This is a genomic window from Phocaeicola coprocola DSM 17136 (assembly GCF_000154845.1).
Taxonomy (GTDB): domain Bacteria; phylum Bacteroidota; class Bacteroidia; order Bacteroidales; family Bacteroidaceae; genus Phocaeicola; species Phocaeicola coprocola.
The window spans coordinates 1-106,353 of sequence record NZ_DS981484.1 but is presented as its reverse complement, the minus strand read 5'-3'; the positions used below and the strand labels follow the sequence as shown (position 1 = coordinate 106,353).

The following is a 106,353-nucleotide window of genomic DNA, read 5'->3' as shown; positions in this document are numbered from 1 at the left end:
TATTTAGTAAATTAAAGGTGACCAAACTTTTAATAGACAAATATCGTATGCACAACTTATATGCAATATTCGCAAAATTACTGAACATATGCAAGCAAATTGCCGGCAATTTAGTCAATGAATCTGGGAATGTGCCAAGACGAGGAGTCGTCCCTAAATTCTCAGACCTTGAAGTAGTGGCTTTGAACATGGCATCAGAGGCTGCCCCGTATTGACAGTGAGTCTCTGTTGTTTGCAAAGCTACAGGAATATAGGGTTGAAATACCCAACCTTATTTCCCGCCGACAATACAATGACAGGCGTAAAACAACTTCCTCCCTATGTAATGCAATCCGAGAAAGAATGGTTTCTGAAATGGATGGTGGTGAAGACTGTTTCTGTATTGATTCGAAGCCGATAGAAGTATGTCGTATTGCCCGTTCCAAACGTTGCAGTATGGGAAAGAAGGATTTTAGTAAAGCACCCGGGGTAGGCTACTGCGCATCACAAAGCATGTATTATTATGGGTATAAACTCCATGCAGTCTGTGGGTTAAGTGGTGTCATCCATTCCTTTGACCTCACTAAGGCAAGTGTGCATGACATTCATTACCTGAAGGATGTGAAAGTGGATTATAGTAATTGTACAGTCATAGGGGACAGAGGATATATAAGTGCCCAAGTGCAATTGGATCTGTTTGAAACTGCCAATATCAGATTGGAGGTACCATACAGATGTAATCAAAAAGAATGGAAGCCAACATTCCCAGCTTTTGCCAAAGCGAGAAAAAGAATTGAAACCATATTCTCGCAATTGTGTGACCAGTTTATGATTATAAGGAATTATGCGAAAGATACAGATGGATTGTTTGCCCGGATTATCGGGAAGATTAGCGCACTTACAATCCTCCAATATATTAACTACAAAAATGAAAAGCCTATTGGCAGAGTTAAATATGCGCTATTTTAATTCCGCCAACAGGTCTATAATCTTATTTTACTATGAAATTTTTTGTCTGGTTATTTTTTCTGTTAATTGGCGGGGGTAATCTTTGGACCGCAGGACATAAAATATTGTTCATCGGTGATTCCATTACTGATGGCAACTGGGGAAATAGTGATGGAAGTGCCCAACCTTCTTCTGTCCGCAATCATTGGGATATGAATCATATCTATGGAAGTGGGTACATGTATCTGTGTGCTTCTTACTATCAAAGTAATTATCCTGAGCAAGAATATCAGTTCTTCAACCGGGGTATCAGCGGAAATACATTAAATGATTTGAAGACCCGGTGGAAGGAAGATGCTCTTGCGATACATGCTGATGTAGTTTCTGTCTTGATAGGAACGAATGATGTGAATGAATATTTAGGTAAAAAAGACAATGGAGCTTTCGATTTTGTTTTGTGGGAACAGACTTATCGGAATTTACTGGATAGTCTGCGTCAGGATAATCCGCAGGTGAAGATTGTATTGGGTGAGCCATTTACAGCTTGTACGGGAAATATGAAAAAGACTGAAGATTTTGCTTTACGGGATAGCCTGATACAGCGTCTGGGAAAAATAACCTTACAGATAGCAGCCGATTATGGAGCTGTGTTCATCCCATATGCTTCGATGTTTCACCGTTTGCTGGAAGAAAACCCGGAATTGCCGGATACTTATTGGATTTGGGACGGAATTCATCCGACACCTGCCGGACATAAGCGGATGGCAGACTTGTGGATAGAACAAATAGAAAAATATCATATATTGTAATAAAGGAGGATAAACAGATGGGCAGATGGAATATCAGGTGGAGCATATTGCTTGTTTTATGGTGTGTTACGGGGGTGAAGCTGGCTGCAATGAAAGTTGAGTCATTAGATAGGGGATGGTTTTTTAATCGCGGGTATGAATCTCAGGCTGCGGATAAGGTAACGGTTGATCTTCCGCATACGTGGAATGCTGCTGATGCGATGTTTGGTAATGTGAATTATTATCGGGGAATGTCAACTTATTCACGTTTTATCGTTGTACCTTCATCGGAGAACTTTAAGCGTGTTTTCTTGCGCGTAAAAGCTGCACAGACTGTAGCTGATGTGTATTTGGATAATCATTTTGTAGCTCAGCATAAAGGTGGATATACCTCTTTTACCGTAGAGCTGACTCATCTGATTCGGAAAGGAGAAAAACATAAACTGGATATCAGGGTGAGTAATGCTCAAACTATGGAAATAGCTCCGATATGCGGCGATTTTAATATATGGGGTGGGCTGAATCGTGGTGTGGAGCTTTTGTATACGGATGATGCTTGTATTGATCCGACATTTTATGGCTCATCTGGAGTTTTCTTTACTCAGTGTGATGTTTCCGAAAAGTATGCCGGACTGGAAATGAAAGCATTGCTATCGGGAACTGAAATGGCATTGAATGATTGTTCTATTGAGTTTTCTTTGTTGGATGCGAAACGTAAAGTTGTTTTGTGTAAGGAAACAAGTGTGTCTGGTAAGGAAGCCCTGGTGAAGATGGAACTTAATAATCCGCATTTGTGGGATGGAGTTAATAATCCATATTTATATACCGGAGTTGTCGTTCTGAAAAGAGGTGGTAAAGAGATTGATCGTCGGGAAGAACATGTTGGCTTCCGGTTTTATTCAGCAGATCCGGATAAAGGCTTTTTCTTAAATGGTAAGCCCTATTCGATACATGGAGTCAATTATCATGAGGACCGTGCAGAAAGAGCATCGGCTTTTCGTCCTGAAGATTTTGAATCGGATTTGAACTTGATACAGGAAATGGGATGTACTGCTGTTCGACTGGCGCATTATCCGCATGCACAACAGTTGCATAATTTAATGGATAGGAGAGGACTGATTGCCTGGGCTGAAATTCCTTTTGTAAATGTATTTGTCAGCCATCCTCTGTATAGAGAAAATTTAAAGCAGCAATTAGTGGAACTGATTTGTCAGTATTATAATCATCCTTGTATTTTGACATGGGGACTTTTTAATGAAATCAACCCGGGATGGCTGGAAAATCCAAACCCTATGGCAGAAGAACTGAACAAGTTGGCTAAAAAATGGGATATATCACGACCGACAACGGGGGCAAGTAACCAGGAAGATCCTTTGAACGGAATACCTGACTTGATTGCATTCAACCGTTATTTCGGATGGTATGGGGACGATTGTAAAGAGATGGGTGAGTGGATCGATAAGGAGCATCGGGCATATCATCAGCGATGTATGGGCATAAGTGAATACGGTGCTGGTGCGGATGTGTTTCAACAGGCGGATTCCTTGATTCATCCAGAGCCGTGGGGACAGTGGCATCCAGAAAACTGGCAGACTTATTACCATATAGAAAACTGGAAACAGCTTGCTTCACGTCCGTTTTTGTGGTGTAAATTTGTTTGGTGTATGTTTGATTTCTCGGCGGCCGGTCGAAAAGAAGGCACGACTTTTGGCCGAAACGATAAGGGATTGGTGACATACGATCGGAGGATTAAGAAAGATGCTTTTTATTTTTATAAAGCAAATTGGAACAAGAAAGAAAAAGTGCTGTATATCGCATCGAAGCGTTGTCAGAATAAGTCGAATTCATCGGTTGACATTCAGGTGTTTAGCAATTGTGGTGATGCAGAGTTGTTTGTGAATGGAAAAAGTATGGGAAAATGTACGCCTGATGAGGTCTGTGTGGCTACATGGAACAATGTTCCTTTACAGTCGGGAGAGAATCAGGTAACAGTGCGTGCTTCGGGGCTTTCTGATAATTGTGTGTGGTATAACAATGACTGAATTGAACATATAAATAACGTTTGACCAGGCTGAATCTATCGTTTCATTACTGTGAAACGTTATTTTCATTTAGGTGAAGCGACCGTTTCACTCTAGTAAAACGATTTAAATATGGCAAGTTTGGCTATATAGCTTGGAGTTTTCTAATTTTGAACTATCAAAAAAGGAGTTGTATCGTGGTAGCGGTACAACTCATTTCTGTTATTAATTGGCTGGAGGTTTATTCTTCTGTTCGGAATGTTGTCCGTAAACGGATGTCCGATGATGAGGCTCCTATTTCCAGTGTCATTTCTTTGTCAGGAAGAATGAAACGGCTCTGCTTTTCATCCCATACTTGTAACTCCGTATAAGGGACGGTTAACTCTACTTTTTTCGTTTCTCCTTTACGTAGACTGATGCGCTGGAATGCTTTCAGTTGTTTGATAGGATCTTTGTCCGTATGTTTTCGTGCGGAAACGTAAAGTTGTACAACCTCATCACCATCCATATCGCCGGAATTTTTCAGGTTGAAGCATACCCTTAAGGTATCGCCACGTTCAATAACACGGTCATTGAGAGTTGTTCCAGAGTAATTAAAGCGGGTATAGCTTAGTCCATAACCAAAAGGATATAATGGCTTTTCTTTAAAATACATATATGTCCGACCGTGAGTAATATCGTAATCCATCATGTGAGGAAGGTCGGTGATATTTTTCACCCAGGTTTGGGTTAGTCTGCCTGCCGGATTATAATGTCCGAATATAACATCGCTTACAGCATGTCCCAACTCCTGACTGCATTGGGTGAGATGAAGCAGAGCGGGTACTGTCTGGTTGGCTCGATTGATGGCATAAGGAAAGCTGCTGATCAATACTCCAATTGTATTGGGATTAGTTTGAGCAACTTGTAAAAGCAAATCTTCTTGATCCAGTTGTAGCGACTGGCGGTCGACGGCTTCTTTTCCTTCACTTATGACGGGAGCTTGTTCCCAGCCGGCATTGCAGGTAGGATGGTTGCCGACACATACAATGGCAACATCTGCCCATGCTGCAACCGTGCGTGCGCTGTCCATTCGGTTGGTTTTTACATATCGTACTTCAATATCGTTACCTGCTTCCTCGCGAATAGCATCAAGTACATTTACTGTATAAAAAGGTTTGCCGGCATACCAGTCTTGCAGGACCTCAGTCGCACGTTGTCCGATGACTGCTATCTTCTTTATCTTATGTCTGTCAAGTGGAAGCAAATGGTCTTGATTTTTGAGTAAGACAATCGATTTAAGCGTAGCTTCGCGTACTAGTGCTTTGGTTTCCGGCTTGCTCCATGGAGCAATGGTATCAGTGACACCGATGGCTGCATAAGGATTGTCTTCTGCATGGTCCAGCAAACCAAGTTTGAGAGATATTCTGAGGTTTCCTCGGATTGCTTTTTCTATATCTTCCACACTAATGAGTTTTCGGTGCAGTGCTTCGTATACGGCATCCTTATATTCATCCAGAAACTTCGTAATACCTGCTTTGATGCATGCAGCTGCCGCAGCTGCCCGGTCGTTGTCAAAACGTTTATGGTCGCTCAACAGCAGTCGGAATGCTCCTCCGTCGGTCAGTAGCGTACCGTTCAGTCCCCATTCTTTCATGACGATGTTTCGTAATACGGGGTGCATGATACACGGAGTTCCGTTGTAGGCGTTATAAGCAGTCATCAAAGCCTGTGATCCTCCTTCGGTTACTCCTTTATAAAAAGGATAAGCATAATATTCGCGGAACAGTTTGTCGGAATAGTTGGAAGAAGAAAATGTACGTCCGTATTCATTACTGTTCGATAAGAAGTGTTTCATAAGTGAAGCATTTCTCCAGTATTTAGGATGATCTCCCTGTATGCCTTTGATGAAAGCTACAGCAAGCCGTGAAGTAAGAAATGCATCTTCACCATAACATTCTTCAGTTCGTCCCCAGCGAGGATCTCTGCCCAAGTCTACATTGGGAGTCCACATGATAAGTCCGCTTTTCCGATATTTTGCGTTTTGAAAGAGATAACGGTTTTCTGTACTGATGTAAGTTGCTACTCGATGTAGTAAGTCGGTATCCCAAGTCTCTCCCAGTCCGTAAGCTTGCGGAAAGCCTGTTGTTGGAGTATTAGCTCTGTCGCCGTATGTTGGTCCTCCCAGTACGATTCCGTGCAGTCCTTCTACACTTCCTGATGCTTGTATTCCCAGGCGGGGGACTTGAGTATTGTTTCCCAAAGCATCCACTTTTTCGTCGAGAGTCATTCGCGCAATCAAATCATCAAGCCGTTGTTCTTCGTTTATTGCCGGATCGTTAAATACATTTTGGGCATGTATGATTCCTGTAGTACTTGCTATGAGCAAGGTGAAAAAAAGTTTCCTATGTGTTTTCATAATGTGATGTTATTAAAGACTGATACAAAACTAATGGAAAGCGTTTTTTAATGGAATGAAAAATGTTTCACAAAAGGGTATAAAATGTTTTCACCTCTTCTGAAACAGGGAAAATACTGTCTTTTTGATGCAGAGAAAAACAAAATGTACCATATAAAGAAACAAATTTATACCAGTTTGCAAATATGTCTTTTTTACATTTGTATTATACGATTGAGATTTTGAATCAATATGGAAAACACAAAAATAAACCTATGAAAAAACTGATAATTTCTGCATTGCTTTTGGGAATAACAGGAGGTGGAATTTATGCTCGTGAAAAGGTGATATCTCACGGTTATCCTATAACTCCAGTACCTTTTACATCTGTGAAATTGACGGATTCATTTTGGGGACAACGTTTACAGGCAAGTCGTGAAGTTACCATTCCACTGGCTTTTAGTAAATGTGAAGAAACTGGACGTTATAAAAATTTTGAAATGGCTGCCTACCCCAGTGACAGCAATAAAGTGACGGGATATTCTTTTGATGACACTGATGTATATAAAACCATTGAAGGAGCAAGTTATCTGTTTCAGACTTATCCGGATAAACGACTAAAGAAATACATAGACAGTGTGCTGGTCATTGTTGCCGGTGCACAGGAGCCTGACGGCTATCTATATACTTCACGCACTATGAATCCGGCACATCCACATCAATGGGCTGGCAGTCGGCGTTGGGAAAAAGTGGAAGAGCTAAGTCATGAATTTTATAACTTGGGACATATGATTGAAGGGGCCATAGCTCATTATCAGGCTACGGGACAACGTAATTTTTTTGATATTGCAATTCGCTATGCAGATTGTGTCTGTAGGGAGATAGGGGAAGGACCGGGAAAACTGGTACGTGTACCCGGACATCAGATTGCGGAAATGGCTTTGGCTAAACTTTATCTTGTAACGGGCGAACAGAGATATCTTGATATGGCAAAATTCTTTCTGGATAAGCGCGGATATACTTCCCGAAGGGATGCATATAGTCAGGCACATAAGCCAGTTGTAGAACAAGATGAAGCTGTCGGACATGCAGTGCGTGCTGCATATATGTATGCCGGCATGGCAGATGTTGCGGCACTTACAGGCGATACTGCTTATGTGCATGCTATAGACCGGATTTGGGAAAATATAGTATCAAAGAAATTATATATTACAGGAGGTATCGGAGCGACAAGCAACGGAGAGGCTTTTGGCAAGAACTATGAACTTCCTAATATGTCAGCTTATTGTGAAACTTGTGCGGCTATTGGAAATGTGTATGTCAATTACCGGCTGTTTTTATTACATGGAGATGCAAAATATTATGATGTACTTGAACGTACATTATATAATGGACTGATTTCGGGAGTTTCTCTTGATGGTGGTAAATTCTTTTATCCTAATCCACTGGAGTCTATGGGGCAACATCAACGTCAGCCTTGGTTCGGATGTGCATGCTGTCCTTCCAATATCTGTCGTTTTATACCTTCTGTCCCCGGCTATATATATGCTGTGAAAGACAAGGATGTATATGTTAATCTGTTCATGTCGAATGATGTTACACTGAATGTAGGAGGTAAGAAGGTTTCTCTCTCGCAGACAACTTCGTATCCGTGGAATGGAGATATCCAGCTTAGGATTACTCATAACTCTGCAAAGGATTTTACACTGAAAATCCGTATTCCTGGTTGGGTACGAAATCAGGTTGTCCCTAGTAATTTGTATGCATACACGGATGAGTTTGATCCTTCATATCGTGTGATGGTGAACGGTGAAGAAGTTCATGCCGATTTGCAAGATGGCTATTTTTCTATTAACCGCCAATAGAAGAAAGGAGATTCAGTGGAAGTACATTTTGATATGAATGTGCGTACAGTTACAGCCAATAATAAAGTAGAAGCCGATCGGGGACGTGTAGCTATAGAACGTGGACCTGTCGTTTATTGTGCTGAGTGGGCAGATAATGATTTTGATGTATTAAGTGTACTCTTGAATCCTCGTTCGGAGTTTAAAGTAATCGAGAGGAAAGATTTGCTTTGTGGCATTAATCAGATTCAGACACAGGCACAGTCGCTGGAATATGATAAGGCAGGACGGTTGCTGGTAAAAGACCGTATACTGACACTGATTCCTTATTATGCATGGGCGCATCGTGGAACTGGGAATATGGCAGTGTGGTTACCGGATGAAGTCAATGCGACTCGTCCGAAAGCTATTCCTACTTTGGCTTCAAAAAGTAAGATAGATGCATCACATAAAATACCGACATTATTTTCTGTTGCCGATGGACTGATACCTCAGGATGAAAATGACCGTACTATTCCTTATTACCACTGGTATCCTAAAACTGCTACTACCGAATGGATTTCTTATGAATTTCCGGAAGAAGTGCAGGTTTCCACTTCAACTGTTTATTGGTTTGATGACACCCCTTGGGGTAGTTGCAGCATTCCGAAATCATGGAAGATTTATTATAAAAATACTGAAGGAAAATGGCTCCCTGTAGAGAATCTGAATGCATACAGTATCGTTAAAGGAGAGGGAAGTGCTGTTAAATTTAAAACAGTGAAAACGAAAGCAATAAAATTGGAAGTCGTACTTCACGATGAAAAAACAGCGGGTATATATGAATGGCAAATAAAGTAATATAAAGAGGTTGATTATGTTGTTTCTCTCTGATAATTAACTTTTTATCTATATGGGTATAAAAAGTTATAAAGAGGTGATATAAACAAAATATACCCTATAGAGAAACAAAACCGTACCTCAAAGATTCTTCTTTTTGGCTTACTTTGTAATGTTGATGATATAATAATACTGGAAAGAAAAACATAATAAATGTAAACTTTAACTATAAACAATGTACCATGAGTAAACACTTATTCGTAAAATGCACAAACGTGCATCTATGTAGTCTTGCAATGGTAATGTTACTGTTGTTCTTGCCTTCGATGGCAATAAAGGCTGCTTCTCAGAGTTTGACAGTTTCGGGAGTTGTTACTTCGGCAACAGACAAGATGCCTTTAATTGGCGTGAGTGTGTTGGTGAAAGGAACCACTAATGGAACTATTACGGATTTTGACGGAAACTACTCCTTGGGAGTGGAAAAAGGTCAGACTTTAGTATTTTCGTATATCGGTTTTGTTACACAAGAAATTGTTGTTGCCGATCAGAAAACATTAAATGTTGAAATGAAAGAAGATACCGAAACCCTCGAAGAAGTTGTGGTTGTAGGTTATGGCGTTCAGAAAAAGAAACTGGTAACCGGTGCTACTGTGCAGGTGAAAGGAGAAAGCTTGGCAAAGATGAATACTAACAGCCCTTTGCAGGCTATGCAGGGACAGACTCCGGGTGTGAATATTTCTTCTACTTCTGGTCAGCCGGGTTCTGATATGAAGGTAAGTATCCGTGGTTTGGGTACAGTAGGAAATGCTTCTCCTCTTTATTTGATTGATGGTGTTGGTGGTGATATTTCAACATTGAATCCTGCCGATATCGAAAGTATTGATGTCTTGAAGGATGCTGCTTCTGCCGCTATTTATGGTGCACAGGCTGCCAATGGTGTTGTCTTGATTACTACTAAATCTGGAAAAGAAGGTAAGGCACAGATTGCTTTCGATGCTTATTACGGTGTACAGAATGTAGCTCGTAAGGCTGATATGCTGAATGCACAAGAATACATGACTATCATGGACGAACAGGCTGTCAATTCAGGTAATGCTCCTTATGACTGGAGTTCATTTAAAAGTATTTATGATGCCAATGGAAATGTCTATGATACTGATTGGGTAGATTCTATGTTTAAGGATAACGCTCAGACACAGAGCTATACATTGGGTGTTACTGGTGGATCGAAAACATCAACTTACGCTATGTCTTTGGGATATATGAGCCAGGAAGGTATTGTAGGTGGTAAGGATGTTTCAAACTATGAACGTTATAATTTCCGTATCAATTCGGAACATAAGATTTTTAAGGATTCGGATTTGTTGAAGGTTGGCGAACAAGTTAGTTTCGTTTATAAATTAAATAATGGTGTTTCAGTAGGTAATCAATATAACAATACATTAAGAGGAGCGTTCAGTACTTCTCCTTTATCGCCGATTTATAGTGATAACAATATTTATGATTCTCCTTACAACGATACTTCCAATTCTGATTGGTATAACGGCGACGGTAATCCTTATGGATTAATGATGACAAACACAAATAATGAAAATAAAAATGCTGTTTTTTCTGGTAATGTTTATGCTGAATTGCAGCCTGTGAAAAATTTGAAATTGAGAACTGTTTTTGGTGCTGTTTACGGCTCTTCTGAATATCGTAGTTTTACTCCGATGTATCAGTTCTCTATTTACAGCTACAACAATACACGTACTTCTGCTTCACAGAATATGAGTCACAGCTTGGGTATGACTTGGACTAATACAGCTACTTACGACTGGAAAGTAAAAGATCATGCTTTCAATGCGTTGATTGGTATGGAAGTTTATCAGTATTCAGGAACTTATCTTTCTGCCGGTACAGGTACACTGAGAGAAGGTTTCGACGATTGGGATCATGCTTATGTTGCAAACGGTACAGCATCGAGTGCAGACGATGGTATGTCGGTTGACGGATATCCTCAGGATGAAAGCCGCTCAGTTTCTTACTTCGGGCGTTTTGGATGGAACTGGAAAGAAACATATATGATTAACGCTACTTTGCGTGCCGATGGTTCTTCTAAGTTTGCAAGAGGTAAACGTTATGGTGTATTCCCTTCTGTATCTGCCGGATGGACTATTTCGAATGAGAAGTTTATGGAAACTACTCAGAACTGGTTGGATTTCTTGAAATTACGTATCAGCTGGGGACAGGTTGGTAATCAGAATATAGACAATTACCAGTATACAGCTCCTATTACTTCTTCGAATACACATTATATTTTCGGAACTAATTATGGCGCTTCTGCTCAGTCTGGTTACTGGGGAGCATATCCAAGCCGTCTGGCAAACTCTGATGTAACATGGGAAACTTCAGAACAGACTAACATCGGTATTGATGCACGTTTCTTGAGAAGCCGTTTGAGCTTGACTGCCGATTTCTATATCAAGACTACCAAAGACTGGTTGGTTGAGGCTCCTATTCTGGCTACAGCTGGTACTGGTGCACCATACATCAATGGTGGTGATGTGAAAAATACCGGTATTGAACTGGCTCTGAACTGGAATGCTCAGATCGGAAGTGATTTTAGCTATAATGTTGGTATCAACGGAGCTTACAATAAAAATAAGGTAGGTAACATTCCGACTGAAGATGGAATTATTCATGGTGATGTCAATATGTTGTATGATAACTCTCCTGAATTCTATCGTGCAGAGAATGGTCATGCTATCGGTTATTTCTGGGGATATCAGACAGCTGGTATTTTCCAGAACAAGGAACAGATTGCAAACTGGAATGCTGACGGAAAACATGGTATTTTACAGTCTGATCCTCAGCCGGGTGATGTGATTTATGTCGACCAGAACCAGGATGGTATCATTGACGATAACGATAAAGTAGATCTGGGTAACGGTACTCCTGATTTTACCTATGGCTTTAACCTTGGCTTCAATTATAAGAACTTTGACTTCTCGTTGGTGGCATATGGAGCTGCAGGCAATCAGATTGTACAGTCTTATAGAAACCATGCAAACAGCAAAGCCAATTATACTTCAGCTATATTGGACAGATGGACTGGTGAAGGTACTTCAAACAGAATTCCGCGTGTGACTAATACTAATATCAACTGGCAGTTCTCTGATTTGTATATACAGGATGGCGATTATCTTCGTATCAGTAATATCACGTTGGGATACGATTTTGCCAAGTTGATAAATGTGAAGGCTATCAGTCAGGCACGTTTGTACTTCCAGGTACAGAATGCATTTACATTTACCAAGTATGACGGTATGGATCCGGAAATCGGTTACGGTACTTCCGACTGGGTTTCTGGTATCGATTTAGGATATTATCCTCGTCCACGTACCTTCTTGGTTGGTGTTAATCTGAAATTCTAATTTATAAATTTTAAAAGAACATCTCTATGAATAAATTTAAACTATATATGTTGGGACTGGGGCTGGCTTCTATGGGATTGGCCTCATGTACCGCTGGTTTCCTGGATGTGGAATCTAAAACAGAATCAACGACAGACAATTTCTATCGTACTGAGAGTGATGCATGGCGTGCACTGATTGGTTGTTACGATGGATGGCAATGTACAAGTTCTAGTGCAGGATGTGCATTCTATTTTGCCTCAGAAGTTATGGCTGATGAATGTTTTGCCGGCATGGGAAATACAGATGCCCGTAATTATCAGGTACTCGACCGTTTTGATGTCAATCAGTCGCCTTCGGATATGAATATTCTGGAAACAGAATGGACTAATTATTATGCAGCAGTATATCGTTGTAATGAATTGCTGGCTCATGAAAGCCAGATAGCTTGGAGCAGCGAAGAAACAAAAGGTACTTATCTGGGCGAATGTCGTGCGATAAGAGCATTATGTTATTTTGATATGGTACGTATGTGGGGAAATATTCCTTTGTTTACTGAACCTGTCAATGAAAATCGTCCACAGTCAGATCCGGATGAAGTCTATAATGTAATATTCAGTGATTTGCTGTATGCTGTCAATAATATTCCGGCCAGTGCTTATCCAAAGAGTGCGGCAGCATCAAATGATGGTCATATTACCAAATATGCAGCATCAGCTCTTTTGGCCAGAGTATATCTGTTCTATACCGGTTATTATGGAAAGGAACCTCAGGTAGAAGGTGTAACAAAGAGCACTGTTTTGCAGGGATTGGAAGATTTCATCGCTGTTGCCGAATCTGAAGGCTACGGACTGGTAGACGAATTTAAAAATTTGTGGCCTGCTGCTTCTACTACATGGGCTTTAAATAAGAGTACTGGCGATTACGAACAAACTTCTACTTATGCTGGCGATGGTAATAAAGAAGTTGTTTTGGCACAGAAGTTTAACTATACTCAAGACTATAACGGAAACAATGATGGTAACCGCTGGCTGGTTAACATGGGATTACGTAACTATCTGGGACATGCACCTTACGGAAGAGGCTGGGGAGGATGTACAGTAAATCCTAAGATGTGGACATCATACGGTACAGGTGATGAACGTCGTGAAGCTTCTATCATTAATCTGGTAAGTGAGGGTATTTCTGATGAAGCTGATTTTGAAACTTCTTATAAAGACCAGCGTGAATACACCGGATATACAGTGAAGAAATATACTCCGATGTCTAAATGGATGAAAGACGAAGCTAGTGGTGCCTGGTCGCTGGTTGATGAAATTTCAGGTCTTGGAGAAGGAGATTTCCAGATTTCTCAATATCAGAATTTCATTGTAATGCGTTATGCTGATGTCTTGTTGATGGCCGCAGAGCTGGGAAGTCCAAATGCACAAGAGTATTTGAATAAAGTCCGCCAGCGTGCTTATACTTCTGAGGATGAAGATGGTAGTCTGACCCTTTCAAGCAACTATCGTGAAGTGACAGCTACAAAAGATAATATCATGAATGAACGTATGCTGGAGTTTGCTTTCGAAGGACAGCGTTATTGGGACTTGTTACGTCAGGGAGTAGAATATGCCGCTTCTCAGATTGCAACCAATACTTCTGTAACCAGTGGTGGCAATCCTGATAATGTAACTATTAAGGAATCAGATATCGTAAAGAAGCAGGGACTCTCTCAGATACCTAACAATCAGATTACATTATCGAATGGGGTATTGAAACAAAATGAAGGTTGGAATTAAAAACACAAGAAGTTATGAAAAAACTGATATCTAAATTATATACTGCATGGCTGATTATAACAGTCGGACTGTTTTCGGCATGTACTCCCGATTCCTTTGAACTGGAAGGGAAAGACGTTACCGTAGACGATCTGGTAGAAGGAATAGCTTTCTCTATCACTCACGATTCGGAAAATCCCAATATTGTTTATCTGAAGAGTTTAATGCCTTCAAGTTATCAGGTTTGCTGGCAACATCCTCAGGGAAGAAGTCAGGAAAGAGAAGTAACATTGCAAATGCCTTTTGAGGGAAAGTATGAAGTGACTTTTGGTGTTCAGACAAGAGGTGGTATTGTTTATGGTAATCCGGCAACATTTACGATAGATAGTTTCTGTGCAGATTTCGTAAATGATGATTTGTGGACATATCTTACCGGAGGTGTAAACAATGAAAAAGTATGGATATTCGATAATGGATCGTATGGCTATGCTGCTGGAGAAATGACTTATGCCGATCCTAGTACAACAGTAGAATGGAATAACTGGAGTGCTAACTGGGATCCGGGAGTAGGTCATACCGGTGATGATGCTATTTGGGAAAGTACCATGACATTTGGTCTGAAAGGTGGAGCAAACGTGACTGTTTACAATTCTTCTTCGAAAGAAACTGCTTCTGGTACGTTCATGCTTAATACAAGCAATCATACAATCACATTTACTGACTGTGAACTGCTGCATACTCCTTCTTGGAGCGACAGAAGTACTAACTGGAGCCGAGACTTGAAGTTGCTCGAATTGGATGAAAATCATATGCGTATTGGAGTAATGCGTGATAACAGTGAAGGTCCGTGGTGGTTGATCTGGAACTTCGTTTCGAAAGAATATGCTGACAATTATGTACCTGAAGATAAACCAGATCCAGAACCGGCTTTGCCCGACGGATGGGAAGATATGGTATCGGAAGTGGTTACCAGCAAAATAAAATGGACAATGTCGGCCGATGTTCCTTTTGACTGGGCAAATCTGGACGGTAGTCTGATGAATAACTTTACTGCCGGCAATTATCCAGACTGGGCAACACCTGTTAGCGGATTGGATCAGCTTTCTATGACTCTCGATTCAAAAACTATGACTTATGAGTTTGCAATGCCTGATGGTACTACTGCAAGTGGAACTTATACATTGGATGAAAAAGGTATTTATACCTTTAGTGGAAATGTTCCTTCTTATCATATCGGTGGTGGTGATATCATGTTTGGAGCTGATGGAAATAATCAGTTACGTATTTTGAGCATTGAGTCGGCTGCCGGTAATGTTATGGGAATGTGGGTAGGTGCACGCAGTGCTGAAAAGGATGAATACCAGGCTTATCACTTTATTCCTAATGCTGGAGGAGGAACCTCACAGCCGGAGGCTACATCGATAGCTGTAGACAACTCTAAACTGGTTTGGGGACATCTGGAAACCGATAAGAATAATTTCCGTATCGAGCTTTATAATATGTATGGCGAAACTGCATCTGCCAGTCCGATTGATCCGGCAAGCATCGTTTTCGACTATTCGATGGAACTGACATTTACTATCAGTGGCCTTACTGGAGATGCCGCTACCAAAGAATATAATGCAGGACTGATGTGTACAGCTGATGGATGGTGGCCTGCTTATTCAGGAACAAGCGATGTGAAGGTGAAAGGTGACGGTACTTATACCATCAAGATGAAACCGGAAGCTGCTTATAATGGTGTCATTGTATTTGTAATCGATATCTTCGATATGTTCAGTGATATTGCTGATCTGGATGCTGTAAATGTTACAATTGACAGTCTGAAAATTTTGTAATACAAATATAAAGAGGCATACATATTGATGGCTGCTGCCAGATATGTATGCCTCTTAAACTATTAACCATAACGAACTATGAAAAATACTTTTATTTATTTTCTGGGAACTCTTACTTGTTTAATGAGTTTGCTGTTGAGTGCTTGCTCTGAAGATGATGCTACCGGTGCTCCATATCTGAAGATTTCGAAAGAGGAACTGGTTTTTGGAAAGCATGAGGGTGAAGCTCTTTTGTATATACAGTCTAATGCTGCTTATGAAGTAACTTCCGATGCAGCCGACTGGTGTTCTGTTGTTCAACAAGTTTCAACATCCGAAAAAACAGCTAAATATTTGGTACATGTCACAGAAAATCCGAATACAGAAAATCGAACAGCTGTAATTACAGTAAAAGGAGCTGAGGTAAATGGAACGGTGAAGGTGGTACAGACTGCCAATGACTATTTGCTGGTAGAAGAGCATGAATACACGTTGCCTGGTGAAGGAGGAGAATTTACAGTACAGATGCAGACTACCGGTGATTGTCAGATTGACATTAATGCAGACTGGATTCAACATGTGGATACACGTGCGGTAGAAACACGTACTGAAACATTCATGGTGGCTCAGAATGCAACAGGAGAGATACGTACTGCTACCATTGTATTTACATTGGATAATCTGACAGAATCTGTTACTGTTACTCAGGAAGCTCTTTCTGTACCTGAAGCTGACAAAACTGGAATGGAACAGGATGCTCCTGAATTGATGAAAAATATCAAAATAGGATGGAACTTGGGAAACTCACTGGAGGCAACAGGTGGTGAAACTGCTTGGGGAAATCCTGCTACAACCCTTGCCATGATAGACAAGATACGTGAGATGGGATTCAATGCTGTACGTATTCCGTGTGCATGGGATCAGTATCTGAGTGATGAAACTACTTACGAAATAAAATCTTCATGGTTGTCACGTGTGAAGGAAGTGGTGGATTATTGCATGCAGAACGATTTATATGCTATTCTGAATATACACTGGGATGGCGGATGGCTTGAAAATGATATTCCCAACGGATATAGTGAAGAGGTAAATAATAAGCAGAAAGTATTGTGGACACAGATTGCCACTTATTTCCGCGACTATGATGAACATTTGCTGTTTGCCGGATGTAATGAGCCTAATGTAGAAGATGAAGATGATATGGCTACTTTGCTGAAATACGAACAGACTTTTGTGGATGCTGTAAGAGCTACCGGTGGAAAGAATGTTTACCGTAATCTGATTGTTCAGGGACCTTCTACTGACATAGACAAAACGATGCAGTATATGACTTCTTTGCCTGTTGATATGACTCCTGACCGCTTGAGTGTGGAAGTGCATTATTATAGTTCCTGGCAGTTCTGTGGAATGGAAAATGATGAAAGCTGGGGAAAGGCTTTCTATTTCTGGGGTGAGGAAAACAAAAAATATGCTACCGGAACGTATGAAGGCAGATGGGATAATATCTGTGGGGAAGATTATATAAAGTCGCAGTTCCAGAAGCTGAAAGAGAAGTTTACCGATCAGGGAGTACCTGTTATTATTGGAGAATTTGCAGCTGTCCGTCGTACTTTGCCCGATCAGCAGGCTCAGGAAGGACATGATTTGTCGCGTGCTGCTTTCGATAAGTGTGTTGTACGCGAGGCCAATGCTCGTGGACTCGTTCCGTTCTACTGGGATAGAGGTGATGGAGTGTTCGACCGTAAAAATTTGCAGGTTTATGATGAACTGGAATATAATGGATTGATGGAAGGTATAAAATAAATACTAGTTTTGCCCTTCACACCTTTCACTTATTTGTGTAAGTGTGAAGGGCTTTTTATATATGGAACAAAAACATGCTGTTCTTTCTCAGAAAAGATCAGCATGTTTTGTTTTATTTATGCTGATGTTTTTTGAAAATTTGTACAAAGAAAAAGTAACTCATCCTGATATTTTTTATAGTATTCGGGAATGGGTATGCAACTCCTTTTATTTCAGATAGATAAATCGTTTTTTGCTTATGCGGAATACAACGATAACAGATTGAGTTAGTCATTGTGTCGAGAGAGAAAAAAGGAAGTAAAAGGTTTGTTTGCTTTACAAAAATTTACTTTCTTTGCTTTAGAAATTGATATGTGATATGATAAGAATATACACTTTGCTAGCCTTGCTTTTTTCATTGCTTTCCCTGCATGCGCAGTCTTTCATGTTTAAGCATCTCGAAGTATCCGACGGATTATCAAATAATTCTGTACGGTGTATTTATAAAGACCGTGAGGGACTTATGTGGTTTGGTACATTAGCAGGGTTAAACTGTTACGATGGGTATACATTTAAGGTTTTTACTCGTCAGGAGTATAATCAGAATTCACTTCCTGATAACTTTATAGAGAGTATAGTAGAACTGCCTGACGAGCAATTCTGGGTAAAGACAGCAAAGGGGTATGTACTGTTTGACAAGGCAAAAGAAGTGTTTCAAACCGATTTAACTCCGTTTATGACTTCATTGGGAAGCAGAGGAGTTCCAAGTGATATCTTTGTCGATTCAAAGGAAAATGTTTGGATTTATGTAATGGGAGAGGGATGCTACCGGTATAATAAGAACAGTAAGCCGGCATGTTTTTCTTTTCAGGAACATAAATTGCCGTTAGTCGGTATTTCGGATATAGCAGAGTGTAAGGATGGAATTTTATTTGTCTATGATACAGGCTTGCTGGTTTGTGTTGATCGTGACCGGTTGACTGTCAGATGGATAAAGGAAGAAGTGAAGAATGATAATCAGGATGGTAAGCAAATTGATTTTTCCTTATTTGTCGATCGGGAGGAATGTATTTGGATATATAGTATCTCAGGCGTGTGGGTATACGATTGGGAGAAAGAAAAATGGCTGGAAGACGTTACGGAACGCTGGCGTAACCGTTCTGACTTTGTGCATAGCATTACGCAGGATGCTAAAGGCAGAATTTGGATGGGCAAGGATTATAGCGGTATAGATATTCTTACGAAAGCTGACGGACGGGTAGTATCTGTTTCTTCTGAGAAAAATACAGACCGGAGCCTATCTCATAATACGGTTTATACGTTGTATACAGACAGAGATGGAATTGTATGGGTTGGAACTTACAAGAAGGGTATCTCTTACTATGGCGAAAGCATATTTAAGTTCGAAATAGATTATACAGGTGATGTGACAAGTATAGAGCCTGAAGGAAAAGATAAGGCATGGCTGGGTACAAATGACAATGGAGTAATGCTTTGGAACTATACTACTCGTCAAATAGAAAAACATTTTACATTGGGAGAAGAACCTGTTGTTGCTTTGCTGAGAGCTTCTGACGGGAAGCTGTGGATAGGCACATTCAATGGGGGCTTGTATTGTATCGAAGGTACTGCGGTACGTTCGTTTAAAGCCGGTGATGGAAGTAAGCTTCAGAGTGATAAGATTTGGGCTTTGCAGGAAGACCGGAAAGGTAATATATGGATTGGCTTTTTGGATGCCGGTATTCAATGTCTGAATCCTTCTGATCATAGTTTTCAGACGATAGATTTGGAGAAGGCAGGCTTAAATGATAATCATATTGTTTCCTTGTGCTTTACCAATGAAAACGATCTGGTGATAGGTACTGCCAGTCAGGGAGTGGCTGTCTTTGATGTAGAAAGTCGTAAGATAAAGGCTGTTTTGCAGGAAAAAGATAGTGTAGGAATTACTCATAATGAAATAAATCAGGTATTTAAAGATAGTCGGGGACTTGTATGGATTGCCACTCGTGGCGGGCTTAATATCTATAATGTAAAGTCTGGAAAAGTAAAGAGCTTGTCTGATGTCATGCCGGATAACGGGGGTATTATTGCAGGAGTGGCAGAAGATAATAACGGAGATATGTGGGTAACATCGGCACGCCAGCTGATTCATCTGAATGTAACGAAAGGTAATACAGGTGATTATCAGTTTGTTCCGCATGTATATAATGACAAAGATGGACTTCAAAATTGTGATTTTAATCTCAGGTCTATCCGTGAATTGAATAATGGAGCAATACTTTTAGGAGGACTGTATGGCATAAATGTATTTAGTCCGGAAAATGTTCGTTATAATAAATTACTTCCTAAGGTGTTGTTTACCGGTCTTTCATTGTTCAACAAAGAAATACAAGTAGGCGAACGTGTAGACGGTCGTGTATTGTTGCCAGAATCTCTTAATCGTATAGGCAAACTTACGCTGGATTATAAGCAGAATATTTTTTCTATATTCCTGGCTTCCGACAATTTGCTTTTGCCGGAGAAAACACGCTATATGTATCAGCTTAAAGGTTTTAACAAAGAATGGCTTTCACTGCCTGAGGGCGTGCATAGTCTGACTTTTACAAATTTGGCTCCCGGAAAGTATATTCTGAGCGCGAAAGCTGTCAATAGCGACGGATATATCGGTCAGGATGTATCGAGTCTTGAAATAGAAGTCTTGCCTCCGTTCTGGATGTCCTGGTGGGCTTATTTATTGTATTTTATGATTGGTGTAGGACTACTGTTCCTGGCACGTTTCCGTTTGCTGAAGCGTGAGAGAGAAAAGTTCAAGTTACATCAGATAGAACTGGAAGTAGCCAAGAATGAGGAAGTAAATAATATGAAGTTCCGTTTCTTTACCAACATCAGTCATGAACTTCGTACTCCGCTGACTCTGATTATTGCTCCGCTGGAACAGATGCTGAAAGAAGAAAGTAATGATGAATCTCGAAAAATGAGGCTTCAGCTTATGTATCGCAACGCACATCGTCTGCTGGTACTGGTCAATCAGTTGCTTGATTTCCGAAAAGGTGAAATGAGTTCTCATCATTTATCACTTTCTGAAGGAGATATCATTACTTACATACAAGGGGTATGCGATTCTTTCTTGCTGATGGCCGATAAAAAGCAGATACACTTTTCGTTCTTTTCGAGTGTAGATCACTTTACAATGGCTTTCGATGCCGACAAGGTAGGTAAGATTGTGATGAATTTGCTGGCTAATGCGTTTAAGTTCACTCCTGAAGGTGGCAGGGTTACGGTTATGGTAGAGCACATTCAGGAAGATATCGATGTGATAGAAATAAAGGTTGCCGATACAGGTGTAGGAATAAGTGATGCGGATAAGGAACATATATTCGATCGTTTTTATCAGACAGAAAACAAAGAAAACGTGGATGCAACGAGCGGTACAGGCATTGGATTAAGTCTGGTACACGATTTTGTTGCTTTACATGGAGGAGATGTCACTGTTTTCGATAATATCGGTAAAGGAGCTGTATTTGTTGTACATATACCAGTGAAGCATGTTGATGTGCAATATCATCCGGCTAACTCCATGCCGGTTCCGGATTTACTTCCTGAAGTAGCAGGACGCTCTAATGAAGAGGCCGACAAGAGCAAATTCCCATTATTGCTGATTGTAGATGATAATGACGATTTCCGTCTGTTTATGGAGTATAGTCTGGGATTGCAGTATCGGGTGAAACTAGCATCGAACGGAAAAGAGGCATGGGATATCTTGCAAAACAGTGAAGAAATGCCCGACTTGGTGGTTAGTGATATTATGATGCCTGAAATGGATGGAAACGAATTGTGCCGTTTGATAAAAGAAGATAAACGTACAGCACACATTCCGGTGATTCTGCTTTCAGCTAAACAAAATACGGAATCGAAAGTGGAAGGATTGACCATGGGGGCAGATGATTATGTGACGAAACCGTTTAATATGACTATTCTGGTTCTGCGTATCAGAAAACTGATAGAATTAAGCCGTTATAATGTGTCAAAGGGTACTATCGATCCTGCGCCTAGTGATATTGTCATTACTTCTTTGGATGAAAAGCTGATAGAGAAAGCTATAAAATATGTAGAGGATAATATCTCTCGCAGTGATCTGTCGGTAGAAGAGCTGAGTCGTGAACTGGGCATGAGCAGGGTTCATTTGTATAAGAAGATGTTACAGATTACAGGAAAAACTCCTATCGAGTTTATTCGTGTAATTCGTCTGAAAAGAGCAGCTCAACTGTTGCGTGACAGTCAGCTTCATGTTTCGGAAATCGCTTTTCAGGTAGGATTTAATAACCCTAAGTATTTCAGTCGTTATTTTAAAGAAGAATTTGGGGTTTTGCCTTCTGCATATCAGGAAAAGGAAGATAAGTAACAAATTATACCTAAGTTAGAAACATTTGATAGACCTATGTATTGAAAACTTTCCCTTTTGTAAAACATTATAACTAGTTGTTTTATAGGGGAATGTTTAAATTTGCAATACGAGATAAAGATGTATTTAGTATTTAACTTTAAACATAGGTTTATGAATATGAAAAACATTTCTTACTGTTTGTTGGCAGGGCTGATTTTTGGGTCCTGCTCTGGCAAGGTCTATGAACAGACAGATAATGGTGTCATCGTTAAGGTTCAGCAAAAGGGAGGACAGGATACTCGCCTGGTTCGTTTTCAGGTAATGGGAGATAAGTTGATACATGTATCTGCTACTCCGGAAAGCAAATTTACCGATTCAAAGAGTCTGGTTGTTGTTCCTCAAGAAAAACAGACTCCGTTTACTGTTTCACAGCAGGGAGATACAATCACTGTTTCAACCAAAGAAGTCAAGGCTTTTGTTTTAAGCTCTACCGGTGAAGTCTGGTTTACGGATGAAAACGGAAAGATGATTCTTCAGGAAAATAAGGGGGGAGGAAAGACATTTACTCCTATCGAAGTGGAAGGTACCAAAGGATATTCAATCCGTCAGGTATTCGAATCTCCCGATGATGAAGCTTTTTATGGGCTGGGTCAGCATCAGGCAGAGGAATTCAACTATAAAGGAAAGAACGAAGAGTTGTTCCAGTATAATACAAAGGTATCTGTTCCATTCATTGTATCGAACAAGAATTATGGTGTTCTGCTGGACAGTTATTCTCTTTGTCGTTTTGGTAACCCCAATGACTATTCTCAGCTAGGACAGGTATTTAAACTATATGACAAGGACGGCAAGGAAGGAGCACTGACCGGTACTTATGTACCTGATGCAAAGTCAGGAGCAGAAACCATTGTTCGCCGTGAGCCTTCTCTTTATTTCGAACATCTGAAACGTGAAGACTTGTCGAAGGTAGTTAACCTGCCTGAGAATTTCCCGTTCATGGGAGCAAAAGTAACGTATGAAGGTATGATTGAACCTTCAGAATCGGGTGAGTTTAAGTTTATCCTTTATTATGCCGGTTATACGAAAGTATATATAAATAATGAACTGGTAGTTCCTGAACGCTGGCGTACGGCATGGAATCCGAACAGTTATAAATTTGCTGTCAACCTGGAAGCTGGAAAGAAAGTTCCTCTTAAAATAGAATGGGAGCCGGATGGAGCTGTTTCTTACTCGGGACTGCGTGTACTGAGTCCGGTTGATCCGAAAGAACAGGGCAAGCAGTCGTGGTGGAGTGAAATGACCAAGCAGCTTGATTATTATTTTGTAGCCGGTGATAATATGGATGATGTAATCAGCGGTTACCGTACTCTTACCGGAAAAGCTCCTATCATGCCGAAATGGGCGATGGGATTCTGGCAGAGCCGTGAAAAGTATAATACCTCTGATGAAATGCTTGGTGCATTGAAAGGTTTCCGCGATCGTCAGATTCCGATTGATAATATTGTCCTCGACTGGAATCACTGGCCGGAAGATGCCTGGGGAAGTCATGAATTCGACAAGAACCGTTTCCCTGATCCTCAGGCTATGGTCGACTCCATTCATGCCATGCACGGACGTATGATGATTTCTGTATGGCCGAAATTCTATGTAACAACCGAACATTACAAGGAGTTTGATAAGAATGGCTGGATTTATCAGCAGTCAGTTAAGGACAGCCTGAAAGACTGGGTAGGTCCGGGTTATCATTATGGCTTCTATGATGCTTACGATGCAGATGCACGTAAATTGTTCTGGAAGCAGATGTACGAACATTATTATCCGTTGGGTATTGATGCCTGGTGGATGGATGCCAGTGAACCGAACGTACGCGACTGTACGGATTTGCAATATCGCAAGGATTTATGCGGCCCTACAGCATTGGGACCTTCTGCCGAATATTTCAATGCTTATGCACTGATGAATGCTGAAGCAATCTATGACGGCCAGCGCAGTGTAGACAATAATAAGCGTGTCTTCCTGCTTACCCGTTCTGGATTTGCCGGTTTGCAGCGTTATTCTACAGCTACATGGAGTGGTGATATAGGAACCCGCTGGGAAGATATGAAAGCACAGATTACTGCCGGATTGAATTTTGCAGTAAGCGGTATACCTTACTGGACAATGGATATTGGTGGTTTCTGTGTAGAGAACCGCTATGTAGCAGGACAGAAACAGTGGAATGAAACAAAAACAGAAAATGCTGATTATAAGGAATGGCGTGAACTGAATGCACGCTGGTATCAGTTTGGTGCATTCTGTCCGTTGTATCGTGCACACGGACAATATCCGTTCCGCGAAATATGGGAAATTGCTCCCGAAGGTCATCCGGCTTACAATTCGGTTGTTTACTATTCTAAACTGCGTTACCGCATGATGCCGTATATCTACTCATTGGCTGGTATGACATGGTTTAACGACTATACGATTATGCGTCCGCTGGTAATGGACTTTACTGCCGATACGAATGTAAACAATGTTGGCGATCAGTTCATGTTCGGTCCGTCATTCATGGTTTCTCCGGTTTATCACTACGGTGACAGAAGTCGTGAGGTATATTTCCCGAAATCAGCAGGATGGTACGACTTCTATACTGGCAAGTTCCAGGCAGGTGGTGAGAAGAAAATGGTAGATGCTCCTTACGAACGTATTCCGTTGTTCGTGCGTGCCGGTTCAATTGTACCTTTCGGTCCTGAGATCCAGTATACGGATGAAAAGCAGGCAGAACATATCAAGTTGTATGTTTATCAGGGTGCGGATGCTGCCTTTACTTTATATGAAGATGAAGGTGTAAACTATAATTATGAGCAAGGTAAATATGCGATGATTCCGATGACTTACAACGAAGCTAAAAAGCAATTGGTAATAGGAGAACGTACAGGTGAGTTTGACGGTATGTTGAAAGAACGTACATTCGAAATAATTCAAGTGAATGCCAATAGCCCGAAGCCGTTCGATATGAATGCTAAAGGTATTGTTGTAAAATATAATGGAACTTCACAAACCATTCAGTTGTAAAATTTATGAGTCATAAATTTATTCAATCTATTATAATAGGAGTGTGCTGCATGTTCTTATTGGGAGCATGCAGCTCTCCTTCTTCTGAGCCGAGAGAAAGACTGAGCTTTAATGACGGATGGTGTTTTTCTCTGATTGATGATTCATTGGCTGCACAAGTAGATTTTGCTGACTCGGGTTGGAGAAAATTAAATTTACCCCATGACTGGGCCATCGAAGGAGATTTCAGTCAGGATAATTCTTCGGGAACAGGTGGAGGTGCTTTGCCTGGTGGTATCGGATGGTATCGGAAGACGTTTATTCCAGCGGACGGAGATAAAGGAAAACATTTTCGTATCGAGTTTGATGGAGTTTACATGAATTCGGAAGTTTTCATTAATGGAATTTCGTTGGGCAAGCGTCCTTATGGATATATTTCATTCAGTTACGATTTGACTCCATATCTGAAGTGGGGAGAAAAGAATGTGATAGCTGTACGTGTTGATAATGCTGAACAGCCTAATTCTCGCTGGTATTCGGGATGTGGTATTTATCGTAACGTATGGTTGGTGAAAACAGGAGATATCCGTGTTGCAGAGTGGGGAACATATGTTACTACAACAAGTGTCGATACTCAGCAGGCTTCTTTGAAAGTCGTTACAACGGTTGAGAATATAGGAACGCAGGCAGATGCTGGAGTATCTGTTTATTCTATCCTGCAAGATGCAGAGGGAAAGAAAGTTGCTCAGGCAGAGTCTTCTCTGAATACAATAGCAGGAAAGGCTGTTGATGTTTCTCAAGATTTAAAGGTAAGCTCTCCTTTATTGTGGAGCATTGAGCGTCCTTACATGTATACTTTGGTTACAGAAATTCAGAAAGATGGACAATGTGTCGATCGTTATGTAACTCCTGTCGGTATTCGTAGGTTTTCTTTTGATGCAGCAAAAGGGTTTACGCTGAATGGCAAGCCGGTCAAAATAAATGGTGTCTGCATGCATCATGATTTGGGATGCCTGGGAGCAGCGGTCAATGTACGTGCCATCGAACGCCAGTTGCAGATCTTGAAAGAAATGGGCTGTAATGGTATCCGTTGTTCACATAATCCTCCGGCACCAGAACTGCTTGATTTGTGCGACCGTATGGGATTTATTGTAATGGATGAAGCGTTTGACATGTGGCGCAAGAAAAAGACTGCTCATGATTATGCACGTTACTTCAATGAATGGCATGAAAAAGATTTGCACGATTTTATTCTTCGCGACCGTAATCATCCTTCTATTTTTATGTGGAGTATCGGAAATGAGGTATTGGAACAATGGAGTGATGCGCAGGCTGATACTTTAAGTCTGGAAGAAGCTAACCTGATTCTGAATTTCGGCCACTCGGCAGACATGCTGGCTAAGGAAGGTGAAGAAAGTGTAAACTCTTTACTTACAAAGAAACTGACCGATTTTGTAAGAACCTTGGATCCGACTCGTCCGATTACAGCAGGATGCAATGAACCTAATCCTGCTAATCATTTGTTCCGTTCCGGAGCGTTGGATATCATTGGCTATAATTATCATAATGTCAACATTCCTGAGGTTCCAAAAAATTTCCCTGGCAAACCGTTTATCATTACGGAAAGTAATTCGGCTCTGATGACACGTGGATATTACCGGATGCCGAGCGACCAGATGTTTATTTGCCCTGAACGCTGGGATAAACCATTTTATGATTCAACATTTGCATGTTCTTCTTATGAAAACTGTCATGTTCCCTGGGGAAATACTCATGAAGAAAGTTTGCTGTTGATAAAGAAAAATGATTTTATCAGCGGGCAATATGTATGGACTGGTTTCGACTATATCGGTGAACCGACTCCTTATGGCTGGCCCGCACGCAGTTCATATTTTGGTATTGTTGATTTGGCTGGTTTCCCTAAAGATGTATACTATCTCTATCAGTCGGAATGGACAGATAAACAAGTCTTGCATCTTTTCCCGCATTGGAACTGGACCGAGGGACAGGATGTTGATATGTGGTGTTATTACAATCAGGCAGATGAAGTGGAACTGTTTGTGAATGGTAAATCACAAGGAATAAAATCGAAAGATGATAATCATTTACATGTTTTTTGGCGTGTAAAATATGAGCCGGGAAGTGTTAAGGTTGTTGCTCGAAAAGCAGGAACAGTGGTTGCCGAAAAAGAAATTCGTACAGCGGGAACACCGAGTATGATACGTCTGACTCCAGATAGAAATATCTTGAAAGCAGACGGTACTGATTTGAGTTTTGTAACAGTAGAAATCTTGGATGCAGAAGGAAATATTTGTCCTCTTGCGGATAATCTGGTTCGTTTTGAAGTAGAAGGAAACCTGTTTATAGCTGGAGTTGACAATGGAAGCCAGACTTCGATGGAACGTTTTAAAGATAATAAACGAAAGGCGTTCAACGGTAAATGCTTGGTCGTATTGCAGAATAATGGAAAAACAGGAGCAGCGCGTTTGAAAGCGATTTCTGAGGGATTAAAAGAAGCTGTAGTTGATATTGTTTCAGAATAATATTATCTTGGCTGAAAAAAGAATATTATGAAAAAGATGTTTATTTTTATAGGATTATTGAGTATTGCATGTGCTTCGTTACATGCACAAAATAAAACGGATATTCCTGTTTATCTGGATGATAAACAGCCGTTGGAAGTAAGAGTACAGGATGCTCTGAAGCGAATGACATTGGAAGAGAAGACAAGACTCAGTTACGCTCAGGGTAAATTCAGTTCACCCGGTTGTCCACGTTTGGGTATTCCTGAACTGTGGATGAGTGACGGGCCACATGGAGTTCGTGCCGAAATTAATTGGAACGACTGGGGATATGCCGGATGGACGAGTGATAGCTGTACAGCTTTTCCGGCATTGACTTGTCTGGCAGCTAGCTGGAATCCGGATCTGGCTGCGAAGTATGGTAAAGCGATTGGTGAAGAAGCGCGTTACCGCGAGAAAGATGTACTGTTAGGACCGGGGGTGAATATTTATCGTACTCCACTTAACGGAAGAAATTTTGAATACTTGGGAGAAGATCCTTATCTGGCTTCTGAGATGTGTGTTCCTTATATTCAGGAAGTTCAGAAAAACGGTGTGGCTGCTTGTGTGAAACATTATGCATTAAATAATCAGGAGCTTTGGCGCGGGCACATCGATGTACAGGTTAGTGATCGTGCTTTGTATGAAATTTATCTTCCGGCATTTAAAGCCGCCGTACAGCGTGGTGGTGTATGGAGCATCATGGGAGCATACAATAAAGTACGCGGAATGCATGCTACTCACCATAAACTGCTGAATAATGACATACTGAAAGATGAATGGGGATTCGACGGGTGTGTGATAACCGACTGGGGAGCCGCACATGATACATATGAAGCTGCCATGTACGGACTGGATATTGAAATGGGATCGTATACCAATGGCTTGACTTCTGAGTCGGAGTTTGGGTATGACGACTACTATTTGGGAAGGAACTATCTGAAGATGGTTAAGGAAGGAAAAATACCGATGGAGGTAGTGAAAGATAAGGCTGCTCGTGTCTTGCGCTTGATTTTCCGTACAGCCATGAATCGTCAGAAACCTTTTGGATCGATGACCAATGAAGCTCATGAACAGGCTGCTTATCAGGTAGCAACAGAAGGTATCGTGCTATTGAAAAATGAAGCAGCCAAAAAGCAACCAGCTTTATTGCCTGTTGCTCCTGATCAGTATAAGCAGATATTGGTTGTAGGTGATAATGCTACACGTAATTTGATGTTGGGAGGAGGTTCTTCCGAATTGAAGGTGAAGAAATTTATATCACCGTTGGATGGACTGAAAAAATACTTTGGCAATCGTATTGTATATGCACAAGGATATGCAGCTGGCCGTCCAATGTATGGACGTGAGGAAAAAATATCTCAGGCTAAAGTCGATTCTTTACGCAATGATGCCGTAGAAAAGGCAGCTAAGGCTGATCTGGTTATCTTTATTGGCGGATTGAACAAGAATCATTTCCAAGATTGTGAAGGAGGTGACCGCTTGTCTTACGAACTTCCTTTTGGTCAGAATGAACTGATTGAGGGCTTGTTGAAAGTAAATAAGAATCTGGTAGCTGTAATCGTAAGTGGAAATGCTGTCGAGATGCCGTGGGTAAAAGAGGTTCCAACTATCGTACAGTCCTGGTATCTAGGTTCGGTTGGAGGAGATGCACTGGCTGATGTGCTTACTGGAAAAGTAAATCCTAGCGGAAAGCTTCCTTTCTCTTATCCGGTAAAACTGAAAGATTGTCCGGCTCATTTTTATGGCGAAATGAGTTATCCGGGCGATAGTATCAAACAGGAATATAAAGAGGATATATTAGTTGGGTATCGCTGGTATGACACTAAGAAGATTAAACCTCTCTTCCCGTTTGGCTATGGATTGAGTTATACTACTTACAAGTATAGTAAGCCTGTTTTGTCGGCTAAACAAATGAATGAAGGAGAAACTCTGTCGGTTTCAGTAAAGGTTAAGAATACAGGAACGGTAGCCGGAAAAGAAACCGTTCAATTGTATATTGGAGATGAAAAATGTTCTTTGCTTCGCCCGCAGAAAGAGTTAAAAGGATTTCAGAAAGTTTCACTTCAACCAGGTGAAGAAAAAGAAATAACTTTTACGATAAAACCGGAGGACTTACAATTCTTTGATGATCGCAAACATGAATGGGTTGCAGAGCCGGGCAAGTTTAAAGCTTATATATCTTCTTCATCGGCTGATACGCAAAATATTGTGGAATTTGAGTATAAATAAAGATTCGTTATTGGTTGTCGGGACATGGTTTTCGGCAACCAATATTTTTTCAATAGGAAAGGGATCAATTGGTGAAGATTGTATAATACGTAGAGATAACATATTACAATAAAAGTCCCGGTAAGCATGATAAAAGTTATGGTATGCGGTTATTTAGAATATGGAAAATCATGCTACCGGGACATTTTCTAGGTTTTTGTCTTCTTTAAGTGTATCTATATATTTATAAAGGGGTTACTTGAGTTTGTAATTGCTTCTTACAGATGTAATTGCTGAGTTCTGAGGAGCCAGCGATTTACGTGTACAATAATCGAATTCTGCAGACTTATCTCCGCTGAATGATTTCCATTTGAGAGTAAGCTTTACTGTCTTTCCTTCTGTATCAGGAAGCCCGTCCAGCTTAAATGCTACCAGTGCATCTCCAGACTCGCCGTATGTATCTCCATATGCGTTGTGTCTGAATTCTACTTCATACGGATTGTCAGGATTATTTCCCAGTAATAGGTTTACAAAATGAGGTTGAGATCCTGCTCCCCATACAGTACGGAATCGTAAGGTCAGATATCCGTCTTCTGCTATTGTTACCCAGTCTTTAACTATTTCTACAGGGTCTGTTCCGTAAGTCTGGTCATTTTCCTCCCCCAAGTCAGTAGCTATCGGTTTGGTGAGAATGCTGTCTATCCAATTAATATGTACAGCTTTAGTATATGCTCCGCTCGGTTCATCTACTTCTTCTATATTGGCAAGAGCACGCACTTCTTTATCTCCAAAGGGAGAAGATGCGAGATTTACCGGTAGCAGTGTTGTACTGTCATCCAGCTGGAGGAAAAAACTATCATTTGCATCACTCTTAACAGTAACCAGTGCATTAGGATAATTAATATTATAATAGTTTTCATCATCGTCATCCAGGCAAGATGACAATCCCATAATGCTTGTCAGTGCTGCTGCCATTATAAATCCCTTGCAAAATGGAAAATGAGTTTTCATAATATATGTTTTTTTGTTGAACATTAAATGGCTTTTTACTCTCTAAATGATGAATTGATATGAATCCTGCATGGCTAAATGTTAAAATTCTTCAATAAAAATTTTATTTATTTTTCTCTATAAACTTGTGCGGTAATACTTGTTGCCTGACATTTTTTATGTGTCAGCTGATAAAACTAATAATTGAAGTTTCAAACGAAAAATTAGAGAAATGAAAAAACAAATTAAACTGAACCGTTTATTTATTTCCATGCTGATGCTTGGATGTTCTTTGGGCTTTGTAGCTTGCAGTGATGACGACGAAACAACTCCGACACCTCCTGTCGAAGTGACAACAGATCATATGTTTGGCAATTATACAGGAAAAATGTTTTATCTGACCGAATCTACTACAACGGAAGACGGAACTGATGGAGGAGAAGATACTCCTGAGGGCACAGATGTTGCGGTAAAGGTGGACAATGATACTGTTTATTTTGACAGTTTCCCGATAAAAGATATTGTACTTGATATTGTTGGTGATGAGGAAACTGCGAATAAGATTGTAGAAGCAGTAGGTGATGTAAGTTATAAGATAGGATACGAACCGGAACTGAATACAGAAAAAGATAGTATTTTATTCGTTCTCGATCCGAAGCCTTTGGAACTGAATGTATCAATTCCGTCGGAAACTGAAGGTGGAGAGGCTCAGAATTTACATATTGAGGTTAAAGTATCTCCGGTTGATGGAGCGAATTACGAAGTAGAAACAACAAATCTGAAGTTCAAGATTTATGTCCCTGAAGTTTCGTTGGGTGAAGGTGACAATGAACCTGTTGCATTGCCTGGTTTTGTTCCGGCAACATTCGATTTTGAACTTAAGAAAAACTGATAAGGTTATGCTTCTGTTTTTAAGATAATGCCCGGTTTTTACGGGCATTATCTTTTTTCGTATGCTCGGCATGAGTATTAGCTAACGGGTGCAAGTCCCCAATGAGCCCTAATAGCGGGAATCATACAGCCAAAAGCAAGGGTGTCCATCGCGAGTTGGAATCTGAAAGAAGCTGGCGGCAAACATCTGGTCTGACGAACAGAAACCTCATATAAGGCATATGACCGTGGGTAAGGTTGCGAAACAAACTAAAGCCCTATAGCTATTCGGGACGGTTAGTGTAAATGGAGCAGACATAAGATTGAAAGTTAATACCCTTATCCGAGGAGGTCTCACGGACATATGGTGAGGATGAATGATTCGAAGTACCATGATGGAGTAAAGCTTGCCGTGAGAAGTCAGCAGAGGTCGTAGTACCCAAGGCATGTATGCCTATAGGGAAGGACCAAACTTTATTTAAACGGCATAACTGAAAACTACCGTTTGTTGGAACGAATGCATAAAACCAAAACAGAAGTATTGGGCTACCTTTAAAGAGATAGGACGGAATCCGAAGGGTATAAAGGAGCGCAGACCTACAAATGGATGGTTGAAGAAGATGTCGTGGAAGTGTCTTTCGAAGAATACGAAAGGCATCCATAGTAAAGAACCGCCGTATGCCGAACGGCACGTACGGTGGTGTGAGAGGTCGGAAAACGAAAGTAGGAAGAAAACTACTTCGTTTTCCTCCTACTCGATTTTTCAGGCGTGCATTAAATTATCTTTAGATTCAGTTTTTGCAGATTCGATATTTTCTTGATAAATTGCATTTTAAATTCAATATTAAATTAATAAAAGTTATGAAGAATCTTATTTGGATAAGCACAATGGCTTTAGGTTGTATGGCTTTACTTCCGGCATGTAACGGAGCCAGTATAGAAGGTGCATGGGTTGAACCTGTACCGGGTATGGAAAATATGCAGCAGGGTTTTGTTCTTGAGCCCGATGGAACAGCTTCTTCTATAAATATGGCTACTCTTCAGTATGAATCATGGAAAAAAGAGGGGGATGTACTTATTTTCGCCGGTAAAAGTATTGGCAACCACTAGACGATTGCTTTTTCTGATACATTGGTGATTAAAGATTTGTCTGATAAAACTTTACTTTTGGAGAAAAACGGTACGGTATATTCCTATTCCAGAAGTGATGAGGCACAGACCTCTCAGACAGCATTGCCTGCACAACAAAAAGAAACAATTTCTGTAAAAGGAGAGCTGATTATAGCTCATGAAGTCCGGTCGTTTGTTGCTGATGGAGATACTGTTTGCTATTGGGTGATAGACAAAACTGGAGAGCTTTACAAGCAGTATGATGAACTGACTAAAGGACAAAAGAATGGAGTACCTGTGCATGCAGAACTAGAGGTAAGAGATATGGGTAAATCGCAGGAAGGTTTTGCTGCAGAGTACGATGGAGTGTACGAAGTTGTAAAAATCGACAAACTTTCTGCTAAATAGTTGCAGCAGAAAACTCTTTTATCTGATATATATCAAAATCCCGGCTCATTTTCTATTAGAGAGGAGCCGGAATTTTGCTGATAATTGCTTACCTGTTTATTGAGGATGAGCCATATTGGCAGACGTAGCATATAGCCCAATCATATTTCCTGTAAATCCGCCAGCTACATTAGTTGAGAGAATATCTCCGGAAACAATACCTCCTAAATTTTTAAAAGAATGTCCATCGGTAGAATAGTTGAATGTGTATTTATCTCCTTCGGCTTGTATCTGTAAATATAAGGGTTGTTGCATATCGACAGGAGTATTAGCAACGATTTCCGATTTTCCATTATTTGTACGCTGAAGCAGTAAGTAACATTCATTTCCTTTTCGGGTTATCCCGAATACATAATTAAACGATTCTTTCTGATAACACACCATTCCGGCAAGTTCATTTTCTGCTGTCGGTTTATATTGCAGGTTTACAGAAGCCGTAAAGCAGTTGTGTTGCTGGCGGAAAAAAAGTGTTGAAATTGGTCTTGCCTCTGTTATGTCAGTAGCATAAGGAGTTATTTGTAATCCGTTTTCTCCTATTGAGATAAATTTTTCACGGGCATCACGAATGCCTACCCATCGGTTATCGAGTGGGAGTGAATTCAAGTTATCTGTAAATGTGAAGTTTCCGTTGGGAACAAACCCGTTTGTTCCCGTCTGGTTTTTTACACCATCAGGCATTTTTAATTTGGGTTGCAACGCTTGCATGCCACCTTCGAAAACGGGAAACTCTTCCGACCAGTCGACAGGCAGTATATAGGTTTCTCTTCCAGTATTAACTCGGTTGCATTCATTAGGGCGTACAGCTAAAAATACTCCGTACCATTTTCCGGAAGGAGTGTCTGTTATATCGGCATGTCCTGCCCGGTCGACCTTATCCGGACGGTTTGCCGGAAGATGTCTTTGCGAAAGAATCGGATTCTGTTTCGACGGAACAAACGGTCCGGTAGCACTGTCACTGATAAAAATTACTTCCGAATGGTTGTCGCCCGTACCTCCTTCTGCACACATCAGATAATATTTGCCTTCTTTTTTATATAGGTGAGGAGCTTCTATCCATATTGGTTTTTTGGTGATGTCAACACCTCCATTTACTATAACTTTGTCTGTTCCGGCTATTATTTGGTCTGTTTGCACGTCATATTCCCAGATTTTAATTACTCGATGTCCTTCATATAAAGCCTGTTCGGGAGCGTCATTATGCACTATATAAGCTTTACCGTCGTCATCGAAAAAGATAGACGGATCTATTCCGTCGAAGTTTAGCTTGATAGGATCGCTCCAGCCTTTTGCCGGATCGAATGTTTTCACAATGATATTCCCCAATCCTCCTCCGATATGGGTCGTAATCATATAGAAAGTATCGTTGTATGGATTATATCGGATAGTGGGGGCATAAATACCTTCACTGATCTTGCAGTTTTGTAGTTTTAGTTGTGAAGGACGTTCGAGGACGTGACCTATCGGTTTCCAGTTTACCAGATCAGTAGAATGGAATATAGGTACTCCCGGATAGACGGCAAATGAAGAGCATGCCAGATAATAATCATTTCCTTTTCGGCAAATGCTAGGATCTGGATAGCATCCTTGTAATATGGGACTATAAAATTCATTTGCTGAAAGCTTGTTATCGTTATAAACTTTGTCCTGTCCGGTATAGGTGAAATGACTGAAAATGGCATTATCGGGTGATGAAGCCTGAAGCTGGTTGCCATAAGTAAATCCTGCCAGACTTATGGCTGCTAATGTGAGTAGACGGATGTGTTTTTTCATTGTTGATTTGAATTAATGTTTGTTGCAAAAATATGGATTTATGTTGTTGGAGATTGACAGCTATGTTGCAAATATTGTTCTATTGATAACATTATGTACCAGCGTGTCAGGTAAATATTGAGGATATGTACGGTATTTGAAAAAATAAGTAACATAGATTATACTCTGTTCTATCGGACGTGAAAACTGTCTTTTTATAGTTATTTATACATACGGATTACTTTGTTTTGTAGAAATGTTCTACTTTTGGGGACTGTTTTTAGAATATTTAGGAATTGGAAAATTCAACAAACGAGTTATTATGAAACAAATTAAGTGTATTGGTATCCTGACATCAGGTGGTGATGCATCAGGAATGAATGCAGCGATTCGTGCTGTGACTCGCAGTGCCATTTGTAACGGTTATACTGTGAAAGGTATTTACAGAGGGTATGAAGGTTTGATCCGTAATGAGATTAAGGAACTTACGACTCAGGATGTCAGCAGCATTATCCAGCGTGGGGGAACAATCTTGAAGACTGCACGTTCGAAAGACTTTATGACTCCCGAAGGCCGTAAGGTGGCATACGATAATATGGTAGCTGCTGGTATTGATGCATTGGTTGTAATCGGCGGAAACGGTTCATTAAGCGGAGCGCAGATATTTGCCAATGAGTTTGATGTTCCTTGCATCGGTTTGCCGGGAACTATTGATAATGATTTGTATGGAACGGACTCTACTATCGGATATGATACAGCCTTGAACACAATTGTAGACTGTGTGGATAAGATTCGTGATACAGCAACTTCACACGATCGTATTTTCTTCGTTGAAGTGATGGGACGTGATGCCGGTTTTCTGGCACAAAACAGTGCGATTGCTTCTGGAGCAGAAGCAGCCATTATTCCTGAAGACCAGACTGACGTAGACCAGCTGGAGAAATTTATCGGTCGTGGCTTCCGTAAGTCGAAGAACAGCAGTATAGTCATCGTGTCGGAAGCTCCGAAAAACGGAGGTGCAATGTACTATGCAGAGCGTGTGAAAAATGAATATCCGCAGTACGATGTACGTGTAACAATCTTAGGGCATTTGCAGCGAGGTGGTTCTCCTAGTGCTTACGACCGTATTTTGGCTAGCCGTCTGGGAGTAGGAGCTATCGAGGCATTGAAAGAAGACCAGCGTAATGTTATGATAGGTATCCGCAATGATAAAATTGTGTATGTTCCTTTCACTGAGGCTATCAAGAAAGACAAACCTTTGGATAAGTCGCTGATTGAAGTGCTAGACGAACTTTCTATTTGATAACAGTTTTTTGTTTTGCCACAGGCTGTATGATTATTGCAGCCTGTGGCATTTTTTATTCTGCCAGATATTGTAGTATATCTTCAGTCCGGTCGGCTATAAAATCAGGATGGTATGCTTCCAGTTCCGTGCGTGGACGGAATCCCCAGCTTACTCCTATGGTGGTTACTTCTGCATTTATTCCGGTCTGCATGTCTACGCATGAATCTCCGAGATAAACGACCTCTTCTTTTTTTACTCCCGTTTTCTCAATAATTTCAAAAATGACACTGGGATCGGGTTTGGCTGGTACTCCTTCTCTCTGTCCGAATACTTGTGCGAATGTTATTTGCGGGAAATATTGTTTGATCAGTTTGGAGGTAGCTTCCTGATATTTATTAGAGGCTACTGCCAGCATCATACCTTTGCGTTGCAGTGTATCCAGTACATCGGTTATACCCGGATAGGGTTGGCTAAGGTCTGCATTGTGTATATTATAATAAGGTATAAACAGAGAACGTATTTTCAGAATATTCGCTTCACTGCGTTCATTTTCAGGTAAGGCACGTTCAAAAAGTTTGTTTATTCCGTTTCCTACAAAATAGCGGTAGGCATCTGTTTCGTGTGTAGGAAATCCACATTCCTGCAATGCGTAATTGGTTGCTCCTGCCAGGTCGGCAATTGTATCAATCAATGTTCCGTCAAGATCGAATATTGCTAGTTTTTTCATAATCTGTATGTCTTGTTTTTATGCTTTGCAAAGATACAATAAATGAATGAATAAAGTTCATTTAGATTTTTGGGGAGCGAATGAAAAAACATCATGAAATGTTTGCGAAAACTTGCTGATGTTTTTTTTAAAATTGAGCAATTTTTCAGCTAAACTTGCTGATGTTTTTTTGAGGACTATTCTTCGGATACTAAAAGCTGATTTGTTATCTTTGTATTCTTTCTGGTTAACGCTGATAATTGTTTGTGGCATGAAAAACATAATAAAGCTTCTTATCCGTTTAGTCTGTATGGTGTGTCTTACTTTTATGGCCGTACATACAGCCTGTGCACAGTCGGATGAATTTGCCACATGGACAGGAGTCAAATTAAATTATAAAGTGACGAGCCGCTGGAATCTGTCGGGGGCGGCAGAGTTTCGTTCGAAAAACCATCTGAAGGAAGCCGATCGTGTAAGTCTGAATTTGGGGGCTGGTTACAATATATTGTCTTTCTTAAAGTTGGAAGGACTGTATGAAGTACATTACCGGAATAGAGGTAGTGAAGGGTGGAAGTTCAGACATCGTTATCTTGCCGGAGCGCAGGGATATCTGAAATGTCATGATTTTAAATTGTCTTTACGGGAATTTTTTCAGCAGACCTTTTTCGAAGGGGATGTAGAAAGTAGGCTCCGCTCGCGGATAAAGATCGATTACGCACCTGTATCCTGGAAAGTACAACTCTATTTTTCTGTAGAACTTTACCAGCCGATAGGAGAGGACGTATTTTTCAGCATAGCGCGTATGCGTTATCGTCCGGGAGTAAATGTAAAACTGTCAAGTCAGTGCTCATGTAATGTTTTCTATTGCCGTCAGTATGAACCGAAACGGTCTGCCAATATCGTAGGAATCGAATTTTCTGTCAGCATTTAGTATGCATTCGACTTTTCTGTGCGGATATGCCGAATATATAAAAATCCAGACGGATACTTTTTTGTGGAAATAACTTTCGTTATTTTTGTGATATGAAATCTTTAACTGTTTGATAAAATGAATTTTCTGGAACTTGTAAAAGCACGTTATTCAGTAAGGAATTATGAGGAACGTCCGATAGAACAAAACAAGCTGGACTATATAATGGAGTGTGTGCGTCTTGCACCGTCGGCTGTAAATTTCCAGCCTTGGAAATTTGCTGTGATAACCGAGAAAAAACTGCTGGAAGCCTTGAAATCTGCCTATCCCCGTGAATGGATAAAGACAGCTCCTTGTATCATTGTGGCCTGTGGCGATCATAATGTAGCATGGCATCGTAAGTTGGACAACAAAGATCATACCGATGTGGATGTTTCTATTGCAGTAGAACATTTGTGTCTGGCTGCAGCCGAACAAGGATTGGGAACATGCTGGGTATGCAATTTTGATGTACCTCTCTGTAAGGAGATATTGGGATTGCCTGCAAACATAGAGCCGGTAGCCCTTGTTCCGGTAGGATATCCTGCCTCGCAGGAGGTTCCGGAGAAGAACCGCAAGCCTTTACAGGATATTTTATTCTGATAAATTTACATTATTTAATAGCGGATATTTACGAAATGTAATCTGAATCCGTAATTTTGGGACACTCTTTAGAAACTGGTTTTCTGGAGAGTGTTTTTTGTACAATTAATAACTTATTTATATTATGGAGAACATCGGAGTCGGATTATTGTTAATGGTGGTCGGAATGTGCACCGTTTTCTTGATTCTTCTGATTGTTATCTGGATAAGTCAGTTCCTTATTTCTGTGGTGAATAAGATAGCCCCTGAAGAAGAGCCGAAGAAGAAGCCTGTTACAAGTGGGCCTTCTACAGATGCCGGGGCAATGGATGCTATTAAGGCCGCTGTGGAAATTCTGACTGCCGGTAAGGGTCAGGTGATAAAGATTGAAAAATTGAAATGAATCTGTTAAAGAAAAACACATTACTTTTACAATGGAAAAAGAAGTAAAATTTAGTCTGGTCTTTCGTGATATGTGGCAGAGCGCAGGAAAATATGTGCCTCGCGTAGACCAGTTGGTTAAGGTGGTCCCAGCCATTATCGAAATGGGGTGTTTTGCTCGTGTTGAAACAAATGGGGGAGGTTTTGAACAAGTTAATTTGCTTTTTGGAGAAAACCCGAATAAAGCTGTGCGTGAATGGACAAAACCGTTTCACGAAGCAGGTATTCAGACACATATGTTAGACCGTGCCTTGAATGGCTTGCGCATGAGTCCGGTTCCTGCCGACGTACGCAAATTGTTTTATAAGGTAAAAAAAGCTCAGGGAACAGATATTACACGTACCTTCTGTGGACTGAATGATGTTCGCAATATTATCCCTTCAATCGGTTATGCTCACGATGCTGGAATGATTTCTCAGTGCTGTCTGTGTATCACATATTCACCGGTGCATACCGTAGAATATTATCTGGATATGGCAAAGAAACTGATTGAAGCCGGATGTGATGAAATCTGTATCAAGGATATGGCAGGTATCGGACGTCCGGTTTTCTTAGGTAAGATCGTTGCCGGCATCAAGCAGATAAAGAAAGATATTACTATCCAGTATCACTCTCATGCCGGACCTGGTTTTAATATGGCTTCTATCCTCGAGGTATGTAAGGCCGGATGTGACTATGTAGATGTTGGTATGGAACCTCTTTCATGGGGTACAGGACATGCCGATGTAATCAGTGTGCAGGCAATGTTGAAAGATGCCGGCTTTAAGGTTCCTGAAATCAATATGCAGGCCTACATGAAAGTACGTTCGCTGATTCAGGAATTTATGGATGATTTTCTGGGCTTGTATATCAGTCCGCGTAACCGTCTGATGAACTCATTACTGATCGGTCCGGGACTTCCAGGTGGTATGATGGGTAGCTTGATGGCCGATTTGGAAACCAATCTGGAGTCTATCAATAAATATAAGGCAAAACGTAATTTGCCGTTTATGACTCAGGATGAACTGCTTATTAAGCTGTTTGATGAAGTGGCATATGTATGGCCGCGTGTAGGTTATCCTTGTTTGGTTACTCCGTTTAGCCAGTATGTAAAGAATCTGGCTATGATGAATGTTATCCAGATGGAAAAAGGTAAGGAACGCTGGGGTATGATTGCCGATGATATCTGGGATATGATTTTGGGTAAGGCAGGACAGTTGCCCGGTAAGCTGGCTCCGGAAATTGTGGAAAAGGCTGAACGTGAAGGACGTAAATTCTTTACAGGTAATCCTCAGGATAATTATCCTGACCAGCTGGATAAATATCGTCAGATGATGTGGGAAAAGAAATGGGAAACCGGTCAGGACAATGAAGAACTCTTCGAATATGCTATGCATCCGGCTCAGTATGAGGCCTACAAGAGTGGAAAGGCTAAAGCTGATTTCTTGGAAGATGTGAAGAAACGCCGTGAAGCGAAGGAAGAAGTACACATGGCCAACGATCAGACTAAGATATTGACTGTTGATGTCAACGGCCAGCCATACCGTGTGACAGTAGCCTTTGGTGATGTTAATCCTGCAGCTTTGCATGGTGCTCAGGCTGCTGCTCCTGCAGAACAGCCTGCGGCAGTTCCTGCTGGCGAAGGTAAAGAAGTGCTTTCACCGCTTGAAGGTAAGTTCTTCCTGACCAAGAATGCTCAGGAAACTCCGCTGAAGGTAGGAGATAAGGTGAACCAGGGTGACGTAATATGCTACGTGGAAGCTATGAAGACTTACAATGCGATACGTGCCGAGTTTAGCGGAACCGTAACTGCCATTTGTGCTAATTCGGGTGATTCCGTATCAGAAGATGATGTATTAATGAAGATATTATAATGGAAGATATATTTGCAAGATTATATGATATGACTGCGTTCAGCAATATTGTTGCTGATCCGCGGTTTCTCATCATGTATGCCATTGCTTTTATTCTCCTTTATCTGGGTATCAAAAAGCAGTATGAACCTTTGCTGCTTGTGCCGATAGCTTTCGGGGTATTGCTAGCCAATTTCCCGGGTGGCGATATGGGAGTTATACAGGCTGATGAGAATGGCATGGTGATGGTGAATGGTGTGATGAAGAACGTCTGGGAAATGCCTCTGCATGAAATTGCTCATGAGCTGGGCTTGATGAACTTCATTTATTATATGTTGATCAAGACAGGATTCCTTCCTCCTATCATCTTTATGGGAGTAGGTGCATTGACCGATTTTGGACCGATGCTTCGTAATCTTCGTCTTTCTATTTTTGGAGCGGCTGCTCAGTTGGGTATCTTTGCTGTACTGCTGGTAGCTATCCTGATGGGATTTACTCCTAAGGAAGCTGCTTCACTGGGTATTATTGGTGGTGCAGATGGTCCGACAGCTATCTTTACAACAATCAAGCTGGCTCCTCATTTGTTAGGTCCTATTGCTATTGCGGCTTATTCGTACATGGCTTTGGTTCCGGTTATCATTCCGCTGGTTGTTCGTATCTGGTGTACTAAGAAGGAACTTTCTATCAATATGAAAGAACAGGAGAAGAAATATCCTTCGAAGACAGAAATCAAGAACCTGCGTGTGCTGAAGATATTGTTCCCTATCGTAGTTACAACCATTGTAGCTTTGTTTGTTCCGAGTGCAGTACCTTTGATCGGTATGTTGATGTTCGGTAACCTGGTAAAGGAAATCGGTAGCAATACTTCACGCTTGTTTGATGCGGCTTCCAATAGTATTATGAATGCAGCAACTATCTTCCTGGGTATTTCAGTAGGAGCAACTATGACAACAGATGCTTTCCTGAATTGGACTACTATCGGCATTGTAATTGGTGGTTTCCTTGCCTTTGCATTGTCTATTTCAGGTGGTATTTTGTTTGTGAAGGTTTTCAATCTCTTCACTAAGAAGAAGATTAATCCGCTGATTGGAGCTACTGGACTGAGTGCTGTGCCTATGGCAAGCCGTGTAGCCAATGAAATTGCTTTGAAATACGACCCGAAGAATCATGTGCTTCAGTATTGTATGGCAAGTAATATTTCAGGTGTTATCGGTTCGGCTGTTGCTGCCGGTGTGCTGATTTCTTTCTTGGGATAAGACTCTTGTATTATAATAAAAAACTCCTTTTATACACTGCTCTGGGCGGGTGTAAAAGGAGTTTTTTTATTAGGGGTATATCTTTTATTTTATTTTGTTCTATTGCTGTCCGGTAGAACTTTTACGATTGTTGGCATTTGCTTGAATATAGTCGTTTGAACATTGTTTTAATAAACGGGAACTGCCAGTGTAAACATATCTTGGTCTGATACATAATAATTTATAGAGTGATGTTTATACAGAAAAACAGCTCTTTCAAAGTTGTATGATGACCAGCTCTTTTTCAAACGGCCTATGAAGGCTGATGAAGATTTCTTATCGGGCAGCAATAATAACTGTAATGTCAAAATGAAAAACGTGTTGCTCGATGTATGAAAAAAGAAAGAGGACAATCCTCGGAAGAGAATTGTCCTCTCATATAACTCTTAGGTATAGAGTGTTAGTCTAAATTATTTGTCGCCACGGATAGCTGCGATACCCGGAAGGATTTTACCTTCGATAGCTTCCAACAAAGCACCACCACCAGTAGAGATGTAAGAAACCTGATCAGCCATACCAAACTTGTTGATACAAGCTACAGAGTCACCACCACCGATCAATGAGAATGCACCTTCTTTTGTAGCTTCAGCAATAGCTTCTGCAATTACTTTAGAACCACCTGCGAAGTTGTCCATTTCGAATACACCGGCAGGACCATTCCACAAAATAGTCTTTGCACCCTTGATAGCTGCTTTGAATTCTTCACGAGTCTTAGGACCTGCATCCAATCCCATCCATCCGTCAGGAATGTTCTTGTCGTCGCAAACCTGAGTGTGTGCGTCGTTTGCAAATGCATCAGCAGCTACACAGTCGCAACCCAAAACCAAGTTAACACCTTTAGCTTTAGCTTTAGCCATGATGTCAAGAGCTAAGTCAAGTTTGTCATCTTCAACCAATGAGTTACCGATCTTACCACCCTGAGCTTTTGCAAAAGTAAATGCCATACCACCGCAAAGGATCAAGTTATCTACTTTGTCCATCAAGTTTTCGATGATACCGATCTTAGTAGAAACTTTAGAACCACCCATGATAGCAGTAAACGGACGTTTGATATCTTTCAAAACGTTGTCTACAGCCTGAACTTCTTTTTCCATCAGGTAACCCAACATCTTGTGATCAGCATCGAAGTAGTCAGCGATAACTGCAGTAGAAGCGTGTTTACGGTGAGCTGTACCGAATGCATCCATTACATAGCAGTCTGCGTAAGATGCCAAAGTTTTAGCAAATTCTTTCTGAGAAGCTTTCATAGCTTTCTTTGCATCTTCGTAAGCAGGATCTTCTTTTTCGATACCTACAGGTTTTCCTTCTTCTTCAGGATAGAAACGCAAGTTTTCGAGCAACAGAACTTCACCTGGTTTCAAAGCAGCAGCAGCTTCCTGAGCTTTAGCGCAATCTGGAGCAAACTGAACTGGAGTACCCAAAGCAGCAGCAACAGCGTCTACAATCTGGCTCAGAGAATATTTAGCGTTTACTTTGCCTTTTGGTTTACCCATGTGTGACATAATAATGAGAGCACCACCATCAGCCAATACTTTTTTCAAAGTAGGCAGAGCACCACGGATACGAGTATCGTCAGTAATTTTACCTTCTTCGTTCAAAGGTACGTTGAAGTCAACGCGAACGATTGCCTTTTTTCCGGCAAAGTTGAATTTGTCAATAGTCATCATAATCTCAATATTTTTTGTTTAAAGTTGTTTGTAATCTCTTTAAGATGCAGCGCAAAGTTAAGAAAAAAAAATTACGAAGTTCAATCTCTTTCAGCTAAATTCATTGGGGGGTGTTATTTTCTATTAAAAAAATGAACTGCACCTTCAAAGTTATATGTAAAACTTTTAGGGAGCAGTATTCGTTTTCTTTATGGTAAAAAACAAAAAGCCTGTCATTAATTTTATCGACAAACAGATGATAAAATCAATGACAGGCGAAGAGGAGAGAATATTTAGTTTCCCCGAAAATATATCTTACTTTTTAGAAATGATAATTCAGACTCAGACCGAATATTTTATTCGTACGGCTATATACATCTGTACCTTTTACTCCGGTATTATTATAACTTTCTGTAGTCTTTGTATAATCATCATAGTTAGTCCAGAAATATGCAACATCAATACTCCATGATTCATTGAAGTTGACTCTTGCTCCGAATCCTAGTGAGTATGAACTACAGTAGAAACTTGTATCTGTTTGGAAATCATTGCTTAATCCATAGTTCGTTTTCTGGAAACCTCCACTGATAGTTAATTCCTTGATGATATCCCATTCTATTCCGGCAAGGTATTCGTGTGTTCCGTGCTTCAATGTCTTCTGACGGTCATTCAACATACCGGCATGTTTGTCATCAAAGAAGTGGTATTCTACCGAAGCACGCAGGTTGTGCAAAATTTCGTATCCGGCAGCTACACTCAGAAATGCAGGAATATCGCTGGGAGTCTGTTCTCCATCAGCATAAGGTTTAAGAACTTCTTCCGGTACCCCTGGAGCATCTAAAGTATTAGTCTTGTTTTCGATATTTAAGTTTGTTTTGATTTCATATTTGGCAGCCAAGTTCCATTTTCCAAGTTTTACGTCGGCACCGATTATCGGAGTAACTCCCCAACCTGTCTGCTCGCAGTCGAGTGCCAGATTCATTAATTGCGTTCCTCCGAAATCTTGTTTTAACTGTGCTTTCAGATATCCTTCATAGCCGCTTTTTACATAGTTCATACGTCCTCCGGCGTATACACTCAGCCAGTCGTTGATTCTATAGCTTAATCCTAGCTGTACACCATAAATATATTGTTTACCATCCATTGCGGTATTGATATCATACATATTAGGAGTAACAGGTTTTCCTATTAAACCAGCCAGTTGTTCGTTTTTATAAATTCCCCCAATTGCCAGAGAGTTAAACATTGGCAGACCGTTGTCGAAGGAAGCTTTTCCTCCTCCTCCTGTTATAGCAAAACTTGCAGAAACAGCCCAGTTCCCATCTTTATATACACCATGGAAAGAAGGGATGAACGGTGCTGATGCTGTACCTTTATAATTTTGTGTTGTTTCTTTGCCATCTAATGTCCATAATCCTGTAGTGGCAGCAATTTCACGAGTTTGATATGCACTTTGTCCGGTTAGTGAGAGGTGAAAACCATCTTTTTGTAAAAAGGCTAGTCCGGCTGGGTTGCTATATACACCGTCTACATCAATAGAGGCACCACGCGCTGCCATACGTAAAAAGGCGGCATGTTGATTTGTATTAGTTAAATAATCTCCTGCGAAAGTTGAGTTTGAAACAATTAGTGTCGCTGCGCAGATAAGTAAAAATTTCTTCATTAAAATATATTTTTGATAAATTAAAGCCGCAAAGGTAGCTTTATTTTATCTGCTTCACAAACTTTTGGTGATTTTATTTGTAAAAGAAATAGTTTTAAAAGAAACTAATATGTGTGGTGCGTTGAGAAGTAATGAAAGAAAAGCACATCGATTCTATAAAAATAATCCTTCACTACCTTTTATTACTGACAGTAAAGAAAATAAAGATAGTGAAGGATATTGGGGATAAAAATTATCAATGTGAGTATTATTCTTTTTAGAATAAGCTCCAGGATACAGTCAGTCCTGCCATGACAATAGCTACCATGCTCATCAATTTAATAAGAATATTCAAGCTGGGGCCTGACGTGTCTTTGAATGGATCGCCTACTGTATCTCCTACTACTGCTGCACGATGTACTTCGCTGCCTTTACCTCCGAAGTTACCTTCTTCTACATACTTCTTGGCATTATCCCATGCACCGCCGGCGTTTGCCATAAAAATAGCCAGAACAAATCCAGAAGACAATCCTCCGATAAGCAGTCCGATTACTCCAGGGACCCCGAATAATAATCCAGTGACAATAGGAGCTATTATAGCCAGAAGTGATGGAAAGACCATTTCGCGCTGGGCTCCTTGGGTAGAGATTTGTACACAGCGTGCGTAATCCGGCTCTGCCTTGCCTTCCAGTATACCCTTGATTTCACGGAATTGCCGGCGAACTTCTTCTACCATGCTGGCAGCAGCACGTCCTACGGCATTCATAGTCAGACCACAAAACAGAAAGGCCATCATGCTTCCGATGAACATACCCGATAGAACCTTTGGGTTCATCAGTGTTACGTCGTAATACATCATGAAATCTGTGAAACTAGCCTCGCGGATCGTTATGCTGATACCACCTGGTAGTTCGAGAAGTGTTGTTCCGATACGTTCCAAACCGATACGTATTTCTTCAATATAGGAAGCCAGCAAAGCAAGCCCTGTCAGTGCAGCCGAACCGATGGCGAATCCTTTTCCAGTAGCAGCTGTTGTATTTCCCAAAGAGTCGAGTGCATCGGTACGGTGACGTACTTCTTCGCCCAATCCGCTCATTTCGGCATTTCCTCCTGCATTGTCAGCTATCGGACCATAAGCGTCGGTTGCTAAGGTGATGCCTAATGTCGAGAGCATTCCTACAGCGGCTATACCTATACCGTATAGTCCCATACCGATATTGGTGAAATCGAAGCCCGATGCCAGCCAGTAAGAAAGGATGATTCCAGCTACAACTGCAATGACAGGTATTGTTGTAGAGATCATTCCCAGCCCGATTCCGGAGATAATAACAGTAGCAGGCCCCGTTTTTCCACTTTCCGAAAGCTTTTGAGTCGGTCTGTACGATTGGGATGTATAATATTCGGTAGACTGTCCGATAATGATTCCTACCAATAGTCCTACTACTACAGCAAAGGCAATATTAACCCAATTGGTTATGTTTAGCATCCAAAGAATAAGGAATGTACCTATTACGATGAGAACAGAACTGAGGTTTGTTCCGGTAGAGAGCGCTTTGAGCAATTCTTTCATGCCAGCGTTTTCCTTTGTACGTACACCGAATATGCCAATAATGGAAAGGATAATTCCTACTGCTGCTATCAACATCGGAGCAATAACAGCCTTAAATTGCATTTCTGTATTGCCTGTTCCGATGAAGGCTGCTGCTCCTAGTGCGGCTGTTGCAAGTATTGATCCGCAATACGATTCATACAAGTCGGCTCCCATGCCAGCTACATCACCGACATTGTCACCTACATTGTCGGCTATTGTTGCCGGATTGCGTGGGTCGTCTTCGGGAATTCCGGCTTCCACTTTACCAACCAAATCAGCTCCTACATCGGCAGCTTTCGTATAAATACCTCCTCCAACTCTGGCGAATAGGGCTTGTGTAGAAGCTCCCATTCCGAATGTAAGCATTGTAGTGGTGATGACACATAATTTAGCAGTCGGATTCATGGCATCTGCCGGAATACATTTGTCCAGAAGAATATACCAGAAGGAAATGTCGAACAACCCTAGTCCGACTACTACGAGTCCCATTACTGCTCCGCTTCGGAAAGCAATTCGTAGCCCGCCGTTCAATGAATTGCGTGCAGCATTGGCAGTACGTGCCGAAGCATAGGTCGCAGTTTTCATTCCCAGATAGCCCGACAGTCCCGAGAAGAATCCTCCTGTAAGGAAAGCAATCGGAACCCAGTGATTTTGCAGATTGAATCCGTATGCCATGATGGCAAACAAAATAACGAGTCCGATAAAAACAAGCGTAACAACTTTGTATTGTTGTTTTAAGTACGACATGGCTCCTTTGCGAACATGGGCAGCTATTTTCTGCATTTCAGGACTGCCTTCGCTTTCCCGCATCATTTGCTTGTAGAAATATCCGGCAAAAGCTAATGCCAGAATTGATGCAATGGGAACCAACCAAAAAAGATATGTTTCCATAAGATTTGATTTTAAAGTTGTTTCCCAAATGTAATAAATAAAATGGAAATAAACAGCTGTAAACCTTACTTTTATTTCTTTTCAGACATTACCAGCAGTTTATCTCCGGCATGAAGTTCTATCTGTCCGTTAGGAATAATAAATTCGTTTCCTCGTTTGATAAGCATCACGAGTGTGCCTTTAGGAATATTCATGTCGGCTAGCCGGTTTCCGGTTGAGAGCATGTCTTCTGTAAGCGTGATATCATCCAGGTGGGTGTCGATTTCCTCCGGAAGTTCTACACCAAATTCATTACCTTCTTTTTCTTCAGGCAAGTCAAGCTTGAGCCAGCGTGCCATTTTCGAAATAGTCATTCCCTGTATAGTAAGCGATAACAGAGTAATGAAGAATACGATATTGAACAACTGGTTTGAGCCGGGAATTTGTGCTATTACCGGATAAGTTGCAAAAATAATAGGAACGGCTCCTCTTAGTCCTACCCAGGAAATAAAAACTCGTGCCTTATTAGTGATTCCTTTAAATGGAAGCAGGCACAAAAATACACTGACCGGGCGTGCTATCAGAATCATAAAGACGCCGATAAGCAGAGCTGTTACAGAGATATCGAGCATTTCATGAGGATTGACCAAAAGTCCCAAAGTCAGGAACATGATTATCTGGAACAGCCATGTCAGTCCGTTCATGAACGTATTGGTTTCTTTCCGGTAAGCCAGTCGAGCATTTCCAACAATCATTCCGGCGATATATACTGCCAGATAGCCGTTTCCTTTAACCAGGTCGGTAAGAGTAAATGTGATGAAGACCAGACTAAGCAGAAGAATCGGGTAGAGAGCACTGTTGGAAAGTTCTATTTTATTGACAAGCCAGACAGCGAACTTACCGAAGGCGTATCCTATGACTCCTCCGAACAGGAACTGTATAAATAAGTCTTTCAGTATGACTGTTACGTCGAAATTGCTTCCGCTGCCGATAACCTGAATCAGTACAATGGTAAGCATATATGCCATCGGGTCGTTACTTCCACTTTCCAGCTCCAGCATGGGGCGGAGATTGTATTTAAGGTTCATGCGTTGTGAGCGCAACAAGCTGAATACCGAAGCCGAGTCTGTAGACGACATGGTTGCAGCAAGCAGCAAAGAAACCATCAGAGTAAGTTCTATGTTGGCATGCGTGTAATACGAAAGGAAGAAAATAAACAATCCGGTAAGCAGTGTGGTGACCAATACTCCCACAGTAGAGAGCAGTATACCTTGTTTTAAGACTGGTTTGATATCGGAGTATCGGGTATCCATTCCTCCCGAGAACAAGATGATGCTGAGTGCCATCATGCCGATAAACTGAGCGTCTGAAGCACTGTTGAACTGAATGCCGAGACCGTCACTGCCGAAAGCCATACCTACCAGCAGGAATAACAGCAGGGTAGGGATACCGAAACGATATCCGGTTTTGCTGATTAGAATACTTGTAAAGATTAAAATAGACCCGACTAGTAAAATATTTTCTGCAGTAATCATAGATGATATCAACTTTTAATATAAACACAAAGTAAACAAATAAAATTGGATTTTGGTTCACCTTTTATTGCATTATAAGTACTTATTGCATATATTTGTCACAGTTTTGTTCCGTCGGGCTTCCGATTGGTATATGCGAGGCCACGGATGAAAAGGGAATCGGGTGAAAGTCCCGGACAGTCCCGCTGCTGTAAGCTCCTTTGTAAAGGTTTGTTTACTACTTCAGGCCACTGCTTTCTTCTGTTTGAGAAAGTGGGAAGGCATAACAAACCGGAGTAAGTCAGAAGACCTGCAAAACGAAATCATGCTTGTGCTCTCGAGGAAAGAGTAGCAAGAACTATGTTTTTACTATGTTAATATTGAGGAAGCTGATGTGAGAATGATTATTTCTCATATTGCTTTGTTTATTGTAGACCGATAAATTATTATAATCATGGCAAATGAACTGAAGAAATACATACTATCTGCCCATATAGTACTTATGGTCTTGCTGTTTTCCGCTTGTAACGGAAAGAGCAAGACCTCTTTTATGCAAGAAGGAGGTGATACACTGAATTTACGCTATGCAGAGAATCTGCAAATTGTAAAATACCAGCATTATACTCAGGTTACCCTGCGTAATCCCTGGGACACACTGAAAACGTTGCATACATATTTGTTGGTCAATAAACAGGATTCGTGTCCTTCATCCTTGCCGGAGGGTACAATTGTTCGGGTTCCTTTATCAAACTCCCTGATATTCTCGTCTGTGCACTGCGGACTTTTACAGGAGTTGGGCGCACTGGATAAAATAAAAGGAGTATGTGATTTGCAGTACATCCGTGTTCCTGCTATATTGGAAAGTTGTCGGAAAAAAGAAATAACCGATGCGGGGAGCAGTATGAATCCGGACATAGAGAAAGTGATAGACATGCATCCCGACGGTATCTTGCTTTCACCTTACGAAAACAGTGGTGGTTACGGACGTATAGAAAAGCTGAATATACCGATTCTTGAATGTGCCGACTATATGGAAACTTCAGCATTGGGGCGTGCCGAATGGGTACGTTTTTATGGGTTGCTGTTTGGAAAAGAGGCTGAGGCAGACTCTTTGTTTGCTGGGGTAGAGGAGGCCTATCTTTCACTCCGGAATCAAGTGAAAGACATAACACCGAAACCGACTGTCATTACAGAACTGAAAACCGGTGGTACATGGTATGTGCCGGGGGGAAACAGTACAATGGCAAAACTGTATGCCGATGCGGGGGCACGGTATATATTTGCCGATATTCCTCAAAGCGGTTCTGCTTCTTTGGCTTTTGAAACAGTATTCGATAAAGGACAGCACGCCGATTTCTGGCTGATAAAATACAATCAGCAGGTGGATAAAACTTATAGAGAACTGAAGAGTGACTATGCGCCATATGCCAATTTTGATGCGTTCCGCAATCGTCGGGTATATGGATGTAATACCAGCCGCATTTCTTTTTATGAGGAAGTACCTTTTCATCCAGAATTGTTGCTCAAGGATTTGGTAAAAGTATTTCATCCTGATATCTTGAAAGATTATACTCCAAGATATTTTACTAATTTAGCGGAGTGATATCTCAGAAAGTGTGTGCATGAAGACAAATAGAGGATATATATATGGTTGTGTACTTGCTGTAATGATTGTGCTGCTTATGGCAGCCAATCTGGTTTTCGGTTCGGTAGATATTCCGATGAAAGCCGTAGCAAACATCCTTTTTGGCGGAGAAGTAGAAAAAGACAGCTGGCAGTTTATCGTATGGGAGTCGCGTGTTCCTCAGTGTATCACAGCTCTGCTTTGTGGAACGGCTCTTTCTGCGTCGGGCTTGATGCTGCAAACCGTATTTAGTAATCCGCTTGCCGATTCTTCTATTTTAGGTATCAGTTCGGGAGCAAGTCTGGGAGTTGCACTTGTTCTGCTGGCAGGTGGAGGAAGTATCATTGCCGGAGAGTTTGTACTTTCAGGTTTTCTTTCTGTAGTAGCTGGGGCATTTGCCGGTGCGGCTTTGGTGATGGCAATCATTTTATCTCTGTCTGCCATAATTAAAAATACGGTGATGTTGCTTATTGCCGGTATTATGATAGGTTATGTAGTTTCTTCCATCATCTCATTATTAAACTTCTTTTCTACAGCCGAAGGGGTACACTCGTTTGTACTTTGGGGAATGGGAAACTTTGGTGGCGTATCGATGAAGCAGCTTCCCGGCTTTTCCATCATAACGCTGTTGGGATTGCTTATCGCGGTGTTGATGATAAAACCTCTTAATGCTCTGTTGCTTGGCATTCGCTATGCAGAAAATCTGGGTGTAAATATACGCAGGGTACGCAACTGGCTGCTGATTGCTACCGGATTGCTGACTGCGGTAACTACAGCCTTTTGTGGTCCGATTGCCTTTATCGGACTGGCTGTTCCTCATATGGCGCGACTAATGTTGGGCACATCCAATCATAATATGCTTATGCCGGTAACGTTGCTTACGGGAAGTGCTGTCGCACTGTTGTGTAACCTGATTTGTATTTTACCCGGAGAAGCAGGCATTATTCCACTCAATGCCGTGACTCCTCTTCTGGGAGCTCCGGTCATTATTTATGTTATTATCAATCAGCGTAAGATTCAGTATTTTAATTAAAAATGAAAGTACAGTCTGTTGTCATAGAGGCCAAGGATTTAACTATCGGTTATCGGCATGGTAAGCGGGGAGAAGTAGTTCATAGTCATTTAAATTTTGCTTTGTGCCGTGGTGAGCTGACTTGTTTGCTTGGATCAAACGGTGCGGGAAAGTCGACACTTCTTCGTACGTTGGCTGCTGTCCAGCCTCCTTTGTCGGGGGATATTACTTTACTAGGTAAGCCGTTGGCCAGTTATTCTCCTAAAGAGCGTTCTCGGGAAATTGGTATTGTTCTGACGGATAAGACACAGGCTGGAGGATTATCCGTACGTGAACTGGTTGCCTTGGGACGTCAGCCTCATACCGGATTCTTCGGACATTTGGGAAAAGAAGATCATGAAATCATCGACCATGCGCTGGAAGCAGTCGGCATGGCGGAAAAAGCTTCAAAATATACAGCGGAACTGTCGGATGGAGAGCGTCAGAAAGTGATGATAGCCAAAGCACTGGTTCAGGAATGTCCGTTGATCTTGCTTGATGAGCCGACTGCCTTTCTTGATGTGGTAAGTCGCATTGAGATAATGACATTGCTCCATCGCCTGGCATCGGAAGAACAGTGTGCTATCTTAATGTCTACTCACGATATAGAACAGGCGCTGGTGCTTGGTGATAAACTCTGGCTGCTGAAAAAAGGGAAAGGACTGGAATGTGGGGTAACCGAAGACTTGATACTGGCTCACAGAATGGATACACTGTTTCCTCACGAAGACATTCGTTTTGATTCGATGCATGGCATTTATTCTCCAGAAGTAAAGGGAGGAAAATCTATTTATTTGTCGGCTTCCGATGAAATTCTCCGCCATTGGGCGCAGAATGCGATGAACCGTAATGGCTTTTTATGTCTTGAATTGCCGGGAGCGGACAGAAAGGAATGTTTGCCCTTGCTCGAAGTGAAATCTGCTAATCATCTGATATTAAGTACAGAAAGGAATTCCGAGGTTTATTGTTCATTCGAAGCCTTGTTTGCTTCTTCTCAACTTGTCTGTGAATTGTGAGGGAGGTATCGGGTTACTGCATCCAGATGTCTTAAAAGAAGCTGAAATCGTACGAAAAGTTTGTACGAAAAAATAAAAAACATCAGCATGTTTTTAGGAAAACATGCTGATGTTTTTTTATTAATTTCAGCAATTTCTGATTGTGTTATTGAGGGGTGAGAATATATCCGAAAGTTACATAACCGATAATACCGCAAATTACTATCAGCAGAATCGGATTTACTTTATAGCGATACGATGCTATGAATGTGCCGGCAAACAGTATGATACTTGTGAGAATCTGCCAGTTGTATGTTCCAAAGTTTTCTCTGTTCATCAAAACCAGTGCTGCAGCTGCCAGCAATCCGACAACACCCGGGCGTAATCCTTCGAATACGGAAGCAATAATCGGATGTTTCTGATATTTCAGAAAAAACTTGCTTATCAGTACCATCAGAATGAATGACGGCAGCACTACAGAAACTGTGGCGATAGTAGAACCTAAGATGCCTACTGCATGAGAATATCCAGCATTGACAACAGCTGAATAACCCACATAGGTAGCGGAGTTGATTCCGATCGGACCGGGAGTCATCTGGCTGATAGCTATGATGTCGGTAAATTCATTAGAACTGAGCCATTCGTGGCGTGTCACTACCTCGCCTTGGATCATCGAAATCATGGCATATCCGCCTCCGAATCCGAAGAGCCCTATCTTGAAAAATGTATAGAATAATTGTAAAAATATCATAGCTGTTTATTTTACTTCTGTTGGTTTTGTTTATTCTTGTATCGTCCGTACAGATATCCTCCTAGTCCACTTAGTATGATAACGTAGATAGGAGAGAAATCGAGCAGCCAGATCAGCAGGGCAGAAACACAGGGAATCCAGATATTATACCGGCTGATCTTTGCCGATTTGGCCATTTTAAATGTTGGAGCAGCAATGAGTGCTACAACTGCGGGACGGATGCCTTTAAAGATATTTTCTACTGCCGGAATATGCTTGAACTGCTGGAAAAACAGTGCAATGGCAAGCATGATGATAAAAGAAGGAAGGATCGTTCCCAGTGCCATCCAGAAAGCGCCCCAGAACTTTTTCAGTTTGTATCCGATGAAAATAGCTATATTGACAGCAAAAATACCCGGTACGGTCTGTGCCAATGCCATCAGGTCGAGAAAATCTTCTCTTGATATCCATTTTCGTTTGTCTACCAGTTCGTTCTCTATCAAAGGAACCATAGCATATCCGCCTCCTATGGTAAATGCTCCGATACGGGTAAAAATCAGAAACGATTTGATGTAAAAAATCATTGTCTTATACTTATTGTTTATTCTTCATTTTTCTTGTATATGCTAGGTGGTACGCCATAAAATTTCTTGAACGTATCGGTAAAATATTTAGGATCTGCAAATCCCATCATGTCGGCTACTTCGGCTACAGTATACCGCTGGCTTTTGAGAAGAGCAGCTGCCTCTTGCATACGTATATTTCTTATAAAATCATTTGGAGCCATTCCTGTAAGTGCTTTTATTTTGTTATAGAAACTGGTACGGCTCATATTCATTCCAGCACAAAGGGTATCTACCGTGAGGTCTTTGCCTAAATTTTCTTTTACCAGTACGGTAACCTTTTGCATGAATTCGTTGTCCAGGTTGGTCGGCATCGGTATATCTTCTGTTTTAGACTCGATATTGACCGACGCTTGCTGAAGTTTCTTGCGTATGATTTCTCCGTTCTCCAATATGTTGCTGATATTGGCTCTCAGCACCATCAGGTCGAAAGGCTTGGTAATGTACATATCAGCCTTTGTTTCCAGTCCGCGGAGAATATCTTTCTTATCGCCTAAAGCTGTCAGCAGGATGATAGGTATGTGGCTGGTTTCGATATCCGACTTCAGTGTACGGCACATCGTTTCCCCGTCCATAACCGACATCATAACATCCGATATAATCAAGTCGGGTTGCTGAACTTTTATCTTGTCTATTGCCTCTTGACCGTTCTCGGCTCCATCTACCTGATAGATATCCGACAAGCTTTTCATCAGGAATAAACGAAGGCTGGCATTATCTTCTACTATCATGATTCGAGGACTGTCAGGATGAGCCGTAATTTGTGTCTGTTCTGCTTCGGGCATAGGGGCAACTATACCATCTTGCAACAAAACGGTTCTGAGATTCTGATCAACACCTTCATTCCTGTATTGATAATGTTCGCTCTGAATCGGGAAGCTTAACTGGAATGTTGTTCCTACATTTTCTGTACTGCTGAAACTTATTTTTCCTTCATGGTTTTTGATAAGTCTGTAAGTAAGTAGCATGCCAACTCCAGATCCGGTGATAAGCTGATTGGTTGCATTTTTTCCCCTGAATAAGAATTTGAATAATTTTTTCTGGTCCTCTTTAGGAATTCCTATTCCGGTATCTTTTATAGTCAATATCCACCGGTTCTTATTATGGTCCGTTTCTATGGTGACACTTCCTCCTTTTGGTGTATATTTTAATGCGTTGCTCAGCAGATTTTGCAAAATGGAATCTATCTTGTTCTGGTCTATCCAGACTTCCAGACTGGTAAAGCTACTTTTATACTGGAAGTCTATTCCTTTTTGTTCTGCATATGCTTTGAACTGTTGCATATAATTTTGTATATATTGATTCAGTTCATAGCGTACTACTGATATCTTGGAGCTATATAATTCTTCCTTCTGAAAGTCCATCAGGTTGTTTGCCAGCTCCGAAAGATTATCCGTGCTTTGTATGGCAAGGTTCAGGTTGGTTGTACCTTGTTCTGTAAGTTGTTCATTCTTCAGGATTTCTCCTAACGGTGCTTTTATCAACGTCAGCGGCGTACGTATGTCGTGTGCCGTTTGCATGAAAAAGTTGATTTTGGCTTGTGAAATCTGCTTGTCGCGGCGTATCATCTGGTAACGGATAATAGCATAGCTAATTCCGATAATAATCAGGGCGTACAATAGGAATGCCCAGAATGTCATCCAGATAGGGCGTCCGATTAAAATTTGTATTTCACGTTCCTCCAGAATCTGATGGTTGTCCATCAGTATAGCACGCACGCGTAATGTATAATTTCCCGGTGACAGGTTGGTATATCTTATCAGGTTATCGCTTGAAGGTGGTGACCAGCGATCATAAAATCCTTCCAGCTTCCAGCTGTACATGATGTTGGAAGGATTGTCGAAGTTGATAGACGATACGTTCATCGAAAATGTATTCTGATCGTAGTCCAGCTCAATGCATGAAGTTTTGTCCAACGCCTGAGTAAGGGGGGAATTTTTTTCTCCCGGATGTACGGTACGATACATGATACTCAGATCAGAGAATATCATGTGGCTGGAAAATGTTTCCGGAAGCTGAATACTATCGGGTAATACGATGACTCCTTCATTGCTTCCGAATATCATGTAACCGTCGCGCGAATGTATGGCCGCGTTAGGATTAAAGCTGGCAGCCAGCAATCCTTGTTCTTTGGTCCAGTTGATAAACTTGTTGGCCTTTATGTCGAAAAAGGACAGTCCATTTTCTGTTCCAAGATAAAGATCTCCGTTTCTGTCTGGTACGATACTGTATATGTTGTTACTGATTAGTCCACAGTTTTCGTCGTAATATCGGGTTACTTTTCTTGTCTTCTTTTCGAAAATAAATAATCCGTCACCGTACGTACCGAAATATGTATAGTTTCCTGACGGATCATTGTATATCATGTTGATACATTGAATATCAAATTCCGTATCCAGAGGTATTGCTTGTTTTTTTAATTTATCGAATACAAAGACTCCATTGATTGTTCCTATCCATAAAGAATGCTCATCTTTTTGAGTAATACATGTAATAGGATAACCAATGTTGTATTCACAAACCTCCTTTGTCGTCAGGCTATATGATTTTAGTCGGTAAAATCCTCCAATCCAGATAAGTCTTTCATTGTCGCGGTAAATGCTGCGGATATACTTATCTGGCCCTTCTCCTTGCCGGATGTTTTGTTGCTGGAAAAAGGTTACTTCTTTTGTTCTTTTGTCTATTTTATAAATGCTGGACATGTATCCTCCTGCCAGGATGATACCAGGACTGCTTTCGCATAGTGACGTAAATATGTGATTCTCACTTCGTTCTCCATTTGGTGAATGTGATGGTGAGAAGTTTATCCATTTGTTTTCACTTACATCAAAATAACATATACCGTTGCTCGTTGCATACCAGGAATCACCTTCCGAATCTTCCATAACTCCGTTTATACAGTTGTTTGCCAGCGAATTAGTGTAATTGGCTGAGTGCATGAACCATTCGTAAGCAGGATATTTTTCGGTGTATATGGTGATACCTGTTGGATAGATAACATTCCAGATTCGGTTGGCACTATCCATATAAATATCTTTGATGATACTTCCGTTCATCTTATTAGGCTTACGGGTATCTTCTTTCAGAAAGTGATTTAACGTTAATTGTTTCAAGTTCAGTTTATATACTCCGTCACCGTCTGTTGCAATGAGGAGGACATCTTTCTCTTTCTTGCTTGGAATAATCTTGTTTACTCCGATGTCTTTCATGGAGTTGCCTATGCTTTCCAGTTGTTTTTCCTTGATATCGTATATAAACAATTTGTCTAGCAACGTATTTATTATCAATTGCTTGGTCGGGCTATGGTAATATATGTGGTCTATCAGATGAACATTGGGAAGTTGTATCTTCTTTATTTCAGTGAGTTGTTCTCCTTTCAGTTGTACTTCGTATAACAAATGTTCGGATGCGAGATAATATTTGTTTTTCTCAGCCTGAGTTATGCAGATAATTTTATCTGAAATAACAGGTGACAACTGATAATTTTTGCTTTGATGATAATTATATATGTATTGGCTTTGGTTTGTGCAAAACCAAATATTTGCTTCAGAATCCATGTAAACACTGGATATAGGAGCTTTTTTCAGTGCGGGAAATGTTGCCCGTAAGTCGAACGCTAGCTGGAAGGAATCTCTTTGTTCGTCGTAACGAAAAACGAATCCATCTTTGCCGACTTCCCAAATAGTACTGTCTTTATCTGTATAAAGAAAATTCAGATTGGGATAGAAGCTGAGAGGATTGTTGCATCGGTGGAGTTGGTAGTGCTTGAATTGCTTTCCATTATACCGGTCAAGACCTTTGTGAGTAAGAATCCATATATAATTTTGTTTATCTTGCTGGATAGATAAAACTCTTCGGCTGCTGAGTCCATTATCCATATCGATATATTCAAAAATCTGGGCTTGTAGCGGAAGGAAAAACGATAGTAATAAGCACGTTATAATTAGAGTCGTTCGTTTCATTATTATTTGTTTTGTTCCGAGAATGAAATTATGCAAATGTCGGGAAAAAGGCTGATTTCTCAAAACAAAACGAAGAAAAATAAAAGGTGCTGTTTCTTCTGGTAAAAGAACAGCACCTTTTTATAAATCAAGTGATATTTTTATTTCTTATGAGCTTCTACCCATTTGCGTGCATTGACAAAGGCTTCCATCCACGGAGTGATCTGGTCGTTGTCTTTACGGTCTAATGGATAATAAGCGTTTTCCCATGGGAAGCATGCACGTTCCAAGTGTGGCATCATTGCCAGATGACGTCCATCCTGAGAAGCGATACCAGCTACGCTGTAGTCTGAGCCGTTCGGATTACCTGGATATTCGTCATATGAATATTTCAATACCACGTTGTAGTGATCTTCCGGATAAGGTAATGAGAACTTACCTTCTCCATGAGCTACCCAGATACCCAGTTTTGAACCACTCAAAGATCCGAACATTACACTGCGGTTCATCGGTACTGTTACACCCAAGAATGCTGATTCGAATTTGTGAGAGTCGTTGTGCAGCATCTTGCCTTTTTTCTTGTCTTCCGGAGTAATCAGACCAAGTTCCATCATCAACTGGCAACCGTTGCAAACACCCAGTGACAGTGTATCTTCACGAGCGTAGAAATTGTCGAGGGCTGCTTTAGCTTTCGGATTAAACAAGAAGCTTCCTGCCCAACCTTTTGCAGATCCTAATACGTCTGAGTTGGAGAAACCACCACAGTAAACTACCATGTTGATGTCTTCCAAAGTTTCTCGTCCGCTTACCAGGTCAGTCATGGTAACATCTTTCACATCGAATCCAGCCAAGTAGAGCATGTATGCCATTTCGCGTTCACCGTTGGTTCCTTTTTCACGGATAATGGCAGCTTTGATTCCACTTGGTGTACGACGGTCGGGATTAAGGCCGAACTGTGATAATTTACCAGTGAATGATTTATCGAATACAACTTCCAAAGGTTGTTGCTTATAGTTTTCGAAACGTTTCTTGGCACATCCGTTCATACTCTGTTTGCGGTCGAGCAGATATGAAGTAGAATACCATACATCGCGCAGATAATCAATGCCGAACTGATAAGTTGCATCGTGTTTAGTTACTAAGATATGACGTTCTTCTGTAGGAACACCAATCTTGACATAACCTACACCGGCTTCGTCCAGAATCTTCTTTACTTCAGATTTGTGTTTGTCTGCTACCTGAATGATAACACCTGGGTTTTCAGCAAACAAAATCTTGACGATATCATCGCACTTAATTTTGTCGAGGTTGATTTCCATACCACCTTCTGTGTTAGCGAAACACATTTCAAGTAAAGTAGTAATCATACCTCCGGCTGAAATATCGTGTCCGGCAAGAATCAGTTGTTTGTCTACCAGTTCTTGAATAGCAAGGAAGGCATCGCGGAAGTATTCCGGATTCTGTACGGTTGGTACGTCGTCACCAACTTTATTCAGTGACTGAGCGAATGCAGAACCACCTAAACGAAGTTCGTCAAAACTGAAGTCGATGTGGTAGAAAGTTGACTTGTCTTTGTTGACCATAACTGGAGAAACAACCTTCTTGACATCCGAAACTTCTCCTCCTGCAGAAACTATAACAGTTCCCGGGCTGATGATTTTTTCTCCGTTCGGATATTTCTGAGTCATTGACAAAGAGTCTTTACCAGTAGGCACATTGATTTGTAATGCGCAGCAGAAATCAGACAGAGCTTTTACTGCTGTATACAAACGTGCATCTTCACCTTCCTGTGAGCGGCAAGGCCACATCCAGTTGGCTGATAAAGAAATACTGTCGAGTCCTTCTGCCATAGGAGCCCATACAATATTGGTCAGAGCTTCTGAAACAGCAAGTACAGAACCTGCAGCAGGATTTGCCAATGCAGCCTGAGGTGCATGACCTAATGCTGTTGCAATACCCTTTTCTCCACGATAATCAAGAGCTACAACACCACAGTCGCTCAACGGCAACTGGAGTTCACCCTGGCACTGCTGGCGTGCAATCTTACCTGTAACTGAACGGTCTACCTTGTTGGTTAACCAGTCTTTACAAGCTACTGCTTCCAATTGCAGTACCTGACGGATATATTCATTTAATTTTGCAGTATCGTATGATACATTTTCATAATGACGTTCTACAGTCTTGTCTACCATGTATGTTTTAGGAGAAGAACCAAACATCTGGTCTACTGCCAAGTCGAACGGACGTACGCCATCAGCTTGTTCGAATGCAAAACGGTGATCGCCTGTTGTTTCTCCAACAACGTACATAGGAGAACGTTCGCGGTCGGCAATCTTCTGTACATGTTCGATTGCTTTTTCATCAATCAGCAATCCCATACGTTCTTGAGATTCGTTGGCAATAATTTCTTTTGCAGACAATGTTTCGTCGCCGATAGGAAGCTTGTCCATGTGAATCAGACCACCACAATCTTCTACTAACTCAGACAAACAGTTAACGTGTCCGGCCGATCCGTGGTCGTGGATAGAAACAATCGGATTTTCATCTTCTTCACACAATGCGCGTACTACGTTATAAGCACGTTTCTGCATTTCTGCATTGGCACGCTGTACAGCGTTCAACTCGATACCTGAAGAATAACGTCCTGTTTCTACAGATGATACAGAACCACCACCTAAACCGATGCGGTAGTTATCACCACCCATCACAACTACTTTATTACCAGCTTCGGGAGAACCCTTCAAGCAGTCGCGTTGTGTACCGTATCCAACACCTCCGGCAAGCATGATTACTTTATCGTAAGCATATTTTTCATTGTTTTCCTGGTGTTCGAAAGTAAGTACAGAACCACAAATAAGTGGCTGACCAAATTTGTTACCGAAGTCAGAAGCACCATTCGACGCTTTAATCAGGATTTGTTCAGGAGTCTGATACAGCCATTTGCGTACAGGAAGGATATTTTCCCATTCACGGCCTTCGTCTGTACGTGGGTATGAAGTCATATAAACAGCAGTTCCCGCAATAGGCCATGAACCTTTACCACCGCCCATACGGTCACGGATTTCTCCTCCTGTACCTGTAGAAGCACCATTAAATGGTTCTACGGTTGTCGGGAAGTTGTGTGTCTCTGCTTTCAGAGAGATAACTGTTTTTATATCTTTGATGATGAAATAATCGGAAGTTGAGTGATCCTTTGGAGCAAATTGTTCTACTACCGGACCTTCAGCAAATGCCACATTATCTTTGTAGGCAGAAATGATTTTGTTAGGATTTTCTTGAGTGGTTTTTTTGATCATCTGGAAAAGTGATGATTCCATTTCCTGTCCGTCGATGATAAATGTTCCACCAAATATTTTGTGGCGGCAGTGTTCTGAGTTGATTTGTGCAAATCCGAAAACTTCAGAGTCTGTCAGTTTTCTACCCAGGTCTTTTTCTACTTTCAGCAGATAGTCCATTTCTTCACGTGAAAGTGCAAGACCTTCCTGTTCGTTATATTCTTCTAGGTTCTCAATGTAAACGATTGGCTGAGGCTTAATGTTTACATCGAATATTTTTTGATCCAGCCCGTGATACATACGTTGCAGCATCGGGTCATGATCTGCGTTTTCATCTTTTACCGGAAAATATTCCTCGATACGGCGGATGCCTTCCAGACCCATGTTTTGAGTAATTTCGACGGCATTTGTACTCCACGGAGTAATCATTTCACGTCGTGGACCGATGAACCAGCCTTTAAGGTTTTCTTCCACTTCTACAGTAGCGTCGCTGTACAGCCAACATAATTTCTTGATGTCTTCAGAGTTCAGTTCTTTACTACATTCGGTAGCAATTACACTGTTAGTGGGTGTTCTGAAAAATAGAATCATAGCACTTGTTTATGTTTGTTAAAATGATAATCTTATTATCGGAATAATGCAGTGCAAAGTTACATAAACTCCTTTTTGTACGAAAGAAAAACGAAACGAAATATAGGTACTTTATAAAAAAAGTAGCATCTTTGCACTATGAATTGGATAGAACAGGTTACTATACTGGATTTATTGGTGAAAGGGTTTATTGTTGGGGTAGTGGTTTCAGCTCCTCTTGGACCTGTGGGCGTACTTTGTATTCAGCGGACACTGAACAAGGGACGCTGGTTTGGTTTTGTAACAGGTTTGGGAGCTGCCTTAAGCGATATATGTTACGCCTTGATAACAGGGTACGGCATGAGCTTTATGGATGAACTGATTCTTAAACACCAGATTTTTCTTCAGATTGTTGGTAGTATAATGTTGCTGGCTTTCGGTATATATACTTTTCGCAGTAATCCGGTAAAATCTCTTCGCCCCACTTCTGCCAATCGTGGTACTTATCTTCATAATTTTATTACTGCTTTTTTTGTTACATTCTCCAACCCATTGATAATCTTTCTTTTTATTGGTTTGTTTGCCCGCTTTTCGTTTGTAATGCCGGGTAGTCCGTTGGGATTTCAATTGGTGGGATATCTCGCTATTATCATAGGAGCCTTGACATGGTGGTTTGGCATTACCTATTTTGTAAATAAGGTACGTACACGCTTTAATGTACGAGGTATTTGGGTCTTGAATCGTATTATCGGCGTGGTAGTGATAATTGCTTCGATTATTGGTATCGTATTGGCTATTGCAGGAAAATCTTTATCTTGATATGTATATTTCTCAACAATTAAAACAACAGAATATTGCCGAATACCTGCTGTATATGTGGCAGGTGGAAGATTTGATTCGTGCTAACGGTTTTGATATAGAGCGGATTAAAAAAAATATTGTAGAGCCTTATCCTTCATTGTCTGAAGAGCAGAAAAAAGCATTGATACAATGGTATGCCGATCTTATTAATATGATGCATGATGAGGGTGTGATGGAAAAAGGGCATATCCAGATTAATAAAAATATAATCGTCTGGTTGACTGATTTGCATTTGCGTTTGCTGGCTTCTCCTAAATTTCCGTATTATAGCGCAGCTTATTATAAAGCCTTGCCTTTTATTGTGGAATTACGCTCAAAAGGAGCCGATAAAGATGTGCCTGAACTTGAAACTTGTTTTGATGCCATGTATGGTGTCCTGATGTTGAAGCTTCAGAAAAAGGAAATTACCGAAGGCACACAGAAAGCATTGAAAGTAATAGGAGATTTACTGGCTATGCTTGCCGGATATTATATAAAGGATAAACAGGGAGAACTGGATCTGGAATAAATCAAATAGTGAGATGAAGAATATTTTGATTACAGGAGCAAACGGACAATTGGGTAATGAAATGCGTTTGCTTGCAGAGGTTAATAAAGAGTATACATACTTTTTTACAGATGTTGCTGAACTGGATATATGTGATGAGCAGGCTGTGATGAATTTCGTAACTGATCATCAAATAGATATTATTGTGAATTGCGCAGCATATACTGCTGTTGATAAAGCGGAAGATGATAGAGAACTTTGTGACAAGCTGAATCATTTTGCTCCGGGATATTTGGCAAAGGCTATTCAAAGCCGTGGAGGATATCTGGTACAGGTTTCTACCGATTATGTTTTCGATGGTACTGCGCATATTCCTTATAAGGAAGAACAGGCTACTTGTCCTGACTCTGTTTATGGAACGACTAAACTTGCCGGTGAACAGGAGGCTATGAAATATTGTTCCAATACGATGATTATCCGTACTGCGTGGTTATATTCTACTTTCGGAAATAACTTCGTGAAGACTATGATTCGTTTGGGTAAGGAAAAAGAAGCATTAGGAGTAATATTCGATCAGATTGGAACTCCTACTTATGCGCGTGATCTGGCTGTTGCTATTTTTGCAGCTATCAATAAAGGTATTGTTCCAGGTATATATCATTATAGTAATGAAGGAGTTTGTTCGTGGTACGATTTTACTCAGATGATTCATCATCTGGCTGGTATTGGAACTTGTAAACTTAGACCTCTTCATACGGAAGAATATCCTACAAAGGCGAACCGTCCTCATTATTCCGTACTCGATAAAACGAAAATTAAGGAAACGTATGGCATAGAAATTCCTTATTGGGTAGACAGCCTGAAAGAATGTATCGATAAACTGTTATCAAGATAAATAAAAAGGTAAATAGATAAATAAGAATGAACGCTGAAATAGAAAGAAGACGTACATTTGCGATTATTGCGCATCCGGATGCCGGTAAGACTTCGTTGACTGAAAAGTTATTGCTTTTCGGTGGACAGATTCAGGTGGCTGGAGCTGTTAAGTCGAATAAGATTAAGAAAACTGCGACATCCGACTGGATGGACATCGAAAAGCAACGTGGTATATCTGTAACAACTTCTGTGATGGAGTTTGATTATCACGACTATAAAATCAACATTCTAGATACTCCGGGACACCAGGACTTTGCGGAAGATACTTACCGTACACTTACTGCTGTAGATAGTGTTATTATTGTTGTGGATGGTGCAAAGGGTGTGGAAACGCAGACACGTAAGCTGATGGAAGTATGTCGTATGCGTAACACTCCTGTTATTATTTTCGTCAACAAGATGGACCGTGAAGCAAAAGATCCGTTCGACTTGTTGGATGAACTGGAAGAAGAACTGGTTATCAATGTTCGTCCTCTGACATGGCCTATTGAAAGCGGTCCTCGTTTTAAGGGGGTATATAACATCTACGAACAGAAGTTGAATTTGTTTCAGCCTTCCAAGCAGGTAGTAACTGAAAAGGTAGAAGTTGATATCCATACAGAAGACCTGGATAATCATATTGGTACACCACTTGCTGATAAATTGCGTGGTGAGCTGGAACTGATTGACGGAGTATATCCGGCTTTCAATGTAGACGAATACCTGAAAGGCGAATTAGCACCTGTATTTTTCGGTTCTGCATTAAATAACTTCGGTGTGCAGGAATTGTTGGATTGTTTCGTCGAAATTGCACCTAGTCCTCGTCCAGTACAAGCAGAAGAGCGTGCTGTAATGCCAGATGAGCCAAAGTTTACAGGTTTTGTCTTTAAGATTACGGCAAATATCGACCCGAACCATCGTTCATGTGTTGCTTTCTGTAAGGTTTGTTCGGGTAAGTTTACTCGTAATACGCCTTATTTACATGTACGCCATAACAAGACGATGCGTTTTTCTTCGCCTACTCAGTTTATGGCGCAGCGTAAGACTACGGTCGATGAGGCTTGGGCCGGTGATATTATTGGATTACCTGATAACGGAACATTTAAGATCGGAGATACATTGACCGAAGGAGAAGTGCTTCATTTTAAAGGCTTGCCTAGCTTCTCTCCTGAAATGTTCAAGTATATAGAAAATGCTGACCCGATGAAAACCAAGCAGTTGAATAAGGGTATTGATCAGCTGATGGACGAAGGTGTTGCTCAGTTGTTTGTCAATCAGTTTAATGGTCGAAAGATTATCGGAACAGTAGGTCAGTTGCAGTTTGAAGTTATTCAGTATCGTCTGGAGAATGAATACAATGCTAAGTGCCGTTGGGAACCTATCAGTCTGTATAAAGCATGCTGGATAGAAAGTGATGATCCGGCAGAATTGGAAGCTTTCAAGAAACGTAAATACCAGTATATGGCGAAAGACCGTGAGGGACGTGATGTATTCCTGGCCGATAGCGGTTATGTTCTTCAGATGGCTCAGATGGACTTTAAACATATCAAATTCCATTTTACGAGTGAGTTTTAAAGGAATCTGTTATAGTTAGAAGAATCACTTCAGGAAGAAAGACTTTTCAAAATAAAATATTAAAATAGTATGTTCTGATTTGATTCTGAAATGATATGAAAACCGGATGCATGTTTCATTGCAATATGTATCCGGTTTCTTTTTATGTATAAATATTTTTATACATTGTTGTTTTCGCATTCTCTATATGTAGAAGATCAAAAGACTTTAAATAGAGTATTTTTACAGAATATATTCTTGATATAAATCAAGTAAAATATGCTAATACTTGATTTTTAACTATTTCTATTTTTATAAATGCTTCATTAAATTTTATCTTTGCGGCGCAAAACTAAAAAACTTAACAAGATGTCAGAAAACAAAACTGTAAAGTATCATATTCCGGAACAAGGAATATATTTGTATGCTCGTACAAGTGAAGGTAAAACAGAAATGATTGTCTTGAACAGTACGGATAGAGAGCAAGTTCTGCCAAGTAGTCATTATCAAGCTTTGACAAAAGAATCTAAGGAAGGAAAGATTGTTTCAACAGGTAAGAAAATTGATTTTACAGAGAATCTTACTTTGTCTGCTCGTCAGTCATTGGTAATCGAATTTTAATAAGACTGATTAGATTTATATAAAACAGAGAGGTGAAAAGAATCTTGAAAAAGATATTTTCACCTCTCTGTTTTTATTATACAATTGAGATTAATCTCCCCGATAATAATATAATAAAGAATGTCTGGCTATGAAGTCTGCGTTCTGCTGTACCAGTTCTTTTTCTGTTCCGTCGGGTAGTTGTGCGTCGGGAATAAGTTTGTTGTTTATGCAGTGTATCAATAGGTCGGGTGGACAAAGCATTTCTTCTGTAAGCATCCGGAAAGCATTTGCTTGTGCTTTTTCGCTGTCATAAAGTGGGTTTTCCCGATCAGCAATATATTCACAGATATCTTTCGCAAGCAATACCCCTTTTTCTGGTTCTGTCATTAAAATGAAATTTTTATATTCTTTCATTTGAGGGAGAGTATGGTTGTCATCATCCTGCCATTTGAGGACATTTACCAGAAAGCGGCGTAGTTCGGTGTAACCGTTCAGATAAACAATTCTCTTGCCATTTGTGCCTTCAATAAAATTACGGTATATTTCCCGATTCTTGTCCTGAATTTCTTGTGGTATTTCAGGATTACCGGTAAAGAGTCCGTTTATTTGTTTCCAGGCATCTGACGTTGTAAGCAGGGAAATCCATTCATGCAGAAACAATGCCAGTGGTCCGACAGGTACAATAAAACGGTCATTTGGAGCAATTTGTTCGATATAAGGCAGCATCGAAGGCTCTGTCAGGTAACTATGTCCGAATAGCCATGTCAGTTTACGGTCTGCTTCTACAGCGGTGCCCGGATGGTCGAAATAATGATTTAAGGATTCATTTTCGGGAGCATTTTCATAAGCTTCCTCCAAGATTCCGTAAAAGATTCTTGCCTGTTCTTCAATAGCGTGTTCATTGGGGTTTATATATGTCTTTTCGTGCAGAGAAGCTGCTTTCTGCCATGTATTCCAAATGATAAAACGGATATCTTCCTCGTTTATTTCATCAGCTACGTAATTGGAGTTTGTAGGGTAAAAGGGAAGATACTTGCCGTACAAACGTTTGTGTTCGGCTGTAAAACTTTGCCATAATCCTAATTCTGATATCTGATCTTCCAGATAGGCAGCAATGTACATACTTAATTTTTTACGGAAAATATCCGGTAGTGTGGTTAATGTACAAGCACCATATAGTTTGTTCGACAGGTTTACAAAATAGCTGTCTGAAGGTTGTACGGCTGTATATGGATGTATTTTCAGCCAGTCGTTGGTATAAATCTGAAGCTTATTCATGGTAGTGAAAATGAATTAATGTTTAGAAAAGGCAGTGATCAGTAATGAACAACTTGCCAGACAGATACCTACACCTGTAACTCCAGCCCATCCAAACTGGTGCCAGAATGTACCGGCAAGGAATGTTCCAAGTGATCCTCCCAGAAAATATGTTGTCATGAAAATAGTATTGACTCTGTTCGAGGCTTGTGGAACGAGCGACAATGCACAAGTCTGATTGCTTATCTGTACACACTGCATACCGATATCAATCAGAATAATACCGGCTATGATTCCGATATAGCTGTCCTGAAAAAAATAGAGGATAAGCCATGAGAGAATCATGATGCTGCAACCTATGTAATTGAACATTCTAATTCCCAGTATACGTACAAACTTACCGACAAAGGAAGCAGTCATAGCTCCGGCAATACCACATAAACCAAGCATACCGATGACATTGTTTCCGGCGTAGAAAGGAGCTCCGCTCATTTTAAAGGCCAGGCATGCCCATAAAGTAAGAAAACATCCAAAACAGATTCCGGCACGTAGAGAAACCAGTCGCAGTGTAGCATTTTCCTTTACCAAAGTAAATACAGATTTCATTAGTCCGGTGTAAGTACCTTTATAGTTAGAAGGCATGTCAGGCAATATGCGGACAATAACGAATATGCAGATAAGCATTAATACAGAAGCAATGTAAAAAATGGTTCTCCATCCCCAGTATTCTCCCACAATACCACTTACAACCCGCGAGCCAAGGATTCCTGTCAGCAGTCCGCTTACCAGAACTCCTACATTTTGTGCTTTCTTTTCCGGCTGTGAAAACTGTGCTGCTATCGGAATGAAAATCTGTGGCATGACAGAGCAGATGCCCGTAATCAGCGAAGCCAGTAAAACAAAATAAATGTTTTGGGCTACAGCAAATCCCGACATGCTTACGGAAAGTAACAGGAAGTTGATAACAATGATGTTACGGCGTTTATATAAATCTCCAAGGGGAATAATGAATAACAATCCAAGCGCATAACCGATTTGGGTAGTCATTGGAATCAGGTTCGCTGTAAACTCAGAAACCCGTAAGTCCTCACTTATTTTATTTAGCAATGGTTGGTTATAATACAGATTGGCAACGGATATTCCTGCAATAATAGCCAGCATCCACAATAGTGATGCTGGGATTCCTTTATTTTCTTCTAAAACTCGTTTCATGCCGCAAATTTACGTATTTTTTGCGAGCTTATTCTGTTTTTGTCTCGATAGGAACTGTATTTTCTTTGTATGCGGCAAATCCTTTTACCTTTACCCGTTCTTTCTTTTCTTCTTCTGCTACGGCAGTATTGCCCAGTTGGTTCATGTATTCTTTTATAGCATTGTGGGTGTCGAAGAAATAGTCGAGCAACATTTTTAAGTGGTCTTCCAGTTCACCTTCGTTGGGTGAGAAAAAAGTGTGGCAGTGTGAATGGATTCCTACGGTCTTTTCATCTTCATCTACCATAAAAACTGTTGTAACCAATGAATTGACATTGACCAGATTGATGATTTCTTTCAGGTAAGGAAAAGCCTCGTTGTCAGTATTGATTGATCCCCACCAAGGATTCCATATCATGATGAAACGGTTTTCCTCTTCGGCGGCGATATAAAAATCATCTCCCTGATATTTAAATGTAACATGTCCTTCATTGTTTATTTCAGGCTGACAGCCGATTTTTTTCAGCACGCTGATAACAAGTTCTTGTGTGCTTATGCTCTCTAGCTCTGTCTTTGTCATACGTTCTAAATGTTCCAGACGTTTCTTCCGGATGTTCATTGTTTTCAATACGAGCAGGACTACGGGCCACATGGTCAGTGCGATGACGGCTATCAGGATGGTGATGTCTGTTATGTTATTCATAATTAGAGATTTTTAGGTTACACATAAAAGATTGCTTTGTGTTTCTCTAAAGATACTAATTATAAATGTGAAAAGAATTTTTTATCAGGCTTTTATACTTTTTTAAATGATATGTATGCAGCAAAAGAGCAATATATTTGTTTTATAATTGAAACTTTTAAAAAGAAGAAGCTTATGAAAAAGATTGTATTATTTATGATAATGACCTTGACCTTATTGGCGGGGCATATTCAGGCACAAGACACAGAGAAGAAGTTGTCTCGTGAAGAGAAAAAAGCTTTGCAAGAACAGTTGGATAGCTTGTTTGCTGTCGAAGCTATACAGGCTATTAATGAAAAGGCTTTTACATTGGAAGCCGACCAGGTTGTATTTAAATACGGCAATATGGCTTACGTTAATTCGAATACCAATTTTGTTTCTGTAAAAGGCGATAAAGCTGTAGTGCAGGTGGCATTCAATATACCTGTCAGTGGTCCGAACGGAATAGGTGGCGTAACTGTTGATGGCAGTGTTTCCGATTATGAAGTAAAGACTGATAAAAAAGGAAATCTTTCACTTTCGATGAATGTAATGGGAACAGGTATTTCTGCCCGGGTAAATATCAGTATGCCGAAGGGAACAAACAAAGCTACGGTGGAAATCAATCCTAATTTCAATTCCAACCGAATGACGTTGAACGGAGTGGTTTTGCCTATACAGAAAAGCAGTGTCTTTAAGGGACGTTCATTGTGATATTTGTAAATATAATGAATTTAAGACTTATGAAAAAGATTTTATTTATTATGGCTTGCATGACGGGAGTATTTATGGCGTCGTGCGAAAAAGATCCAGATATGGGAGAACTGGATGCAGATCTGGTGGTATATACAGACCATGACAGTAATACAGACTTCAGTAGTTTTCAGACTTATTTCTTGCCGGATAGTATTTTGGAAGCAAGTGGAGTACATGCTTCATACTGGAAGGATGAGAATGCTAAAATGATTATCAGCGCGGTAGAAAGTCAGATGAATCGTCGGGGATATGAACGTATTACTGACCCGGAATTAAAAGATCAGGCAAATATAGGTTTGCAGCTCTCATATGTTTCACAAACCAATCAGGTGATAACTGGTGGTGGCTATTGGGGCGATCCGTTTGGCGGCTGGTGGAGCAGTGGCTTTTGGGGACCCTGGTGGAGTGGATGGTATTATTCATATCCTGTAACTTATAGCTATGATACTAATACGCTGGTTATGGAAATAGTCGACTTGACTGATAAAAGTGAAGATGGCACTCAGAAAAAGCTTCCGGTTGTATGGTATGCCAGTGCATCCGGCTTCCAGTATAACAATAGTAAAATAAACATGCAGCTATTACTGAATGGAGTTGATCAGGCTTTCAATCAGTCTACTTATATCAATACTGAAAAATAATGGAGGATGGTAATAATGAAAACAAATAGTATATTCAAAAAACTGGCCTTGGCATTCTGTGCTTTGGCTATGTTTGCAACGCAAAGCTACGCTCAGTGGGATTCTCAAAAGGCACATCTTATTGTTGATTGGCAGATGAATGCACCGGTTTCTACAGATTTTGCCGATAAGATAAGCGGATGGGGAATGAATTTTGAAGGGCTGTATGAGTTGACACCTCGTTGGTCGGTAGGAGCCTTTATTAATTTTCATACCAATCATAAATATATAGGCAGACAGACACTTCAGCTATCTCCAACTGAGGCGTTGACAACAGATCAGCAGCGCTCAGCCTATCAGTTACCTTTTGGTGCAAGTGTTTCCTATAATTTGTATAACGGCAGATATGTGAAACCGTATGTTGGTGTAAAACTGGGAGCTGCTTTTACTCGTTATACTACATACTACGGTACAGGAGGAGTATACGATGACGGATGGGGATTTTATGCCTCTCCAGAACTTGGCTTAAAAATATATCCTTCTCCTTATCGCCGCTTTGGTTTCCACATAGCAGGATATTATAATTATATGACTAATGAAATGTCAACGCTTACTGGAGATGTGACAGGACAAAGTAATGTCGGTTTTCGTTTGGGTGTAATCTTTTAATTCCTGAGATTTACACGTTTTTATAAAAGGCTCTATCATTCCAACAAGTGGGGAACTGATAGAGCCTTTTGGCTTTCTGTAATTTCAGAAAATACTCAGTTTATTTCTATGTGTGTTATATTTCAGACTGTCTTATTTTCTTATTCTTTTTTGCCATTGAGCATATTCTTTATAAACATTTTCTCCAGATCGGTTCAGCCAGCTGTATCCATTACGACGCTCATAGCCGATTTCGGACAGATGATAGCGCTTTATACCATCCCGGTCGCAGAAAAAAGGACGGTTAGTTTCTAGTTCATAAAATCTTGCCCACATTGGCTTACAGTCTTCACATGGTGCTACACGGCGGTCTTTCTTTCCATCCTTATTGATGAAGGATTCTATTTTAATGCCTTTTATCTCTGAATCTTTGAACCATTGTACTGCTGATTCTATACTTTGAATAACCTCTGCTGAAGGATTAGTAAGCTGCATTAAATAAATTACGATATTAGCCGATTCTGCTCCGCTCAGTGACGGAAGCTCATAAGCTCGCGCTTTTGCCGGAGCAAATGTTTCACGGTCGTGCTGTGCGCACCAAACGGTAAGTTTACCATGCTGTTTAACCTGTGTTTTGAGTATACATTCTACTCCTTTATCTATTGCTTTCTGAGCTTTTTGGCGGGTTGATTCTGGCAGGTAGGTGAAAGGGGATTTTCCGTTACTTACATCGCGAAGCAGATTCATTACATTTATCATGGCGTTATCGTTGTAAGTTATTTGGACATAGTATCCTTTAGGACGCGGATAAAACTGAGGCCACCCACCGTTTTCGTATTGAGCTTCGAACAGATAGTCCAGTCCGCGTATAGCCGCTTCTTTATATGTTTCGTCGTGAGTGGCGTTGTATAATCTGGAAAGATAGATTATTTCTGTTGTGGTGGCTCCATTGTCAATCGTACTGGCATTGACGTCATTTTTGATTTCCAAAGCTTTTTCTTTGTTGTCGGGTGTCTGAAAAAAATTAATGTTTTTGGGCCATCCGCCTGTAGGTTGCTGGTATAAAAGAACAGTTTCTGCCACTTCTTTTGCTTTGGGAGTAGTGAAAAAAGAGTCTTCCAGCCGAGGAGCTTCTTTTACCCACTTTTTGTAACTTATTTCTTGTGCCTGTATGGTATTGAGACTGCATACAGCAATGGCTGTGAGAATTAGATTTTTCATAGATTTGTGTGTTTTTAGAATTGTCGTTTGTTTTAAATGTGTATACAAAAGTACTAAATCCATCGGATTGTGCAAGTGTAAATAAAAAACATCCGGCTAAATCTATGTGTACAAAATCTAGCCGGATGTTTTTTATTGTGCGTTTATTGTCTTTTAGTTCCGTTGAGGTTCTGAACCTTTAGGTGTCATATCACCTTCGATGTAAAGACGTACCACCTCTTGTTTGGCATTGGTACGTAATGTAATCGACTTGCGGAAATGACCGGGAAATTTTCCGGCTCCGTTGTAAGTAACTGTTATTTCTCCGCTTTCACCAGCCTTGATTGGTTCTTTAGGATATTGTGGTACTGTACATCCGCATGATGCGATAGCTTGATGAATTACCAGCGGACCATTTCCTGTATTGGTGAATTTGAATTTGCAAGTGACTTTAGGGTTATTTTCTGAAAAAGCTCCAAAGTTATGTGTTGTCTTTTCGAACTTGATTTCGGCTGTACCCTGAGCGATGACCATCAGTACTGCCACAACTAAAAATAATGTGGTTAAGATAGTTTTTTTCATTTTTCTTCAGATTTTAAAAAAACGCCCTAAAGATATTGATTTTCTTTGTATTTCATATGTCATAATTAGGTTTATTAACATTTGTTACGCCTGGGTAATGAAGAAAAGAAGAGTGGAATTCTGGACTTGTATGCTGATGAACTAAAAATAGTTGTATACATGTTCAGAAAGTTTGTACAGAAAATAAAAAAAAATCTCGATAAATTTATGAAAACATGCCCAAGTTTTGTGCATAACTTGGGCATGTTTTTTAAAGGCTGAAAAGGAGGCAGAAATGATTATCCACGGTTTACTTGTTTCACCCCTTTTACAGTCTTTATTTTTTTGATGAGTGATTCCAGTTTTGAGGTATCATCTACCATGACTGTAAGCATTCCCGAAAAGAGTCCGTCGTGTGAGTCGATGCTGATAGAACGTAACAGAATATTATCCTCTTTATTGATGATGGAAGTAATGTTTGTTACGATACCTATATCATCGTGTCCCACAATACGGAGTGTGATGGGATATTGCTTGCCCTGGCTTTTTCCTGCCCATCGTGCACGGACTATGCGGTAGGGGAAACGAGCTTTCATCTCTTTTGCATTCGGACAGTCGCAACGGTGTATCTTGATTCCTCCTGATATTGTCACGAAACCAAATACATCATCTCCGTAAATCGGATTACAACATTTAGCTAAGTTGAAGTCAAGTCCTTTCAGATTCTGGTCTATAACCAATACATCATCTTTGTAGTAATCTTTTCCTTCAGTTGTCTGTTGTATGTTGAAACCTTCAGCACTTCGGTAGCTTATTTCTTCCCGTTGTTCGGTTTCCTTACGTTGCATTTCGACATATCGGTCGATAATGCCGTTTATTTCCATCGTTTCGTTGGCAATGCTCTGGTAAAAGTCTGTCACAGTCTTAAATCCCAGTTTCTTGATAAGGCGCATCAGGATAGCTTCATCATATTCCAGTTTGCGGTTCTTGAATTTACGTTCCAGTGTTTCCTTGGCAAATTCAGTCTGCCGTGCTACTAGTTCTTTCAGTGCCTGCCGGATTTTAGTCTTTGCTTTCGACGTAGTTACAAAGTTCAGCCAGTCACGCTTCGGAGTTTGTGTGCTTGAAGTAGTTATTTCTACCTGGTCGCCACTGTTGAGCGTTTGTTTCAGCTGCACATTCCTTCCATTCACTCTGGCACCGATGCATCGGCATCCCAAATTGGTATGGATAGCAAAAGCAAAGTCGAGCACAGTAGCACCTTGCGGCAGTTTATATAAATCCCCTTTAGGAGTGAAAACAAAAACTTCATCTTTATATAAATCCAGTTTGAACTGATCCATAGCCTCCACGTCACTGTCTGCATTTTCCAGTGTTTCGCGAATAGAGTTCAGCCATTCGTCCAGACCACTTTCCCCTTTGATACCCTTATATCTCCAGTGAGCAGCAAGTCCTTTTTCGGCTATCTCATCCATACGTTCGGTACGAATCTGTACTTCTACCCATTTACCTTCAGGCCCCATGACAGTTATATGTAATGATTCGTAGCCATTACTTTTAGGCACAGACAGCCAGTCGCGCAAACGTTTCGGATTGGGCAGATACATATCTGTTACGATAGAATAGGCCTGCCAGCATTCTTGTTTTTCCTTATCAATCGGAGAGTCAAGTATGATTCGGATAGCAAACAAATCATACACGCCTTCGAACGGGCATCCCTGCTTTTTCATTTTCTGATAAATGGAATGTATGGATTTGGTACGCCCCTTGATATGGAATTTCAGTCCTGTCTCTTCCAGTTTCTTTTTTACCGGTTCGATAAAAGCATCAATATATCGGTCGCGGGCAGCCTTTGTGGCATTCAGCTTATCCTTAATGTGGTAATATACATCATGTTGAGTATATTTCAGTGACAAGTCTTCCAGTTCCGATTTCAGTTTGTATAGTCCCAGTTTATGAGCCAGTGGGGCATACAGGTAAGCGGCTTCGTTCGAAACTTGTAATCTGGCCTCTTCATTTGAACAGTCTTTGATTTGGCGCATCAAGTTTACACGGTCGGCTATCATAATAAGGATAACTCGCATGTCTTCGGCAAACGAGAGCAGCAGATTGCGGAAGTTCTCTGATTCTATGGTCGGACTTTTGGCATAAAGTTCATTTATCTTTACCAGCCCGTGTATGATTCCAGCTACATCCTCGCCATACATTTGTTTGACTGACTCTAATGTACACAGATTATATTTTACGGATTCATGCAACATGATGCCTAGGATAGAGGCACGTCTCATACCGATCTCTTCTGCCACAATAACAGCTGTCTGCATGTCTTTTATAATCGGATTCATACCAAAGGCATTACGAGGTATGCTTCCCGCCGACATGACTTTAACCAAATGTTTTTTCAGATTGCAGCAGTCGTTTTTTTGCAGAGTGTCTCCTGATAGTTGCAGTAGTCTTTTGTATAGCGCTATTAGCTGTTTATGTTCGTCCGGTGTAAAAAAAACTTGTTCATCCATAGTCTTTCTAGTTTTGTTGAGAACCTGTTTGTTGCAAATTGAAATCCTTTTTTAATTTAAATGGGTAAAAAAGAAGTATTCCAGCCAGCTTCTGTGGGTAAAGATAGTTTTTTTCTTCCTTTATTGTTACAAACTTGATGGTTTTTTTATACTTTTGAGGTGGATTCAATTTGTAAACGAATATTTATCACTTAAATTTATCACAATATGTTAACACACGAAGACAAAGAATTACTGGCAAAGAAAGGTATTACTGAGAAGCAGATTGAAGAGCAACTGGCTTGCTTTGAAAAGGGATTCCCTTATTTGCAACTGGCTGCGGCTGCATCTGTAGACAATAATGGTATTATGATTGCCGATGCTGATGCCCAGAAAAAATATCTGGCAGCATGGGATGCTTATAAAGACTCTGATAAGAAAATCGTGAAGTTTGTGCCAGCTTCTGGAGCGGCAAGCCGTATGTTTAAAAACTTGTTCGAATTCTTGGGTGCTGATTATGACGTGCCTACTACAAGTTTTGAAAAGAAATTTTTCGATCATATTCATAGTTTTGCTTTTTATAATGATTTGAATGCTGCTTGCCTGGATAATACAGGTAAGGATATTGAGGCTCTTTTGTCGGAACATAATTATAAGGCTGTAGTAGCTAACTTGCTGGAATCTGCAGGATTGAATTATGGTTCTCTGCCGAAAGGTTTGCTGAAATTCCACCGTTATGCTGATGGCGTACGTACTCCGTTGGAAGAACATCTGGTAGAAGGAGCATTGTATGCTGCCGGAAAGACCGGAAAAGTGAATGTGCACTTTACTGTATCGGGTGAACATCGTGCTTTATTCCAGAAACTGGTAGATGCTAAAGCTGCCGAATATACCCAGAAATATGGTGTGGAATATAATATCAGCTTCTCCGAACAAAAGGCAAGTACTGATACCATTGCCGCTGATATGGAAAACAAGCCGTTCCGTGATAATGGCAAATTGCTTTTCCGTCCGGGAGGTCATGGTGCTTTGATTGAAAATCTGAACGATTTGGATGCTGATATCGTATTTATCAAGAATATTGATAATGTCGTACCCGACCGTTTGAAAGACGATACTGTAACTTATAAAAAACTGCTTGCCGGTGTGCTGGTTACTTTGCAGAAACAGGCTTTCGATTATTTGGAATTGCTGGATAGTGGTCATTACAGCCATGATCAGCTGGAAACAATTATCCGTTTCGTTCAGCAGCAGTTACGTTGTCGCAAGAGCGATATCAAGGATTTGGAGGATGCCGATTTGGTTATTTACCTGCGTAAGAAACTGAACCGTCCGATGCGTGTTTGCGGTATGGTGAAGAATGTAGGTGAGCCGGGCGGTGGTCCGTTCCTTGCTTATAATCCTGACGGAACTGTTTCGCTTCAGATTTTGGAAAGTTCTCAGATTGATATGAATGATCCGGAAAAGAAGGCTATGTTCGAAAAGGGTACACACTTCAATCCGGTAGATTTGGTTTGTGCTGTACGCGACTATAAGGGAAATAAATTCAATTTGTTACAGTATGTAGATAAGGCTACAGGATTTATCTCTTATAAATCGAAGAATGGTAAAGATTTGAAAGCTTTGGAATTGCCGGGATTGTGGAATGGTTCTATGAGCGACTGGAGTACAATCTTTGTAGAAGTTCCATTGAGCACATTCAATCCGGTAAAGACTGTAAACGATTTGTTACGCGAACAACATCAATAAGCTAATGGAAAGCTAGAGAAAGACATCTCTTTTCCTAAAAATATTACATCCGGCATAAAAGCAATATACGTTTAAAGCTTTATGCCGGATGTTTTTTATTATACTTCCCATTGGTCTATTTGGCGGAAAATGCGTGTAAGAGAGGAGTGGCATGATTCCGGATAAAAAAGTGTATACGAAAACCATAATTTTCGGTTGCGTACGTATTTGGCGTAATAACGGTATCCTTCTATCCGCTTTCCATTTTCATAATGTGGACCGCTGAGAATAAACGAGTCACGTAATAACTCTTGCTTTTCGGCATGTAGTTGTGTTGCCAATTCTTTCATTTTTATCTTTACCGGACTTAAGTCCGGAGCTTTCAGTACAGAGCATTCAATAACGAATCGCTCATTGTCCCAATATCCTAAACGTACAAAACCTTTGTCGGTTATTTCCTGAGAGAAAAACTCCGGATAACGGATGCTGTATCCGTAGAAACTGTCGCGATAGGTTTTCATTGGAGCATCGTTGATTAACTCGGTCAATACTTCCTGATAGGTGCGGAATCCTTTTTGATCCCTCGACAGGTTTATTCCTATCGTGAAGCCAATGAGTATGATGATTACAACAAGCAATTTTCTCATGGTTCTGTTTTTTTACTGAATATTCAAACAATGATGAAAGTTAGATACATCCTTTACTGGAGGGAACTTCATAGTGGTAGATATCCCTTTTGACAGCCATTTTGATGCTTCGTGCCAGCGCCTTGAATATCCCTTCTATCTTGTGATGTTCGTTCTGACCTTCTGCCTTGATGTTCAGATTCATGCGTGCGGCGTCACTCAGTGACTTGAAGAAATGAAGGAACATCTCTGTCGGCATTTCGCCTATCTTTTCACGTTTGAATTCTGCATCCCATACCAGCCAGGCGCGTCCTCCAAAGTCAAGAGTTACCTGACACAGGCAATCGTCCATAGGAAGGCAATATCCATAGCGCTCAATACCTCGTTTGTTGCCAAGTGCCTGATATAGACATTCTCCCAAAGCAATAGCAGTATCTTCGATGGTATGATGTTCGTCTACTTCAAGATCTCCTTTTACCTGAATTGTAAGATCCAGACCTCCATGCTTGCCTATTTGTTCCAGCATATGGTCGAAAAAGCCTAATCCGGTATTTATTTTACATCTTCCGCTGCCGTCCAGATTCAGACGGATATAAATATCAGTTTCTTTAGTCGTGCGGCGTACTTCGGCTATACGTTCTCCGGCAAACAGAAACTCAGCTACTTTATCCCAATCGGCTGTTGCAAGTACGCAGGTGTCTTGCAGTTTTTTATCTTTTAGTATAGAGTCGTCTTTTTGTAAGAGAATGGCCTTACAGCCCAGGTTATATGCCAGTTCCACATCCGTAGCTCGGTCGCCTATCACGAAACTGTTTTCCAAATCGTATGCATCATTATCGATGTACCGGGTAAGCATACCTGTCCGGGGTTTACGGGTGGGAGCATTATCTTCCGGAAAGCTTCGGTCTATCTGTACATCATCGAAAATAATTCCTTCGTTTTCGAACGTTTTCATTACCAGATTATGTACAGGCCAGAATGTTTCTTCAGGAAAAGATGAGGTACCCAGCCCGTCCTGATTGGTTACCATTACAAAGTCGAAATCAAGCTTCTGTCGGATAAAAAACAGGTTGCGGAATACCTTCGGATAGAATTCCAGTTTTTCAAAAGAATCCAGCTGGTAATCTATTGGAGGTTCGATAACCAATGTTCCGTCACGGTCTATAAATAAAACTTTCTTTTTCATAGGGTAATCAGGGTTTATATTTTCTCAGAGCCTCAAGCAGAGCATCGTTTTCAGGACGAGTACCAATAGTTATTCGCAGGCAATCCTGACAGAGAGTTATGCTAGAACGGTTACGTACGATAATGCCTTTATCTACCAGGTAATCGTAAATTGCCTTAGCATTACATACTTTTGTCAGGAAGAAGTTGGCATCAGTCGGGTAGATATGCGTACAACATGAAAGTTTGGCAAATTCTTTTATCATGCGCTCACGTTCATTAAGTAATGACTGTACCCATCTTTGCACTTCATAATGTTTGTGCATCATCTGAATAGCTTCCTGTTGTGTCAGTCGGTTGACATTATACGGATATTTGATTTTACTCAGTATACCGATAATGTCAGGTGAAGCGAATGCCATGCCCAGACGGATTGCTGCACATCCCCAGGCTTTCGAGAAAGTCTGAAAGACGATCAGGTTTGGATATTGTTTTAAATCTCCTGTAAGGGAAGGTTCGTCAGAAAAATCTATATAAGCTTCATCTACTATGACAAGTCCCTGAAACTTTTCAAGTAAAGTAAGTATTTCTTTGCGGCACAGATTGTTGCCTGTGGGGTTATTGGGAGAGCAGAGGAAGATGAGTTTCGTATTTTCGTCTGAAGCCGCAAGCAGTTCATCTGCTTTGAACTGAAAAGTATCGTCAAGCAGAACCTTGCGGTATTCTACATCGTTCACATCAGCACATACCTGATACATACCGTATGTCGGATCTATGGCAACAACATTATCGATGCCCGGACGGCAAAAAGCACGAAATACCAGATCTATAGCCTCATCACTTCCGTTGCCTAGAAATATTTGTTCAGGGGTGACCTTTTTTACGAGAGCAATCATATCTTTCAGCTCGCGTTGAAGTGGGTCAGGATATCGGTTATTGGGAGTGTTATACGGATTCTCATTGGCATCCAGAAATACTGAAGCCTCTTTTCCGCTATATTCGTCACGTGCCGATGAATAAGGTTTTAGAGCCCATATATTCGGTCGTGTCAGCTCTTTCAGCGATTTCATAAGCGTTTCGGTTAAAGTTTTTCATTAAGTCGTACTGTAATAGCATTCTTATGGGCATCGAGATGCTCGTTGGCTGCCATTACCTGAATAGCAGGTCCGATAGTAGCGATTCCTTCCCGGGTAATTTCCTGGAAAGTAATTTTGCGGATAAAGCTATCCAGGCTAACTCCACTATATGCTTTGGCATATCCGTTGGTCGGAAGTGTATGATTGGTTCCCGAAGCATAATCGCCTGCACTTTCAGGAGAGTATGATCCTAAGAATACAGAACCTGCATTGATGATTTTTTCGGCTATATCTGTGTAATCTTTTGTTTCGATAATCAAGTGTTCAGGGGCATATTCGTTTATCATGTCAATAGCCTCTTGCATATTTCTTACGAGGATAAGTTTGCTCGACTGGAGGGATTTCTTCGCGAGAGATTTACGAGGTAATTCAGATAACTGACGATCGACTTCTTCTGCTACTTTGTCAATCAGAGTTTCGGATGTTGTAATAAGTATAGCCTGACTGTCTGCACCGTGTTCTGCTTGAGAAAGAAGGTCGGAAGCAACAAATGTCGGGTTGGCTGTTTCATCAGCAAGAACGGCTACTTCCGAAGGACCTGCAGGCATATCTATCGCAACATCACGTAAAGCAACTTGCTGTTTGGCTACTGTAACATATTGGTTCCCGGGGCCGAATATTTTATATACTTTCGGAATACTGCTGGTTCCGTATGCCATTGCTCCGATAGCTTGTACACCACCGGTCTTGAATACTCTTTTTACTCCTGCTACCCGTGCTGCATATAGAATTGCAGGATGGATTTTTCCTTCACGGTTGGGAGGGGTGCATAAAATGATTTCCTTGCAGCCGGCTATTTGTGCCGGAGAGGCAAGCATCAGTACTGTTGAAAATAGGGGAGCCGTGCCTCCTGGTACGTAGAGTCCTACTTTTTCTATGGCAACGGCTTTCTGCCAACAGGTTACTCCTGGAAGTGTTTCTATTTTTTTGCTTGCAAACTTTTGTGAAGAGTGAAATGTCTGTATATTATTTAATGCCAGCATGATGGCTGCTTTAAGTTTAATATCTACTTCTTTTTCAGCTTCTTCGAATTCTTTTTCTGTCACTTCCAGTGAGTTTAATTTTACTTTATCGAACTGCTCTTCATAACTGATTACAGCACGATCACCTTGTGTCCGTACTTTTTCTAATATTTCGCAGACAGTTTCACGAAGAGATTCTGTCTGTAGGGCAGATCGTTTCAGCAGGAAATTCCATTCCAGACGTTCTGGATAGCGTATGATATTCATGATGTTGTTGGTTTTCTGTGATACTTTAATTATAAAATCATTTTCTCAATGGGGAGAACCAAAATGCCTTGTGCTCCAAGCGCTTTCAGCTTTCCGATAATTTCCCAAAAACATTTCTGATCTATTACCGTATGTACACTGCTCCATCCTTCGGTTGCAAGTGGCATGATGGTAGGACTTTTTACTCCAGGAAGGACTTCGATTATATCTTTTACTTTATCGGTTGGTGCATTCATCAGCACATATTTCTTGTCTTCTGCTGCTTTTACTGCCTCAATACGGAACAAGAGCTCTTCCAGAATTTCTTTCTTTTCCGGTGTCAGATTGGGATTGCCGATAAGCAAGGCTTCACTTTTCATAACAATTTCCACCTCTTTCAGGTTGTTACTTATCAAAGTGGATCCGGAACTTACAATATCAAATATGGCATCAGAAAGACCTATTCCGGGAGCTATTTCTACAGATCCGTTAATTACATGAATATCTGCATTTATCCCTTGTTTGTCGAGATAAGTTTGTAGAATGCCGGGATATGATGTGGCAATTTTCTTCCCGTTGAACCATGATGGTCCGTTATATTCTTCTTCTTTATGGACTGCCAGCGACAATCTGCATTTACTGAATCCCAGTCGGTAAATGATATCAGCTTTTTCCTTACGTTCTACAAATTCATTTTCTCCTACAATACCTAAATCGGCCACTCCGCTTGCTACACTTTGTGGAATATCATCGTCACGCAGGAACAAGACCTCTATCGGAAAATTGGACGATTGTGTGAGCAACGTGCGTTTGGACGTAGAAAGTTTGATGTCTGCTTCTGCAAATAAGGCCATTGTGTCTTCAAATAAACGGCCTTTTGATTGTACGGCAATTCTAAGCATATTCTGTAAAGTTTTAAGTTATCAAACAAAAAAAGGCTTACCGAAACGGCAAGCCTTTGATATTTTTGTAGCTATACGACACCTCAGCCTACCGTATGTTAACGTCAGGAGAATGATGATGGCGAATAGTTAGATTATTGTTCATAAATATTTCTTTTATTTGTGTATGGCAAATGTAAACTGTTTAAATATAAAATCCAAATATTTATCAGAAAAACTTTACTTTTACTTTCAATTTTATTATTGCTTTATTCGTTGAGGTATTCCATTGGATTGATTTCTCCACTTTTTATTTTCAGAAAAATGTCTTTTGCCAGCTCGTAGAAATGTTCGTCGGTTTCGAAAGGAGATAATATCGGTTCTTCTTTCTTCAATGAACTGGAAGAAAAGACGGCCCCTCGTACAAGATAGGTAAAAGTCAGTTTTTCTTCTTTCATACGATAATAACAGTATGCTATCAGATAATAGTTACTGTGCATGGTATCTGGATTTAATTCTTCTTCTTTTCTCAGATACTCCAATGCCTGTTCCCAATATTCATTATGGAAATAGGCTGTACCTATATAAGCTGCCGCTTCTGCTTCGTCCTCGGCAAACAACTCACCATAGTGAAAGGCTGTTTGTGCATCTTCTAGCTTTTTTTCATCCAGATGTGATTCACCTTTCAGTAGATATAATTCACTGCTGTGATTGTCGTAAGCCAGACCTTGTTCTACATCTTCCTTGCAGGCAGATTGATTCTCGAGTCGTAAATGAGAAATTCCTCTTTTATGATACAAGGACGCCATTTCAAAATAAGGAAGTTTGCCGCTGGCTATTATCTTGTCAGAATACTCCAATACTTTCTGATAATCTTGTACGATAAAGTATATTGACATGATAATATTTTGAATATATGGCTTTTCGGTAGTATGTTTTTCTATATAAAACAGACATTCAAGTGCCTGGTCTATTTCGTTTTCCAACAAAAGACAATTGCTTTTCAGTTCCCAGGTTATCAGATTGGTGTCATCTATGGCCATAGCAAAATCTATTGCTTCCATCGCTTTTTCTGATTGGTACATACGGATATAGCAACGTATCAGATTGTGCCAGAAATCGAGTGTATAGGGAGCTTCGTCAAGTAGCTGGTTATATAGTTTCACGGCTTCTTCCGGATTGCCGAAACTGAAGTGGTATGAAGCCATTTCTTCCAATACTCCTATGTTTTCCGGAGCTTCGCTGTATGCCTTTTCCAGCCAGTAATGGGCTTTTTTCTTCTGGTGGTCGTCCATATACACATGTGCAATGTCGAGCATTGTGTCTATGTCTTTTTCGTCTTGGTAAAGCTGATCTAGCAGTGCATCAGCTTCTTGAGTACGCTTTTGTGCCAGATAAAGTTCAGCCTGTAGCAACCTGACTTCGTAGTCGTTTTGGTCGGTTATAGTATTTAATATGCATTGAGCATCGTTGGTATTACCTTTTGCTATAAGATTATGACATTTAAATATCAGTATATCTAAATTATCGGGATGAAGTGACAGCCCATAGTCCACTACTTCTTCCGAAGCCTTTATATTTCCCATGCTTGCATAGAATTCTGCCAATAGGGTGATTTCGTCGGCTTCAAAATAAACACTGGTATGATTGTCCAGCATATCTGCATATTTAGCCAGAAGTTCTTTAAATTCTGGTTTGTGGAAAATAGAAGACAAGTCATCTTTCATGGTTGTTATTTATTTAAAAGGTAAAATAAAAAACGCAGATTATGCAAATTGTTCCGTAGTCAGGAGGAATGTATTTTGTCAGAAAAATACGCCCTTCTACGTAGTGCTTTGCATAATCTGTGTTTCCGGTTTTATGAATATGTCTATATTTTATTTGTTGATCTTACTCCAGGTATCTTTAAGTGATACGGTACGGTTAAATACCAAGTGTTCAGGGGTAGAATCTTTGTCAACATTAAAGTATCCGATACGCTGGAACTGCAAGTAGTCAAGCGGTTTTGCATCTGCAAGGAACTTTTCTACATAACATTCCTTCAAAACTTTCAGCGAGTCTGGATTTATCATTTCCTGCATAGCTTCCAACGCTGAACAGTTCTTGGCTTCGCGGATAGCAGCCATTTCATCACGAGGATTTTCTACTTTCCACAAGCGGTCGTACAAGCGTACTTCTGCTTTCAAGCAATGATTGCAGCTTACCCAGTGCAGTGTACCTTTCACTTTACGGTTAGCTTCTGGCATTCCGCTCTTGGTATTCGGATCGTATTCGGCGTATACTTCTACGATGTTTCCGTTTTCGTCTTTCTTGCATCCGGTACATTTTACGATATATGCATTTTTCAGACGAACTTCCTGTCCCGGAGTCATACGGAAGAATTTTTTTGGAGCATCTTCCATAAAGTCTTCACGTTCCATCCATAATTCACGGCTGAACTCAATAGTATGAGTAGGAGAGTTCGGATCTTCCGGATTATTGATGGCTTCCATTTCTTCTACTTTTCCTTCCGGATAGTTAGTCAAGATCAGTTTTACCGGATTCAAAACAGCTGATACTCGTGTAGAACGTGCATTCAAGTCTTCACGAACAGCACTTTCCAGCAATGCGAAATCGTTCAAGGCATCGTAGGTGGTATAACCGATCTTATCGATAAACTTGCGGATAGATTCCGGAGAATATCCTCTGCGGCGGAATGCGCAAATAGTCGGCATACGAGGATCGTCCCAGCCGTTTACCAGTCCTTCTTTTACTAGAATCAGCAAGTTACGCTTACTCATCAGCGTGTAGCTCAAATTCAGCTTGTTGAACTCATACTGGTGAGGACGGTTATCGTCAAGATCTTTTCCGTCTTTTACCCAATCGACGAACAAGTCATACAACGGACGGTGTACAACAAACTCCAACGTACACAATGAGTGAGTTACTCCTTCGAAGAAATCGCTCTGTCCGTGTGCGAAATCGTACATAGGATATGCTTTCCATTTATCACCCGTACGGTGGTGAGGAGTTTTTACTACACGGTAGATAATAGGATCGCGGAAGTGCATATTAGGATTGGCCATATCTATCTTGGCACGGAGCACCATTTTACCTTCCTCTATTTCGCCGTTGTTCATTTTCTGGAACAATTCAAGGCTTTCCTCTATCGGTCGGTTACGGTATGGACTTTCTACTCCCGGTTGTGTAGGAGTTCCTTTTTGGGCTGCAATTTCTTCTGAAGTTTGTTCGTCTATATATGCTTTACCTTCCTTGATAAGACGGATGGCAAAGTCCCATAATTGTTGGAAATAGTCGGAAGCATAATATTCATTTCCCCACTGGTATCCCAACCACTGAATATCTTCTTTTATCGCTTCTACATATTCTACATCTTCTTTTGTAGGATTTGTATCGTCAAAACGCAAGTTGCATACTCCACCATATCGTTGGGCAATACCGAAGTCCATGCAAATAGCCTTAGCATGGCCAATGTGTAAATATCCGTTTGGCTCAGGCGGGAATCGGGTTTGTATTCTTCCTCCGTTTTTTCCCTCCTTTAAATCTTTTTCAACAATCTGCTCAATAAAGTTCAGGCTTTTCTTTTCAGAACTTTCCGTTACGTTCATTTCTGTCATAGCGTTTTCGTTTTACACTTTTACTTTTTTGCGTTTTCGCGCTTTTGTGTGCAAAAATAATGATTCTTTCCTGAACTACCTATAAAAGAGAGGTGATACTGTTTACTAAACTATAAAATAAATTCTTTTTTATAAGGTAGCAAATATGTATTATTTTTACAAAAGAGAGAAAAAAGGCTGCAAACTCTTTATTTTAAGAAAGATTTTATATCTTTGTCATACTATTGAGGAGGGGGAGTTTGACAGAATGTAAACAAAGAAAAACGATAAACGTGTTTTAAGACATAGTTTTTTATTTGTTTAGTTCAAAAAAAGCTCTCATCTTTGTAGCGTTATCCTGAAAACAATCTTTTTACCTTAAAAAAAACTAATACCTATTGAAAACTTAAAAAAGCTTCTTTGTGAAAAGAGGCTTTTTTTATTGCCTTTTTGTGAACTTTCTAAAAGAATAATTTCTTATTTTTGAAAAACTTTTCTCAATATAATACAAGATACAGGAAATTCCAAAAAATAGAATATTATGGCTCAACCATTGGCTGAACGCATGCGTCCGAAGACACTGGACGACTATATAGGACAAAAACATTTGGTAGGAGAAGGGGCGGTGCTGAGAAGGATGATTGATTCCGGACGCATCTCTTCTTTTATTTTATGGGGGCCTCCGGGCGTGGGAAAGACTACGTTGGCACAGATTATTGCAAACCGCCTGGAAACTCCTTTTTATACATTGAGTGCAGTTACGTCGGGAGTGAAAGATGTACGTGATGTTATTGATAAGGCACGGAGCAATCGTTTTTTTTCGCAACAGAGTCCCATTCTTTTTATCGATGAAATACATCGTTTCAGTAAATCGCAACAAGATTCGTTACTGGGAGCAGTAGAAACAGGAGTAGTTACCTTGATAGGGGCAACAACTGAAAATCCTTCATTTGAGGTAATCCGTCCCTTGCTTTCCCGTTGCCAGCTTTATGTATTGAAATCTCTTGAAAAAGATGACTTGCTTGAACTGTTGCATCATGCGATAACTACGGATGTTATTCTGAAAGAGAAACAAGTGGAATTGCGTGAAACAGATGCTATGCTACGTTATTCGGGAGGAGATGCCCGAAAACTGTTGAATATACTGGAGCTGGTAGTAGAAGCAGACGATAACGTGCCTGTTGTGATAACAGATGATAAGGTTGTGGAGCGTTTGCAGCAGAATCCGCTGGCTTATGACAAAGATGGAGAAATGCACTACGACATTATTTCTGCTTTTATTAAGTCTATTCGAGGAAGCGATCCGGATGGGGCATTGTACTGGCTTGCACGTATGGTAGAGGGTGGGGAAGATCCTGCTTTTATTGCGCGCCGTCTTGTCATTTCTGCTTCCGAAGATATCGGTCTTGCTAATCCGAATGCATTGCTGCTTGCAAACGCAGCTTTCGATGCCGTGATGAAAATCGGTTGGCCGGAAGGAAGAATTCCGTTGGCTGAGGCTACAGTTTATCTGGCAACAAGTCCCAAAAGCAACTCTGCCTACGAAGGGATTAATTCTGCTCTTGAGCTGGTTCGTCAGACAGGGAATCTTCCGGTTCCGCTTCATTTACGTAATGCTCCGACTAAGCTGATGAAGCAGTTAGGATATGGAAAGGAATATAAGTATGCTCATGCTTATAAGGGCAATTTTGTGAAACAACAGTTTTTACCCGATGAAGTATGTCATAATCGTCTTTGGCATGCACAGGAAAATCCTTCAGAAGCTAAATTAAAAGATCGTATGGTACAGTTGTGGGGCGATCGCTTTAAAGAATAAATTTAAGATATAGTTATGAAAATAGTTGTTTTAGATGCTTATACACTGAATCCGGGAGAAAGAAGGTGGGAGGAATTGGAAGAACTGGGAGAAGTCGTAGTGCACGATAGGACGGCTCAATTGGATGTGGTTCGGCGTGCAAAAGATGCGGAAGTTGTGTTGACTAATAAAACGATACTTGATGGATTTATTTTGAATTTATTGCCAAAGCTGAAGTATATAGGAGTTTTGGCAACAGGATATAATGTTGTTGATCTGGATGTGGCTCGCCAGCGTGGAATCGTTGTTACCAATATTCCTGCATATAGTACACAATCGGTTGCCCAGATGGCTATTGCGCATTTGTTGAATATTACACAACGAGTAGCTCATTATGCACATGAAGTGCATAATGGAGTATGGAGTGCACAGCCCGATTTTTGTTACTGGAATACACCATTGATAGAACTGGCCGGAAAGAAAATCGGGATTGTTGGTTTTGGAAATACAGGTCAGGCTACTGCGCAAATAGCTGAAGCTTTGGGGATGGAAGTTTGGGTGTATACCAGCAAGCCAAAGAAAAGTTTGCCTAAGAAATACCAAAAAGTGACACTTAATGAATTGTTTTCTGCATGTGATGTCGTTAGTTTACATTGTCCTTTGACGGCAGAAAACAAAGAAATGGTAAATTCATTTCGCCTTTCACTAATGAAGCAAGGTGCGATACTAATCAATACAAGTCGTGGAGGGTTAATAGATGAAAAAGCTTTGGAACAGGCTTTGCTGAGCGGCAAGTTATTGGGAGCCGGACTGGATGTGCTCTCTTCGGAACCTGTGCCTAATGGTAATCCGCTTCTTAAACTGAAGAATTGCTTCATTACTCCTCATATAGCTTGGGCTACCCGTGAGTCGCGCATGCGTTTGATGAACCAGGCTGTGGAAAACCTGAAAGCGTGGATGGAAGGAAGAACAATTAATAATGTACTTGAAATATGACAAAAGAAGAACGTATAGAGAAAGCTGTAAACTTTTTTAAGGAAGGATATAACTGCTCACAATCGGTTGTAGCCGCTTATGCAGATTTATATGGTTTTACGCATGAGCAGGCTTTGCATATGGCAGCTTCGTTTGGTGGAGGAATCGGGCGAATGCGTGAAACGTGTGGAGCCGCATGTGGAATGTTTCTGCTTGCAGGTTTGGAACGTTGTGCGCTAGAAGGTGCTGACAGAGGTGCGAAAGCTGCCAATTATGCCCTAGTTCAAGAATTGGCAGATAAGTTTAGAAAAGAAACCGGAGCATTACGTTGTGCTGATTTACTTGGCTTGTCTAAAAAGGAACCCATTGTCTCTACTCCAGAAGCACGCACTCCTCAGTATTATGCGAAACGTCCTTGCGCCCGGATGGTAGAAACAGCAGCTCGCATATTTGGTGAGTTTCTGGAAAATGAAGGTAAGATTTAAGAAATATCCCACAAAGGAGAAAAATTCATGAAGAAAGAAGAAATTTATGCTGATATTTCTGACTATTCTTCATGATGTTTTTCTATTTTTTGTACAAAGAAATATCGGTTTCAAGCAAGAATCAACGTACCTTTAGTGTTGTTTTTTGTATATTGGGTCTGTATAATGTCTACATTTGTAGAACTTTTGACACAAATATTGTCTTTTCGGATATTTTCAAGTCTAAAATTGGGGCAGAATCAAAATATTTTTCCATAAAAAAGTGTCTTCCTGTTTTTTTCGTTACATTTGCACCGCAATACAGACAAAACTTCTTTTGTGAAGGAAGTTAATATTACAGTTTTAAAGTAGAGAACTATGTTACAAGAAAAAGCAGGTGCTATTGCCGGACAAATCTGGGAAGCACTAAATGGAAATGAAGGTTTGACTCAGAAAGGACTTAAAAAAGCTGCAAAATTGAAAGCAGATAAAGATTTGTTCTTAGGATTGGGTTGGTTATTGAGAGAAGACAAGATTGAAACAAGCGAGGTTGAAGGTGAATTATTTATTAAGTTGAAATAAGTAGAGTCTTGAGTATTGAAAAATGCGTTGCAATATCCTTATGGAAAATGCAACGCATTTTTATTTTTATCCGATATAGTAACTCAGTTCGATATACAATGCAGTATTTTGTCCTTGCATACTTTCGTCGAACTGGATTTTTCCTTCACATGCCAGTCAGCCGATAGCTGCATTTAGTTCTCTGTCGCGAAGACCGGTTGCTTTTTTAAGCTCTTGGTATTCCCATTTTCTGTTATCTCCATGTAACAGATGCCATATTGCCTTTGCTGATTCTCCAATACTTTGCGCGTTCATAATTATTAAATTTTGATTGGTTATTACAAAGTTTGTTTGATAATTAGTTATCAATTCTCACAAATGTAGTATTTTTTGTGAGAAAATCCAATTTCTTTGTAATTTTGTCTTTCAAAAAAAGAAAACTGTATATGTATACAAGAAAAGAACAAATGGAGGCTTTCGGGCGATTGCTCGATGTACTCGATGAGCTGAGGGTAAAATGTCCTTGGGATAGAAAACAGACAAATGAAAGCTTACGTCCAAATACCATTGAGGAAGTTTATGAGCTGTGTGATGCTTTAGTAAAAAATGACCAGAAGAATATCTGTAAGGAATTAGGAGATGTACTGTTGCATGTTGTTTTTTATGCGAAGATAGGAAGCGAAACTGGCGCTTTTGATATAAAAGATGTATGTGATAAATTGTGTGAGAAGCTTATTTTCCGTCACCCTCATGTTTTTGGTGAAGTGAAAGCTGATACGGCTGAGCAGGTTTCTGAGAATTGGGAACAGATAAAGATGAAGGAGAAAGATGGTAATAAATCTGTTTTAAGCGGTGTTCCGGATGCTCTACCTTCTCTTATAAAGGCATATCGCATACAGGATAAAGCTCGTAATGTGGGATTCGACTGGGAAGATCGCGAACAGGTATGGGAGAAAGTGAAAGAGGAAATCGGTGAATTTGAATCGGAAGTGGCAACCATGGATAAGGAAAAAGCTGAGGCTGAGTTTGGAGATGTCATGTTTAGCTTGATTAATGCTGCACGCCTATATAAGGTTAACCCCGATAATGCACTGGAACATACCAATCAGAAATTTATCCGGCGTTTCAACTATTTGGAGGAGCATACCATCAAACAAGGGCGGAATCTCACTGACATGACGTTGGAGGAAATGGATGCAGTGTGGAACGAAGCAAAGAAAAAAGGTTTGTAATATTCTGTACATTGTATAATAAAAAGACCGGATATGTATTCGTTGGGTACATCATCCGGTCTTTTATTGTGTAAGTGTACGATATCAATAAAAATTCTGATGGAGTCTTTTTATTTTTTCTTTTTAGGTTTCAGGAGCTCTCGGTGAAATTTCATTTCAGCTCGCTGTATTTCAAAAATTTTCTTGGCAGAAAGAATTTTTTTGTATTTACGGACATATTCTAAGTCAAGCTTGTCAATTTGGATACGTGTTTCTATAACATCTTCTATCAACTGACCGTATTCACTTTCACTTACATTTTCTTCTTTAACTTTTCTTATCTTTTTCCAGGCTTCTTTGTTTAAGGCAGTTTTTCTATCCTGTAGCTCAAAATAAAGCGGGAAAAACTGTTTGGCCTCTTTGGTTGTAAGGTTTGCCTTTTCGGTAATGAATTTTTCTTGTATATTACGGAACTCTTCTTTACTCAGTTTAGCCTTCTGCGCATACACACTACTGCAGAAGCCTATGAAAAGAGCCAAAATATAAAATAGTTTTTTCATGTCTGGTTTAATTTTTCTTTAGTTGTAAATATTGTTGTCAGCTTCGGTTAAGTATTGATATAATTCGTAGTCATCCATCATTGTCTGATTGACAATCGGATCGAGGTATTCGTCTGGTATTTCTGTGTAATTTCCAATTTCCATATCTGTGCTTTGTGATGAAGGTTGTTCGCCTACGAAAGCGCGTACAGTGAACATCAGACCTACAAACATGGCAGCCATGTAAACCCATGGCTTGATGCGATCCCACATTCTGATTTCTGGTTCAGGCATAACTTCTTTTTCAGGAAGTTGCTCCATCAGTTTCTCGCTAAAACCCTGGAAATATCCTTCTGGAACAGTGAAAGGATTCTTCTTTCCATATTTCTTCAGTAAATCTTTATCTTCCTTCATAGTATGTTACCCTCCTTTATTATATTAGATAGCTGTTTGCTCATAAGGATTAATCGTTTTGGCTTAAAAATTCTTCTATTTTTTTTACGGCATGATGATAAGAAGCTTTAAGGGCTCCCACACTTGTTCCCAGAATTTCGGATATCTCTTCATATTTCATTTCCTGGAAATATTTCAGGTTGAACACCATGCGTTGTTTTTCTGGAAGCGTTTGAATTGCTTTTTCAAATAGAAGCTGTGTATGGTCACCATCAAAATAGGGATCACTTTCCAGCTTGTTTAAGGCCATCGCTTCTTCATCATCAATCGAAAGTTGATTCTGTGCGCGTTGCTTGTTGAGAAAGTTCAGGCTTTCGTTTAGGGCAATACGGTACAGCCAGGTAGAAAGTTTAGCTTCTCCCCGGAAATAATTTAAGTTGCTCCACGCTTTGATGAAGGTATTTTGTAATAAATCATTTGCATCATCATGGGAGAGAACCATTCGCCTGATTTGCCAGTACAGTTGCTCACTGTATGCTTTTACTACTTCTCCGAAAGCAGCACGTTGAGTTTCCGGATATTGCAGTCGATTGATTACATCTTCCTCGTTGTATGTATTCATATTGTTCGATTCTTTATTTCAGTTGTTTGGATTGTTGTCTAGGCAATAGGGTTTAAGTTGGTTGGATTTTATTAACATTCTCATTAAAGAGTAATGTTCATGTTTTCTTGTGCCAGTATTGTTTCCGGAAAAATACTCTGTGCCTCTTGAAGTAGATGTGCCTCATCTTCATATCTTGCAGAGAAATGTCCTATAATCAACCGCTTGACTTGTGCATCGCGGGCAATCGTTGCGGCTTGTTCGGCTGTAGAGTGCATGGTTTGTTTGGCTCGGGCTGCCTCTGTTTTAGCGAAAGTCGCTTCGTGGAACAGTAAGTCTATACCTTTTATCTGTTCTGTAATGCGTGGAAGATATGCAGTATCGGAGCAGTAGGCATAAGAGCGTGGGGGATCGGAAGGAGTTGTGAGTCGTTCATTGGGAATAACCGTTCCTTCTTCTGTTACATAGTCTTCTCCGTTTTTTATTCGGTTTATCATACACACAGGAATATGATAGAAGTCTATCATATCACGTTTGATGTGGTTTTGAGTTGGTTTTTCACGGAAGATAAATCCACAAGTAGGCAGACGGTGGCGCAATGGAATTGTTTCTACCGTAACGGAACGGTCATCGTATATGATTGTTTGCTCGCTTGGGTTAAAGGTATGAAATATAACTTTATATGGCATGCCTTTACAGAAAAAGTCTATATGCGGTGTAAGCAGTTTTTCCAGCTCCGGATGACAATAAATGTGTAAGTCGGCTGTACGTTCCAGCATACCGAATGTAGAAATCAGTCCAATTAGTCCAAAACAATGATCTCCATGTAAGTGAGAGATAAATATATGGTTTAACCTGCTGAATTTTAATCGTGAGCGGCGTAGCTGGATTTGTGTACCTTCTCCGCAGTCGATCATAAATAGCTTTTCCCGGATGTTTATGACTTGTGAGGTTGCCATGTGCCGGGTTGTCGGTAGTGCCGATCCACATCCTAATATGTTTACTTCGAATTTTTCCATATAAACAAAGATAGGTATATTAATGGAGAACCGAAAATATGGGTAGAAAGATTTTAAATAAAATGAGGGAATACGATTGAGTTAATCAAGGCTTAAGGTATAAAAAAAGGGACTGTGCTTAGCACAATCCCTTTTCCTGATAGTATGCTCGGTATGAGTATTAGCTAACGGGTGCAAGTCCCCAATGAGCCCTAATAGCGGGAATCATACAGCCAATAGCAAGGGTGTCCATCGTGAGGTGGAATCTGAAAGAAGCTGGCGGCAAACATCTGGTCTGACGAACAGAAACTTCATATAAGGCATAAAAACCGTGGGTAAGGTTGCTACCCAAACCAAAGCCCTATAGCTATTCGGAACGGTTAATGTAGATGAAGCAGACATAAGATTGAAAGTTAATACCCTTATCCGAGGAGGTCTCACGGACGCATGAAAATAGAAAAAAATCGAAATCAGCGGAGTAAAGCTTGCCGTGAGAAGTCAGCAGAAGTCATAGTAGCAAACGAGCCGATAGGTTTGCGAAGGACTGAACCTAATAATTAAACGATAGTAATTGAAACATACCTAATGAAAGAACGAATGCAGAAAACATTATCCGAAGTTAATGACTGCCCTCAAAGAGATAGGTCGGAAACCGAATGGTATGAGGGAGTGCAGACTTTCATGTGGATATGTGAAGACAACATCGTGGAAGTACCATTCGACAAGGAACACCTTTTCGAGCAAATCCTGAGTCCTGCGAACCTAAACCGATCCTATAAGGCAGTGATTGGAAACAAGGGCTGTGGCGGTATCGACAATATGTCATGTGAACAATTGTTTTTATGGCTATTAGCCAACAAAGATGCGCTCATCCGTTCCTTGATGGACGGTTCTTACCGTCCGAACCCCGTCAAAAGGGTAGAAATCCCCAAGGACAATGGCAAGATGCGTCTATTAGGAATCCCCACTGTGGTAGACCGTTTGGTGCAACAAGCCATTAACCAAGTTCTGAGTCCTATATATGAGAAACAATTCTCCAGGAGAAGTTATGGCTTCCGTCCGAGAAGAGGTTGTCATGACGCGGTGAGAGGAGCCCAAGAGATAATCAATACAGGCTACACGTACGTTGTAGACCTTGACCTTGAACGCTTCTTCGATACCGTGAACCATAGCAAACTCATAGAAATTCTCAGCCGTACTATTAAAGACGGCAGAGTTGTCAGTCTGATACACAAATATCTCCGAAGCGGTGTAATGAACAAAGGTCTGTTCGAAGTGAGCGAGGAAGGAACTCCCCAAGGAGGACCACTAAGTCCATTGTTAAGTAATATTATGCTCAATGAGCTGGACAAGGAACTCGAACGCAGAGGACTTCCTTTTGTGCGGTATGCCGATGACTCGATGATATTCTGTAAGTCCAAAAGGGCAGCAAGAAGAGTCAAAGAGTCCATAACCCGATTTATAGAGGGAACTCTATACCTTAAAGTCAACAAGGAAAAGACTGTAGTATCGTATGTTCGAGGAGTGAAGTATCTCGGTTATTCCTTTTATGTAATGAAAGGCAAATATCGCCTTACAGTACACCCTAAATCCAAAGCAAAGATGAAATTGAGCCTCAAAGAGCTGACTAATCGTAGCAATGGATGGGGATACGTCAAGAGGAAACAGAAGCTGAAAGATTACATACGTGGGTGGATTGGATACTATCACCTTGCCGATATGAAACGCTTTCTTCTTGACACAGATGAGTGGTTAAGACGTAGAATACGTATGTGTATATGGAAAGCTTGGAAGAAACCCAAGACCAAGGTGGCAAACCTCATTAAATGCGGTATAGAAAAATATAAGGCATGTGAATGGGGAAACACTCGCAAAGGTTATTGGCGTATCGCTGACAGTCCTATATTGAAAGTGGCGATAAATAATGATAGCCTGCGAAAAGCAGGATATCCTACCTTAATGGGCTCGTATCTCGAATGGTACCCAAAATAGGAACCGCCGTATGCCGAACGGCACGTACGGTGGTGTGAGAGGTCGGTGAACATGAAAATAGGAGATAAACACCTATGATTAATGTTTACCTCCTACTCGATTTAAATTGATTTTGTCGGACAACAATGTTTTTTATTATTCTTTGATATCCTGATAAAGAAAACGTTTGATGCTCTTTTTAGCTGTTTTCTCGAACTCTTCAGGATAGAGTTTGATACGGGTAATTTGTGAATAAGCCGGCAGCATTTTGTTAAGCTCTGTACGGTTGACCTCGATGGCTGCTTCCAGCGCTTTTTTGTCCATACCTTGTGCAAAGGCTTCTTCATTGTCTGGATAAACCAGTGCGATAAGCTTGTCTCCAGCCAGAATGACAAGCGATTCGTTTACGAAAGGCATGTTGTTCAAACGGGCTTCAATTTCCTCAGGGTAAATGTTTTGTCCGGAAGCTGTAAGCAGCATGTTCTTGCAGCGCCCCTTAATGAAAATATTTCCCTCGGCATCCTTGATGGCCATGTCGCCTGTATGAAGCCAGCCATTGCAATCGATAGCCTGTGCTGTGGCTTCCTCGTTCTTGTAATAACCCAGCATGACATTCATTCCCCGGCATACCAGTTCTCCCGGGATACGTTCCGGATCGGATGACAATACCTTTGTTTCCATATTCGAAACTGTTTTTCCACACGATGTGTACTGTATTTCATCCCAGCGACTGTGGCAGATAAGCGGAGCGGCTTCTGTCATTCCGTAGGCAATGGTGTAGGGGAAGTTGATTTTTCGTAAAAATGCCTCTACCTCAGGATTGAAAGGTGCACCTCCGATTACTATTTCGATAAAGTTACCTCCAAATACCTCCATAGCCTGTGTGCGGATCTGTTCTTTTATCTTATCACTGACGATAGGCAGTTTCAGCAGGAGTTTCCCCAGTTTGTTGTCTACTTTAGGCAGAATATTCTTCTTGAAAATCTTCTCGACGATGAGAGGAACACATGCTATGACACGCGGACGTATTTCAGCAAATGACTCGGCAATGATTTTAGGTGAGGGCATGCGTGTAAGGAACCATAAGTGCGCGCCCACGGTTACTCCATAAATAAAATCGAAAACCAGGCCGAAAATGTGTCCTAACGGCAACATTGATACCACATTGTCGCCAGGTTTCAAACCTACTTTTTTATGAATGTGTACTACATTCGAGATAATGCTGCGATAAGGAAGCATTACTCCTTTCGAATATCCGGTTGTACCCGATGTGTAATTGATGACAGCCAGCTCTTCCGGTTCTTCGCGGCGATAAGATACATTCTCCGCACGGAAGCGGCAAGGATAACGTTTTCCGAATTCTTCATTCAGATGTTCACGGGCATAGGTAAGACGTTGCGAGCGTGAAACAACCAGATCGAAGTTCTTCAGCTCGATGATACCTTCCAGATGAGGCATGGCAGCTTCGTTGAAATTTTCCCACACCTGATCGCCCACGAACAGCATACGTGCTTCCGAATGGTTTACTATATTATGTACATTATCGGCTTTGAATTCGTGAAGGATAGGGACGGCTACTGCTCCATAAGTGATAACACCGAGAAATGTTGCAGTCCAGTTTGCGCTGTTTCTACCGCAGAGCGCGATTTTATCTCCTTTTTTTATACCTGCATGTTCGAATAGAATATGCATCTTTTCTATTTTGCGCGCTACATCTTTGTATTGTAAGGTAGCTCCCTTGTAGTCTGTCATTGCATCCAGATTCCAGTTTTTACGGATGCTTTCTTCAATAAGTTGTATTAAACTGCTTGTTGTTTCCATTGTTTCATTGCACACTAATCGTGTTAATGTGCGCAAAAATAATAAAAGTTGTCCGAACAACTGGTATATTCACTGAATTATTTTCTGTCAGACAGGGGATAATCTCCAATAATTGCTAACTTTGCCAATAAAAATAGATAAACAAAATATAGTTATGCTGATTTATAATACAACCTTTCATGTGGAAATGAACGATGCGAGAAATTTTGTAATTTGGTTGAACGAATGCTATATTCCTGAAGTCGAACAGTCGGGAGAACTGCGTAATCCTCGCATATTACGTATATTAAGCCATAAGGAGCAGGATAGCGAATGTTTTTCTTTACAATGGGAGGTAGAAGATAGTGCAGCGCTTCATCGCTGGCATACCAAGCAGGGTGCACGCTTGAATGAAGAAATGCTGAAGATATTTAAGGATAAAGTGATTGGCTTTCCCACATTAATGGAGGTGGTCAAGTGATACAGCCTGTAAAGGAAAAGATTATTTTGGGAATAGATCCCGGTACAAATATCATGGGCTATGGAGTGCTGAAGGTGACAGGAGTAAAACCTCAAGTCGTGGCCTTGGGAGTGATAGACCTGAGAAAATGTACTGATCCGTACTTGAAATTGAAGCATATTTACGAACGGGTGCAGGGAGTGATTTCCTCTTATCTGCCTGATGAGCTGGCTATCGAAGCCCCTTTCTTTGGAAAAAATGTACAGTCGATGTTAAAACTGGGACGTGCCCAGGGTGTGGCTATTGTGGCTGCTTTATGTCGGGATATTCCTGTAACGGAATATGCTCCTCTGAAAATAAAGATGGCGATAACAGGAAACGGTCAGGCCAGTAAAGAGCAGGTGGCCGATATGCTGAAGCGTATGCTGCATATTCCCGAGTCGGAAATGGGGCCCTTTATGGATGCTACCGATGCATTGGGGGCTGCATATTGTCATTATTTGCAAATGGGCCGTCCGGCTATGCCGAAAGCGTATTCAAGTTGGAAAGACTATATACAAAAGAATCCCGATAAAGTGAAAAAATAGAAAAATCATGAATGCAAAACACCTTTTAGCTATGTTGACCTTAGCAACGGCAGTTGGCTGCAATTCTATCCAGAGAAGTTCATTCGATTCGTTTGATGAATACCCTGTATATGAAGGTAAATGGGAAGAAATGACTTACTCGCCGGCTGGAACGCATTTTTCTTTGTGGGCTCCTACAGCTCAGGAAGTACGTGTCATGTTATACGAAAAGGGACAGGGCGGAGCTGTCCAGCGGATGATAAGCATGCAGCAGGCAGCCGACGGAATGTGGCAGGCTGTGGCAGAAGGTGATTTGAAAGGTAGCTTTTATGCATTCAATGTAAAAATAGATGGCATCTGGCAAGGTGATACTCCCGGTGTTATGGCAAAAGCGGTGGGAGTAAATGGCGACCGTGCTGCCATTATCGATATGAGAGAAACTAACCCTCAGGGATGGGAAAAGGATGTACGTCCGCCCTTAAAAAGTTTTTCTGATATCATTATTTACGAGATGCATCATCGTGATTTTTCGATCGATACGGTTGCAGGCATCAAGCATAGAGGAAAATTTCTGGCTCTGACGGAAGACAGCACCCATACTTATCTGGGTGAGAAGACAGGTATTGCGCATTTAAAGGAGCTGGGAGTGACTCATGTGCATTTGTTGCCTTCATTCGATTTTTCGTCAGTCGATGAAACAAAGCTGAATAAGCCTCAGTACAACTGGGGATATGATCCGAAAAATTACAATGTTCCCGAAGGTTCGTATGCAACAGATCCTTATAAGCCTGATGTGCGTATTCGTGAATTTAAGCAAATGGTGATGGCTTTGCACCGTGCTGGAATCAGGGTAATAATGGATGTCGTATATAATCATACGGCTCTGACAAAAGGAGGCAATTTTGAACGTACAGTTCCCGGTTATTTTTACCGTCAGGATAGTGAAGGAAAGTTTGCCAATGCTTCGGGATGCGGTAATGAAACGGCGAGTGAACGTGCCATGGTTCGGAAATTTATCATAGAGTCTGTTTGTTACTGGGCGAATGAATATCATGTAGATGGTTTCCGTTTCGACCTAATGGGCATACACGACATCGTTACGATGAAGGAAATCCGAAAAGCTCTTGATGGAATAGATCCTACCATATTTATCTATGGAGAAGGATGGGCTGCCGGTACTCCGCAGCTTCCTGCTTCTGAACTTGCTATGAAGAATAATGTTTATCAGATGCCTGGTATTGCGGCTTTCAGTGATGAATTCCGTGACAGTCTGCGAGGTCCGTTTGGCAAGGATGAGAAAGGAGCTTTCGTTATAGGACGTCCGGGGCATGAAACTGGTGTGAAGTTCGGTATTGTAGGTGGAATTGCTCATCCGCAAATAAATAACGATTCAGTACGTCGTGTTCCTAAGATATGGGCGAATACTCCTTCGCAATTTATCAGTTATGTAAGTTGTCATGACGACTTATGCCTGACAGACAGACTGAAAGTTACTCTTCCGGGGGCTTCTGTTCCGGAATTGAAGGCTTTGCAGAAATTGGCCGAAACTGCTGTGTTTACATCGCAGGGAGTTCCTTTTATATTTGCCGGAGATGAAATATTGCGCGACAGGAAAGGTGTTGTAAATGCTTACAACAAACCGGATGAAATAAATGCGATAGACTGGCGCAATAAAACAGCTTATCGTGAAGTGTTCGACTATGTAAGGGGGCTGATTGCTATGCGTAAGGCTCATCCTGCTTTTCGAATGGGAAATGCAGATCTGATTCGCAAGCATCTGGAGTTTATTCATGTGCCGGCTACGAATGTTGTTGCTTTCCGTATAAAGGGAAGTCCTTGTGGCGATAAGTGGTTGAATACGATTGTAGTACTGAATGCTCGTACAGAACCGATAAAGGTTAATATTCCAGAAGGTAAATATTGGATAGCATGTCGTGACGGCAAGATTGACTTGATTTTGGGATTGGGCATGATTACCGGAAACCAGATCACAGTCAGTCCGCGTTCGGCCATGATTATCCATCAGTAATATACAAGAACAATGCAGAATATCATTACAATTAAAGACGGGGTGACCAGACATCCTTTATATCGACTGAATGAGCCGATTAATTTACAGATAGCAAAAGGAGAACATGTTGCTATCGTAGGTCCAAACGGGGCAGGTAAGAGTTTGTTGGTGGATACTATTATCGGACGGTATCCGCTACTGATGAACGAGGTAGAATATGATTTTTCGCCTTCAGAGTCGAACTTGGTATGTGATAATATAAAGTATATAACTTTCCGTGACTCGTACGGTGATTCTGACGGAACGTATTATTATCAGCAGCGCTGGAATTCTCAGGATCTGGAAGAAACTCCAGTTGTTCGTGATTTGTTGCCTGAATGTAAGAATCAGGAGCTTCGCACCGTATTGTATGATTTATTTGGGGTAGACACGATGCTTGACAAGCATATTATCTTGTTGTCTAGTGGTGAGTTGCGCAAGTTTCAACTTACAAAGACCTTACTCTCCAATCCGCGTGTGTTGATTATGGATAATCCGTTTATCGGTCTTGATGCCAAAACTCGCGACCTGTTGCATGAACTGTTGCAGAAACTTACAGAAGTAACTCCTTTGCAGGTTATTCTGGTTCTATCGAAAACGGACGATATCCCAGCTTTTATAACACATGTCATTCCTGTTGCCAACCGCTCTTGCGGAAAGAAAATAACCCGAGAGGAGTATTTGTCGATAAATGCCGGTGTTCCTGCCCATGTGCTGACTGAAGAAAAATATCAGCGTATCCTGACTTTGCCTTATGCTGATAATTTGTATCATACCGAGCATATTGTAGACTTGAATAAAGTAAGTATACGTTATGGTGAACGTACTATTCTGAAAGAACTTGACTGGACTGTGCTTTGTGGCGAAAAATGGGCATTAAGCGGAGATAACGGCTCTGGAAAGTCAACGCTGCTGAGTCTGGTCTGTGCGGATAATCCCCAAAGCTATGCTTGTGATATATCTTTGTTCGGGCGTAAGCGCGGTAGTGGAGAAAGCATTTGGGAAATAAAAAAACATATTGGATACGTAAGTCCGGAGATGCATCGTGCCTATTTAAAAAATCTGCCGGCTGTTGATATCGTAGCAAGCGGACTCCATGATTCTATCGGCTTGTATAAGAAAACCCATAAGGAAGATATTGCTATTTGTGAGTGGTGGATGGATATCTTTGGTATTAAAGAGCTGAAGGATCGTAATTTCCTGCAACTGTCGAGTGGTGAGCAGCGTATGGTGTTACTTGCCCGTGCCTTTGTGAAAGATCCGGAACTGCTGATACTGGATGAGCCTCTTCATGGATTGGACATGTATAACCGACGGCTGGTAAAGGATGTGATAGAGGCATTCTGTCAGCGAAAAGACAAAACACTTATTATGGTGACGCATTATAAGGAAGAACTTCCTGCGTGTATAGATCATAGTTTGTATCTTGTACGAAACCGTTAAGGCTTGTTTTATTTGTGTCCTGATTGGCAGAAAGAGATTGTTGAATTGCTTTTGATGAAATCTGTGAGGAAATATTTTTGGTTTTTCGTTTCTTTTCCTATATTTGTTTAATTTTTAAGGAAGGGCTAAAAAGCCCTTTTATACATAACTAATATATGAAAACTATGAATATCAAGATTCGACTGATCATTATGAATTTCCTGCAGTTTGCTGTATGGGGAGCTTATCTGACCTCCATGGGAACTTATTTAACTAAAATTGGGCTGGGAAGCCATATTGGTATATTTTATGCCATGCAGGGTATTGTTTCGTTGTTCATGCCTGCTATATTAGGTATTATAGCTGATAGATGGGTTCCGGCACAACGATTGCTGGGATTGAGTCATTTGCTTGCAGCCCTGTTTATGGTAGGAGCCGGATATTATGGAATGACAGCGGGTGATGATGTTTCGTTTACTGTCTTGTTTTCATTTTATTCAATGAGTGTGGCTTTTTATATGCCTACACTTGCATTGTCAAATTCGGTAGCTTATACAGTGCTTGATAAAGCGGGACTGGATACAATTAAAGCATTTCCTCCTATCCGTACCTGTGGCACGATAGGTTTTATTTGTTCCATGTGGCTGGTAGACTTGTTAGGATTTCAGGCAAATTATATGCAATTCTTTACTTGTGCGGTATGGGGAGTGATTTTGGCTGTTTATGCTAATACATTGCCTCAGTGTCCGGTGACTAGAAATACCGGCGGGCAGAGAAAGTCGCTTGTTGAGGCTTTGGGATTGAAGACCTTTTTACTGTTCCGCCAGCGCAAAATGGCGATATTTTTTATCTTCTCAATGCTGTTGGGCGTTTCATTACAGATAACCAACGGATTTGCAAATCCGTTTATCACAAGCTTTAGTGCAATTCCTGAATATGCTGATACTTTTGGTGTGCAGCATGCTAATTTGCTGATTTCACTTTCACAAATCAGTGAAACATGCTGTATATTGCTTATACCTTTCTTCTTAGGACGGTTCGGTATAAAGAAGGTTATGCTGATTGCAATGATTGCCTGGGTTTTACGCTTCGGCTTATTTGGACTTGGTAATCCGGGTAGTGGAGTATGGATGTTTATTCTTTCCATGATTGTATATGGAGTGGCATTCGACTTCTTTAATGTTTCCGGTTCCTTGTTCGTTGATAAAGAAACAGATATTTCCGTACGCTCTAGTGCTCAAGGACTTTTCATTATAATGACTAACGGACTTGGGGCTACTATTGGTACGTTGACTGCGCAGTGGGTAGTAAACCAGTTTGTTGATTTCAGCAGCACGGAACCACAAGTTGAGGGCTGGACAAATGCCTGGTTTATTTTCGCTGCCTATGCGTTGATTGTAGCTGTTATGTTCAGTATTGTGTTTAAATATAAACATGAAGTTAAAACAGTATGAATGAGATAGAGATAAGAGTTCTTGATATGTCTGCTGTGCTCAAGCCTTCGGATGCTTTTGCATTGGTTCTGGAAGAGCTTGGAGGAGGTTTCCGCAAACTGGCTCTCATAATCGGGAAACAGGAAGCACAAGCCATAAAAATGGGACAAATGTCGTATACTCCTCCGCGTCCTTTTACTCATGACCTGATGCTGAGCGTGATGGAAAAGGGAGGATTAGTGCCGGTAAAAGGAGTGATTTATGAGGTGAAAGATGGCATTTACAGTTCCTTTTTATTTGTACGCTGTGCGGATGAAACAATATTTCAGGCCGATGCTCGTACGACAGATGTTATCTCTCTTTCTCTCAGAAAAAAGTTTCCTCTGTATGTTTATGAAGATATTTTAGAAAGAGAACAGCTGCGTAATATCTCAGCTGATGGCTCTACATATTGTGTTTCAATAAACACTATAGATATTGATTCTCTGAAAAAAGCAATGGATGAAGCCGTGGAGAATGAGGACTATGAACGAGCATTACAGTTGCGCGATGAAATAAGAAAACGTGAGAAAAAAGAAGATAAATACAAGTAAACGATAATATTTAAAGAATATGCATGTATTTTATGCTCCGGATATAGCTGTTAATCCGGAATTGCCCGAAGAAGAGGCTGGACATTGCCTGCGAGTGTTGCGTTTGACGGTGGGTGATGAAATAATGCTGACCGATGGGAAAGGTTGTTTTTACCGTGCCGCTATTAGTGCGGCAACCGGTAAGCGTTGTCAGGTAAAAGTGAATGAGGTTATTCCCCAAGAACCTTTCTGGAAAGGCCATTTGCATCTGGCAATGGCACCTACCAAGAATATGGACCGTATAGAATGGTTTGTAGAGAAAGCTACGGAAATTGGTTTCGATGAACTCAGTTTTCTGAATTGTCGGTTTTCTGAGAGAAAGGTGATTAAGACTGAGCGCATCGAGAAGATTGTTGTTTCGGCTATAAAACAATCACTCAAAGCGCGAAAACCAGTTGTTAATGAAATGGTAGACTTTGGACGGTTCATGCAACGTGAATTTGCGGGACAAAAATTTATAGCTCATTGTTACGAAGGAGAGAAGCCTCTTCTGAAAGATGTTTTGCAACCTGGAGAAGATGCTGTGGTATTAATTGGCCCCGAGGGTGATTTCAGCCGTGAGGAAGTTGAAAAGGCTGAAGCGATGGGATTTCGTTCAATCAGTTTAGGTAAATCGCGCTTACGTACAGAAACTGCTGCTTTGGTGGCAGTACATACCATGAATTTATTTAATAGTTAATGGACGGAGATATGAAAAAGAATATATTAGGATATTGTTTACTGCTGGTTGCTGTACTGTTGGCGTCATGCAGCAAGAAGAACAATTATGAAAACGTGCTCCCCAAAGATGCTGCAATGGTTGTGTCTGTCGATCTGGTTTCGATGGCTGAAAAGAGTGGATTGAGTGGAGATGAAGGTGCTCCGGTTGTGGCACGGCTGAATGAAGCTTTGAAAAGCGGGGCTGAAGGAGCAGGTGAACTTATAGACAAGATCACGAAAGATCCTTCGGAGAGTGGCTTGGATTTAACTGAAAAGATTTATTATTTTATTGAATCTGGTGGCGTATCTACAGGTCTGGTTATAAGAGTTTCTGATCAAGATAAACTGGAAGACTTGTTGAATGCTTTGCATAACCAGCAGGTATGTGAGAAGCCTGTTGAAGCAGAGGGGTGTATGTGGACCTCTATGGGGCGTGTGCTGGTAACGTATACAGATGATGCATTCCTGGCTTTGCTTGACTTGAAAGGAGGGGAGGCAAAAGATATGCTTCATATGGCTTCAATGCTTTTGCGCCAGACTGAAAAGGATGGATTTACGGCAACTTCTGATTTTCAACAGATGAAGAATCAGAAAGGAGATATTGTTTTATTGTCTTCTTTGGATTTGCTTCCAGGAGAATACGTTACTCCACTTACTATGGGAGTTTCTGCTACACTGGATTTGAAGAATATAAAAGCGCTTTCTACGATATCTTTTGAGAAAGGGAAGATTGTGATGGATGTACAGGATATAACAACGGATAAAGTAATGACTTCATTGGTAGAAAAGCAGTTGCAAGCTACAAATCCGGTCAAAGGTACTTATCTCGATACTTTCCCTGCAAATACATTTTTCTGGATGTCTGGTAATGTAGATGGAAATAAAATCTATCAGTTGCTGTGTGAAAACCCGACTGTACGTCAGCAGTTCGAAAGCTCAATTATGCCTATCGATTTTGAGGCAATATTTGGTTCTATAAAAGGCGATGTGGCAGTGGCGGTAACTAATCCTTTGCAGAATGGTTTTATTGCTTATGCTGATGTCACGAACAGTCAGTTTCTGCAAACATTTGAAGATCTGAAGCCCTTGCTGGCGTTGACTAACGGACAAATGCAGCTGATAAACCGTGGTGCTGACAGTTATGAATTCCGTATGCGGAATGGCAGTATGATGGGACTTCGTGCAGGAAATGTCAGTTTCTGGTTTGGAGTGAAAAATAATCGCTTGTATTTTACCAATGATTATAATTTGGTAGATACTCGTGTTCCTGGACTTACTTTACGGGATTGTCCATGGGGACAAAAAGTGTCGGGAAAGCGTTGTTTTGTTGGGATGAATTTTACATCTGCTTCAGATCAGGCGAAGCAGCTTTTGGGTAATAACAGTCAATATGCTCCTGCTATAGGTGCGTTGCGCATTTTGGATTATATGACGATAGAAACGGTAGATTATAAAACATCTCATATTGAGCTGACAACAAAAAGCAAAGATAAAAATGTACTTCAAACATTGTTAGAGGTATTTAATT

At 40.7% G+C, this 106,353-nt stretch carries 77 protein-coding genes, 2 pseudogenes and 1 riboswitch; of the genes and pseudogenes, 47 read left to right on the top strand and 32 right to left on the bottom strand.

Translation table 11 applies throughout. The features are described from left to right. From BACCOP_RS10845 to BACCOP_RS10835, 3 genes and pseudogenes are all read left to right on the top strand, one after another. Positions 1-948, top strand: a pseudogene (locus tag BACCOP_RS10845) (IS982 family transposase); the annotation flags it as partial. A 32-nt stretch (positions 949-980) separates the two neighbouring features. Beyond that, on the top strand, positions 981-1,736 hold the full coding sequence (locus BACCOP_RS10840; protein ID WP_007569156.1) for an SGNH/GDSL hydrolase family protein: 756 nt from the start codon (positions 981-983) through the stop codon (positions 1,734-1,736). 17 nt (positions 1,737-1,753) lie between these two features. Beyond that, entirely contained in the window at positions 1,754-3,757 is a 2,004-nt protein-coding gene (locus BACCOP_RS10835; RefSeq protein ID WP_040312035.1) for a glycoside hydrolase family 2 protein, read from the top strand. A gap of 220 nt (positions 3,758-3,977) precedes the next feature. On the opposite strand, the gene BACCOP_RS10830 is transcribed toward BACCOP_RS10835, so the two are convergent. Next, positions 3,978-6,134, bottom strand: coding sequence for a glycoside hydrolase family 3 C-terminal domain-containing protein (locus tag BACCOP_RS10830; RefSeq protein ID WP_007569154.1), 2,157 nt, complete (start codon positions 6,132-6,134; stop codon positions 3,978-3,980). 254 nt (positions 6,135-6,388) lie between these two features. Here BACCOP_RS10830 and BACCOP_RS10825 point away from each other — a divergent pair. The 9 genes and pseudogenes from BACCOP_RS10825 (at position 6,389) to BACCOP_RS10785 (ending at position 29,740) form a co-directional block, all read left to right on the top strand. Then, positions 6,389-8,797, top strand: a pseudogene (locus BACCOP_RS10825) (glycoside hydrolase family 127 protein). A 221-nt stretch (positions 8,798-9,018) separates the two neighbouring features. After that, positions 9,019-12,192: a SusC/RagA family TonB-linked outer membrane protein gene (locus tag BACCOP_RS10820; RefSeq protein ID WP_040312034.1), complete on the top strand. Its 3,174-nt coding sequence runs from the start codon at positions 9,019-9,021 to the stop codon at positions 12,190-12,192. A gap of 26 nt (positions 12,193-12,218) precedes the next feature. Continuing rightward, positions 12,219-13,952, top strand: a complete 1,734-nt coding sequence (locus BACCOP_RS10815; RefSeq protein WP_007569146.1) for a RagB/SusD family nutrient uptake outer membrane protein — start codon at positions 12,219-12,221, stop codon at positions 13,950-13,952. 14 nt (positions 13,953-13,966) lie between these two features. After that, complete coding sequence (locus tag BACCOP_RS10810) at positions 13,967-15,769, top strand: hypothetical protein (protein WP_040312043.1); 1,803 nt, start codon at positions 13,967-13,969, stop codon at positions 15,767-15,769. Positions 15,770-15,847: 78 nt separating this feature from the next. Continuing rightward, positions 15,848-17,551, top strand: coding sequence for a cellulase family glycosylhydrolase (locus BACCOP_RS10805; RefSeq protein ID WP_007569142.1), 1,704 nt, complete (start codon positions 15,848-15,850; stop codon positions 17,549-17,551). 358 nt (positions 17,552-17,909) lie between these two features. Next, complete coding sequence (locus BACCOP_RS10800) at positions 17,910-21,932, top strand: hybrid sensor histidine kinase/response regulator transcription factor (protein WP_040312033.1); 4,023 nt, start codon at positions 17,910-17,912, stop codon at positions 21,930-21,932. 153 nt (positions 21,933-22,085) lie between these two features. Next, positions 22,086-24,968: a TIM-barrel domain-containing protein gene (locus BACCOP_RS10795; protein WP_040312032.1), complete on the top strand. Its 2,883-nt coding sequence runs from the start codon at positions 22,086-22,088 to the stop codon at positions 24,966-24,968. A gap of 5 nt (positions 24,969-24,973) precedes the next feature. Then, positions 24,974-27,490, top strand: coding sequence for a glycoside hydrolase family 2 TIM barrel-domain containing protein (locus BACCOP_RS10790; RefSeq protein WP_040312031.1), 2,517 nt, complete (start codon positions 24,974-24,976; stop codon positions 27,488-27,490). Positions 27,491-27,517: 27 nt separating this feature from the next. Next, positions 27,518-29,740: a glycoside hydrolase family 3 C-terminal domain-containing protein gene (locus tag BACCOP_RS10785; RefSeq protein ID WP_007569132.1), complete on the top strand. Its 2,223-nt coding sequence runs from the start codon at positions 27,518-27,520 to the stop codon at positions 29,738-29,740. Between the two features lie 234 nt (positions 29,741-29,974). Here the strand turns inward: BACCOP_RS10785 and BACCOP_RS10780 are convergent, their stop codons facing one another. Further along, positions 29,975-30,694: a NigD-like protein gene (locus BACCOP_RS10780; RefSeq protein WP_442439631.1), complete on the bottom strand. Its 720-nt coding sequence runs from the start codon at positions 30,692-30,694 to the stop codon at positions 29,975-29,977. A 247-nt stretch (positions 30,695-30,941) separates the two neighbouring features. On the opposite strand from BACCOP_RS10780, the gene BACCOP_RS10775 reads away from it, so the two are divergent. Beyond that, positions 30,942-31,601 carry a DUF4840 domain-containing protein gene (locus BACCOP_RS10775; RefSeq protein ID WP_007569128.1) on the top strand — a complete coding sequence of 220 codons (660 nt, stop codon included), beginning with the start codon at positions 30,942-30,944 and terminating at the stop codon, positions 31,599-31,601. A gap of 262 nt (positions 31,602-31,863) precedes the next feature. On the opposite strand, the gene BACCOP_RS21130 is transcribed toward BACCOP_RS10775, so the two are convergent. Continuing rightward, complete coding sequence (locus tag BACCOP_RS21130; protein ID WP_083779575.1) at positions 31,864-32,346, bottom strand: hypothetical protein; 483 nt, start codon at positions 32,344-32,346, stop codon at positions 31,864-31,866. A 94-nt stretch (positions 32,347-32,440) separates the two neighbouring features. Between BACCOP_RS21130 and BACCOP_RS21125 the strand changes: the two genes are divergently transcribed. Together BACCOP_RS21125 and BACCOP_RS21120 are read left to right on the top strand one after the other, a co-directional pair. Next, positions 32,441-32,689, top strand: coding sequence for a lipocalin-like domain-containing protein (locus tag BACCOP_RS21125; protein WP_227994664.1), 249 nt, complete (start codon positions 32,441-32,443; stop codon positions 32,687-32,689). A 57-nt stretch (positions 32,690-32,746) separates the two neighbouring features. Next, positions 32,747-33,097: a hypothetical protein gene (locus BACCOP_RS21120; RefSeq protein WP_227994662.1), complete on the top strand. Its 351-nt coding sequence runs from the start codon at positions 32,747-32,749 to the stop codon at positions 33,095-33,097. A gap of 96 nt (positions 33,098-33,193) precedes the next feature. Here the strand turns inward: BACCOP_RS21120 and BACCOP_RS10765 are convergent, their stop codons facing one another. Next, complete coding sequence (locus BACCOP_RS10765) at positions 33,194-34,906, bottom strand: glycoside hydrolase family 43 protein (protein WP_007569122.1); 1,713 nt, start codon at positions 34,904-34,906, stop codon at positions 33,194-33,196. Between the two features lie 301 nt (positions 34,907-35,207). Here BACCOP_RS10765 and pfkA point away from each other — a divergent pair, with 301 nt between their 5' ends. Then, positions 35,208-36,188: a 6-phosphofructokinase gene (gene pfkA, locus BACCOP_RS10760; protein ID WP_040312041.1), complete on the top strand. Its 981-nt coding sequence runs from the start codon at positions 35,208-35,210 to the stop codon at positions 36,186-36,188. Between the two features lie 55 nt (positions 36,189-36,243). Here pfkA and BACCOP_RS10755 read toward each other — a convergent pair whose 3' ends face one another. Further along, positions 36,244-36,897: an HAD family hydrolase gene (locus BACCOP_RS10755; protein WP_007569119.1), complete on the bottom strand. Its 654-nt coding sequence runs from the start codon at positions 36,895-36,897 to the stop codon at positions 36,244-36,246. A gap of 250 nt (positions 36,898-37,147) precedes the next feature. Here BACCOP_RS10755 and BACCOP_RS10750 point away from each other — a divergent pair, with 250 nt between their 5' ends. The 5 genes from BACCOP_RS10750 (at position 37,148) to BACCOP_RS10730 (ending at position 41,936) form a co-directional block, all read left to right on the top strand. Beyond that, entirely contained in the window at positions 37,148-37,807 is a 660-nt protein-coding gene (locus BACCOP_RS10750; protein WP_007569117.1) for a DUF2490 domain-containing protein, read from the top strand. 117 nt (positions 37,808-37,924) lie between these two features. Next, the gene (locus tag BACCOP_RS10745) at positions 37,925-38,428 is read left to right on the top strand and encodes a nitroreductase family protein (RefSeq protein ID WP_007569113.1); all 504 of its coding nucleotides are present in this window, start codon (positions 37,925-37,927) and stop codon (positions 38,426-38,428) included. Between the two features lie 124 nt (positions 38,429-38,552). Beyond that, positions 38,553-38,810 (top strand): OadG family protein, encoded by a 258-nt coding sequence (locus BACCOP_RS10740; RefSeq protein ID WP_007569111.1) that lies wholly within the window; start codon positions 38,553-38,555, stop codon positions 38,808-38,810. A 31-nt stretch (positions 38,811-38,841) separates the two neighbouring features. Continuing rightward, a complete protein-coding gene (locus tag BACCOP_RS10735; protein ID WP_007569109.1) occupies positions 38,842-40,701 on the top strand; it encodes a biotin/lipoyl-containing protein in 1,860 nt (619 codons plus the stop codon). Then, on the top strand, positions 40,701-41,936 hold the full coding sequence (locus BACCOP_RS10730; protein WP_007569107.1) for a sodium ion-translocating decarboxylase subunit beta: 1,236 nt from the start codon (positions 40,701-40,703) through the stop codon (positions 41,934-41,936). Before BACCOP_RS10735 ends, BACCOP_RS10730 begins: the two co-directional genes overlap by 1 nt. Positions 41,937-42,385: 449 nt before the next feature. Here the strand turns inward: BACCOP_RS10730 and BACCOP_RS10725 are convergent, their stop codons facing one another. The 4 genes from BACCOP_RS10725 to BACCOP_RS10710 form a co-directional block, all read right to left on the bottom strand. Continuing rightward, on the bottom strand, positions 42,386-43,642 hold the full coding sequence (locus BACCOP_RS10725; protein ID WP_007569105.1) for a phosphoglycerate kinase: 1,257 nt from the start codon (positions 43,640-43,642) through the stop codon (positions 42,386-42,388). A gap of 301 nt (positions 43,643-43,943) precedes the next feature. Beyond that, positions 43,944-45,284: an OmpP1/FadL family transporter gene (locus tag BACCOP_RS10720; protein ID WP_007569104.1), complete on the bottom strand. Its 1,341-nt coding sequence runs from the start codon at positions 45,282-45,284 to the stop codon at positions 43,944-43,946. 256 nt (positions 45,285-45,540) lie between these two features. Beyond that, entirely contained in the window at positions 45,541-47,745 is a 2,205-nt protein-coding gene (locus BACCOP_RS10715) for a sodium-translocating pyrophosphatase (protein WP_007569102.1), read from the bottom strand. A gap of 71 nt (positions 47,746-47,816) precedes the next feature. Continuing rightward, the gene (locus BACCOP_RS10710) at positions 47,817-49,259 is read right to left on the bottom strand and encodes a potassium/proton antiporter (RefSeq protein WP_007569101.1); all 1,443 of its coding nucleotides are present in this window, start codon (positions 49,257-49,259) and stop codon (positions 47,817-47,819) included. A gap of 90 nt (positions 49,260-49,349) precedes the next feature. Beyond that, a riboswitch (cobalamin riboswitch) is annotated at positions 49,350-49,570 on the top strand. A 134-nt stretch (positions 49,571-49,704) separates the two neighbouring features. Here BACCOP_RS10710 and BACCOP_RS10705 point away from each other — a divergent pair. From BACCOP_RS10705 to BACCOP_RS10695, 3 genes are read left to right on the top strand one after another with little or no spacing between them, the layout of a single operon-like run. Then, positions 49,705-50,841 carry an ABC transporter substrate-binding protein gene (locus BACCOP_RS10705; protein ID WP_040312040.1) on the top strand — a complete coding sequence of 379 codons (1,137 nt, stop codon included), beginning with the start codon at positions 49,705-49,707 and terminating at the stop codon, positions 50,839-50,841. 19 nt (positions 50,842-50,860) lie between these two features. Further along, positions 50,861-51,895, top strand: coding sequence for an iron ABC transporter permease (locus BACCOP_RS10700; RefSeq protein ID WP_007569099.1), 1,035 nt, complete (start codon positions 50,861-50,863; stop codon positions 51,893-51,895). A 2-nt stretch (positions 51,896-51,897) separates the two neighbouring features. Continuing rightward, positions 51,898-52,929, top strand: a complete 1,032-nt coding sequence (locus tag BACCOP_RS10695; RefSeq protein ID WP_007569098.1) for an ABC transporter ATP-binding protein — start codon at positions 51,898-51,900, stop codon at positions 52,927-52,929. Positions 52,930-53,074: 145 nt separating this feature from the next. Here BACCOP_RS10695 and BACCOP_RS10690 read toward each other — a convergent pair whose 3' ends face one another. From BACCOP_RS10690 to purL, 4 genes are all read right to left on the bottom strand, one after another. Then, entirely contained in the window at positions 53,075-53,659 is a 585-nt protein-coding gene (locus BACCOP_RS10690; protein WP_007569097.1) for a chromate transporter, read from the bottom strand. An 11-nt stretch (positions 53,660-53,670) separates the two neighbouring features. Beyond that, positions 53,671-54,222, bottom strand: coding sequence for a chromate transporter (locus BACCOP_RS10685; protein WP_007569096.1), 552 nt, complete (start codon positions 54,220-54,222; stop codon positions 53,671-53,673). 17 nt (positions 54,223-54,239) lie between these two features. Further along, the gene (locus tag BACCOP_RS10680; RefSeq protein WP_007569095.1) at positions 54,240-58,223 is read right to left on the bottom strand and encodes a hybrid sensor histidine kinase/response regulator transcription factor; all 3,984 of its coding nucleotides are present in this window, start codon (positions 58,221-58,223) and stop codon (positions 54,240-54,242) included. Between the two features lie 140 nt (positions 58,224-58,363). Then, the gene (gene purL / locus BACCOP_RS10675) at positions 58,364-62,068 is read right to left on the bottom strand and encodes a phosphoribosylformylglycinamidine synthase (RefSeq protein ID WP_007569093.1); all 3,705 of its coding nucleotides are present in this window, start codon (positions 62,066-62,068) and stop codon (positions 58,364-58,366) included. A gap of 138 nt (positions 62,069-62,206) precedes the next feature. Here purL and BACCOP_RS10670 point away from each other — a divergent pair, with 138 nt between their 5' ends. The 5 genes from BACCOP_RS10670 (at position 62,207) to BACCOP_RS10650 (ending at position 66,485) form a co-directional block, all read left to right on the top strand. Continuing rightward, on the top strand, positions 62,207-62,866 hold the full coding sequence (locus BACCOP_RS10670) for a LysE family translocator (RefSeq protein ID WP_007569091.1): 660 nt from the start codon (positions 62,207-62,209) through the stop codon (positions 62,864-62,866). A gap of 1 nt (position 62,867) precedes the next feature. Further along, positions 62,868-63,416: a DUF4924 family protein gene (locus BACCOP_RS10665; RefSeq protein WP_007569090.1), complete on the top strand. Its 549-nt coding sequence runs from the start codon at positions 62,868-62,870 to the stop codon at positions 63,414-63,416. A 13-nt stretch (positions 63,417-63,429) separates the two neighbouring features. Beyond that, positions 63,430-64,290, top strand: coding sequence for a dTDP-4-dehydrorhamnose reductase (gene rfbD, locus BACCOP_RS10660; RefSeq protein WP_007569087.1), 861 nt, complete (start codon positions 63,430-63,432; stop codon positions 64,288-64,290). A 20-nt stretch (positions 64,291-64,310) separates the two neighbouring features. Beyond that, positions 64,311-65,885 (top strand): peptide chain release factor 3, encoded by a 1,575-nt coding sequence (locus BACCOP_RS10655; RefSeq protein WP_178270199.1) that lies wholly within the window; start codon positions 64,311-64,313, stop codon positions 65,883-65,885. A gap of 348 nt (positions 65,886-66,233) precedes the next feature. Continuing rightward, positions 66,234-66,485 (top strand): cyclomaltodextrinase C-terminal domain-containing protein, encoded by a 252-nt coding sequence (locus BACCOP_RS10650; protein ID WP_007569080.1) that lies wholly within the window; start codon positions 66,234-66,236, stop codon positions 66,483-66,485. A gap of 90 nt (positions 66,486-66,575) precedes the next feature. Here BACCOP_RS10650 and BACCOP_RS10645 read toward each other — a convergent pair whose 3' ends face one another. From BACCOP_RS10645 to BACCOP_RS10635, 3 genes are read right to left on the bottom strand one after another with little or no spacing between them, the layout of a single operon-like run. Further along, complete coding sequence (locus BACCOP_RS10645) at positions 66,576-67,745, bottom strand: DUF3843 family protein (protein WP_007569078.1); 1,170 nt, start codon at positions 67,743-67,745, stop codon at positions 66,576-66,578. 15 nt (positions 67,746-67,760) lie between these two features. Further along, a complete protein-coding gene (locus tag BACCOP_RS10640; RefSeq protein ID WP_007569076.1) occupies positions 67,761-68,936 on the bottom strand; it encodes an MFS transporter in 1,176 nt (391 codons plus the stop codon). Between the two features lie 28 nt (positions 68,937-68,964). Next, entirely contained in the window at positions 68,965-69,609 is a 645-nt protein-coding gene (locus BACCOP_RS10635) for a YbjN domain-containing protein (protein WP_040312039.1), read from the bottom strand. 183 nt (positions 69,610-69,792) lie between these two features. On the opposite strand from BACCOP_RS10635, the gene BACCOP_RS10630 reads away from it, so the two are divergent. The 3 genes from BACCOP_RS10630 to BACCOP_RS10620 are packed head-to-tail and all read left to right on the top strand — an operon-like array spanning position 69,793 to position 71,681. Beyond that, positions 69,793-70,350 carry a DUF4251 domain-containing protein gene (locus BACCOP_RS10630; protein ID WP_022124734.1) on the top strand — a complete coding sequence of 186 codons (558 nt, stop codon included), beginning with the start codon at positions 69,793-69,795 and terminating at the stop codon, positions 70,348-70,350. 29 nt (positions 70,351-70,379) lie between these two features. Continuing rightward, positions 70,380-71,033: a DUF4136 domain-containing protein gene (locus BACCOP_RS10625; protein ID WP_022124735.1), complete on the top strand. Its 654-nt coding sequence runs from the start codon at positions 70,380-70,382 to the stop codon at positions 71,031-71,033. 15 nt (positions 71,034-71,048) lie between these two features. Beyond that, positions 71,049-71,681, top strand: coding sequence for an outer membrane beta-barrel protein (locus BACCOP_RS10620; protein WP_040312038.1), 633 nt, complete (start codon positions 71,049-71,051; stop codon positions 71,679-71,681). Between the two features lie 132 nt (positions 71,682-71,813). Here BACCOP_RS10620 and pelA read toward each other — a convergent pair whose 3' ends face one another. The 3 genes from pelA to BACCOP_RS10600 all read right to left on the bottom strand — a co-directional run bounded on the left by pelA (position 71,814) and on the right by BACCOP_RS10600 (position 75,937). Continuing rightward, positions 71,814-72,881: a pectate lyase gene (pelA, locus tag BACCOP_RS10615; protein ID WP_040312030.1), complete on the bottom strand. Its 1,068-nt coding sequence runs from the start codon at positions 72,879-72,881 to the stop codon at positions 71,814-71,816. Between the two features lie 153 nt (positions 72,882-73,034). After that, on the bottom strand, positions 73,035-73,442 hold the full coding sequence (locus BACCOP_RS10610) for a DUF1573 domain-containing protein (RefSeq protein ID WP_007569062.1): 408 nt from the start codon (positions 73,440-73,442) through the stop codon (positions 73,035-73,037). Positions 73,443-73,720: 278 nt separating this feature from the next. Beyond that, on the bottom strand, positions 73,721-75,937 hold the full coding sequence (locus BACCOP_RS10600; RefSeq protein WP_007569058.1) for a RelA/SpoT family protein: 2,217 nt from the start codon (positions 75,935-75,937) through the stop codon (positions 73,721-73,723). Positions 75,938-76,144: 207 nt separating this feature from the next. Between BACCOP_RS10600 and BACCOP_RS10595 the strand changes: the two genes are divergently transcribed. Continuing rightward, positions 76,145-77,665: a DUF4301 family protein gene (locus BACCOP_RS10595; protein ID WP_007569053.1), complete on the top strand. Its 1,521-nt coding sequence runs from the start codon at positions 76,145-76,147 to the stop codon at positions 77,663-77,665. A gap of 98 nt (positions 77,666-77,763) precedes the next feature. Here BACCOP_RS10595 and BACCOP_RS10590 read toward each other — a convergent pair whose 3' ends face one another. The 7 genes from BACCOP_RS10590 to BACCOP_RS10560 form a co-directional block, all read right to left on the bottom strand. Beyond that, entirely contained in the window at positions 77,764-78,291 is a 528-nt protein-coding gene (locus BACCOP_RS10590) for a hypothetical protein (protein ID WP_007569051.1), read from the bottom strand. Positions 78,292-78,331: 40 nt separating this feature from the next. After that, a complete protein-coding gene (hisB, locus tag BACCOP_RS10585) occupies positions 78,332-79,456 on the bottom strand; it encodes a bifunctional histidinol-phosphatase/imidazoleglycerol-phosphate dehydratase HisB (protein ID WP_007569050.1) in 1,125 nt (374 codons plus the stop codon). Positions 79,457-79,463: 7 nt separating this feature from the next. Next, a complete protein-coding gene (gene hisC, locus BACCOP_RS10580) occupies positions 79,464-80,504 on the bottom strand; it encodes a histidinol-phosphate transaminase (RefSeq protein WP_007569048.1) in 1,041 nt (346 codons plus the stop codon). An 11-nt stretch (positions 80,505-80,515) separates the two neighbouring features. Beyond that, on the bottom strand, positions 80,516-81,799 hold the full coding sequence (hisD, locus tag BACCOP_RS10575) for a histidinol dehydrogenase (protein WP_007569046.1): 1,284 nt from the start codon (positions 81,797-81,799) through the stop codon (positions 80,516-80,518). A 29-nt stretch (positions 81,800-81,828) separates the two neighbouring features. Then, positions 81,829-82,680 carry an ATP phosphoribosyltransferase gene (hisG, locus tag BACCOP_RS10570; RefSeq protein ID WP_007569044.1) on the bottom strand — a complete coding sequence of 284 codons (852 nt, stop codon included), beginning with the start codon at positions 82,678-82,680 and terminating at the stop codon, positions 81,829-81,831. A 248-nt stretch (positions 82,681-82,928) separates the two neighbouring features. Beyond that, positions 82,929-84,386, bottom strand: a complete 1,458-nt coding sequence (locus BACCOP_RS10565) for a tetratricopeptide repeat protein (protein ID WP_007569041.1) — start codon at positions 84,384-84,386, stop codon at positions 82,929-82,931. A gap of 150 nt (positions 84,387-84,536) precedes the next feature. Further along, entirely contained in the window at positions 84,537-86,276 is a 1,740-nt protein-coding gene (locus tag BACCOP_RS10560; protein ID WP_007569038.1) for a glutamine--tRNA ligase/YqeY domain fusion protein, read from the bottom strand. Positions 86,277-86,796: 520 nt separating this feature from the next. Between BACCOP_RS10560 and BACCOP_RS10555 the strand changes: the two genes are divergently transcribed. The 4 genes from BACCOP_RS10555 (at position 86,797) to BACCOP_RS10540 (ending at position 90,071) form a co-directional block, all read left to right on the top strand. Continuing rightward, positions 86,797-88,071 (top strand): replication-associated recombination protein A, encoded by a 1,275-nt coding sequence (locus BACCOP_RS10555; RefSeq protein WP_007569037.1) that lies wholly within the window; start codon positions 86,797-86,799, stop codon positions 88,069-88,071. A gap of 15 nt (positions 88,072-88,086) precedes the next feature. Then, positions 88,087-89,046: a D-2-hydroxyacid dehydrogenase gene (locus tag BACCOP_RS10550; RefSeq protein ID WP_007569035.1), complete on the top strand. Its 960-nt coding sequence runs from the start codon at positions 88,087-88,089 to the stop codon at positions 89,044-89,046. Beyond that, positions 89,043-89,510, top strand: a complete 468-nt coding sequence (locus BACCOP_RS10545; protein ID WP_007569033.1) for a C-GCAxxG-C-C family protein — start codon at positions 89,043-89,045, stop codon at positions 89,508-89,510. The genes BACCOP_RS10550 and BACCOP_RS10545 overlap by 4 nt, the downstream gene beginning before the upstream one ends. Before the next feature lie 357 nt (positions 89,511-89,867). After that, positions 89,868-90,071 (top strand): winged helix-turn-helix domain-containing protein, encoded by a 204-nt coding sequence (locus BACCOP_RS10540; RefSeq protein WP_007569031.1) that lies wholly within the window; start codon positions 89,868-89,870, stop codon positions 90,069-90,071. Between the two features lie 156 nt (positions 90,072-90,227). Here BACCOP_RS10540 and BACCOP_RS21415 read toward each other — a convergent pair whose 3' ends face one another. After that, the gene (locus tag BACCOP_RS21415) at positions 90,228-90,365 is read right to left on the bottom strand and encodes a winged helix-turn-helix domain-containing protein (RefSeq protein WP_007569028.1); all 138 of its coding nucleotides are present in this window, start codon (positions 90,363-90,365) and stop codon (positions 90,228-90,230) included. Positions 90,366-90,496: 131 nt separating this feature from the next. Here BACCOP_RS21415 and mazG point away from each other — a divergent pair, with 131 nt between their 5' ends. Then, a complete protein-coding gene (mazG, locus tag BACCOP_RS10530) occupies positions 90,497-91,282 on the top strand; it encodes a nucleoside triphosphate pyrophosphohydrolase (RefSeq protein WP_007569025.1) in 786 nt (261 codons plus the stop codon). Between the two features lie 110 nt (positions 91,283-91,392). On the opposite strand, the gene BACCOP_RS10525 is transcribed toward mazG, so the two are convergent. From BACCOP_RS10525 to BACCOP_RS10510, 4 genes are all read right to left on the bottom strand, one after another. Further along, the gene (locus BACCOP_RS10525) at positions 91,393-91,821 is read right to left on the bottom strand and encodes a hypothetical protein (protein ID WP_007569024.1); all 429 of its coding nucleotides are present in this window, start codon (positions 91,819-91,821) and stop codon (positions 91,393-91,395) included. An 18-nt stretch (positions 91,822-91,839) separates the two neighbouring features. Next, a complete protein-coding gene (locus BACCOP_RS10520) occupies positions 91,840-92,214 on the bottom strand; it encodes a hypothetical protein (RefSeq protein WP_007569021.1) in 375 nt (124 codons plus the stop codon). A 49-nt stretch (positions 92,215-92,263) separates the two neighbouring features. After that, the gene (locus BACCOP_RS10515; protein WP_007569019.1) at positions 92,264-92,815 is read right to left on the bottom strand and encodes an RNA polymerase sigma factor; all 552 of its coding nucleotides are present in this window, start codon (positions 92,813-92,815) and stop codon (positions 92,264-92,266) included. 83 nt (positions 92,816-92,898) lie between these two features. Further along, entirely contained in the window at positions 92,899-93,813 is a 915-nt protein-coding gene (locus BACCOP_RS10510; RefSeq protein WP_007569017.1) for a ribonuclease Z, read from the bottom strand. Between the two features lie 564 nt (positions 93,814-94,377). Between BACCOP_RS10510 and ltrA the strand changes: the two genes are divergently transcribed. Continuing rightward, on the top strand, positions 94,378-95,784 hold the full coding sequence (gene ltrA / locus BACCOP_RS10505) for a group II intron reverse transcriptase/maturase (RefSeq protein ID WP_007569015.1): 1,407 nt from the start codon (positions 94,378-94,380) through the stop codon (positions 95,782-95,784). 135 nt (positions 95,785-95,919) lie between these two features. Here ltrA and BACCOP_RS10500 read toward each other — a convergent pair whose 3' ends face one another. Continuing rightward, a complete protein-coding gene (locus BACCOP_RS10500) occupies positions 95,920-97,584 on the bottom strand; it encodes an AMP-binding protein (protein ID WP_007569014.1) in 1,665 nt (554 codons plus the stop codon). 154 nt (positions 97,585-97,738) lie between these two features. On the opposite strand from BACCOP_RS10500, the gene BACCOP_RS10495 reads away from it, so the two are divergent. The 8 genes from BACCOP_RS10495 to BACCOP_RS10460 form a co-directional block, all read left to right on the top strand. Next, positions 97,739-98,044, top strand: a complete 306-nt coding sequence (locus tag BACCOP_RS10495; RefSeq protein WP_022125360.1) for a DUF4286 family protein — start codon at positions 97,739-97,741, stop codon at positions 98,042-98,044. After that, complete coding sequence (gene ruvC, locus BACCOP_RS10490) at positions 98,041-98,610, top strand: crossover junction endodeoxyribonuclease RuvC (protein WP_007569012.1); 570 nt, start codon at positions 98,041-98,043, stop codon at positions 98,608-98,610. Before BACCOP_RS10495 ends, ruvC begins: the two co-directional genes overlap by 4 nt. 31 nt (positions 98,611-98,641) lie before the next feature. After that, on the top strand, positions 98,642-100,618 hold the full coding sequence (gene pulA, locus BACCOP_RS10485; protein ID WP_397434042.1) for a type I pullulanase: 1,977 nt from the start codon (positions 98,642-98,644) through the stop codon (positions 100,616-100,618). Positions 100,619-100,630: 12 nt separating this feature from the next. Further along, complete coding sequence (locus BACCOP_RS10480) at positions 100,631-102,082, top strand: ATP-binding cassette domain-containing protein (RefSeq protein ID WP_007569010.1); 1,452 nt, start codon at positions 100,631-100,633, stop codon at positions 102,080-102,082. Positions 102,083-102,246: 164 nt separating this feature from the next. Continuing rightward, on the top strand, positions 102,247-103,515 hold the full coding sequence (locus BACCOP_RS10475; RefSeq protein WP_040312037.1) for an MFS transporter: 1,269 nt from the start codon (positions 102,247-102,249) through the stop codon (positions 103,513-103,515). Next, positions 103,512-104,087: a bifunctional nuclease family protein gene (locus BACCOP_RS10470; RefSeq protein WP_007569008.1), complete on the top strand. Its 576-nt coding sequence runs from the start codon at positions 103,512-103,514 to the stop codon at positions 104,085-104,087. Before BACCOP_RS10475 ends, BACCOP_RS10470 begins: the two co-directional genes overlap by 4 nt. Positions 104,088-104,106: 19 nt before the next feature. After that, on the top strand, positions 104,107-104,805 hold the full coding sequence (locus tag BACCOP_RS10465) for a 16S rRNA (uracil(1498)-N(3))-methyltransferase (protein ID WP_007569007.1): 699 nt from the start codon (positions 104,107-104,109) through the stop codon (positions 104,803-104,805). An 11-nt stretch (positions 104,806-104,816) separates the two neighbouring features. Then, positions 104,817-106,353, top strand: a 1,537-nt coding sequence (locus tag BACCOP_RS10460) for a DUF4836 family protein (protein ID WP_040312036.1), incomplete at its 3' end; no start/stop codon positions are given.

What these genes read in the sequence shown, in the direction of transcription:
- ltrA (WP_007569015.1), top strand. Translation starts at nt 94,378, where the DNA reads ATGAAAGAACGAATGCAGAAAACATTATCCGAAGTTAATGACTGCCCT.
- BACCOP_RS10810 (WP_040312043.1), top strand. Translation starts at nt 13,967, where the DNA reads ATGAAAAAACTGATATCTAAATTATATACTGCATGGCTGATTATAACA.
- BACCOP_RS10835 (WP_040312035.1), top strand. Translation starts at nt 1,754, where the DNA reads ATGGGCAGATGGAATATCAGGTGGAGCATATTGCTTGTTTTATGGTGT.
- BACCOP_RS21415 (WP_007569028.1), bottom strand. Translation starts at nt 90,365, where the DNA reads ATGAACGCGCAAAGTATTGGAGAATCAGCAAAGGCAATATGGCATCTG.
- BACCOP_RS10745 (WP_007569113.1), top strand. Translation starts at nt 37,925, where the DNA reads ATGAATTTTCTGGAACTTGTAAAAGCACGTTATTCAGTAAGGAATTAT.
- BACCOP_RS10565 (WP_007569041.1), bottom strand. Translation starts at nt 84,386, where the DNA reads ATGAAAGATGACTTGTCTTCTATTTTCCACAAACCAGAATTTAAAGAA.
- BACCOP_RS10840 (WP_007569156.1), top strand. Translation starts at nt 981, where the DNA reads ATGAAATTTTTTGTCTGGTTATTTTTTCTGTTAATTGGCGGGGGTAAT.
- BACCOP_RS10780 (WP_442439631.1), bottom strand. Translation starts at nt 30,694, where the DNA reads ATGGCAGCAGCACTGACAAGCATTATGGGATTGTCATCTTGCCTGGAT.
- BACCOP_RS10550 (WP_007569035.1), top strand. Translation starts at nt 88,087, where the DNA reads ATGAAAATAGTTGTTTTAGATGCTTATACACTGAATCCGGGAGAAAGA.
- BACCOP_RS10795 (WP_040312032.1), top strand. Translation starts at nt 22,086, where the DNA reads ATGAATATGAAAAACATTTCTTACTGTTTGTTGGCAGGGCTGATTTTT.
- BACCOP_RS10465 (WP_007569007.1), top strand. Translation starts at nt 104,107, where the DNA reads ATGCATGTATTTTATGCTCCGGATATAGCTGTTAATCCGGAATTGCCC.
- BACCOP_RS10555 (WP_007569037.1), top strand. Translation starts at nt 86,797, where the DNA reads ATGGCTCAACCATTGGCTGAACGCATGCGTCCGAAGACACTGGACGAC.
- BACCOP_RS10805 (WP_007569142.1), top strand. Translation starts at nt 15,848, where the DNA reads ATGAAAAATACTTTTATTTATTTTCTGGGAACTCTTACTTGTTTAATG.
- BACCOP_RS10765 (WP_007569122.1), bottom strand. Translation starts at nt 34,906, where the DNA reads ATGAAAAAACACATCCGTCTACTCACATTAGCAGCCATAAGTCTGGCA.
- hisB (WP_007569050.1), bottom strand. Translation starts at nt 79,456, where the DNA reads ATGAAAAAGAAAGTTTTATTTATAGACCGTGACGGAACATTGGTTATC.
- BACCOP_RS10740 (WP_007569111.1), top strand. Translation starts at nt 38,553, where the DNA reads ATGGAGAACATCGGAGTCGGATTATTGTTAATGGTGGTCGGAATGTGC.
- BACCOP_RS10755 (WP_007569119.1), bottom strand. Translation starts at nt 36,897, where the DNA reads ATGAAAAAACTAGCAATATTCGATCTTGACGGAACATTGATTGATACA.
- pelA (WP_040312030.1), bottom strand. Translation starts at nt 72,881, where the DNA reads ATGAAAAATCTAATTCTCACAGCCATTGCTGTATGCAGTCTCAATACC.
- BACCOP_RS10730 (WP_007569107.1), top strand. Translation starts at nt 40,701, where the DNA reads ATGGAAGATATATTTGCAAGATTATATGATATGACTGCGTTCAGCAAT.
- purL (WP_007569093.1), bottom strand. Translation starts at nt 62,068, where the DNA reads ATGATTCTATTTTTCAGAACACCCACTAACAGTGTAATTGCTACCGAA.
- BACCOP_RS10820 (WP_040312034.1), top strand. Translation starts at nt 9,019, where the DNA reads ATGAGTAAACACTTATTCGTAAAATGCACAAACGTGCATCTATGTAGT.
- BACCOP_RS10725 (WP_007569105.1), bottom strand. Translation starts at nt 43,642, where the DNA reads ATGATGACTATTGACAAATTCAACTTTGCCGGAAAAAAGGCAATCGTT.
- BACCOP_RS10645 (WP_007569078.1), bottom strand. Translation starts at nt 67,745, where the DNA reads ATGAATAAGCTTCAGATTTATACCAACGACTGGCTGAAAATACATCCA.
- BACCOP_RS10690 (WP_007569097.1), bottom strand. Translation starts at nt 53,659, where the DNA reads ATGATATTTTTACAATTATTCTATACATTTTTCAAGATAGGGCTCTTC.
- BACCOP_RS10685 (WP_007569096.1), bottom strand. Translation starts at nt 54,222, where the DNA reads ATGATTTTTTACATCAAATCGTTTCTGATTTTTACCCGTATCGGAGCA.
- BACCOP_RS10775 (WP_007569128.1), top strand. Translation starts at nt 30,942, where the DNA reads ATGAAAAAACAAATTAAACTGAACCGTTTATTTATTTCCATGCTGATG.
- BACCOP_RS10515 (WP_007569019.1), bottom strand. Translation starts at nt 92,815, where the DNA reads ATGAATACATACAACGAGGAAGATGTAATCAATCGACTGCAATATCCG.
- BACCOP_RS10670 (WP_007569091.1), top strand. Translation starts at nt 62,207, where the DNA reads ATGAATTGGATAGAACAGGTTACTATACTGGATTTATTGGTGAAAGGG.
- BACCOP_RS10620 (WP_040312038.1), top strand. Translation starts at nt 71,049, where the DNA reads ATGAAAACAAATAGTATATTCAAAAAACTGGCCTTGGCATTCTGTGCT.
- BACCOP_RS10785 (WP_007569132.1), top strand. Translation starts at nt 27,518, where the DNA reads ATGAAAAAGATGTTTATTTTTATAGGATTATTGAGTATTGCATGTGCT.
- hisG (WP_007569044.1), bottom strand. Translation starts at nt 82,680, where the DNA reads ATGCTTAGAATTGCCGTACAATCAAAAGGCCGTTTATTTGAAGACACA.
- BACCOP_RS10495 (WP_022125360.1), top strand. Translation starts at nt 97,739, where the DNA reads ATGCTGATTTATAATACAACCTTTCATGTGGAAATGAACGATGCGAGA.
- pfkA (WP_040312041.1), top strand. Translation starts at nt 35,208, where the DNA reads ATGAAACAAATTAAGTGTATTGGTATCCTGACATCAGGTGGTGATGCA.
- BACCOP_RS10600 (WP_007569058.1), bottom strand. Translation starts at nt 75,937, where the DNA reads ATGGATGAACAAGTTTTTTTTACACCGGACGAACATAAACAGCTAATA.
- BACCOP_RS10695 (WP_007569098.1), top strand. Translation starts at nt 51,898, where the DNA reads ATGAAAGTACAGTCTGTTGTCATAGAGGCCAAGGATTTAACTATCGGT.
- BACCOP_RS10500 (WP_007569014.1), bottom strand. Translation starts at nt 97,584, where the DNA reads ATGGAAACAACAAGCAGTTTAATACAACTTATTGAAGAAAGCATCCGT.
- BACCOP_RS21125 (WP_227994664.1), top strand. Translation starts at nt 32,441, where the DNA reads ATGAAGAATCTTATTTGGATAAGCACAATGGCTTTAGGTTGTATGGCT.
- BACCOP_RS10480 (WP_007569010.1), top strand. Translation starts at nt 100,631, where the DNA reads ATGCAGAATATCATTACAATTAAAGACGGGGTGACCAGACATCCTTTA.
- BACCOP_RS10750 (WP_007569117.1), top strand. Translation starts at nt 37,148, where the DNA reads ATGAAAAACATAATAAAGCTTCTTATCCGTTTAGTCTGTATGGTGTGT.
- rfbD (WP_007569087.1), top strand. Translation starts at nt 63,430, where the DNA reads ATGAAGAATATTTTGATTACAGGAGCAAACGGACAATTGGGTAATGAA.
- BACCOP_RS10815 (WP_007569146.1), top strand. Translation starts at nt 12,219, where the DNA reads ATGAATAAATTTAAACTATATATGTTGGGACTGGGGCTGGCTTCTATG.
- BACCOP_RS10625 (WP_022124735.1), top strand. Translation starts at nt 70,380, where the DNA reads ATGAAAAAGATTTTATTTATTATGGCTTGCATGACGGGAGTATTTATG.
- BACCOP_RS10720 (WP_007569104.1), bottom strand. Translation starts at nt 45,284, where the DNA reads ATGAAGAAATTTTTACTTATCTGCGCAGCGACACTAATTGTTTCAAAC.
- BACCOP_RS10540 (WP_007569031.1), top strand. Translation starts at nt 89,868, where the DNA reads ATGTTACAAGAAAAAGCAGGTGCTATTGCCGGACAAATCTGGGAAGCA.
- BACCOP_RS10715 (WP_007569102.1), bottom strand. Translation starts at nt 47,745, where the DNA reads ATGGAAACATATCTTTTTTGGTTGGTTCCCATTGCATCAATTCTGGCA.
- pulA (WP_397434042.1), top strand. Translation starts at nt 98,642, where the DNA reads ATGTTGACCTTAGCAACGGCAGTTGGCTGCAATTCTATCCAGAGAAGT.
- BACCOP_RS10510 (WP_007569017.1), bottom strand. Translation starts at nt 93,813, where the DNA reads ATGGAAAAATTCGAAGTAAACATATTAGGATGTGGATCGGCACTACCG.
- BACCOP_RS10830 (WP_007569154.1), bottom strand. Translation starts at nt 6,134, where the DNA reads ATGAAAACACATAGGAAACTTTTTTTCACCTTGCTCATAGCAAGTACT.
- BACCOP_RS10595 (WP_007569053.1), top strand. Translation starts at nt 76,145, where the DNA reads ATGTTAACACACGAAGACAAAGAATTACTGGCAAAGAAAGGTATTACT.
- BACCOP_RS10590 (WP_007569051.1), bottom strand. Translation starts at nt 78,291, where the DNA reads ATGAGAAAATTGCTTGTTGTAATCATCATACTCATTGGCTTCACGATA.
- hisC (WP_007569048.1), bottom strand. Translation starts at nt 80,504, where the DNA reads ATGAAATCGCTGAAAGAGCTGACACGACCGAATATATGGGCTCTAAAA.
- BACCOP_RS10800 (WP_040312033.1), top strand. Translation starts at nt 17,910, where the DNA reads ATGATAAGAATATACACTTTGCTAGCCTTGCTTTTTTCATTGCTTTCC.
- mazG (WP_007569025.1), top strand. Translation starts at nt 90,497, where the DNA reads ATGTATACAAGAAAAGAACAAATGGAGGCTTTCGGGCGATTGCTCGAT.
- BACCOP_RS10470 (WP_007569008.1), top strand. Translation starts at nt 103,512, where the DNA reads ATGAATGAGATAGAGATAAGAGTTCTTGATATGTCTGCTGTGCTCAAG.
- BACCOP_RS10640 (WP_007569076.1), bottom strand. Translation starts at nt 68,936, where the DNA reads ATGAAACGAGTTTTAGAAGAAAATAAAGGAATCCCAGCATCACTATTG.
- BACCOP_RS10650 (WP_007569080.1), top strand. Translation starts at nt 66,234, where the DNA reads ATGTCAGAAAACAAAACTGTAAAGTATCATATTCCGGAACAAGGAATA.
- BACCOP_RS10475 (WP_040312037.1), top strand. Translation starts at nt 102,247, where the DNA reads ATGAATATCAAGATTCGACTGATCATTATGAATTTCCTGCAGTTTGCT.
- BACCOP_RS10525 (WP_007569024.1), bottom strand. Translation starts at nt 91,821, where the DNA reads ATGAAAAAACTATTTTATATTTTGGCTCTTTTCATAGGCTTCTGCAGT.
- BACCOP_RS10610 (WP_007569062.1), bottom strand. Translation starts at nt 73,442, where the DNA reads ATGAAAAAAACTATCTTAACCACATTATTTTTAGTTGTGGCAGTACTG.
- BACCOP_RS10630 (WP_022124734.1), top strand. Translation starts at nt 69,793, where the DNA reads ATGAAAAAGATTGTATTATTTATGATAATGACCTTGACCTTATTGGCG.
- BACCOP_RS10735 (WP_007569109.1), top strand. Translation starts at nt 38,842, where the DNA reads ATGGAAAAAGAAGTAAAATTTAGTCTGGTCTTTCGTGATATGTGGCAG.
- BACCOP_RS10700 (WP_007569099.1), top strand. Translation starts at nt 50,861, where the DNA reads ATGAAGACAAATAGAGGATATATATATGGTTGTGTACTTGCTGTAATG.
- BACCOP_RS10680 (WP_007569095.1), bottom strand. Translation starts at nt 58,223, where the DNA reads ATGAAACGAACGACTCTAATTATAACGTGCTTATTACTATCGTTTTTC.
- BACCOP_RS10560 (WP_007569038.1), bottom strand. Translation starts at nt 86,276, where the DNA reads ATGACAGAAATGAACGTAACGGAAAGTTCTGAAAAGAAAAGCCTGAAC.
- BACCOP_RS10665 (WP_007569090.1), top strand. Translation starts at nt 62,868, where the DNA reads ATGTATATTTCTCAACAATTAAAACAACAGAATATTGCCGAATACCTG.
- BACCOP_RS10545 (WP_007569033.1), top strand. Translation starts at nt 89,043, where the DNA reads ATGACAAAAGAAGAACGTATAGAGAAAGCTGTAAACTTTTTTAAGGAA.
- BACCOP_RS10710 (WP_007569101.1), bottom strand. Translation starts at nt 49,259, where the DNA reads ATGATTACTGCAGAAAATATTTTACTAGTCGGGTCTATTTTAATCTTT.
- hisD (WP_007569046.1), bottom strand. Translation starts at nt 81,799, where the DNA reads ATGAATATCATACGCTATCCAGAACGTCTGGAATGGAATTTCCTGCTG.
- BACCOP_RS10520 (WP_007569021.1), bottom strand. Translation starts at nt 92,214, where the DNA reads ATGAAGGAAGATAAAGATTTACTGAAGAAATATGGAAAGAAGAATCCT.
- BACCOP_RS10790 (WP_040312031.1), top strand. Translation starts at nt 24,974, where the DNA reads ATGAGTCATAAATTTATTCAATCTATTATAATAGGAGTGTGCTGCATG.